This is a genomic window from Mesorhizobium sp. ZC-5, assembly GCF_025753855.1.
Classification (GTDB): domain Bacteria; phylum Pseudomonadota; class Alphaproteobacteria; order Rhizobiales; family Rhizobiaceae; genus Neomesorhizobium.
This window is the reverse complement of sequence record NZ_JAOWPT010000006.1, coordinates 1-113,437: the sequence shown is the minus strand read 5'-3', so window position 1 is coordinate 113,437 and position 113,437 is coordinate 1. Positions and strand designations below refer to the sequence as shown.

General features: G+C 60.3%; 105 protein-coding genes, 1 tRNA gene and 4 pseudogenes (1 of these 110 cut by a window edge). 43 read left to right on the top strand and 67 right to left on the bottom strand.

The features are described from left to right. Positions 1–955 carry the 5' portion of a hypothetical protein gene (locus OHD58_RS18005; protein WP_263804794.1) on the bottom strand. The gene continues 179 nt to the left of window position 1, outside the view, so 955 of the gene's 1,134 nt are visible here — the first part of the coding sequence; it begins with the start codon at positions 953–955; its stop codon lies beyond the left edge, outside the window. A 127-nt stretch (positions 956–1,082) separates the two neighbouring features. Continuing rightward, the gene (locus OHD58_RS18000; RefSeq protein ID WP_412177244.1) at positions 1,083–1,628 is read right to left on the bottom strand and encodes a DUF1134 domain-containing protein; all 546 of its coding nucleotides are present in this window, start codon (positions 1,626–1,628) and stop codon (positions 1,083–1,085) included. Positions 1,629–2,009: 381 nt separating this feature from the next. On the opposite strand from OHD58_RS18000, the gene chpT reads away from it, so the two are divergent. Together chpT and OHD58_RS17990 are read left to right on the top strand one after the other, a co-directional pair. After that, positions 2,010–2,639 (top strand): histidine phosphotransferase ChpT, encoded by a 630-nt coding sequence (chpT, locus tag OHD58_RS17995; RefSeq protein ID WP_263804792.1) that lies wholly within the window; start codon positions 2,010–2,012, stop codon positions 2,637–2,639. Between the two features lie 228 nt (positions 2,640–2,867). Next, a complete protein-coding gene (locus OHD58_RS17990) occupies positions 2,868–3,233 on the top strand; it encodes a response regulator (RefSeq protein WP_263804791.1) in 366 nt (121 codons plus the stop codon). 72 nt (positions 3,234–3,305) lie between these two features. Here OHD58_RS17990 and ctrA read toward each other — a convergent pair whose 3' ends face one another. Beyond that, entirely contained in the window at positions 3,306–4,001 is a 696-nt protein-coding gene (gene ctrA / locus OHD58_RS17985; protein WP_195163170.1) for a response regulator transcription factor CtrA, read from the bottom strand. 446 nt (positions 4,002–4,447) lie between these two features. Here ctrA and OHD58_RS17980 point away from each other — a divergent pair, with 446 nt between their 5' ends. Beyond that, positions 4,448–4,825, top strand: coding sequence for a flagellar export protein FliJ (locus OHD58_RS17980; protein WP_263804790.1), 378 nt, complete (start codon positions 4,448–4,450; stop codon positions 4,823–4,825). A gap of 193 nt (positions 4,826–5,018) precedes the next feature. Continuing rightward, positions 5,019–5,456 (top strand): paraquat-inducible protein A, encoded by a 438-nt coding sequence (locus OHD58_RS17975; protein WP_318528265.1) that lies wholly within the window; start codon positions 5,019–5,021, stop codon positions 5,454–5,456. 24 nt (positions 5,457–5,480) lie between these two features. On the opposite strand, the gene OHD58_RS17970 is transcribed toward OHD58_RS17975, so the two are convergent. Continuing rightward, entirely contained in the window at positions 5,481–7,022 is a 1,542-nt protein-coding gene (locus OHD58_RS17970; RefSeq protein ID WP_263804788.1) for an MFS transporter, read from the bottom strand. A gap of 132 nt (positions 7,023–7,154) precedes the next feature. Between OHD58_RS17970 and OHD58_RS17965 the strand changes: the two genes are divergently transcribed. Continuing rightward, positions 7,155–8,024 (top strand): LysR family transcriptional regulator, encoded by an 870-nt coding sequence (locus OHD58_RS17965; RefSeq protein ID WP_263804787.1) that lies wholly within the window; start codon positions 7,155–7,157, stop codon positions 8,022–8,024. Between the two features lie 16 nt (positions 8,025–8,040). On the opposite strand, the gene OHD58_RS17960 is transcribed toward OHD58_RS17965, so the two are convergent. Then, positions 8,041–8,316, bottom strand: a complete 276-nt coding sequence (locus OHD58_RS17960) for a DUF1153 domain-containing protein (RefSeq protein ID WP_146299287.1) — start codon at positions 8,314–8,316, stop codon at positions 8,041–8,043. Between the two features lie 92 nt (positions 8,317–8,408). Between OHD58_RS17960 and OHD58_RS17955 the strand changes: the two genes are divergently transcribed. Both OHD58_RS17955 and mnmA read left to right on the top strand, forming a co-directional pair. Next, complete coding sequence (locus tag OHD58_RS17955; RefSeq protein WP_263804786.1) at positions 8,409–8,630, top strand: hypothetical protein; 222 nt, start codon at positions 8,409–8,411, stop codon at positions 8,628–8,630. Positions 8,631–8,634: 4 nt separating this feature from the next. Further along, positions 8,635–9,825, top strand: a complete 1,191-nt coding sequence (gene mnmA, locus OHD58_RS17950) for a tRNA 2-thiouridine(34) synthase MnmA (RefSeq protein WP_263804785.1) — start codon at positions 8,635–8,637, stop codon at positions 9,823–9,825. Positions 9,826–9,968: 143 nt separating this feature from the next. On the opposite strand, the gene OHD58_RS17945 is transcribed toward mnmA, so the two are convergent. Then, positions 9,969–10,922, bottom strand: coding sequence for a Gfo/Idh/MocA family protein (locus tag OHD58_RS17945; RefSeq protein WP_263804784.1), 954 nt, complete (start codon positions 10,920–10,922; stop codon positions 9,969–9,971). A gap of 219 nt (positions 10,923–11,141) precedes the next feature. Here OHD58_RS17945 and OHD58_RS17940 point away from each other — a divergent pair. After that, positions 11,142–11,218: transfer RNA gene (locus OHD58_RS17940), tRNA-Met, on the top strand. Here OHD58_RS17940 and OHD58_RS17935 read toward each other — a convergent pair. Next, complete coding sequence (locus OHD58_RS17935) at positions 11,175–12,866, bottom strand: recombinase family protein (RefSeq protein ID WP_263804937.1); 1,692 nt, start codon at positions 12,864–12,866, stop codon at positions 11,175–11,177. The genes OHD58_RS17940 and OHD58_RS17935 overlap by 44 nt on opposite strands. An 886-nt stretch (positions 12,867–13,752) precedes the next feature. Continuing rightward, positions 13,753–15,822, bottom strand: a complete 2,070-nt coding sequence (locus tag OHD58_RS17930; protein ID WP_263804783.1) for an ATP-dependent helicase — start codon at positions 15,820–15,822, stop codon at positions 13,753–13,755. 214 nt (positions 15,823–16,036) lie between these two features. On the opposite strand from OHD58_RS17930, the gene OHD58_RS17925 reads away from it, so the two are divergent. From OHD58_RS17925 to OHD58_RS17910, 4 genes are all read left to right on the top strand, one after another. Continuing rightward, entirely contained in the window at positions 16,037–16,291 is a 255-nt protein-coding gene (locus OHD58_RS17925; protein WP_263804782.1) for a helix-turn-helix domain-containing protein, read from the top strand. Beyond that, entirely contained in the window at positions 16,291–17,622 is a 1,332-nt protein-coding gene (locus OHD58_RS17920; RefSeq protein WP_263804781.1) for a type II toxin-antitoxin system HipA family toxin, read from the top strand. Before OHD58_RS17925 ends, OHD58_RS17920 begins: the two co-directional genes overlap by 1 nt. A gap of 225 nt (positions 17,623–17,847) precedes the next feature. After that, positions 17,848–18,108 (top strand): hypothetical protein, encoded by a 261-nt coding sequence (locus OHD58_RS17915; RefSeq protein ID WP_263804780.1) that lies wholly within the window; start codon positions 17,848–17,850, stop codon positions 18,106–18,108. Positions 18,109–18,112: 4 nt separating this feature from the next. Then, positions 18,113–18,421 (top strand): hypothetical protein, encoded by a 309-nt coding sequence (locus tag OHD58_RS17910; protein ID WP_263804779.1) that lies wholly within the window; start codon positions 18,113–18,115, stop codon positions 18,419–18,421. A gap of 142 nt (positions 18,422–18,563) precedes the next feature. On the opposite strand, the gene OHD58_RS17905 is transcribed toward OHD58_RS17910, so the two are convergent. Beyond that, complete coding sequence (locus tag OHD58_RS17905) at positions 18,564–19,004, bottom strand: iron-containing alcohol dehydrogenase (protein WP_263804778.1); 441 nt, start codon at positions 19,002–19,004, stop codon at positions 18,564–18,566. Here OHD58_RS17905 and OHD58_RS17900 point away from each other — a divergent pair. Next, a complete protein-coding gene (locus OHD58_RS17900; RefSeq protein WP_263804777.1) occupies positions 19,003–19,179 on the top strand; it encodes a hypothetical protein in 177 nt (58 codons plus the stop codon). The two genes, OHD58_RS17905 and OHD58_RS17900, sit on opposite strands and share 2 nt — an antisense overlap. A 152-nt stretch (positions 19,180–19,331) precedes the next feature. Continuing rightward, positions 19,332–19,604 (top strand): DUF1236 domain-containing protein, encoded by a 273-nt coding sequence (locus tag OHD58_RS17895; protein WP_263804936.1) that lies wholly within the window; start codon positions 19,332–19,334, stop codon positions 19,602–19,604. A 517-nt stretch (positions 19,605–20,121) separates the two neighbouring features. Here the strand turns inward: OHD58_RS17895 and OHD58_RS17890 are convergent. After that, positions 20,122–20,361: a hypothetical protein gene (locus tag OHD58_RS17890; RefSeq protein WP_263804776.1), complete on the bottom strand. Its 240-nt coding sequence runs from the start codon at positions 20,359–20,361 to the stop codon at positions 20,122–20,124. 722 nt (positions 20,362–21,083) lie between these two features. Here OHD58_RS17890 and OHD58_RS17885 point away from each other — a divergent pair. Then, on the top strand, positions 21,084–21,803 hold the full coding sequence (locus tag OHD58_RS17885; protein WP_263804935.1) for a hypothetical protein: 720 nt from the start codon (positions 21,084–21,086) through the stop codon (positions 21,801–21,803). Between the two features lie 95 nt (positions 21,804–21,898). Here the strand turns inward: OHD58_RS17885 and OHD58_RS17880 are convergent, their stop codons facing one another. Further along, the gene (locus OHD58_RS17880) at positions 21,899–22,111 is read right to left on the bottom strand and encodes a hypothetical protein (protein ID WP_263804775.1); all 213 of its coding nucleotides are present in this window, start codon (positions 22,109–22,111) and stop codon (positions 21,899–21,901) included. Between the two features lie 536 nt (positions 22,112–22,647). Between OHD58_RS17880 and OHD58_RS17875 the strand changes: the two genes are divergently transcribed. Beyond that, positions 22,648–23,016, top strand: a complete 369-nt coding sequence (locus OHD58_RS17875) for a hypothetical protein (protein WP_263804774.1) — start codon at positions 22,648–22,650, stop codon at positions 23,014–23,016. Here OHD58_RS17875 and OHD58_RS17870 read toward each other — a convergent pair. The 3 genes from OHD58_RS17870 to OHD58_RS17860 are packed head-to-tail and all read right to left on the bottom strand — an operon-like array spanning position 23,013 to position 25,960. After that, entirely contained in the window at positions 23,013–23,669 is a 657-nt protein-coding gene (locus tag OHD58_RS17870; protein ID WP_263804934.1) for a response regulator, read from the bottom strand. The two genes, OHD58_RS17875 and OHD58_RS17870, sit on opposite strands and share 4 nt — an antisense overlap. Before the next feature lie 5 nt (positions 23,670–23,674). After that, entirely contained in the window at positions 23,675–25,171 is a 1,497-nt protein-coding gene (locus tag OHD58_RS17865; protein ID WP_263804773.1) for a sensor histidine kinase, read from the bottom strand. Between the two features lie 54 nt (positions 25,172–25,225). Beyond that, entirely contained in the window at positions 25,226–25,960 is a 735-nt protein-coding gene (locus OHD58_RS17860) for a DUF1236 domain-containing protein (RefSeq protein ID WP_263804772.1), read from the bottom strand. A 1,039-nt stretch (positions 25,961–26,999) separates the two neighbouring features. Here OHD58_RS17860 and OHD58_RS17855 point away from each other — a divergent pair. Further along, complete coding sequence (locus OHD58_RS17855) at positions 27,000–27,347, top strand: low affinity iron permease family protein (RefSeq protein ID WP_263804771.1); 348 nt, start codon at positions 27,000–27,002, stop codon at positions 27,345–27,347. A 433-nt stretch (positions 27,348–27,780) separates the two neighbouring features. Here the strand turns inward: OHD58_RS17855 and OHD58_RS30720 are convergent, their stop codons facing one another. Continuing rightward, positions 27,781–27,852 (bottom strand): hypothetical protein, encoded by a 72-nt coding sequence (locus tag OHD58_RS30720; RefSeq protein WP_412177243.1) that lies wholly within the window; start codon positions 27,850–27,852, stop codon positions 27,781–27,783. Positions 27,853–28,720: 868 nt separating this feature from the next. On the opposite strand from OHD58_RS30720, the gene OHD58_RS17850 reads away from it, so the two are divergent. Then, on the top strand, positions 28,721–28,978 hold the full coding sequence (locus tag OHD58_RS17850) for a hypothetical protein (protein ID WP_263804770.1): 258 nt from the start codon (positions 28,721–28,723) through the stop codon (positions 28,976–28,978). Positions 28,979–29,474: 496 nt separating this feature from the next. Here OHD58_RS17850 and OHD58_RS17845 read toward each other — a convergent pair whose 3' ends face one another. The 3 genes from OHD58_RS17845 to OHD58_RS17840 all read right to left on the bottom strand — a co-directional run bounded on the left by OHD58_RS17845 (position 29,475) and on the right by OHD58_RS17840 (position 30,691). Continuing rightward, positions 29,475–29,993: a ferritin-like domain-containing protein gene (locus tag OHD58_RS17845; protein WP_263804769.1), complete on the bottom strand. Its 519-nt coding sequence runs from the start codon at positions 29,991–29,993 to the stop codon at positions 29,475–29,477. A gap of 112 nt (positions 29,994–30,105) precedes the next feature. Then, the gene (locus OHD58_RS30715; RefSeq protein ID WP_412177238.1) at positions 30,106–30,381 is read right to left on the bottom strand and encodes a DUF6894 family protein; all 276 of its coding nucleotides are present in this window, start codon (positions 30,379–30,381) and stop codon (positions 30,106–30,108) included. After that, on the bottom strand, positions 30,338–30,691 hold the full coding sequence (locus tag OHD58_RS17840) for a low affinity iron permease family protein (protein WP_263804768.1): 354 nt from the start codon (positions 30,689–30,691) through the stop codon (positions 30,338–30,340). Before OHD58_RS17840 ends, OHD58_RS30715 begins: the two co-directional genes overlap by 44 nt. A 458-nt stretch (positions 30,692–31,149) precedes the next feature. On the opposite strand from OHD58_RS17840, the gene OHD58_RS17835 reads away from it, so the two are divergent. Next, on the top strand, positions 31,150–31,302 hold the full coding sequence (locus OHD58_RS17835) for a KTSC domain-containing protein (RefSeq protein WP_318528264.1): 153 nt from the start codon (positions 31,150–31,152) through the stop codon (positions 31,300–31,302). Positions 31,303–31,326: 24 nt separating this feature from the next. Here the strand turns inward: OHD58_RS17835 and OHD58_RS17830 are convergent, their stop codons facing one another. From OHD58_RS17830 to OHD58_RS17820, 3 genes are all read right to left on the bottom strand, one after another. Beyond that, the gene (locus tag OHD58_RS17830) at positions 31,327–31,965 is read right to left on the bottom strand and encodes a DUF6766 family protein (protein WP_263804767.1); all 639 of its coding nucleotides are present in this window, start codon (positions 31,963–31,965) and stop codon (positions 31,327–31,329) included. Continuing rightward, complete coding sequence (locus OHD58_RS17825; RefSeq protein ID WP_263804766.1) at positions 31,962–32,597, bottom strand: cysteine hydrolase family protein; 636 nt, start codon at positions 32,595–32,597, stop codon at positions 31,962–31,964. The genes OHD58_RS17830 and OHD58_RS17825 overlap by 4 nt, the downstream gene beginning before the upstream one ends. Positions 32,598–32,673: 76 nt before the next feature. Continuing rightward, a complete protein-coding gene (locus tag OHD58_RS17820) occupies positions 32,674–34,785 on the bottom strand; it encodes a catalase (protein WP_263804765.1) in 2,112 nt (703 codons plus the stop codon). Between the two features lie 273 nt (positions 34,786–35,058). Between OHD58_RS17820 and OHD58_RS17815 the strand changes: the two are divergent. The 3 genes and pseudogenes from OHD58_RS17815 to OHD58_RS17805 form a co-directional block, all read left to right on the top strand. Continuing rightward, positions 35,059–35,577 (top strand): annotated as a pseudogene (locus tag OHD58_RS17815) (alpha/beta fold hydrolase); the annotation flags it as partial. A 61-nt stretch (positions 35,578–35,638) separates the two neighbouring features. Further along, positions 35,639–35,963, top strand: a pseudogene (locus OHD58_RS17810) (antibiotic biosynthesis monooxygenase family protein). Between the two features lie 30 nt (positions 35,964–35,993). Beyond that, positions 35,994–36,308 (top strand): hypothetical protein, encoded by a 315-nt coding sequence (locus OHD58_RS17805; protein WP_263804764.1) that lies wholly within the window; start codon positions 35,994–35,996, stop codon positions 36,306–36,308. Between the two features lie 174 nt (positions 36,309–36,482). On the opposite strand, the gene OHD58_RS17800 is transcribed toward OHD58_RS17805, so the two are convergent. From OHD58_RS17800 to OHD58_RS17770, 7 genes are all read right to left on the bottom strand, one after another. Then, the gene (locus tag OHD58_RS17800; RefSeq protein WP_263804763.1) at positions 36,483–37,814 is read right to left on the bottom strand and encodes a PQQ-dependent sugar dehydrogenase; all 1,332 of its coding nucleotides are present in this window, start codon (positions 37,812–37,814) and stop codon (positions 36,483–36,485) included. Between the two features lie 37 nt (positions 37,815–37,851). Further along, entirely contained in the window at positions 37,852–38,937 is a 1,086-nt protein-coding gene (locus OHD58_RS17795; protein ID WP_263804933.1) for a c-type cytochrome, read from the bottom strand. Continuing rightward, positions 38,937–39,602 carry a cytochrome c oxidase assembly protein gene (locus OHD58_RS17790; RefSeq protein ID WP_263804762.1) on the bottom strand — a complete coding sequence of 222 codons (666 nt, stop codon included), beginning with the start codon at positions 39,600–39,602 and terminating at the stop codon, positions 38,937–38,939. Before OHD58_RS17790 ends, OHD58_RS17795 begins: the two co-directional genes overlap by 1 nt. Then, positions 39,599–39,985 (bottom strand): hypothetical protein, encoded by a 387-nt coding sequence (locus OHD58_RS17785; RefSeq protein ID WP_263804761.1) that lies wholly within the window; start codon positions 39,983–39,985, stop codon positions 39,599–39,601. The genes OHD58_RS17790 and OHD58_RS17785 overlap by 4 nt, the downstream gene beginning before the upstream one ends. Continuing rightward, positions 39,985–42,501, bottom strand: a complete 2,517-nt coding sequence (gene ctaD, locus OHD58_RS17780) for a cytochrome c oxidase subunit I (protein WP_263804760.1) — start codon at positions 42,499–42,501, stop codon at positions 39,985–39,987. The genes OHD58_RS17785 and ctaD overlap by 1 nt, the downstream gene beginning before the upstream one ends. Further along, positions 42,498–43,448, bottom strand: a complete 951-nt coding sequence (gene coxB, locus OHD58_RS17775; protein ID WP_263804759.1) for a cytochrome c oxidase subunit II — start codon at positions 43,446–43,448, stop codon at positions 42,498–42,500. The genes ctaD and coxB overlap by 4 nt, the downstream gene beginning before the upstream one ends. 292 nt (positions 43,449–43,740) lie before the next feature. Further along, the gene (locus OHD58_RS17770) at positions 43,741–44,604 is read right to left on the bottom strand and encodes a cytochrome c3 family protein (RefSeq protein WP_263804758.1); all 864 of its coding nucleotides are present in this window, start codon (positions 44,602–44,604) and stop codon (positions 43,741–43,743) included. 341 nt (positions 44,605–44,945) lie between these two features. On the opposite strand from OHD58_RS17770, the gene OHD58_RS17765 reads away from it, so the two are divergent. Then, positions 44,946–45,857, top strand: coding sequence for a bifunctional 5,10-methylenetetrahydrofolate dehydrogenase/5,10-methenyltetrahydrofolate cyclohydrolase (locus tag OHD58_RS17765; protein WP_263804757.1), 912 nt, complete (start codon positions 44,946–44,948; stop codon positions 45,855–45,857). Positions 45,858–45,988: 131 nt separating this feature from the next. Here OHD58_RS17765 and fhuB read toward each other — a convergent pair whose 3' ends face one another. From fhuB to OHD58_RS17745, 4 genes are read right to left on the bottom strand one after another with little or no spacing between them, the layout of a single operon-like run. Then, positions 45,989–47,983, bottom strand: a complete 1,995-nt coding sequence (fhuB, locus tag OHD58_RS17760) for a Fe(3+)-hydroxamate ABC transporter permease FhuB (protein ID WP_263804756.1) — start codon at positions 47,981–47,983, stop codon at positions 45,989–45,991. Beyond that, positions 47,973–48,866 (bottom strand): ABC transporter substrate-binding protein, encoded by an 894-nt coding sequence (locus OHD58_RS17755; protein ID WP_263804755.1) that lies wholly within the window; start codon positions 48,864–48,866, stop codon positions 47,973–47,975. Before OHD58_RS17755 ends, fhuB begins: the two co-directional genes overlap by 11 nt. After that, complete coding sequence (locus OHD58_RS17750; protein ID WP_263804754.1) at positions 48,863–49,657, bottom strand: ABC transporter ATP-binding protein; 795 nt, start codon at positions 49,655–49,657, stop codon at positions 48,863–48,865. Before OHD58_RS17750 ends, OHD58_RS17755 begins: the two co-directional genes overlap by 4 nt. Positions 49,658–49,711: 54 nt before the next feature. Beyond that, positions 49,712–51,841, bottom strand: a complete 2,130-nt coding sequence (locus OHD58_RS17745) for a TonB-dependent siderophore receptor (RefSeq protein ID WP_263804753.1) — start codon at positions 51,839–51,841, stop codon at positions 49,712–49,714. A gap of 586 nt (positions 51,842–52,427) precedes the next feature. Here OHD58_RS17745 and OHD58_RS17740 point away from each other — a divergent pair. Further along, on the top strand, positions 52,428–52,676 hold the full coding sequence (locus tag OHD58_RS17740; protein ID WP_263804752.1) for a DUF6074 family protein: 249 nt from the start codon (positions 52,428–52,430) through the stop codon (positions 52,674–52,676). A gap of 410 nt (positions 52,677–53,086) precedes the next feature. Here the strand turns inward: OHD58_RS17740 and OHD58_RS17735 are convergent, their stop codons facing one another. The 7 genes from OHD58_RS17735 to OHD58_RS17705 all read right to left on the bottom strand — a co-directional run bounded on the left by OHD58_RS17735 (position 53,087) and on the right by OHD58_RS17705 (position 59,681). Continuing rightward, on the bottom strand, positions 53,087–53,209 hold the full coding sequence (locus OHD58_RS17735) for a hypothetical protein (protein WP_263804751.1): 123 nt from the start codon (positions 53,207–53,209) through the stop codon (positions 53,087–53,089). Positions 53,210–53,230: 21 nt separating this feature from the next. Further along, positions 53,231–53,974, bottom strand: coding sequence for an enoyl-CoA hydratase/isomerase family protein (locus OHD58_RS17730; protein WP_263804750.1), 744 nt, complete (start codon positions 53,972–53,974; stop codon positions 53,231–53,233). Between the two features lie 9 nt (positions 53,975–53,983). Next, a complete protein-coding gene (locus OHD58_RS17725; RefSeq protein WP_263804749.1) occupies positions 53,984–55,612 on the bottom strand; it encodes a class I adenylate-forming enzyme family protein in 1,629 nt (542 codons plus the stop codon). 132 nt (positions 55,613–55,744) lie between these two features. Then, positions 55,745–56,854: an ABC transporter ATP-binding protein gene (locus OHD58_RS17720; RefSeq protein ID WP_263804748.1), complete on the bottom strand. Its 1,110-nt coding sequence runs from the start codon at positions 56,852–56,854 to the stop codon at positions 55,745–55,747. 45 nt (positions 56,855–56,899) lie between these two features. Next, entirely contained in the window at positions 56,900–57,718 is an 819-nt protein-coding gene (locus OHD58_RS17715) for an ABC transporter permease (RefSeq protein ID WP_263804747.1), read from the bottom strand. A 4-nt stretch (positions 57,719–57,722) separates the two neighbouring features. Next, positions 57,723–58,580, bottom strand: a complete 858-nt coding sequence (locus tag OHD58_RS17710) for an ABC transporter permease (protein WP_263804746.1) — start codon at positions 58,578–58,580, stop codon at positions 57,723–57,725. Positions 58,581–58,583: 3 nt separating this feature from the next. Next, complete coding sequence (locus tag OHD58_RS17705) at positions 58,584–59,681, bottom strand: extracellular solute-binding protein (protein WP_263804745.1); 1,098 nt, start codon at positions 59,679–59,681, stop codon at positions 58,584–58,586. A gap of 125 nt (positions 59,682–59,806) precedes the next feature. Here OHD58_RS17705 and OHD58_RS17700 point away from each other — a divergent pair, with 125 nt between their 5' ends. Continuing rightward, positions 59,807–60,751 carry a LysR family transcriptional regulator gene (locus tag OHD58_RS17700; protein WP_263804744.1) on the top strand — a complete coding sequence of 315 codons (945 nt, stop codon included), beginning with the start codon at positions 59,807–59,809 and terminating at the stop codon, positions 60,749–60,751. A gap of 240 nt (positions 60,752–60,991) precedes the next feature. On the opposite strand, the gene OHD58_RS17695 is transcribed toward OHD58_RS17700, so the two are convergent. Continuing rightward, positions 60,992–61,183: a hypothetical protein gene (locus OHD58_RS17695; protein ID WP_263804743.1), complete on the bottom strand. Its 192-nt coding sequence runs from the start codon at positions 61,181–61,183 to the stop codon at positions 60,992–60,994. 541 nt (positions 61,184–61,724) lie between these two features. Next, positions 61,725–62,522 (bottom strand): AraC family transcriptional regulator, encoded by a 798-nt coding sequence (locus OHD58_RS17690; protein WP_263804742.1) that lies wholly within the window; start codon positions 62,520–62,522, stop codon positions 61,725–61,727. A gap of 697 nt (positions 62,523–63,219) precedes the next feature. Here OHD58_RS17690 and OHD58_RS17685 point away from each other — a divergent pair. The 4 genes from OHD58_RS17685 (at position 63,220) to OHD58_RS17670 (ending at position 71,502) form a co-directional block, all read left to right on the top strand. Then, a complete protein-coding gene (locus OHD58_RS17685; protein WP_263804741.1) occupies positions 63,220–64,335 on the top strand; it encodes an acetylserotonin O-methyltransferase in 1,116 nt (371 codons plus the stop codon). A gap of 150 nt (positions 64,336–64,485) precedes the next feature. Continuing rightward, positions 64,486–64,626, top strand: coding sequence for a hypothetical protein (locus tag OHD58_RS17680; protein WP_263804740.1), 141 nt, complete (start codon positions 64,486–64,488; stop codon positions 64,624–64,626). 194 nt (positions 64,627–64,820) lie between these two features. After that, positions 64,821–70,634 (top strand): LysM peptidoglycan-binding domain-containing protein, encoded by a 5,814-nt coding sequence (locus tag OHD58_RS17675; protein WP_263804739.1) that lies wholly within the window; start codon positions 64,821–64,823, stop codon positions 70,632–70,634. Between the two features lie 193 nt (positions 70,635–70,827). Beyond that, positions 70,828–71,502 carry a helix-turn-helix domain-containing protein gene (locus tag OHD58_RS17670; RefSeq protein WP_263804738.1) on the top strand — a complete coding sequence of 225 codons (675 nt, stop codon included), beginning with the start codon at positions 70,828–70,830 and terminating at the stop codon, positions 71,500–71,502. A 107-nt stretch (positions 71,503–71,609) separates the two neighbouring features. Here the strand turns inward: OHD58_RS17670 and OHD58_RS17665 are convergent, their stop codons facing one another. Both OHD58_RS17665 and OHD58_RS17660 read right to left on the bottom strand, forming a co-directional pair. Continuing rightward, positions 71,610–71,717 (bottom strand): hypothetical protein, encoded by a 108-nt coding sequence (locus OHD58_RS17665; RefSeq protein ID WP_263804932.1) that lies wholly within the window; start codon positions 71,715–71,717, stop codon positions 71,610–71,612. Between the two features lie 206 nt (positions 71,718–71,923). After that, positions 71,924–72,616 (bottom strand): DJ-1/PfpI family protein, encoded by a 693-nt coding sequence (locus tag OHD58_RS17660; protein WP_263804737.1) that lies wholly within the window; start codon positions 72,614–72,616, stop codon positions 71,924–71,926. A 159-nt stretch (positions 72,617–72,775) separates the two neighbouring features. Between OHD58_RS17660 and OHD58_RS17655 the strand changes: the two genes are divergently transcribed. Both OHD58_RS17655 and OHD58_RS17650 read left to right on the top strand, forming a co-directional pair. Then, positions 72,776–73,303: a MarR family winged helix-turn-helix transcriptional regulator gene (locus tag OHD58_RS17655; protein ID WP_318528263.1), complete on the top strand. Its 528-nt coding sequence runs from the start codon at positions 72,776–72,778 to the stop codon at positions 73,301–73,303. Positions 73,304–73,329: 26 nt separating this feature from the next. Next, positions 73,330–73,659, top strand: a complete 330-nt coding sequence (locus OHD58_RS17650; protein WP_263804736.1) for a hypothetical protein — start codon at positions 73,330–73,332, stop codon at positions 73,657–73,659. Positions 73,660–73,688: 29 nt separating this feature from the next. Here the strand turns inward: OHD58_RS17650 and OHD58_RS17645 are convergent, their stop codons facing one another. Beyond that, a complete protein-coding gene (locus OHD58_RS17645; protein WP_263804930.1) occupies positions 73,689–74,642 on the bottom strand; it encodes a GlxA family transcriptional regulator in 954 nt (317 codons plus the stop codon). A 322-nt stretch (positions 74,643–74,964) separates the two neighbouring features. Here OHD58_RS17645 and OHD58_RS17640 point away from each other — a divergent pair, with 322 nt between their 5' ends. Beyond that, positions 74,965–76,287: an MFS transporter gene (locus tag OHD58_RS17640; RefSeq protein ID WP_263804735.1), complete on the top strand. Its 1,323-nt coding sequence runs from the start codon at positions 74,965–74,967 to the stop codon at positions 76,285–76,287. A gap of 5 nt (positions 76,288–76,292) precedes the next feature. Beyond that, positions 76,293–77,255, top strand: coding sequence for a DMT family transporter (locus OHD58_RS17635; protein ID WP_263804734.1), 963 nt, complete (start codon positions 76,293–76,295; stop codon positions 77,253–77,255). A 382-nt stretch (positions 77,256–77,637) separates the two neighbouring features. Here OHD58_RS17635 and OHD58_RS17630 read toward each other — a convergent pair whose 3' ends face one another. The 5 genes from OHD58_RS17630 to OHD58_RS17610 all read right to left on the bottom strand — a co-directional run bounded on the left by OHD58_RS17630 (position 77,638) and on the right by OHD58_RS17610 (position 81,613). Then, positions 77,638–78,432, bottom strand: coding sequence for a hypothetical protein (locus tag OHD58_RS17630; RefSeq protein WP_263804929.1), 795 nt, complete (start codon positions 78,430–78,432; stop codon positions 77,638–77,640). A gap of 22 nt (positions 78,433–78,454) precedes the next feature. Continuing rightward, complete coding sequence (locus OHD58_RS17625; protein ID WP_412177237.1) at positions 78,455–79,795, bottom strand: alpha/beta hydrolase; 1,341 nt, start codon at positions 79,793–79,795, stop codon at positions 78,455–78,457. After that, complete coding sequence (locus OHD58_RS17620) at positions 79,785–80,105, bottom strand: hypothetical protein (protein ID WP_263804732.1); 321 nt, start codon at positions 80,103–80,105, stop codon at positions 79,785–79,787. The genes OHD58_RS17625 and OHD58_RS17620 overlap by 11 nt, the downstream gene beginning before the upstream one ends. Then, positions 80,105–80,884 (bottom strand): DUF2092 domain-containing protein, encoded by a 780-nt coding sequence (locus OHD58_RS17615; RefSeq protein WP_263804731.1) that lies wholly within the window; start codon positions 80,882–80,884, stop codon positions 80,105–80,107. The genes OHD58_RS17620 and OHD58_RS17615 overlap by 1 nt, the downstream gene beginning before the upstream one ends. A 135-nt stretch (positions 80,885–81,019) precedes the next feature. After that, entirely contained in the window at positions 81,020–81,613 is a 594-nt protein-coding gene (locus OHD58_RS17610) for a hypothetical protein (protein WP_263804730.1), read from the bottom strand. Between the two features lie 88 nt (positions 81,614–81,701). On the opposite strand from OHD58_RS17610, the gene OHD58_RS17605 reads away from it, so the two are divergent. The 6 genes from OHD58_RS17605 to OHD58_RS17580 all read left to right on the top strand — a co-directional run bounded on the left by OHD58_RS17605 (position 81,702) and on the right by OHD58_RS17580 (position 88,266). Next, positions 81,702–82,682, top strand: a complete 981-nt coding sequence (locus OHD58_RS17605) for a helix-turn-helix transcriptional regulator (protein ID WP_263804729.1) — start codon at positions 81,702–81,704, stop codon at positions 82,680–82,682. 137 nt (positions 82,683–82,819) lie between these two features. Further along, positions 82,820–85,075, top strand: a complete 2,256-nt coding sequence (locus OHD58_RS17600) for a DUF3604 domain-containing protein (protein ID WP_318528261.1) — start codon at positions 82,820–82,822, stop codon at positions 85,073–85,075. Between the two features lie 34 nt (positions 85,076–85,109). Beyond that, on the top strand, positions 85,110–86,006 hold the full coding sequence (locus OHD58_RS17595; RefSeq protein WP_263804728.1) for a peptidylprolyl isomerase: 897 nt from the start codon (positions 85,110–85,112) through the stop codon (positions 86,004–86,006). A gap of 19 nt (positions 86,007–86,025) precedes the next feature. Beyond that, positions 86,026–87,033: a HupE/UreJ family protein gene (locus OHD58_RS17590; protein WP_263804727.1), complete on the top strand. Its 1,008-nt coding sequence runs from the start codon at positions 86,026–86,028 to the stop codon at positions 87,031–87,033. Positions 87,034–87,049: 16 nt separating this feature from the next. After that, positions 87,050–87,658, top strand: a complete 609-nt coding sequence (locus OHD58_RS17585) for a HupE/UreJ family protein (RefSeq protein ID WP_263804726.1) — start codon at positions 87,050–87,052, stop codon at positions 87,656–87,658. Next, on the top strand, positions 87,655–88,266 hold the full coding sequence (locus OHD58_RS17580) for a HupE/UreJ family protein (RefSeq protein ID WP_263804725.1): 612 nt from the start codon (positions 87,655–87,657) through the stop codon (positions 88,264–88,266). The genes OHD58_RS17585 and OHD58_RS17580 overlap by 4 nt, the downstream gene beginning before the upstream one ends. 168 nt (positions 88,267–88,434) lie before the next feature. Here the strand turns inward: OHD58_RS17580 and OHD58_RS17575 are convergent. Then, a pseudogene (locus OHD58_RS17575) lies at positions 88,435–89,802 on the bottom strand (transposase). 361 nt (positions 89,803–90,163) lie between these two features. Next, positions 90,164–90,353 (bottom strand): annotated as a pseudogene (locus OHD58_RS17570) (protein usg); the annotation flags it as partial. A 374-nt stretch (positions 90,354–90,727) separates the two neighbouring features. On the opposite strand from OHD58_RS17570, the gene OHD58_RS17565 reads away from it, so the two are divergent. The 4 genes from OHD58_RS17565 to htpG all read left to right on the top strand — a co-directional run bounded on the left by OHD58_RS17565 (position 90,728) and on the right by htpG (position 95,056). After that, a complete protein-coding gene (locus OHD58_RS17565) occupies positions 90,728–91,042 on the top strand; it encodes a co-chaperone GroES (RefSeq protein ID WP_263804724.1) in 315 nt (104 codons plus the stop codon). Positions 91,043–91,101: 59 nt separating this feature from the next. Then, the gene (groL, locus tag OHD58_RS17560) at positions 91,102–92,733 is read left to right on the top strand and encodes a chaperonin GroEL (protein WP_263804723.1); all 1,632 of its coding nucleotides are present in this window, start codon (positions 91,102–91,104) and stop codon (positions 92,731–92,733) included. Between the two features lie 68 nt (positions 92,734–92,801). Next, positions 92,802–93,029 carry a hypothetical protein gene (locus OHD58_RS17555; RefSeq protein ID WP_263804722.1) on the top strand — a complete coding sequence of 76 codons (228 nt, stop codon included), beginning with the start codon at positions 92,802–92,804 and terminating at the stop codon, positions 93,027–93,029. A 134-nt stretch (positions 93,030–93,163) separates the two neighbouring features. Continuing rightward, the gene (htpG, locus tag OHD58_RS17550; RefSeq protein ID WP_263804721.1) at positions 93,164–95,056 is read left to right on the top strand and encodes a molecular chaperone HtpG; all 1,893 of its coding nucleotides are present in this window, start codon (positions 93,164–93,166) and stop codon (positions 95,054–95,056) included. Positions 95,057–95,544: 488 nt separating this feature from the next. Here htpG and OHD58_RS17545 read toward each other — a convergent pair whose 3' ends face one another. From OHD58_RS17545 to OHD58_RS17470, 16 genes are all read right to left on the bottom strand, one after another. Further along, the gene (locus OHD58_RS17545; RefSeq protein ID WP_263804720.1) at positions 95,545–96,312 is read right to left on the bottom strand and encodes a hypothetical protein; all 768 of its coding nucleotides are present in this window, start codon (positions 96,310–96,312) and stop codon (positions 95,545–95,547) included. Positions 96,313–96,544: 232 nt separating this feature from the next. Beyond that, positions 96,545–97,279 (bottom strand): DUF6065 family protein, encoded by a 735-nt coding sequence (locus OHD58_RS17540; protein WP_263804927.1) that lies wholly within the window; start codon positions 97,277–97,279, stop codon positions 96,545–96,547. A 164-nt stretch (positions 97,280–97,443) separates the two neighbouring features. After that, positions 97,444–100,710, bottom strand: coding sequence for an autotransporter outer membrane beta-barrel domain-containing protein (locus OHD58_RS17535; protein WP_263804719.1), 3,267 nt, complete (start codon positions 100,708–100,710; stop codon positions 97,444–97,446). Positions 100,711–100,879: 169 nt separating this feature from the next. Further along, on the bottom strand, positions 100,880–101,440 hold the full coding sequence (locus OHD58_RS17530; RefSeq protein WP_263804718.1) for a hypothetical protein: 561 nt from the start codon (positions 101,438–101,440) through the stop codon (positions 100,880–100,882). A gap of 64 nt (positions 101,441–101,504) precedes the next feature. Further along, complete coding sequence (locus OHD58_RS17525; protein WP_263804926.1) at positions 101,505–102,413, bottom strand: DUF2950 domain-containing protein; 909 nt, start codon at positions 102,411–102,413, stop codon at positions 101,505–101,507. Positions 102,414–102,506: 93 nt separating this feature from the next. Beyond that, entirely contained in the window at positions 102,507–103,859 is a 1,353-nt protein-coding gene (locus OHD58_RS17520; RefSeq protein ID WP_263804717.1) for a DUF3300 domain-containing protein, read from the bottom strand. 144 nt (positions 103,860–104,003) lie between these two features. Next, the gene (locus OHD58_RS17515; protein WP_412177236.1) at positions 104,004–104,999 is read right to left on the bottom strand and encodes an HAD family hydrolase; all 996 of its coding nucleotides are present in this window, start codon (positions 104,997–104,999) and stop codon (positions 104,004–104,006) included. 4 nt (positions 105,000–105,003) lie between these two features. Next, positions 105,004–105,363 carry a DUF1622 domain-containing protein gene (locus OHD58_RS17510; protein WP_263804716.1) on the bottom strand — a complete coding sequence of 120 codons (360 nt, stop codon included), beginning with the start codon at positions 105,361–105,363 and terminating at the stop codon, positions 105,004–105,006. Positions 105,364–105,396: 33 nt separating this feature from the next. Beyond that, a complete protein-coding gene (locus OHD58_RS17505) occupies positions 105,397–106,320 on the bottom strand; it encodes an HAD family hydrolase (protein ID WP_263804715.1) in 924 nt (307 codons plus the stop codon). A gap of 66 nt (positions 106,321–106,386) precedes the next feature. Next, positions 106,387–107,910, bottom strand: a complete 1,524-nt coding sequence (locus OHD58_RS17500) for an arylsulfatase (protein ID WP_263804714.1) — start codon at positions 107,908–107,910, stop codon at positions 106,387–106,389. A 55-nt stretch (positions 107,911–107,965) separates the two neighbouring features. Beyond that, positions 107,966–108,760 (bottom strand): transporter, encoded by a 795-nt coding sequence (locus OHD58_RS17495; RefSeq protein WP_263804713.1) that lies wholly within the window; start codon positions 108,758–108,760, stop codon positions 107,966–107,968. An 80-nt stretch (positions 108,761–108,840) separates the two neighbouring features. Further along, positions 108,841–110,403, bottom strand: a complete 1,563-nt coding sequence (locus OHD58_RS17490; RefSeq protein ID WP_263804712.1) for an arylsulfatase — start codon at positions 110,401–110,403, stop codon at positions 108,841–108,843. Positions 110,404–110,477: 74 nt separating this feature from the next. Then, positions 110,478–111,125, bottom strand: a complete 648-nt coding sequence (locus tag OHD58_RS17485; protein WP_263804711.1) for a YidH family protein — start codon at positions 111,123–111,125, stop codon at positions 110,478–110,480. A 41-nt stretch (positions 111,126–111,166) separates the two neighbouring features. Further along, positions 111,167–112,288, bottom strand: a complete 1,122-nt coding sequence (locus OHD58_RS17480) for a hypothetical protein (RefSeq protein ID WP_263804710.1) — start codon at positions 112,286–112,288, stop codon at positions 111,167–111,169. A 110-nt stretch (positions 112,289–112,398) separates the two neighbouring features. After that, on the bottom strand, positions 112,399–112,890 hold the full coding sequence (locus OHD58_RS17475) for a hypothetical protein (protein ID WP_263804709.1): 492 nt from the start codon (positions 112,888–112,890) through the stop codon (positions 112,399–112,401). 13 nt (positions 112,891–112,903) lie between these two features. Further along, the coding region (locus OHD58_RS17470) for a formylglycine-generating enzyme family protein (protein ID WP_263804708.1) at positions 112,904–113,437 on the bottom strand (534 nt) is incomplete at its 5' end.

Sequence of the window (113,437 nt, the reverse complement as noted above, 5' to 3'; positions counted from 1 at the left end):
GAATCTGTTCGCGCAGCGACGCACTGTCGTCCGGCGCCCCTGCGCCATTGCCGTTCTGCGAAGCCCCGCCGCGCAGCTTCTTGTTCTCGCGCGTCAGGATGGTCAGGCGGCTTTCAAGCCGGTCGCGTTCCGCCGACAATTGCGCCAGCCTGTCGTCGGCTTGCCCATCGCCGGAACGGGCCTTGGCCCGCTCGCCGGGTTTCGACGCGGGGTCGTTTTCGTTACCCGCCACGCCCTCCCGCGCCTGGCGCAGACGCGACAATTCGCGCTCCCGCTGCTCAAGCGTTGCCTCGAGATCGGCGCTGCGCTTGCGCTCGCTTTTCAAGCTGTCTTCGAGCGCCTGGCTTTCCGTCGTCGCCTCTTCCAGGCGGCGTTCCATGTCCTTGCGCTGGCTGCGCAGTCGCGACGTCTCGATCGAAATCCGCTCGATCTCGGACTCGCGCCCGGCTATCTCGATCTGCCGGCTGCTGGAGAGGAATGTCGCCTCCTCATAGGTCTGGCCAAGCTTCCTCAGTTCCGATGCCTGTTTTTCGATCCGCTCGTCGGCCTCGATCAGCTGTTTGGAAAGGGTTGCCACCTGCTCTTCCCGCTCGCGCAGCCGGGTCTGCAAGTCAGGCATCCTGGCTTCCAGACCGGCCAACAGACTGGACTTGCCGCCGGCTTCGTCGGTGAGACGCCTGAGTTCTTCGCGGTTCCGGTTGAGCTCGATCAGCTGGTTCGCGGCCTTTTCCTTCAGCGCTTTCACGCTGATTTCGAGCCGCCGGATGGACATCGCGGCCTCGGCGCGCGCCCGGTCGGTTTCCGCCTGCATCTCGTTCAGCGTCAATGGCATCGACGCCTCGATGCGCTTGCGCGTCAGTGAGACCGCCCGCCGCCAGATGGCTGGCGCCACCATCAGCGCCAGAAAGCCGGCGCACAAAAAGCCGAGAATGAAAAACAGCGTCGACTGGATCACGTGAACTCACCCGTTCCGCGCGGCAGACGTCTTCGATTGAGACGCAGCGCCAAATCCAGAGCCGCATCGCCCGCCGTACCTGCCGGAGTCAAGTAGCGGCGGCGCGAAACAATGCCAGAGTGCGTGTTCAGAACGGATTCCAGGTCGGTGTTTCGGTGAGTTTCAGATAGCCGACATTGACCCCCAGCCGGGCGCCGACGCCGGTACGGATCGGAACCAGAAGCATGTTGTCATGCTTCAGGACGTTGAACCCAAGTCCGGCCACGACATAGGCCGAGCCGGCAACGCCGACAAACCGTCTGTAGAGGTTGTTCGTATCGTCGAGATTGTAGACCAGGATCATCGAACGGGAACCCTGGCCGCCCCAGTCGAAGCCGAGCGACGGGCCCTGCCAGAACACTTTGTGGTCGCCGGCATTCTTCGTGTAGAGCATGCCTTCGCCGTAGGTCAGCCCGCCGATGATGGCGCCTGATCCTTCCTCGCCCAGGACATAACCGTTCGGCAAGCCGTAGGACGCGAACGCTTTTTCCACCAGCGACGCCAAACCGCCGGATGTCGCGCCAAAGAACGAATGTCCGGCGTCGACAATCTCCTGCGCGGTATATTGTTCAGCGCGGGATGCGGATGACGAAAAGGCGAGAAATGCAAAAACGGCGAGCGATGCCGTGATCATCCGGAAATAGGTCCGGTTGTTTAGTCTGGGAAACATGCTTCCAATCTCCGTCCGGGAGCACATCCGCCGACGCCCTGCCGCCCCGCGACTCTGCGGTCGCTTGATTCGGCACATCACGGCAAACCTAGGCCGTAATCCTTTTTCAACCATTAAGCTCCCACATGAACATGGCAGTTCGAGGGCCCAAGTTTCCGCGCTGCCGGTGACGTACACGAAAATTTAAGGGAACGAATCGTTTCGAGACGATTTTAATCGGGTTTTCTTGATGCCTGTCCGCGCGCTGTATAACCAGATTGCGGTTTACGCGAAAATATGATTCGCCGGGTTTGGCGCAGCGGTCCAGACCAAACGCTATTTAGGAACTGCGGGGACATTTGAGAAATGGCTGAGCTTTTCACGCTTTCCGCGCCGGACCTGGCCGCACTTTTGTGCAGCCGTGTCTGCCATGACATCATTTCTCCCGTCGGTGCGATCAACAACGGACTGGAACTGCTCGACGAAGGCGGCGCCGACGAGGACGCCATGAACCTGATCCGCACAAGCGCCCGCAACGCGTCGGCCAGACTGCAATTCGCACGCATTGCTTTCGGCGCCGCCGGTTCGGCCGGTATGCTGATCGATACAGGCGACGCCGAAGCCGTTGCCATCGCGTTCCTCAAGAACGAGAAGCCCGAACTGATCTGGAACGGCGGTCGCGCGCTGTTGCCGAAAAACAAGGTCAAGCTGCTGCTCAACCTGATCCTCATCGCCAACGGCGCGATCCCGCGCGGCGGCAAGATCACGGTAACGCTTGAAAATGTCGAGACCGAGCCGAAGTTCACGCTTGCCGCGAGCGGCCCGATGGTGCGCGTGCCGCCGAAGTTCCTCGAGATGCATTCCGGCAACAAGCCGGAAGAAGCCATCGACGCGCATGCGGTGCAGCCCTACTACACGCTGCTCCTAGCGCGCGAAGCAGGAATGACGATCTCGATCCGTGCAACCGCGGAAGAAATCGTGCTGACGGCTTCATAAGGTGTGTTGATATTCAGGTGATGCCGGCCTGCTGAAGCGGCCGCCGAATCTTATTTCGGCGCGATGCGCTTTGGACCAAGTTTTTTGAGAAAAACTGCCGAAAAGATGCACTGCCGCTTTTCTGAAAACTTTATATTTCCGATTTTCTGGTTCTTTACATGAAATGGATACGTTGGGTCATGCCGCCCGAACGTTTCCGGCTCGGTCGGGTCGCAGGAAGGACGGGAAATGAAACGCTGCATGTTCGTCGACGATTCAAGCGTGATCCGCAAGGTCGCCAAGCGTATTCTCGGCGGGTCGGACATGATCATCATCGAAGCCGCGTCCGGTTACGACGCCCTGGAGATGTGCTCGCTTGAGATGCCCGACATCATCGTGGTCGACGGCACCCTGCCCGACATGTCGGCAATCGAATTCATCCGGCGGGCCCGCGCTTTCGACGCGCCGGTGAAACCCCAGATCGTCATCTGCCTCACCGAAGTCGACATCGGCGCGATCATGCGCGCCAAGCGTGCCGGCGCCCAGGGATACCTGTTGAAGCCGTTCAACCGGCCGCAACTACTGGAACGGTTCCGCGCGCTTCAGGCGGCGTGAGTAGTGAGTAGTGCTAGAAACAAAAGGGTGGCTCTTGGCCACCCTTTTGTATTCACTATTCACTATTCTCTATCAGGCGCTTTCGCGAATTTCTTCCGGCTCGCGCAGCACGTAGCCGCGGCCCCACACCGTTTCGATGTAATTCTGGCCGCCGGAAGCCGCATCAAGCTTCTTGCGCAGCTTGCAGATGAAGACGTCGATGATCTTCAGTTCGGGCTCGTCCATGCCGCCATAGAGATGGTTGAGGAACATTTCCTTGGTCAGCGTGGTCCCCTTGCGGAGCGAGAGCAGCTCCAGCATCTGGTATTCCTTGCCGGTCAGATGCACCCGCTGGCCGCCGACTTCGACGGTCTTGGCGTCGAGATTGACGATCAGGTCGCCGGTCGTGATGACCGACTGGGCATGTCCCTTCGAGCGGCGCACGATGGCATGGATGCGGGCGACCAGTTCGTCCTTGTGGAACGGCTTCGTCATGTAGTCGTCGGCGCCGAAACCAAGCCCGCGCACCTTGTCCTCGATGCCGGCCATGCCGGAAAGGATCAGGATCGGCGTCTTCACCTTGGAAAGACGCAGCGTGCGGAGCACTTCGTAGCCCGACATGTCCGGAAGGTTCAGGTCGAGGAGAATAATGTCGTAATCGTAGAGTTTTCCAAGATCGACCCCCTCTTCGCCGAGGTCGGTCGTATAGACGTTGAAGCTCTCCGATTTCAGCATCAATTCGATGCTTTGTGCGGTTGCACTGTCGTCTTCAATCAGCAGAACGCGCATTTCATTCCCCTTTTCTGCGACCGGACCATTTTCGCGGATCCGGACCGGCGCAGTGATTGCCTTGAATCGGAGGCTGCCACCGAATGGTTAACAAAATCTAATTCCGCCTGACAAGCGATATCAGATTTTTCAGCTCGTGGCCACACCCTCTTGAATCTAATGATGAATCGCATCGACCAGACGTTAACGCGCTACATTAACAAACCAGACTATTTGACTCTGGAACCTGGTTTTTGGCACCCACCCGTCGAACTTGAATTTTTACCCTGCCTTAAGTCCTGACGCGTATGATTAACAATGCCCGTAAACGAATGGTTACCAAAGGACCAGAATCTTAGGAATTTGTTTCCCAAGTGGTCCGTAAAAGCGGTGAAGTCGGGGACGGTGCGGTGTCGGAAGTGAGTTGCGGCCGGTAGGCCTGAGTAACTGCGTTGGAGTACCGAGACATGAAGTCACGTGAGAACCTCGTTCGGCTGAAGCAATTTCAGGTCAGCGAGAAACGCCGTCAGCTCATGCAGCTCGACATGATGATCGCTGAATTCGACCGCATGGCCACCGAGCTGGAGGTGCAGATCGTCGCCGAAGAGAAGAAGGCCGGCATCACCGACATGAACCATTTCGCCTATCCGACCTTCGCAAAAGCGGCCCGGTTGCGGCGAGACAATCTCAAGAACTCCCAATTTGACCTCGCACAGCAGAAAAGTGCCGCCGAATCCATACTTGCCGAAGCTGAAGCGGAGCTGTCCAAGGCGGAAATGCTGGAATCGCGGGACAGCAAGATGCGCGAAACAGGCACCGACGGCCGCAACGCGATGATCGGCTGACCCACGCAGCCGGATAATCCTTCCCGCATCGCAGTCGTCTGACGTACCGCATTTACCTCGTCCAAGCCGGCGCAGGCGCGCCACGCTTTTCCGGGCGGCGAGCCGGACGACCCACTGCTCCAGGGAAAAAGCGCAGCGGCAGCCGCTTCTTCGCGGCACGATCCTTCGCTATAGCTTGCCGATGCGGCGCCTGTTGCCTCCGATTCTGTTTCTTGCCTCGGTCTGCTTTGCCTTCGGCATCGCCCTGCCGCTCATTCATGTCGAACGGCTGTTCTTCTTCACCGACGAGCCGTCGCTGGTCGGGATGGTCGCCGCCTTGTGGGCCGGCGGCGACTGGCTGCTTGCCGCGACCGTCGGGCTTTTTTCGATCGCGTTTCCCGCCATGAAGCTCGCATTGCTGCACAACGCCGCCTATGGGCGACCTGAAACCGCCGTCCCGGGCTGGTTCCGGATGCTTTCCAACTGGTCGATGCTGGACGTGTTGCTGGTGGCGCTGGTGATCTTCGCGGCCAAGACCAGCGGGCTGGCAACCGCCTTCACCAAGCCCGGCCTGTGGTTTTTCGCGGCGTCGGTGCTGCTGACGGCAACAGCATCCGCACTTGTCAAGCGCACGCCATCGGCCGCGTCCTGAAGCGCATGTTTCGGGCGACATGCATTAGCCTGCCCGGCATTCCTGAGGTGCGACGTTAGCGGACCGGCCGAAGATCGCGAAGCTGAGCGCGGCCAGCACCCAGACCCCGATGCCGCCGTAGAGCATCACCCAGCCAAAGCCGTTCACGAGCGCCGCATGGACGACGGCTCCAGGTGTATCCAGCAACGACAGCTCAGGCAGATTTTGCGCAAGCGATGTCACGTCGCCCGCGGCGATCTTTTCGGCGGCCGATTGCAGGCGGGCGGGCTCGACGGACGCGGCGAGCGCACCGCGCAAATGGGCCAAAATGCCTTCGCGCAGGACAAAACCCATCGCGGCTATGTTGATGGCGAGCGTGATCAGCCGCGCGCTCATGTCGATGCCGCTGGCCATGCCGGAGCGGGAGCCCGGAACGGAGCCGGTGGTCGTGTTGGTTACCGGCGTGTGGGTTATGCCGAGCCCGATCCCGGCCATCAGGCAACCGGGCAGCATCGTCAGCCAGCTGGCCTGCTCGACGCTGCTCCCGTATCGCATCAGCATGAAGCCCAGGCCGATGGTGGCAAGGCCGGCCGGAATGACGATGCGCGGCTGATAACGCAGCGCCAGCCGCTCGGCCAACGGCGGCAGTATCAGCGTCGGCAGCGTATAGGCCAGCAGCGACAGGCCCGTGGCCACGGCGTCGTAACCCAGTCCGACCTGAAAATAGATCGGCAAATAGATCATGAACGGCCAGAAGCTGAAATTCATGCCGACGCAGCCGACGATGGCGCCGGAGAAATTGCGGATCCGGAAGACGGAGAAGTCGAACATCGGACGCGCGTTGAGCTTTTCGGCGCAGACGAACAGGATGAAGGCAAGCACCGAAACGGCAAGGATGCCGATCGCGGCGGCGCTGGAAAAGCCGAGTTCGGGGCCCTGGGTGATGAAATAAACCAGCCCGAAGACCGCCACCGACAAGGTGACGATGCCGGCGACATCCAGCCTTTCCGCCTCCGGATCGCTGGATTCGCCCACGCCGGCAACGACAAGCAGGAGCGTCAGCACGGTCAGCGGAACGTGGACCAGGAAAACCCACGGCCAGCCCGCAGCGGCAACGATCATGCCGCCGATGATGGGGCCGAAACCGAGGCCGATGCCGCTGATGACGCCCCATATCGCAAAGCCCCTGGCGCGCTCGCCGCCCTCGCGGAACTGATGCGAGAGAATGGCAATCGAACAGATCAGCATGGCGCCACCGCCCATGCCTTGCAGGAACCGCGCGACAATCAGCACCGCCGCATTTTCGGCGAGGCCGCAAAGCAGGGACGTGACGCCGAACAGCGCCAGGCTGAAAACGAAAATGCGCTTGCGGCCATAGCGGTCGGCCAGCGTTCCGGTCGCCATCAGCACGGTGGTGCAGGCGATGGTGTAGGCGTTCATGATCCATTGCAGGTCGCTGAAACCGGCACCCATCTCCCTTTCGAGGATCGGCAGGATCACCGGCACGCTCGAGATTTCGAGGCCGAACATCAGCGCGGCGAGGCAGACGGCAACAAGGGCAATCGTGTTTTTGTCGAGGGGGATCATCGGGCTCTTTCTCAGGCTGGCCTGGGCGGCGAATAGCCTGCCGCCGCATCGGAGCCGTGCTTGTAGGCGCGCATCACTCATGATAGAAATGATTTAACTTCATCGCACTGATTATGGGTTGTCATTAATCGAATGGACTTCGACCCCACCCTGCTTCGCGCTTTCGTTGCCGTGAAGGAAGCCGGCGGCTTTTCGCGTGCGGCGCGGCAGCTGCATCTGACGCAATCCGCGATCAGCCATCAGATCCGCCGGCTGGAGGAGCAGGTGGGCCGGCCGCTGCTTCACCGCACGACGCGCAGCCTGACGCTTACGGAAGATGGCGAGGATTTCCTGCGCCATGCCCAGCAGATCCTGCAGATGCTCGATGCGCTGGCCGGCCGCTTCCGGCCGTCGCCGGTGTCAGGCGTGGTGCGGGTCGGGGTGCCGGAGCCTTTCCTCGGCGATCGGCTGCCCATCCTGCTGCGCCGCTTCGCCCGCGCCTTCCCCGGCGTCCGGCTCGACGTGCATGTCAGCACCTATCTCGACCTGCGCAAGATGGTCCATGCCGGCGAACTCGATCTCGGCGTGGTGATGTCGACGGCCAAGGACGACGATGTCGGCACGGTGCTGAGAACGGCGGACTTCGTCTGGGTTGCGTCCGACACGTTCGAGGCGGCCGAGGATGAACCGCTGCCCCTGGCGCTGTCGCTGCCGGGATGCGTCAACCGGCATGTCGGGCTGGATGCGCTCGGCGAAACGCCGGTCGAGTGGCACACGGTTTTCACCTCGCCGAGCCCGCACGGCATTCGCGCGGCGGTGCAGGCGGGGCTCGCCATCACGGCACTGACCCGGGAAGAGGTGGAGCCGGGAATGAAAATCGTCGACGGCCACTATGGCCTGCCGAGGCTGCCAAGCGGCAATTTCACGCTTGTCTGGAGCGCCAACGGCAAGACGCCGGCGGCCCAGGCATTCGGTCAGATGATCGTGGACATGGGAGGCGGTCCGGCAGCGGCGGCTTCCTGACCGGACCCGTGTCCCCTCAGTGCCTGTATTGCTGGATGCGTGTGGTGCGCAGGCCGGCAAGTCCATATTCGTCGATGGATGCCTGCCAGGAGAGGAATTCCTCGACCGTCAGCTTGTAGCGCTGGCATGCCTCGTCAAGGCTGAGCAGCCCGCCACGCACGGCTGCAACGACTTCCGCCTTGCGCCGGATAACCCAGCGTCGTGTGTTCGTCGGCGGCAGATCGGCAATCGTAAGCGGACTGCCGTCGGGCCCAATAACATATTTGACTCGCGGTCTAACCAGATCGGTCATTCTACTCTCTACACAAAACTCAAAGACCCAATCACGTTCACCATAACGCGATGGCTTTAAAAATTGCCTAAGCGCTTGGTAAGCGAAAGGTAATGATAGTTAAGGATAGTGAAGCGGCTGTTAGCATTCATGTTCCATTTCAATTCAGTTTTTATGCAACCGTTCGCTGGGCAAGCGATCCCTTGCAACCGCCGGAAGCGCTGGTCCGATCGGTCACCGCCATTGGCTTTCCCGCAATGGTGGCGCTTCCCCGGCGCTTGACCTATATTGCCGGCATTGGCATGAAGCCCGGACTCCGAACCGCGGAAATTTGAGATCATGAACAGCCTGGACCTTCCGGGACGCCCTGAAGAGACCCGCATCGTCGTTGCGATGTCGGGCGGTGTCGATTCGTCCGTCGTTGCCGGCCTTTTGAAGCGCGAGGGCTACGATGTCGTCGGCGTGACGCTGCAGCTCTACGATCATGGCGCGGCTACCCATCGCACCGGCTCCTGCTGCGCCGGCCAGGACATCGCCGACGCGCAGCGTGTCGCCGAAACGCTCGGCATCCCGCACTACGTGCTCGATTACGAGGAGCGCTTCCGCAAGGCGGTGATCGACCCGTTCGCCGAAAGCTACGTCTCGGGCGAGACGCCGATCCCTTGCGTGTCGTGCAACCAGACCGTCAAGTTCGCCGATCTGCTCGCCACCGCCCGCGAGCTCGGCGCCGACGCGCTGGCCACCGGCCATTATATTCGCAGCCGCGCCATCGGTGCGCACCGGGCGCTCTATCGCCCGGTCGACGCCGACCGCGACCAGAGCTACTTCCTGTTTGCCACCACCCAGGAACAGATCGACTACCTGCGCTTTCCCCTCGGCGGCATGTCGAAGCCGGCCGTGCGTGCGGTGGCCGAGGAAATGGGCCTCACCGTCGCCGCGAAGGCCGACAGCCAGGACATCTGCTTCGTGCCGCAGGGCAAGTATTCGGACATCATCGCCAAGCTGAAGCCGCAGGCGGCCTCTCCGGGCGACATCGTCCATATCGACGGCCGCGTGCTTGGCCGCCATGAGGGCATCTTGCGCTACACGATCGGTCAGCGGCGCGGCATCGGCATTGCGTCGGGCGAGCCGCTCTATGTCGTGCATCTCGACGCCGAGCGCGCCCGCGTCGTCGTCGGTCCGCGCGAAGCGCTGGAGACCCACAAGATCTTCCTGCGCGCCATGAACTGGCTGGGCGATGTCAGCCTGAAGGATATTCCCGCAGAAGGGCTCGAACTGTTCGCCAAGGTGCGTTCGACGCGGCCGCCGCGGCCCGCGGTGCTGCACCAGCATGCCGGCCGCGCATGGGTCGAACTGGTGGACGGCGAATCCGGCATTGCGCCCGGCCAGGCCTGCGTCCTCTACGACGATGACGGAGACGAGGCGCGCGTGTTCGGCGGCGGCTTCATCGAGCGCTCCGAGCGGGGCGCCGAAGCGGAGGCGATGCTCAGCCGGCTGGCGGCGATGCCCGCGCACATTCCGGCGGAATGATCGAAAAGGTTCATTCTAAAGCGCGTCGCGCCGAACAGGATTCGGCGGCTGCGCTTCAGATTCTTTGATTTGATGCATGTCGTTATCCGAAACCGAGGACACTTTCGGGCGACATGCATTAGCTGAAGGCTGACCGCGACCGGTCAGTCGTGCATGACGGTGCCCGCGGTCAGTATCTGAAGCACGGAAATGCCTTCCTCGCCGCTGGTGCGCGGCGGCTCGCGGGTCTCGATGCACGACAGGAAATGCTGCAGTTCGCGCGTCAGCGGCATGCCTTCCTCGACCGGCAGATAGGACGGCTCATTCTGGGTGAACGCCCACTGGCCGCTGTCCTGCCATACAGCGTGACGGTAGACGGCGAGCTTGCGATCCCACGGCTCGACGTCGTCGAACACCGCCATCGCCTTGGTGCCGACCACCGTCAGCCGGCGTTCGCGGTAGGGGTTGAGCCGTGACGTGAAAAGATGGCTTCTCAGCCCATTGGGAAAGCGCATGTGGAGATGCGCGAAATCGCTGAGGTGGTCGAGCAGTGCTGCGCCCTCGCCCCGAATCTCGACCGGCTCTGTGCCCGTGATGGCAAGGATCATCGACAGATCGTGCGGCGCCAGGTCCCACAGCGCGTCGTTTTCGGTATGAAACTTTCCGAGCCCCAGCCGGTGCGAGTGGATGTATTTGATCTCGCCGAGTTCACCGCTGTCGATCAGCTGCTTGAGCTTCTCGAAGGCGGGATGGAAGCGCAACACGTGGCCGACCATGAAGATGCGCTTGTTTGCTTCCGCCGCCGCCACCGCGCGCTTGGCATCGTCCACCGTAAGGGCGATCGGCTTCTCGACAAGCACGTCCTTGCCGTTTTCGACCGCCTTGATGGCGCATTCCGCGTGGAACTGCGGCGGCAGCGCCATCACGATGGCATCGACGTCGGAGCGAGAGAAAATCTCGTCAGGATCGATCGCCAGGCATTCCTGCTCGCTGGCGAAACCCTCGGCGCGCGCACGGTTGGCGTCGGAGACCGCGTGAAGAACGCCAAGCGACTTGAGCGTGCGGATGTGGTTGCTGCCCCAATAGCCGCAACCAAGAACGGCGATGCGCGGTTTCATCAATCCCATAACCAAAATGCGTGGCGGAGACATAACGATGCGGAGGATGGAACTCAACCCCGCGCGGCTGCGTGCCGGGGAACCGGCATCTTGTCGCCGGAACCGCCTCTTACAACGCTTGACAGCTTTGGCATCGCAACCTTATATCCGCGCGACCTCGGCGCTGGCCGGTGGGCCCGCGGCAATCTCGCGGCTCAACCGACGCAGCGTTGACCGGATGGCGGGGTAGCTCAGTTGGTTAGAGCACGGGAATCATAATCCTGGGGTCGGGGGTTCAAGTCCCTCTCCCGCTACCATCGATCCCCACAACTTTGTGCGGGCTATGTTCGTGGCGGGGACCGTTTGTAGCGGTCCTCGGCGCCCATCAATCCCCTCACCAGTCTTTGCAGTAGTTTGACTGGAAAGGAGGCCTTTTAAGTGGCCTCTAACCTCGACCTCGACGCCGGTTCCGTCTCCCTTGCGGAAGAGCGTGGCCGTAGACACGATTTCCCTAAGGAAACCAGCGCTTTCGCTGATCCCCGCGACTCCACCCGCCCTGAATGCTTCGTGCAAGTCGCGCATCGCGCGTTCGAATCGTTGCGCTGCGGCTGGTAGAAAAGTCACGGCTTTCTCGACTTCGGGCTGCACCGCCAGTTCGGCTTCAATGCCCTTCCGGCGCTCCCGGATGGCCTTGATCTCATCGGCCACTTCCTCACCTTCCACAATGCCCTTGGCAATCTGATCGACGATGCGGGACATTTCCCGTTTGGCGACTTCTAAGTCGCGCTCAAACTTGATGCGCTTCGCCGCTTTGTCGCCGATCAGCCGTTGCCGCTCCTCCTGATAAGCGGCGATGTAGGTCGCCAGATTCTCGTGCGAACGCAGTTTGGCTACGAGGCTTCCAACTACTAATTTTTCGACCGTATCGAGATAGAAGGTGCGAGGGTCCGGACACGTCCCACTCTCATGTGCAGCGGTGCATCGGACCCGAACCCTTCCGGTTTTGTCGGCTCCCATGGTAGACATTCCCGCGCCGCACGCACCGCACTTTAACAGACCCGACAGGAGCCGCTTCGGCCTACGCATTTTTGAAGCGACTTCTGGCGTGACACGCTGCCGGCGTGCACCTTGCGCGAGCTCCCATAGGTCTTGCGGAACAATGCGAAGCTCTGAAACATGTACTCGCTTCCATTCACTTTCAGGATTTGGCCTGCTTACGCGCCTGCCCGTGTCTGGGTCCTTTATCATCGTGACCCGATTCCAGGTGCGTATGCCGACATAGAGACTGTTATGCAGGATACCGTTGGCGCGTTTGGCAGAACCGATGATCGTGGAAGCGTTCCAACGCTCGCCGTCCCGCGGCGGTGCGACACGGTCCTTGTTCAGGCCGTAAGCGATTTGGCGGGGCGATAGGCCATCGGCGTATTCGCGAAAAACACGACGGATGACTTCGGCCTCATCTTCAACGATCAACATCTTACCCTTGCTCAGCGGATCGGGCCGGTAACCATAAGCCTGCCCGCCTCCAGAAAGTCCCTGTGCCACGCGCCCGGCTAGGCCGCGCCGAACCTTGTGCGCGTTGTCCTCCCGAAACAATTGGCCGACGAGCCCGCGAAGGCCAACGGTGACCGTGCTCGCCTTCCCGTCATGGACACCGACGAGATCGATATCCAAAAACTTTAGCCGCTTGCTGATTCCGGCGAGGTCTTCCATGTCGCGCGACAAGCGGTCCAGAGCCTCAACAATCACGACCTCGAACTGGCCCATCATGGCGTCAGCCATCAGGTCGCGGATGCCGTCGCGATTGTGCATGGACGCGCCAGACTTGGCCGCATCCATGTAGACTTTCGCAACGTCATAGCCGTTCTGGATTGCATAGGCGCGGCAGAGCGTCACCTGATCGTCAATGGAGCGATCGGATTGGAGGTTTGTTGAGAAACGAGCATAAATCGCGGCGCGTGCCATATGTTATCCCTCGCGCAATGATCGCTCATAGTCCTCGCGGGCGGCTCGCTTTGCAAGCGAGACCATCAGTCGCCGCTGAAAATCATCTGGAAGATTGGTCGGATGACTATTGGGCTGGTCGGGGACGCTCGTCTCGACGGATTCCCCACTGATGTTGCATTCACAATTGCCAGCATCCAGTGATGACGGCCGCTGCCTTAATGTGGAGATGAGACGGGAAAAGCCTTGCGCTTGCGACTGCGATTGACACGCCGCGATTCCTTTCCTGCCGTTGTCACCTAACTTTGCCATAGCGATCTGATCGTTTGTCGGATCGCCCGTGCATGAAAGAGGTCTCGTCCTTGTGTCGTGCGAAGGGGGCACTCCGACCTGAATTTACTCAAGTCTCGCCTATCACCGAGTCTTTTCCCTCTTACTGTCAGGCCGTTGGGGTTGGAGGATATACGGCGGCAGACGACTTCGACATTCGTTAGTGGTGGAGATTTAGCGTTCACGGTTGTGTCGCAAAGGCAGCGTCTGCGAAGACCACACTGGCATGCTTCCCCGAGGCGGTGAATATCCTGCGCAGCCACCAGCCGGACCTGCGTGAAGCCATGCCGGCGGAGGGAGAATGTCCGGTGCTCGCCGCCGCCGTCACTGCAGCGCGAACCCATCAGCTTCGCTGGGCCAGCGTGTTTGTCGCGATTGAAAAGGCGAACTTGCCCCTCTGATGGACATAAATCCCAGACGGCCTTTGCCTCAACACCACCGCATCGGTAACCCTGAGCCTTTTTGCCAGCCCAAGAACGGGAATACACCACCCAGCTGGTCAAGAGCTTGACGATCCTTGCTCATCCTGAAACACGGAATGCAACGATCAGGAGCCGCCGGATCAAACGCGTCTTCTTTACCGCCACATCCCCCGCATCTGCGCGCGGACGTCAAGTCGAGGCTGCCGGACATCCGACCGCGCGGTCTGGCCGACTGCAACGACTGGCCACGCACAACACTCGAAAAGCTCCAGCAGGCTGGCCGGGATAAAGCGGGTGCGGGCTGCATAGACATGCCTATCGCCTCGCGCGTTCTGACCATGCGTGAAGAAGCGCTGTGGCGTGATGAGGTGCAGGCTGTCCTTCGCCCGCGTCATGGCAACATATAACAGGCGCCGTTCCTCCTCCTGGTCGGCTGTGGTGCCGACACCCAAATCCGAAGGAATGCACCCATCCACCGTGTTGAGCACGAACACGGACTTCCACTCCTGCCCCTTAGCGGAATGGATCGTCGAGAGGATCAGATAGTCCTCGTCCAGATTTGGAATACCTGATTGATCGCTCGTAGCAGTGGGCGGATCCAGCGTCAGCTCGGTCAGAAACCGTTCGCGAGACGGATATCCCGCCGCGATCTGCTCAAGCTGGACGAGATCGGCCTTGCGGACTGTTGCATCCTCGTGGATGCGTTCGAGATGTGGCTCATACCAGCGTCGCGCCTGCTCGATCTCTGCCGGCCATCCGGCCTTGCCCGAGCGAAGTTGCTCAAGCATGTCGACAAACCCTTGCCAGCTATCGCCGACGCGGGGAGGCATTGGCATTCCGGTCAACGCTCTCAATGGTTCCGGCTGGTCGGTCATCGCATCAAGAATCCGCTGCGCAGACGTTGGTCCGACACCTGGGAGCAATTGCATTAGCCTGAAACCGGCAACGCGATCGCGCGGGTTTTGCGCAAAACGCAGCACGGCCAGCATGTCCTTTACATGAGCGCTGTCGAGGAACTTCAGACCACCGAACTTGACGAAGGGGATGTTTCGCCGGGTCAATTCGACCTCCAGTGGTCCGCTGTGGCTTGACGTCCTGAAGAGCACTGCCTGCTGCCTCAGCGTGGTCCCAACCTCGCGGTTTTCCAGGACCTGTTGGACGATGTAGCGGGCCTGCTCGGTTTCGTCGCGCACGGTTACGATCCGCGGCCGCTCGGCCGACTGGCGTTCGCTCCAAAGGTTTTTTGTGAACCGCTCTGCCGCCATCTCGATCACGCCGTTGGCTGCGGCAAGGATCGGCTGGGTCGAGCGATAGTTGCGGTCGAGCGTCACAATTGCAGCGGGGGGGCTGAACGCAGCCGGGAAATCGAGGATGTTGCGCACGCAGGCTGCACGGAACGAATAAATCGACTGCGCATCGTCACCGACGACCGTGAGGCCGCGGCCGTCCGGTTTCAAAGCCATGAGGATTGAAGCCTGGAGACGATTGGTGTCCTGATATTCATCGACCAGTACATGGTCGAAGCGACCGCCGATATCGTCGGCAAGCATCGGGTCGCTGACGGTCTGCGCCCAGTAAAGCAGCAGGTCGTCGTAATCGAGAACGTTCTGCGCCTGCTTGGCTTCCACGTAAGCGGCAAACAGTGCGCGCAGTTGGCTGTTCCAGCCCGCACACCACGGAAAGAAGCTGCCAAGAACCTCCTCGATCGGTCGTTCTGAATTGACGGCGCGCGAGTATATCGTGAGACAGGTAGCCTTTGTGGGAAACCGGCTTTCCATCCTGGAAAAGCCAAGCTCGTGCCGAGCGAGGTTCATCAGGTCGGCGCTGTCTTCTCGGTCATGAATGGTGAAGGCGGGATCAAGGCCTATCTGCTCGGCGTAGTGGCGCAACAGCCGTGCACCAATTCCATGGAAGGTGCCGGCCCAGGTCAGTGCATCCGTCATGATACCGGCATTGGTACCCAGGACCTGGCCGCAGATGCGCTCGACCCGCTGCGCCATCTCACTTGCGGCGCGCCTGGAGAACGTCATCAGCAGAATACGGCGCGGATCGGCGCCATTGACAATCAGATGACCGACCCGATGAGCCAGCGTGTTTGTCTTTCCCGATCCTGCGCCGGCGATGATCAGAAGCGGGCCGCCGTCTGCTCCGTCAGAGATAGCAACGCCGTGCTCCACCGCGCGGCGCTGTTCCATATTCAGGTTCTCGAAATAGGCGACAGACATGAGGCGAATCGGCTGGAGGAAGGTTCCTGACAGAACCACGTTTCCTGTTTTGTTCCAATGTATCGTTTACCCTCCCCTGTCTATAGGCGAGACTCACACGGCATCGCGTATATGTCTGGATTATACGCGAATTCGCATAGTATTGTTTTATACGCAAACCAGTATATTGCTTTTGTATACGCGATTACGTATATTGGTATCGGAGGTTCTCCCGATGACCGAACAAATCGCCCGCAACGAAAAACAACTCGGCGCCATCCTGCGCCGGGCTCGCAAGCATGCCGGCCTTACGCAAGGCGCGGTAGGCGCCCACATCCACCTGCGCCAGGGCACGGTGTCCCGCCTTGAAGCTGGGGAACCTGCCGTCCAGCTTCGCACGCTCATGGCCGCGCTCTCGGCCCTTGGCCTCGAACTTGTGGTGCGCCCGCGCAGCAAGGGCAGCGCCGCTGATATCGAGGACCTGTTTTGATGGCAAGGCGCCCCGCCCATGTTCCGCTCAACATCTTCCAGAACGGTCGGCTTGTCGGCGTGCTGCGCCGACAAGCCACGGGCGCCGTTGATTTCCAATATGCAAAGGAATGGCTTGACTGGCACGGCACCTTCCCGGTTTCGCTGTCGCTACCCTTGCGCGAAGACCGCTATGTCGGCGCGCGCGTGATCAACGTCTTCGACAACCTGCTTCCCGACGACGACTCCATCCGCAAGCGCGTCGCCGAGCGCGTGGGAGCGGATGGTACGGATGCCTACAGCATGCTCTCAGTCCTCGGGCATGACTGCGTCGGGGCGCTGCAGTTTCTCCCAGATGGAATCGACCCCGGCCGTCCCGGCGCGATCGACGGCAAGCCCGTCAGCGACCTCGAGGTGGCGGATATGATCAGGAATTTAGCCGCTGCTCCTCTCGGTCTCGATGATGACGAGGACTTCCGCATCTCGATTGCCGGCGCGCAGGAGAAGACCGCGCTGCTACGGCAGGATGGGTGTTGGTTCAAGCCGGTCGGCACGACCGCCACCACCCACATCCTGAAGCCACAGATAGGCCAACTGCCGAACGGCATCGACCTCTCGAACAGCGTCGAGAACGAGTATCTTTGCCTGAAGTTGCTCGAAGCTTTCGGCGTTCCCGCCGCAAAGGCGGAGATTGCGGATTTCGGGGACAGGCGCACGCTTGTCGTGCAGCGCTTTGACCGGCTATGGGCGCGCGACGGCCGCCTCCTGCGCGTGCCGCAGGAGGATTGCTGCCAGGCCCTGTCTGTACCGCCGACACGCAAATACCAGTCGGATGGCGGCCCCGGCCTGCCTGCGATCATCGAGTTGCTCAAGGGCAGCGACACGCCAGATGAAGACATCATGGCCTTCATGCGGGCGAATGTTATTTTCTGGCTGATCGCCGCGACCGACGGCCACGCCAAAAACTTCAGCATCTTCCTGACGCCGGGCGGGCGCTACCGGCTGACCCCGCTCTACGATGTGCTGACAGCGCAGCCCAGTCTCGACGCCAACCAGATATCGCGCAAGAAATTCAAGCTGGCCATGTCTGTCGGCAAGAACCGGCACTATGCTATTCATAACATCATGCCGCGGCACTTCATGCAGACGGCGGCCCTTGCCGGCATCGGCAAGCCGGCGATGAAGGCTCTGTTCGAAGATCTCGCCGTCAGCGCAGAACCTCGTCTCGCCGAAGTCCTCAACGCGCTGCCGAAAGGCTTTCCGCCCGCACTTACCGACTCGGTCGCGAACGCGCTCGCGCACCGCGCGCGCTTTCTCGTGGATATCGATCGCCTGCAGGATAACAGCGGCTGAAGAGCGCGCCTCAGCGCTCTTTCGAAGTCATCGTGCCGCCTGCCCTCGCAGCGCGGCATGGCGCGCGATAGCGGAAGGCCGCGCCCCCCACCCAAGCTCTGCGGTCATGCGGTGCTCGCTGCAGACGCGGACTCCCCAATGACTCGGCCCGATTCGTCAATTCTGCGTCCAGGCGCGGAACAGAGCTTATGCCTGCGTGTTTCTGCTTCAGGGAAGGAGAAAACGATGAGAAAGAAATCGCACACCGGGCTTATGCCGGCCAAGGTCGACGCGGACACCCAAGACGGATTTTCAAACGACTCGCCCTCCTCTGGCAAACCGAGCAAAGCTGCAAACGCTTCCAAAATACAAAAAACAGGTGATCGCTCGTCACCCAGCCCTGACCCGGCCAAAGTCAGCGGCGCCGGTCCTGCCGTCGCCGAGCATTCAAAGGATGCGAAAGCTCCAAAAAGCGGCCGGCAGGCGGGAGCATACGTCAAGGAGTGATCGAATGAACGTAGCGAATCTTCAAGTTGAGGGGCTGCTTATGGCTGTGGCTTCAATCAACAATGTGCTGGTCCACAAGGGAATCCTTTCGATTGATGAGATAGACCGCGCGTTGCGAACCGCGGAGGCTTCAATCACCGGGGACGAACGCGTCTACGAGGATCTTTCTCCTTCCAATCGCGATGCTGTCTGCTTCCCTCTGCGCTTCCTCCAGCAGGCCAACCTGGGCCAATCAGAAACCAGCGTGCAATCGTTCTCGGATCTGGCAAAATCCGTCGGGCAGACGAAAAAGCCCTATAATGATCAGATGTGATATTGGGACCCGGCGAATGAAGTCGATCAGCCGAAGCGCTCACGCCAAGGGCCAGGCGGGCCGGCCATGCCGCCGATGCACCACACGTTCGTCGACAGGCGCCGGGCAGGCCGAGTTGGGTGAACGAGATCAAGTTGGACGGCTACTGGATCCGCATGGACGTTTTGAAGATTTCCAAAAGATCGGAACGGACGACCGGCTTGGGACCGAGATCCAGCAATCTCGTTTGATCGGCTGCGCCAGAGACCAGCCCATCAAGATCGGAAGCCCCATACCCGACGCATTCGAGCCCGCAAGGAGCCGACACCTTCATCATGAATTCGGCGATGGCCATCGGCAACGCCTCACGTCCTTTTTGAGACATATCTGCGCCGGACAAGATATTTGCAGCCTGCAGATGCCTGTCGGGCGCAGAATCGAAGGTAAACCGAAACACCGCCGGCGCCGTGATGGCAACTGCGAATCCGTGTGGAATGAATGGATGGTCTGACGGATAGTCTGGCGATTTATACACTTGGGTTTGGGTTGCGATCGGATAGGAGCAGGCATGGGCAATACGCACACCCGCGGCTCCGTAGCCCATGCCCGCCAGCGCCGCGCAAAGCATCATCGCCGCCAGGGACGCCAAGCACCTGTTGCACGACAATCTCAATGACGTCTTGGAATTCTACCGCGTCGGCCTGGAGATCAACACCTCGGCCACGGATAAGCAGCCCTACGATCTGCCGAGCATGATCGAACCGATCGCCGTGCTCTGACGGATTCTCAGCCACGAGGCGCAGCGGTAGCACTGGCGAGGAACCACGTTGCTCTCCATGAGTTAATGGCGCGAAGGGACTTAACGGGAGAAATTCCGATGAAAATTATCAACATGAAAAAATCTCTTCTATTCCCTTCACTCGCCGGCGTGATGTTGTGCGCCAGCGCAGCCTTGACGAGCGCCCAAGACGTTGTCATCGCACCGGAGCAGGACACGGTGATCCGCGAGTACGTTAAGAAGAAACCCCTCGCGTCGATTTCAGTACCGGGCGTGGAACTGAACATCGGCTCTACGCTCCCGGAAACTGTAGAGCTTCATACTTTCGAAGACGTTCCCGACGTGAAATACCGGTATGTTGTCGTCGACAACAAGACGGTTCTCGTCGAACCTAGCACACGGAAAATCGTCAAGGTTTATGAGTGACGGGGGGCGGCCCGCTGCCATACCTCTGGTTGGCAGCGGGCCGACCGCGTTATAACGCGATGACGAGGGATCTGCTGTACTGAAATCCTGGATGCGCCGAGCACTGTCCTAAATCACGCTGAAGGATTCCGAGATCCCTCAATCGAGCGGGTTCCGTGTGATCGGTTTGGTCGATGGGTCTTTCCCCCAGATGCGGTTAGTTCTCCCGCGAGAGCCGGAACATCAATCGAAGGAGGCAAGCTCACCCGCTGCCTAATGTGCTGCGCTTGCTCCAGGCGGCCCAAGTCGGTGCTTAATGGGTGGTAGGTGTCGGACAGGCCCATATTGGCGTTTCGCGGATACCGCCGTAGTCCTCTCTGAAAATCTTCAGGAGGAAGCGAAGCTCTTCTGGTTCTTTGGGCACAACCGTCTCCAAACCCACCGTCAAACGTTTCATGATGGGATGGTTCCATGTTCGGCGGGTGCTCGGATTATTCGGGGACGTGCCCCAAAGAGGCAATTGTGCCTAAGTCGCTTTTCAGCGGCGCTGTGACGACTTCTCCTTCGACGCGTTCAGGCCAAGCTCCGTATACAAGGCGCCTTCGTTGACAATACCGTTACCGAAAAGACTAACGATTTCCGCCGCCAAAGCCTCCGCTTCCGCGCTGCCGCGCGCGTACCCACGAGCTTTGCAAGCCTGATCGAAAATACGTTGCAGAATGCCCAAGTCTTCTGGCTCGAAGACGCCGGCGGCAGATGCAGCCCTTGAGATAACCATCTAGAGTGCCCGAAAAGCACTATAAGACGAGCGGTGCCGAGAACGGAATATTGATCCTTATCGCGTGAAGTTCAAGGGAAATGCCGGCCCTGAGAACCGCTAGGGTACGATGAGTGGGCGCGGCAACGGTTGACTGAAACCCTGCCGCATCGGATTTGGCCGAAGACGGTTTGCCGCCGCGCCAAGGTGCATAAACAAAATATGTTGCTCAAAAAACGGTAGGGCAATTTTTACGCGCCGACACGTTTGCTGTCTATTTGCTCGCCGGCCTTGCCGGTTGGCTTGGCTGAAGTTCACTAAGGGCTTACACGCTCCGCCCTATACCCACAGTTGTATTGCTAGTTTGCCGATGCGGGCGTCAGATAGGCCAATGCTCCCAACAATATAATCTCTCGTAATTCCGCGCGGGGGGCACTCGAGGGTGCTCTGGTCGCGATAGAACAGGCCCTATCCGACTGGAGCATCTCTCTTTTTGATGTCGCGCCGCTCTGCCATCTATGACCCCAAGTGTATTGCCAGATCCTCGTCACGGACTGACAGATAGAGGCCGCTGCCTCCGCCCACCCCCCATGCAGGAGGCAGGGGGCTCCGGTCGTGAGGGGCCTGATGTCCGACCGGAGCATCTTACACAGCCGCCGAGAGCCGACGTATGAAATGGGCCAGGCGAAGCGCCAGCGCTCGCGACAAGGCCAGCGTTCCCGCAGGCATGGTGCCGCCGATGCATCCGACGCTCGTCGACAAAGTGCCGGAAGGACCGAACTGGCTGCACGAGATCAAATGGATGGGATGGCTACCGCATCGGTGTCTACCTGATCGGCGGCAAGGTCCGAGTGCTCACCCGCAACTTGCATGACTGGACGAACGAGTTCCCGTCGATCGTCAAGGCGGTGTCGCAACTGAAGGCAAAAGACGTCATGATCGACGGAGAGGCCTTTGTGGCCGATCCGCAGGGGATGTCGCACTTCAACCTGCTACAACGCGCGCTTGGCCGTGGCGGTGACCGGCATTCCATCATGCTCGCCGTCTTTGACCTTCCCCTGGTGAATGGCGAGAACCTCCGCGATCTCCCGCTCACCGAGCGCCGCGGCAGGCTACGTCATCTTCTCGGCAGCCTGCCGCCGTTGGGCATCGTTTTCAGCGATGCCATTGAGGGCGATCCGGGCGAGATCCTAAAGCAGGCGTGCGCTTTCGGCCTCGAAGGTGTCGTGTCGAAGCGGCGGGACAGCCCGTACCGCTCCGGCCGGCGCGAGGAATGGGTCAAGACCAAGTGCATCAATAGCGACGAGTTCATCGTCATTGGCTATGAGCCAGGCGGCAGCTACGGCGGGGTCGGAAGCCTGCTTCTTGCGACGGCCAAGAATGAACGGCTGGTCTATGTCGGTGGCGTCGGAACGGGCTTCAATTCCCGCACCGCCCCGCAATGCCGACCATTACGCCGATAATCCCGGCAACCAACAAAGCGTCGTGTCTCATGACGAGATGCGCTTCTTCTGTAATGTCATCCTGACCCAACCTTGGAAACGCCGCACGGCCATGATCAGTCGGCAACGTCGTCGAACGACGATCCCGTTCGGTTCAGCTTGCGCAGCCCGGCCAGGACCTGTCGGTCATCCATCGTATCGCCCCAGCTGCACACAATTGCCATGACTTCGATGTTGTCGTCCCCGAACTTGGCGAGGGCAAGCGCTATTTCGCGTTCGATCTCTGCCTGGCTCGCGACTTTGAAAGGAACGATATTGTTGTTCTTCATCGCCCAATAACATTAGCGGATCGTAATAGTTCCGCCAGTGTACTAGCGCAACTGCGATAACCGTCATTGCAGCGGGTGCGGGACGATCGGTCGGCGACGGAATTTCTGTAATCTGCCATTCGCTTACCCCTCACATCGGACCAAAGTCTTAACTGAAGAGGCATTGGTCGGAAGGGGAAGGAAAACCGGAACCGGTATCCAGCCAATCGAATTTCATTGCTATGGAAATAGTATTAGCGGGGAGGCGATCATGGACAAGAGCGTTTATCAGGCCCGCTGGCTGCTTGGGTCGCTGCTGGTTGCCTTGGCATCGCCACGATGGGTATAGCTTTGGGTTGACGATCCCACGGACGCCGGCGTGTTCAGCCGGCGTCCGATATTACCATGCGTAGCTAACGTCCCTTCCTGCGCACGGTAAGCTCGCCGGTTTCGGCTGGCGAGCAAACTTATTATGGTTCATCGGGTCACCACGGCCAGCCCGACTGTCGCATAACGCCCGTTGGACGCATTCGTTGCTGAAGATGCGGAGATGAAACATGCTTACACGCAGATCAACCCTGCTTTTTCTGTCGCTTACGGCTGTCACTGCGTTGGCGGCACCTCTCTGGACCCAGTCCGCAAGCGCCAAAGACAATGGGAAAGGGAATGGAAACAACAGCGGCAACAATGGCAACGGAAACGGTGGCCTTGGTGGAAAGGGTAGCGCCAAGTCAAACGGCACTGCCAATACGAAATCGCCTGCAGCACCCTTGGGCACGACGGCGGCGGTGGTAAAGCATAGCAACGGCTTGGAAGAGAGTGTCGTTCGTGGCCGCTACATTATGAAGGACAACAAAGGGCGCATTATCGTTAATCGCCGCGCATCGCGCGCCGATCGCGAAAGGCTCGAATCCCTGCAGCGTTAGTGAGGCTTGCCGTGATCCTTTGCATCGCGCAGAATCATCGCCGCCTCCGTCCTGTTGCTAACCTTCAGCTTGGTGAAAATGCGTGACAGGTGGTGTTTCACCGTCTTTTCGTGAAGCTCGAGTTCCAATCCGACACGCTTGTTGCTGAGGCCATAGGCAACTAGCTCCAGCACTTGGCGCTCCCGTGCCGTCAGCTCTGCGAGCGGATCCGCGTCAGGCTGATTGAGACGTGTGGAAAGGTCCGTCAACAAGCGCGCCGACAACAAAGGCGAAACATACGTCTGGCCAGCCGCCACAGCGCCCAGCACTTCCAATAGAGCCTTCGAGCCGACCCCCTTGAGCACGTAACCTTCAACACCGTCCTTTAGCGCTTGCACGACGTCATCACTGACCTCTGAGACCGTCAGGACAACGATCTTCTGGTCGGGGATGATCTGGCGTACCGCGGTGATCGCTTGCAGTCCGCCTCCTGGCATGGATAGGTCGAGCAACAGAATATCCGGCCGCTTGTTCCGCGCAATGCGCAACGCATCGTCGCAGCTTCCGCCCTCGCCCAGGACAGCAAAGCGTCCGGACTCTATCAGGCTGCGCGCCACGCCTTCTCTAAACAGCGGATGATCATCGATAATGGCTACGCCGACAGTTTGCATCAGATCTCTCAATCACTTTCAAGAAACAGCGTCATTTCCAGGATGGTTCCCTTGTGCGAGGAACTGACGTCAAATTTGCCGCCGAGGCTTTCGATCCGCTCGCGCAATCCGATAAGGCCGAGATTTCGCAAGCCCGCTGCCTTCGGATCGAAGCCGTCGCCACGGTCGATGACATTGACTGTCAGCCACCCGTCCTCATAGGTCTGTCGAACCGCTTGCCCTACCCCCCTGGCATGCCGGAAGCCGTTGTTCAGCCCTTCCTGTACGAACCTGTACACACAGATCTTCGCGGCCGGTGCCATCGTTGGGCTCGCACCTGAGGTTGCTAAAGCAACGCGCACGTCAGTCCGCTGCTCGTGGGCTCGCACTGCGCGCTCCAGAATCTCCTGCAGTTCGGCCGCCTCGATATGGGGAAGGACAAGGCCGGTGCAGATGTTGCGTATGTCGCGCAGGGCCTCGTCGAGGTTTGACTTCATCGCGCCGAGTTCCCGATCACGAACCCGCTTCGAGCCGGCTCCGCTCGACAGGGCGGGGCTGTCCAGCCGCAGCGCGGCGAGCGCGATAAGTTGGGCAGGACCGTCGTGAAGTTCAGCGCCGAGCCGTCTCAGATATTGCTCGTTGAAGGCCGTGGCGCGCTCCGAAGCGCGATGTAGCCGTGCGTTGAGTTCGCTGTTCCGCGATAGCAGATTCGACAGTTCGCCGACGCGCTCACGGAGCGCCACACTTTGCGCGTCGATTGTTCGGCTGCCCCGGATCACGATCGCCCACAAAATGAGAAAGAAGGTGGTGGTGACGAGCGCGACAGCGGCCCAGCTTCTCAGTCGCGCCTCATCGAGCTCATGCTCAAGGTCGGCTGCCGTCTCATGCAGTTCGGCCACAGCGATGACCTCGCCAGTCCATGGCTCCAGCAGCGGATAATAGACCTCCAGCCGCGGCGCATCGGAGACGTTCCGGTCATGATAGCGCGTCACGACGTTGCCCCCGGCTGCAGTACGGAGCGCGTCGTCGTCCGGCAGGCGCGTCGACGTCGGTCCCCCGCCGTGCGTGTAAAGAACTCGATTGTCGTCGCTCCAGAGCCGGAAAAAGCGAATGCTGCCTCCCAACGCACTCTGCTGCATCGTCTCGTCGAGGGCACGTTCAACCGAATCATCGAGAACGTCGGCTGTCCGCATGTCCGGCAGGATGGGCGCGATGACGCTGTCGACATAAAGGGCGGTCGTCGCACCGGCATTCTTGGTAATAGCGGATTGGATGAGGTGAGACACGACCAGGCCGACGAATAACATTGCGAGAACGGATGTTGCCGCGCCCACGACAAGAAACTGGGCGGCGAGCGACCATGTCGGCCAGTTCCTTCGCAACTCGGCCCTTGCAGCAAGTGTGGATAAAGCGGTCATCAGCGCTCCGCCGGAAGGCTGCACCAAGCAGCCGCGTGGGTGTTTGTCGCCCCCGAATAACGGGCGACAGCGCTTCGGGTTGCGCCTGAACGCCTGATTGTCCCCCATCCAATACGCAGGAAAGGGGCGGCGCTTAAACGCCGCCCTCACCAATCGGACTGGCTAAACCAGGATAACAACGATCTCGTAAGTGTCCGGCTCCAGAATGACGATCCGCCCGTCTGCAAGAACGAAGTAGACATAATTCCTGTAGGCAGGAACGATTTCGATAATGCGGGGTGGAAGCTGGTGAACCTCGATCGTTCTGGGGACGGCGACGCCGACCGAGATATCCACGTCGATGTCACGTACCGGCTCCACCTTGGTTTCGGTGATGACCTGCTTAATTTCGGTCTTCTGCTCGACCGTGACATCGACGCTCGCCGTGGTTTCATCCGACGGCTGCGCGGGCGTCTCAGCAGTATTATCGGTCGGCGCTGGCTTCTGCTCGGTCTCAGCCGTTCCCTCTGTCTTGGGCTGATCGGCCTGCTGGTCGGCCGCGGTTCCATCCTGCTGTGTGCCTTCCTCGGCAGGAACCTGTGCCTGGCCTTCCTTCTGCTGGTCAGGCTTCGTCGCGTCCGAACCCGTCTTCTCCTCGGTGGCAGGCGTTTTTTGCTCGGCGGGAGCCTGAGCCTGGCCCTCGGTTTGCTCGCCCGGCTTCTTCATCGGTTCGGTGCCGGCCTGCCCCTCGGCAGCGGTGCCCGGCTGCTTTTCTGCGCCCTTAGACGGCATCTGTTGCTCTGTCTGCTGACCCGGCTTCTTCTTCAGGATCTGGGGCTGGTCAGTTTGCGCGATTGCCACTGATGCCCCGGCGCTCAAAGCAAGAGCAAGTGCAGTTTTTACGATCATGCCTTTCATCGGAAAATCTCCTCCGATCGAAGTCCCTTCGCGAGGCTAACTCGTGCTCGTGACAATCGTTCCCACGACATTGGGCAACCTTCGAGTTGAGTGTCGGTGGGAATTCGGGGAGTGTCTCAGGTAGAATTTTCAGCCAAGCCAACCGGCGCAAATAGCCCGCAAACGCAACTCCGGGCCAAAACACTCATGATGGCGGCAGCTGTTAAGGCGTCGTATCGAGACACTATCAGATCTCGCCCGCTTTATGCAGTCAGCCCGGACGGTTTGTCAGAAAAATAATGACCGTTTGACTTGTCTTCGAAAACGTCCCGCTGTGTGAGCCGCGCATAGGGAGATGACCCGGCAATGAACTCCACGGCAGCGAGTTTTTTGCCGGATGGGAAACGACGCCCTCTCTCAAACGCTCGGACCGTCAAGATGCTCGGCTACGACAGACTCTCTGGCCTCGTGAAGATCTCCCACGAAGAACCCGCCCGTTCGTCGATGTCGCCATCCCATGTTACCAGAGTTGCCGTCCTTGAGATCGTCCGTCAAAGCGCTGGCGTAAGGCCCGCCACGGCAAGAAGACAAAGACAGCGCGCTGACAGGTGTCACCGGCCTGTAACTGGTCGAGGCGGCAAGTTCGCCGCCGCCCCGTCGCTACCTTAAGGTTTCGGCTTCCCACGGCTGAACTTCCTTCACCAGCCCCACGATTTGCGACCGAATGTTAAGGCAGCGCTCTGAAAGAGGCGAGACGCGAGTGAGATCCCCGCGTGTCGATTGAGAATAATTGATCCTTCGCGCGATCGGAAAGCCAATTCCCCTGTCGAATGCTGCTCCTGACGTCGGACCAAAGTCCTATCCCAAGAGGCATTGGTCTGAAGGGGGAGAGAGACCGGAACGCCATCAAGCTCTCCGAATTCACTTGGAACTGAAATCTTCTATGCACTCCGGCTTAGGCCGGCGCTTAGAACCCCATGCGCAGTGCTGCCCATCTGCGCATGGTATTGCTCGCCGGTTTCGGCCGGCGAGTCCTTTCTTTAGTCGGTGGAGCTAGACGATGGACAACGTGCTTTTCCGCATCGCGGAGTTCTTATCCAAACCGCCTGGCTTCTACACTGTCTTAGTCGTGATGGCTATCTGCACGGCGCTGGTCCCGTTCGGCTGGACAGATGTAGTCACATACGCCCTGTCGGTAGCCGCGATCATGGTTACCGGTGTCGTGCTTATTCAAGGTTTCCGTGACACCGCCGCAATCCATGCCAAGCTGGATGAGATCATCGTCGCGCTTGAGCAAACCCGAAATGATGTGGTCGGCCTCGAACACGACGATCCTGACAAGATTACGGAGACCATCAAGCGCCTCGAAAGAGAGGCTAACGCGGCGAGAGAAAGACCCGGGGACTAACTATTCAGCCCTTTCGCGCCGCGAATAATGCAAGGAATGCACGCGCAGCACCATCGCACCTGTGCGTAAGGACCGGTAGAAGTGATCACGCCTTCGCGTGCTTCAAAGTCACACTGTGCTTCTCCAGGGAACTTTCGGGTTCGCAGCGAGCCTATGGCGGCAATGTTCTGTTCCGTCTACGCCTGCGGCCTCGCACAGCCTGAGAATTTAGCTTCTTCGTTTTCCAACATCCAGCCAACATAGGCAGGTGTCGCTAGGGGCGTTTCCTCGCTTTGGAGCAGCACGATGCGCTTCAACGGGACCGCCAGCGGAGATTTATGGACAGCCCTTCACCAAATCTTCGAAGAACGCCGCCATGGATCGGGCATCGTGGCTGGGCCACCCTGATTATGAAGCTGGCTGCTCGGGTAATGGCTCACGTCGAAAAGCGGCATCAACGCGCCCAGCTGGTGAAGACGCGCGTCAGGTGGTCTTTCACCGTCTTCTCGTGGAGATCGAGCTCCAGTCCGATGCACTTGTTGCCGACGCCATTGGCGACGAGTCCAGCACCTGGCGCTCGTGGGCCGTCAGGTCCGGGAGCGGATCGGTGATGGGCGATTGAGAAGTGTTGAAAGGTCCGTCAGCTGGCGCGCGGACAAGCAAAGGCGAGACATAGCTCTGACCAGCCGGACCGCACCCAGCACCCAAGAGATCCTTCGTCGGCCGCACGCTCAACCCCGCAAGGCCCAAGCAGCCGAACATGATGGTCCCTATCGCATGCTCTGCTGTCTGAAGTCCACCGACCAGGGACTAAAGTCCCATCATGACACGCATTGGTCTGATGCAGCGAATGAACCGGAACTTGGTTTAGCTCCGCGAATTTACTCTATGTAAATTCTCTATGGCCGTCGGCGACCTGACCAGATTCAGAAGAATTCCATGTGCGGTAACGTCCCTTCTCGCGCATGGAATTTGCTCGCCGGCTTCGGTCGGCGAGCCCCTTTGTTTTCGGAATGGCAAAAGCATGAGACGATACAACTTCCAAGATGATAATATCCAGCTGGGTGGAGGATGCGTCGCCGGTCTCGCTTTGACTATACTCATGACGCTGGCCGCCTTCTTTCTCGGCAACGCCGGAGTATTCGATTCGAAACCAACAGCACGCGCTGGATTTCCCCCGCGAGGCGACGTTGTCGTCTATTCGAATGGTGAGATGGCGCAGGTCGGATCGAGAATGAAAGTAGCCAACCCTTCTTTGGCCGTGCCCCCCCACAGTCAAAATAGAGTTTTTGAGCAGCGCTTGGCGGGAAAGTGGCCAGAAAACCGGTCAGTTGCGCGATGACAAGCCTGGACAAGAAACCGAGCTCCAACACCCCGCGTTTGAGGAGATTGGCATGGGCCCGTTCGAGAATATTGATGTTCTTCAGGTGGTCCGCATTTGTGCTCGCGGCGGCTCCAATAGAAAGGTGATATCGACATCACAAGCGGTGGAGGAGCTCCGAGTTTTGTCAGGAGATTTCGTCTCGACTGATGGAGACATGGCGAACGAAATATTGAAGGCGGCCGTATGCTTGGGGTATGCCGTGGTTCTCGATGAGCGGGCGGGCGCTGACACCTTGAATTATGCCAACTTGCAGATCGCATCGCGATGAGGGATGTGGCAAGCACCGGTCTGTTTCGATTCGGGTTCTGGAACACATAGGCTTCGCGGTTATTCTGTCGCCAGGGGTGGTCAGGCAATCATTCATCTCTAAATGACAATCGCCGCAGAAATCTGGCGCGAGATTGCCATTGCCAAGGCGAGGATGGGCAATGACTGGCATCTTGCTGTCGATTGTAAGCAGCTGGGGCGAAACCATGGACGACCGTTAGACACTACAGGCGATCCGAACACTCAACGGGACGGGTTCCGTCGTGAATCTCTTCTGCACATTGCATTGATGTTAGATTAGAGGCGGGTGACTCATGAAGTGAGTGGGACCCAGCGCCCGCGACGAATTCCCCGGCCGGCGTCGCGCCATCGATCGATGGACCGCTGGATGACAGTGCATTCCTCAACCAACATTTCTCAAACGGAGCGTATATCTGCCAAATCGCAAAAATGCCCCGCCACCTTTCGGTAGCGGGGCGGTCGTCTAGCCCCTAAGATCAGGCAGCTTCCCGCATTGCCCGTTCGTTTACGCCGCCTTCGCCCAAGGCTGACAATGCTTCATCGGTGACTTCTTCTTCAGCCAAGGTGGCTTTCAGTAGCTCAGCGGCGTCGGTCAGGCCGAGTTGCTTGGCCCAGGTGATGAGCGTGCCGTAGCGAGCAATTTCATAGTGTTCCACGGCTTGCGCGGCCGCTACCAGACCGGCATCGAGGCCGGGAGCGCCCTTGTATTCTTCCAGAATTTCAGAGCCTTCTTCCAGGATACCGTCGATCGCAGGGCAGGTCTTGCCGCGCGCCGGCTTGCCGAGCAATTCGAAAACCTGTTCGAGTCTTTCTACCTGGGCTTCGGTTTCAGCGAGGTGTTTCTCGAAAGCCGCCGCGACTTCCTCCCCCTCCGCAGCCTTCGCCATCTTCGGCAGCGCTTTCACGATCTTTTTTTCGGCGTAGTAGATGTCCTTCAGGCTATCCAGGAACAGATCCTCAAGACCTTTCGTCGAGTTTTTCTTGGTGGTTGCCACGGTCGTCTCCCTTTGGGGTTTTAGTGGAGCCTCGCGACTATGAGGCCTTGGTTAACACCGCCGCACGCAACATGTTCCCAAGTCTTTTGGTGCGACTGATTTTATTGCCGCATCAAAAAAGTTCATGTGCATCGACCCGCACAACGAAGATGGGACCCTCCTCATCCCAGACCTCCATTCTCCAGCCGGCGCCCATTTTCAAATGTCCGTCGGAGATCATATCTCCGCACGCTCTCATAGCTTCATTCCAGGCTGCCGCCCGATCCGCCAAAATCAAACGCCCGCGACCGGATCGGAATTTGTCACCTTGAAAAGTAGCGCGGCATCGACCGACTTCTTGAAATTTAAGCTTCCGTTTGAGTCCTGCTTGCAGCCTCGGCTGCCTCACTCTCCAGGCGTTTTACCGTTTTGGATATCTGCTTGGGATCGTCGTGCTCGAGGCCAACGACATCGTTGCGGGTTTCGTTGAGCGCAACGACGATCTCATCCAATTTGGCATGGATCGCCGATGTGTCCCGGTAACCCTGAATAAGCACCACGCCGGTAATGACGATTGCAGCAACAGACAGCGCGTAGGTCACGACGTCTGTCCAGCCAAGAGGAACCAGTGCCGTGCACACGGCCATCAGAGCGAGAATTAAGTAAAAGCCGGGCGGTTTGGAGAGAAAATCGGCGAGACGGAAGAGGAGGTTGTTCATCGCCCAAAAACACCGGGCCAGCGTTTTGGTTCCGGAACCCTTTCTCCTTCTTGCCAGTTGCTGATTTCAACTAAAAGAGACCGTTATACGAAGGGGCGGGCGCAGTACGTGCTCTGGGAATTCTTATTCGCAAACATCCCCGCGCCGCGGCGCATGCCTTGAGCGCCGGTATGGCGCAAGCTGGCAGAACTAGCGTGGCTGAAATTCGGCGAAAGGTGACGGAACGCTGAAAGGGAAATATCCCCAGCTCTGGAATTTGTCCGCATCCAATGGCCGGCGATATACCTCACATGCAGGAAGCCAACTTGAGCAAAGGCTGTGGCAGGGCTCTCATGAGAAAGAAACGACTCGGCTTAAAACCCAATTGTCAGCCGATGTCGCTCGTGTGAAAGAACTCGTGCCCTCGACTACGATCCGCAGATCCGAGTACGATCGATCCGGACACCAGAATCCTCTCCGTGTGGTTTGTAACGAGCGGCAGACGCTATGATTACGATGGGGTTCCGCCTGAGACATATGATGCGTTTCGCAACGCTTTTGCAAAGGGCCGCTTCTTCAACGACTTTATTCGCGATCGTTTCCAGTACCGGCGCATAGCCGACGAGGAATGAATTGCCTGCCGCGCTCGCAGATGCTTATGCGCCGGTTTCGGCATTTGCGGCACCGACGGGTTTGGATTCCGGCGAGCCTTGGTGACGCAAAAAAACCGACAGCACCACAAGAACGGCCGTCGACATGAACTCTGATTGCCAATTCTGGAAGGACTCGAACCACAGCTGTGCGTCGAGGAGGTAATCTCCCGGCGATTGTAGTTCACCGCCGTGCCGAAGTGCGTCCTCGTTCGCTGCGGCCCAACTCGCCCACCAGTGCAAGGCAAATGAAAAGGCGAACAGCAGGGCCAGCGAGCACCCCAGCGAATAAGAATAAAACCATGACAAAATTGGATTGCGCTTTCGAGTGGCTGCCGGCAGCTCATCGCCAGGGCGGTCCGGATCATCCGGGTCACGAGATTCGGCTGAGCCACGCTGGAACAGCATTGCGGTTAGCATCACGTACGCCGACATTTGCAGGAATTCGCTTTCCCAGTTTTCAAACAGCGCCGAGAGGAAGCTGCCGCTTGCCAGATAGGCGAGCAAGCCAGACGCAGGCGAGCCGTGCTCGCGCAAGTCGTCGTTGTGGGCCGCGTGGCCCGACCAGATCATGCCAAGGACACTTAGCAGAAACATTGCCACTAGGACAATCGTCAGCCCATTGTTCCGCACAAACCTCTTCATGTTGGCCTCCCTGGCGACGCTGATGAATGCCAGTTTTTCAGGACCTCTTCGGTCGAAACCGCCTCAACCTGCTCGCTGAATCGCGAGCGATAGAGTTCCATCAGCGCATCATGGGTCTGATCGGCCGAACTGCAGATTGCGTCGGTGACCAGGACGACGCGAAAGCCCCGATCGATCGCCCCGAGCACCGTAGCGAGGACGCACACGTCGGTTTCGGCACCCGTGACAACCAGCGAGTCGATTCCCGAACCAGTCAGCATCGCGTCGAGTCGCCCTTCCATCCACGGCGAATAAACGTGCTTATCGAGAACTTTAGCCGGCGGCACGAAACGCGCCAGGCAAGGCATCAACTCAACGAGACCGATATCCATTTTGGCAAGAGTGACTTCGGCCCAGCGACGATAATAATGCGCCCACATCCCCGGGCCGTCGCCTGGCCCAGCGGCGGGAAGGAAGCGCGTAAATAGTGTCCGCTGCGGATGCAACGCTACCAACTCCTCAATTGCAGGCAACACCTTTTGCGCCCATGGCACGGCCCACGGTCCGCCAGGCGCAAAAAGGCGCTGCATGTCGACACAAAGATGCAGGCATGTCTCCCCGAGAACCCCGTGCACCAAGTTCTGAGCGGCCATCAACGGTGCCCTTTACGGGTTGGAGGGATTATTGCCGCCATCTGCATACGATGACACGACATCGCGCCGGACTGCGCTACAACTTCACCGCCATTTCCCGGCTCCAGAGGCGGAGTTTGCGGGAGGATTGGATGAAGGTGGCAATGGACTTCTGATCGCCGAGATCGATCATGCCCTCGTCGGCTTCCGGATCGATGCCGGCCTTTTGCAACAGTGGAACGGCCTCGGGCGAGAACGCAATGAATTTGCAATGAGCAAAAGCGTCAGCCACAAAATCGCGCGCTGCGGCCTCACCCACCAGGCGCTCGGCCCCTTCGTCCGACAGTATCAACGCCACGGCGTCGAACAGGACCGATGGACCACCATCGATCATGTGCTTGCCTTCGATCCAGCTTCCGTCGGCCGCCTCGACGCCGCCGACCTTGGGTGCGATCACCTCCATGACGGCACCTTCATCCTCGATCGCCGCCTGCAGTTTCTTCAGGAGGGCGGCGTCGGCACCGGCACTGACCAGCACGCCGACCTTCCGTCCGGCAAAGCTTTCCGGGCCGTTCTCGAGAATGCTGAGGGCCGGCGATGCGGGAAGGTCGTCCCGCGGTGCGATAGCGGAATCGGCGGGATTAGGCAGCTTGTTGATCCCCAGCTTCTCCGCAACCGCCGCGCCGAGAGTCTCATCGATGTTGAGAAGGTGGGAGACCATCCGCTCGCGGATGACCGGGTTCTCGCATTTGCTGAGTTCGAACGTCAGCGCCATCACGATGTGGCGTTGCTCCGGTGGGGTCTGGCTAATAAAGAACTGCCGCGCCTGGCTGTAATGATCGGCAAAACTTTCCGGGCGCAGGCGGACTTTCTGGCCTTCCTCTGGATTGGCGAATGTCGAGAATCCTTTCTGCGGACTTTCTCTCGGGCCTTCGCCCCATGAGTTCGGCTGATAGTTCACACGTCCGACGGGATTGCGCATGGCCATGTGCCCGTCTTGCTGAAAATGCGCGAAAGGACATTTTGGGGCGTTGATCGGGATGTGCGTGAAGTTCGGGCTGCCGAGACGCTTTAGTTGCGTATCGAGATAGGAAAAGTTACGCCCCTGCAGCAGCGGGTCGTTGGAGAAGTCGATACCGGGCGGCACGTTTTGCGTCATGAACGCCACCTGCTCGGTTTCGGCGAAGAAATTTTCGGGCATCCGATCGAGAACTAGGCGGCCAACCGGCACTGGCGCGAGAATTTCCTCGGGGATGATCTTGGTGGGATCGAGGACGTCGAAATCGAAGCTGTCCGCGAACTCCTGGTCGAACAGTTGAAGGTTTAGCTCCCATTCCGGGAAATCACCTGACTGGATTGCGTTCCACAGGTCGCGCCGATGAAAGTCCGGATCAGCGCCATTGATCTTGACCGCCTCATTCCAGACGACCGACTGCATGCCGAGTTTCGGCTTCCAGATGAATTTGACGAAGGTGGACTCGTCCTTGGCGTTGACCAGCCGGAAGGTGTGGACGCCAAAACCTTGCATGAAACGGAAGGAACGGGGAATTGCCCGGTCCGACATGACCCACATGATCATGTGCATGGATTCCGGCGTCAGGCTGATGAAATCCCAGAAATTATCGTGCGCCGATTGTGCCTGCGGGAAAGCGCGGTCGGGCTCAGGCTTTACGGAGTGGATGATATCCGGAAACTTGATCGCGTCCTGGATGAAGAACACCGGGATATTGTTACCAACCAGGTCCCAATTGCCTTCCTTCGTATAGAATTTTACGGCGAAGCCGCGCACGTCGCGAGCAAGATCAAATGAGCCCTTGGACCCTGCGACGGTCGAGAACCTTACGAAAACCGGCGTCTTCTCTCCAGCACGCTGAAAAATATCCGCGCGTGTGTAAGCCGCCAGGGACTCATAGGTCTCGAAGAAACCGTGAGCGCCATAGCCGCGGGCATGCACAACTCGTTCTGGAATGCGCTCGTGATCGAAATGAAAGATTTTCTCGCGGAAATGAAAGTCCTCGATCAGCGTCGGACCGCGCTGCCCGATCTTCAGAGTGTTTTGGTCGTCCGTCACCGGGCCGCCCTGTGCCGTTGTCAGGACCTCGGTCCCTTCCTCGGCGATCTGGTGAAGTTCACCGCCATTCGCTCGCACGAGCTTTTGATCATGGATTGTCGCGGGCTTACCCGACGACTGTCTGACGGTTCTGGCCATTTGCTTTCCTTCGGGGATCAGGATCGCGTGCGGTTCGCACGTCTCTCATAATCCCCTCGATGGCCATCGGTTCCTGAGGTCTTGAATATTCGAAAATTTTGGGTTCCGCCCCCGAGGGCCATTTCGAAACCCAAGGCCCATAATAAATAAACCCGCGATCCGCTGCTGCCATCGCATCATGCAGGGCCGCGTCATGATCCAAGAACCGATGCTACCCGACAGCACCGCATAGGTCCCTAGCACCCACACGCCCGTCACTTTCTGAGTTGCTCCAAGCGGATCGCCGCACTGATCATCCAGAACGGGGATATCTACGAAGATGTGCTCGGTCCGAAGTACGAGGCGATAAAGACCTATTGGGCCGACAAGACGCCAGAGAATCATTGCCCACTCGAGGACGCGGTGAGTGAGGAAGGCTTCCGCCGAGTTTGTCGGCGAAGTGGCGGACGACGTTACTACGCGCGTGCCGCCGGAGCTTTGGAAGCTGCACTGGCCGCTGATGAACACGCCCGTCCGCCGCAAGGTCGCTGTCGGTCTGATGGAGAAGCTTGAGGATAACCTCGCCTGGTTTCCGCGCTACCAAGCCTGGCTGCGCGAGCACCGCCCGCCGACACTGATTATCTGGGGTCCAGAGGACGGCTACATGCCAGCCGGGTCCGCGCGGGCCTATCATCGCGACCTGCCCGACGCCGAACTGCATCTACTGACGGACGCGGGCCATTGGCTACTTGAGACTCATTTCGACGCGGTGCTGCGCTGGTCCGCGACTTCCTCGCCCGACATCATGCCTGACGGCCGCGCCGTGCTCCGGAGCCGGTGCGACCCTGCTATTGCCTAAAGAAAGGAGACTGTCATGCCGACCAAACCGACCATCGCTCGCATCTTGCGGGCGCACCCGCCGCGACCACGCCGACGAGTACGAGGCCTATAACCGCAAGGAAGGCGTTCCGCCGCTCGAGAAGACCGCGCTCGGCGTGCAGCTACTACGCGAAGACCGCGACGAGGAGACGTGGTTCACCACCATCTCCTACTGGGCGGACGTGGAAGCGATGACCGAGTTCACCAAGGGCGACCCGACTGAAGTCCATCATCTCGACCGCGACCCCGAGCTGTTGATCGAGCTGCCCAAGCGCATTGATGTCCACCACATCCTGGTCGACGTGCGGGGCCTGCGCTGACCGCCGTACCTACGAACAAAGGAGAACGACATGGCGACCGAGCCGACTCTTGCGCGCATCTGGCGCGCTCGCACCCGGCGCGCCGACGCCGACGAGTACGAGCCTTACCTCCGCGCCGGCGGCATCCCGCCATTGCAGGAGACCGCGCTCGGCTTCCAGCTCTTCCGCGAGGATCGCGATGAGGAAACTTGGTTCACCTTCATCTCCTACTGGAGCGATATGGAGAGGATGCGCGCCTTTACCAAGGGCGAGCCGACCAAGGTACGCCTACTGCCGCGCGACGACCAGTTCCTGATCGAGAAGCCTGACCGGGTGGCGATATGCAAGATTCTCGTCGACCGGTAGCGGCCGCGCTGAGCAGCGCATCGATAAGGGAGCCAAGCCGCGTTGAACGATTGTTCTCAGCAGACATTGCTGACACTCAACCTTTCGGTCGCGGTTGCCGCTATTAGCTGCACCAGGAACGTGGACGTCGGCGGCCAGGGCGGACTTGCGTAAATTCCAGAGCGCTAAGGCATTTCAGGATGAAGGCACTACTCTCCAGACCTTATTGCCGACATCGTCCGCAACCAGCAGCGCCCCGCTCCCGTCGATGGCCACGCCCACCGGCCGGCCGAGCGCCTTGTCGTCGCCACTGAGGAAGCCGGTCAGGATATCCTGTGGTGGACCGGATGGCTCACCGTTGGCGAAAGGCACGAAAATCACTTTGTAACCGCTACGCGGGATGCGGTTCCACGAACCATGCTGGCCAACGAAAGCGCCATTCCTCATTGCAGGGCCGAACAGATCGCCAGTGTTGAAGGTGAGCCCCAGTGAAGCGGTGTGTGGTCCAAGGGCATAGTCGGGCTTGAGGGCGCTGGCGACCAGTTGCGGGTTCTGCGGGTCGACACGTTCGTCCACATGCTGGCCATACCAGCTGTAGGGCCAGCCGTAGAAGCCGCCGTCCTGCACCGAGGTCATGTAGTCGGGCACGAGATCGGACCCGATCTCGTCACGCTCGTTGACGACCACCCATAGCTCACTGCTGTCCGGCTGCCAGGACAGGCCGTTGGGATTGCGCAGGCCGGAAGCGAAGAGCCGCATCTGTCGCGTGGCCAGGTCGAACTCATGGACGGCCGCACGGCCCTCTTCTTCGTCCATACCGTTCTCGCCGATGTTGGAGTTGGATCCAACCGTGACATAGAGCTTGGTGCCGTCCTGGCTGGCGATGACGTCCTTGGTCCAGTGATGATTGCGGCCTGCCGGCAGATCGACGATCTTCTCGGCCGGCGCTGTGATCTCCGTCGCGCCATCCTGATAGGGGAAGCCGACGATGGCGTCGGCATTGGCGACATAGATTTTTCCATCAAGCAGCATCATTCCGAAAGGCGAGTTCAGGCCGCTCAGGAACGCCGTCTTGGTCTCGGCGACACCGTCGCCGTCCTGGTCGCGCAACAGCGAGATGCGGTTGGCGCTTTTGGTTTCCGCGCCTGCCTGGCTTTGGAACAGGTCGGTGAAGAAGCCGCGGAATGAGAAGCCCTGATCCGGTTTCGGCGGCGCGTTGCTTTCGGCTACCAGCACATCACCGTTGGGCAGAACATGCAGCCAACGCGGATGATCGAGCCCGGCTGCAAATTCGTTTACCGCCATGCCCTGCCCGGCGGTAGGCATCGTGCCTTCTGGCCAAGGCGTTGCCTCGGCGACATTGACGCTAGGCAGCCATTCCGGACTGGGCTCTGCCAGCGTCGGGTCGGGACCGTAGGTCTGCTCAATGGGTACCGTGGCTTCGTGGCGTGACAGGTATACGACTCCGAAACCGGCCGCGACGGCCACAATGACCAGAACCACCAGGGCGATCAGCAGCTTTTTCATGAAGGATCCTCGATACGTTACAGAACTGCAACGCGAGTCATGGCGCTCCGGTTGCAGGCGCTTGACGCAAAGTTGAGAAATAGGCTGCCAGGGCTGCGATGTCGGTGTCGCTCAGCCCTTTCGCGGCATCGGTCATCAGATGGCTGAACTCAGTGCCGCCGCGCTTGCCATGGCGGAACAGGTCAAGCTGAACAGCGATGTATTCGGCAGGCTGGCCGGCGATCCTGGGGTAGAGCGGATTGCGCTCTCGTCCGCCGTGGCAGCCCAGGCAAGCCGGCACCTTGGCTGCAGGAATACCAATGCGCGCAACTTCCTCGCCGCGTCGCATAAGCGCCGGATCGTGATGAATCCTATCAGGCTTCCTTGATGGCAAGGCAGCGAAGTGTTGCGCCAGATCGCGCAGCAGTGCTGCATCGACCGCGGTGGCTGGCAGTGCCATGACGCCGCTTTGCCGTCTCCCTTCCGCATAGGCTCTCAGGCTTTGGATGAGATAGGCCTCGCTCTGGCCGGCGAGGATCGGCGTCGCAGCGCTGCGCCCGAGACCGTCGGCGGCGTGACAACGCACACATTCGGCCAGGCTTTGACCGAAATCAACCGGGTGCAGCGCCGGGTCTGCAGGGTCGCCATAAGCGAGATCGCGATAAGTGCGCTCATCCATCGCCGGCAGGTCACGCAAGAAAGCGACCATCGCCCAGACCTCATCGTCGCGTGCCTGGCTTGGCCAGGCCGGCATGCCCGTGAAACGAATACCATGCTTGACGATACGGAACAGCTCTGCGTCGTTCCATTCTCCGACCCTTTCCGCGAGGGCGGGCGGCTGCGGCAGCATGCGCAGCACCGCAGGCGAGCGTGGTTCGCCCGGTGCGCCGTGGCAGATGGCGCAGCCGCGCGCGAAATGACCGGCAGCTGGCTGGAGGGTGTGGTGTGGCAACTTCTCCGGCACGTCGACAGAAAGCGCGTAAGTGCGCACTGCCGATCGCATGGCAAAATGCAGGAACCAGTCGGTGATCTTCCAGTGCCCGCTCGATGCGCCGACATTGAAGAAGCCGATCCAGGCAAAGAGCAGCGCGGCGACGGGCAGGATGGCCAGCGCTATGGCAATATGTTTCCAGTCAACATGCATCACGCGGCCCTCCGCGCAGGCAAGGCAAGCAGCCTCGCAAGGAGAGTTACCCCGCCGGCGAGATAGACCGCCGCTCCGACGAACAGCATGATAACGGCACCAAGTTGCTGATCTTGCGCGGCGTCGAGTGTCAAGGTGAAGCAAGTCACTTCGCCGAGCCCGTAGAGCGGCCGTGGGCTCAGTGCCAGCAATGCACCCAGCAGCGTCATGTGGACCGTGGTCAAAAGCAGCCCGAAGGCACCTGCCGCGCGGTGAGCCGAGGCAGCAGCGGAGCCGCTCGAAAGACAGGAAAGCCAGAGGAACAGGCCGGCGGCGAGGAACGTGGCCTGTTCGAAGGCGGTTGCAAAGGTCGAGGTCTCCACCCACGACCGCGCCGCTGGCACATGCCAGCCCCAGACGACGATGAGTTCGACAAGCGAGGCGACAATGGGGAGGGAGAGTAACAGAGGCAACGAGCGTTCTTCTCGCCGCTTACGGGGAGAAGATGCCGGTAGGCAGATGACGGGCGGTGCAATCCCCAGCGCGATCAGCGGCGCGGCGATTGCCACCACGCCCATATGCGCCAGCATGTGGGCGGCGAAGGATTCTCGCCAAGCAGTCAGCAGAGGTCCGAGCCAGACCAGAGCGAGCACTGCAACGCCCAGGGCAAAACAACTCCGCTTCATCGCAGGCACCCCGTCACGAACAGCGCCGGCAGCGCCGTCATGATCACCGCGATGAAACTGAGCCCGGCAAGCAACAGCGTAGCGAACCCCTGGAACAGCCCGCGGTCGTGCCGGGTTGGGTCGTCATGCGGTGGGTCGCCGGCTCCGAACCCCCATTGCCGCCAGGCGAGTATGCCGGCCAGCAGGATCGCTGAAAGGGCAAGCAGTGTAGCGAAAGCGATGCCTGCCCGCACCGCACCAAAGTCGACATCGAACAAACCAGGCTTCGCGCAAAAGACCGCCGCTCCAACGTAGCAAATCAGGAAATGAATGGCCCATACCACGGGTGCGGTGAACAGCGTCCACAGCGATTCGACTTGCGGGGGGAGGAAACGCCAAACCATCACACCGCTTCCGGGAAAAGACCGATGACGGCGAAGGCGATCGCGGCGGTGATTGCCATGAAATGCCAGTAGAGGGCGATATTGCGGATATCCATGTCGTAGACCGGCGTCAGCCGTCCCGCGAAGCTGCGCGCCAGGCAATAGGCCTGCATCACCGCGCCGACCGCCGCATGCGCCAGCACCCAGATCACCAAAACCCAGACAATCGCCGGATAGACATGCGCGGTCGGGTCCATGCCGTGAGACCACGGCCCTGCGAACCCGGCAGCCGACGCAACAAGCGTCAGCATCAGGCCGAGCAGCAGCACAATACGCATGCCGGCGACGAAACCTCTGGCGTTGAGTTGCCGGGCGGCGAACGTTGCCGCCCAAGCCGTAAGGAACAGCACTGCAGAAGTCATCGGCCATGGCATGCCCGGTCCCGCGATGCCGGCGGTGAAATCCGGATGAATCGTCCAGTAGAAAAAGTAACCGAAAACCAGGCTGGCAAAAGCAGTGCTATCGCCGACCATGGTGATGAACATTGCCCACCAGCCGACAGAGGCCGGACCTGAGGCATAGAGTGGCAGGGTCAAGCCCAACCCGACGTCCTTGGCAGGCTTTTCGGGAATTTCCGCCGTGCCGGTCCACAGCCAATAGAGGATGGCGCAGAAGCAGACGATGGCCGAAACCGCCGTGGCGATCCACCAGTGGAAGGTAAGCGCGATGAACGCTGCACCGAGCGAGACGGCAGAAAAAATGGCGACGTACGAGGTGCCACCGACGCGCAATACCTGCATCGGGTCGCCATCGAGCACCGAGGTGATCAAGCCCTCGCGCCTGCCCTCCTCGGCGTCTGGCAGATAGAAGCGCCCGTCGTTGACGTCTCGGGCAAGATTTTTCTGGTCCCAGAGCGGATAGCGGCTTTCGACATGTGGGATGGAGCGCACGCCCCAATTTTCCTCCGGTTCGGAAATCCATTCCAGCGTACCCGCATTCCATGGATTTTGTTCACCTCTGTTTTGTCGGTGCTTCGGCCGAAGAATATCGACGACGACCACCAGCACACCGAACGCCAGGACAAACGCGCCAACAGTGGAGAGCAGGTTCATCCAATCCCAGCCCACATCCGCCGGATAGGTGAAGACGCGGCGCGGCATGCCGCGCAAACCGGCCAGATGCATAGGGAAGAAGGCGACGTTGAAGCCGACGAACATCAGCCAGAAGGCACTCCGGCCCATCCGGTCGGACAAATGCTTCGCGTCGATCAGCGGGTAATAATAATAAATGCCCGCAATGACGGGAAACAGCATGCCACCGATCAGCACGTAGTGGAGGTGTGCAACGACGAAATAGGTGTCGTGCGCCTGCCAGTCGAAGGGAGCCAGCGCCACCATCACCCCGGTCAGCCCACCAAGAATGAAGATGGCGATGCCGCCGGTTCCAAACAGCATCGGCGTCGAGAAGATGACGCGGCCGGCCAGCATGGTGGCGATGAAGACGAAGATCTGCACCGCCGTTGGAATCGCCACAGCTTCCGAGGCTGCCGAGAAGAAGGCGAGCGAAATCTGCGGCAGGCCTGTTGCGAACATGTGATGCACCCACAGGCCGAAGGACAGGAACCCGGTGCCGACGGCGGCCAGCACGATCCAGGAATAGCCCACGATCGGGCGCTGCGAAAATGTCGGCACGATCATCGCCATCAGCGCAATGGCCGGCAGGAAGATGATGTAGACCTCGGGATGGCCGAAGATCCAGAACAGGTGCTGCCACAGAAGCGGATCGCCGCCACGGGCCGGATCGAAGAACGGCCAGTCGAACATGCGCTGCATCTCGAACAGGATGTCGCCGGCGATCAGCGGCGGAAAGGCGAACAGGATCATGCCGGCGACGATCAGCAGGTACCACGCGAAAAGCGGCATCAGGTTGATCCGCATGCCTGGCGCGCGGCATTTCATGATGCCGACTATCAGCTCAACGGCTGCGGCGATCGAGGCGACCTCGATGAACGAAAGGCCGAGCAGCCAGATGTCGGCCCCGATGCCCGAGAGTTCCTTGTCGGTGGCGAGCGGTGGGTACATGAACCAGCCGGACGACGGCGCGGCATTGAAAAAGATCGAGCCGCAGACGAAGGTGCCGCCGAGGAAAAAACTCCAGAAGCCGAAGGCCCCGAGCCTTGGGAACGGCAGTTCGCGCGCGCCAAGCATCGGCGGCAGCAGGAAGATCGCCACCGCCTCGAATATGGGCACGGCAAATAGGAACATCATCACCGTGCCGTGCAGGGTGAAGGCCTGGTTGTAGAAATCGGCCGAAACGAGATCGTTGTCGGGAACCGCAAGCTGGGCACGCACGATCAGGGCCAGGACACCGGCGAACAGCATGAAGGCGAAAGCGGTTGAAGCGTACCACAGGCCGATCTGAGTATTGTTGACTGTCGTCCAATAGCGCCAGCCGGTGGGATTGGCCCATACCGCCCGCAGCCGCTCCGCCTGTGCTTCGAGGTCGGCTTTCGGCAGTTTCTTGGCGGGCGCGCTCATTTGAGCCCCTTGAGCCAGGACGCGATAGCCTCGATGTCGTCCGGTGGCAGCATGTCGAACCCCGGCATCTGTACCCCCGGCTTGATGACGTCGGGCTCGGCGATGAAGCGGGCGATATTGTCCTGGCTGTTGGGCAAGATGCCGGCGCCAAGTGTTTCGCGCGATCCGAGATGTGACAGGTCGGGGCCAAGCATGCCCGTCGCTTCCGTCCCCGCAACGGCATGGCATGCACCGCAGCCGTGACGGATAAAAAGTCTCGCTCCGGTCCCTGTCGCCCCCGCCGATGGCACGTGCTGCCCGGCGAGCCATTGCCGGAACTCGGCAGGCTCCATGGCAACGGCGGAAAACGCCATCAGCGCATGCGAAGTCCCGCAAAATTCCGTACAGGGGCCGCGGAAGGTTCCCGGCTTCGTCGCTCGCAGCGATAGACGGTTCTCCCGTCCGGGGATCATGTCCATCTTGCCGCCCAGCGCGGGAATCCAGAAGGAATGGATGACGTCGTCGCTTTTGAGCGTGAATTCGACACGCTCGCCAACCGGCAAACGGATCTCGTTGGCTGAAACGACAGGAGGGGTTCCGGGCTGACGATAAATCACCCGCCACCAGTATTGCCTGCCGGTCACTTCGATGCGCAGCGTGGGGGCACCCGGTTGGGCGAGCGGACGAAGCGAGGGCATCAGCCACAAGGCATAGCCAAGGAGAAGGATCAGCGTGATAGCAGGAAACACGGCACCAGCCCAAAAGATTAGGCGGCTTGCGGCCGGCTCACTGTAAAGTGTCCGTCTGCGGACGGCATATAAAAGGACAGCGACGGTTCCGGCCCAGATCAGCGCTCCACCACACGTCATCACCCAAAATAGTGTTGCCACGTGCGTGGCTTCTTCACCGGCAGGGTCGATTGCAGATTGAATTCCAGAGCAGCCGGATAGCCACGCGACGGTGAGCACCAATCTCCAGAAGCCAGATGGGGCTTCAAGATTTTTTGGTCTCACCCAACGGTTGCTCGTCGGTGCGTCGATGTTCGACCCTCTCCGAAAGGCTGCGGCGGAATGAGCAGAGAAGTCTCCAACGCATTAAAGGTTCCACCTTACCCGCCAGCGGCGGCGGTTCAGGATTCTCATCAGGATTTGGCAGCGGGTTTTTCATCCGGCAGTCAGTCTGGCTCCGGCTCTTTCACGTCCGGCTGCCAGTAGGGGTCCGGTAGCCTGCAAAAGGCGGCGCTTGCCCCCTCCTCGTCGGTTACTGACGGCCGCGTCGGTGATCAATCACCCCATCAACTGGCTTGCCATGGCAGCCTTTGCAATCGTCGATGGGTCCGAACGCCTTGCCTGCGTGCTTGTCGGTTCGGTGGCAGTCGCTGCAGAAGGCGTGGAACATCCGGTCAATGCGCATGGCCTCGGTGGTCGAGATACGCTTGTGGCAAGACAGACAGTTCTCGTTGCCTGCGCGATCGGTGAAATTGTGATGGCAGCCGACGCACGAAAGATTGCCGTGATCGGTATGCAGGAAATTCGCGTGGTCGATGGGGGATCGCCTTAGCAGCTCCAGTCGTGGACCAGCCAGCGGTCCGAAAGCGAGTGCCGCGATGGCCGCTGCGGACAGCGCCAGACTCACTACAAGCGCGACGCCGTGCCGCTCTCGCAGAAAGCCTTCGACCAGAAGGATCGCCAGGCCGGCAAGCATGATGACGGCCGCGAACATGCCGATACCGGCAACCAGAGCGATGTGCGCGGTTGCCGCGGAAGCCAGCATATAGCCGGCGAAGCGGTGGATGCGATGGCCGAGGATCGGCCCAAGCCAACGACGCGGCCAGCTGGAGCTCTGTGCTATGAGCGCGGTGGCAAAGGCAGCGACGGCCAGGACGCCGGCGACGATTTCGACCGGGACCGCCCAGGTAAACCAGCGCCAGAACACCGGTTGCATTCCGGCGACCACGCCGATGTGGCCGAGCAAGGCCGCAAGCGCTGCCCAGCCGAGGAACCGGTGCCAGCGCGGACGATCGGAGGCCGGGCGCAGCGCCAGCGCCCCAGCCATGGTGAAAAGCGTCGCCAGCCCCAGGAGCCGGGCTGCCCACCAGGCCGTGTCGGTGGGATGCAACAGCACGACGAAACCTCCCGCGACAAACAGCGAAAGGCCGGCGTGCCGGCCCAGAAATCGCACGAAGTTCGATCGCGGGTTCATATTCGACCGGTCAGCCTGGCTGCCTGGCCCATTGTGTCATGAATCCAGGGTATCTGCTGCGCCTTGCGAAACTTCGATTTCCCTGCGGAATCCTCTTTCTCCCAATACGGGGTCATCAATGGAGAATTCCAGCTCAGAACGGTCCGAAAACCATGAAGCAGATACCTCTTCGTCGCAGCGAGCGCATCGCGTTTCGCAATTACGCCTCCGAAACGCCCATGCGTCTCTATCCTCGCAAATTCTGAAACCTCAGGAGAGCCGCTTTGAACGACGCCAGCTTCCTCAAGGGCGCACCGATCGCCCAGCGTATCATCGGCAACGTTCGTGCTGAGGCCATGAAGGCCCGGAAGGAAGGGTTTCCTGCGAAGCTTGTCTCAATCACCACCGGCGACACGGCGGCTGTCGATGTATATGTCCGAAACCAGCGCACCAAGGCGGAGCTTGCCGGCATCGCGTTCGAGGAACGCCGTTATCCCGCTGCCATCTCCACGGCGGAGCTGGAGGCTGCCATCCACGGCATGAATGCCGACCCTGGTGTGACTGGCATCATCATCCAGCGCCCGGTTCCATCGCACATTCCGATCAAGTGCATTCAGGCAGCCGTCCACCCGCTGAAGGACGTTGAGGGCATGCATCCGGCGTCGATCGGCAATATTGTCTACAACCAGCTTGATCTGGCGCCCTGCACGGCCGCCGCTGCGGTCGAAATGCTGAAGGCGACGGGGCTGGAACTGAGAGGCCTTGAGGTCGTCGTGGTTGGCCATTCCGAGATCGTCGGCAAACCGATCGCATTCCTGCTGATGAGCGAGGGCGCGACTGTGACCGTGTGCCACCACATGACGCGTTCAGTTGCCGCGCATGCACGGCGCGCCGATGCGCTGTTCGTGGCCGTCGGGAGGCCGCGACTGATCGACGAGGGTATGGTGAAGCCGGGCGCGGCGGTCATCGATATCGGTATCAATTCCGAAACGCTGGGCGACGGATCTACGAGGATTGTCGGCGATGTCGATGCCGAGAATGTTGCCAAGGTCGCGGCCTGGATCACCCCGGTTCCCGGCGGCGTCGGGCCAGTTACCGTGGCGATTTTGTTACGCAATACGATGGTCGCGTGGGCGCGGCAAAAGGCGCTCTACCGATCGACGTACGGAACTGCCGGCACAGCGGCAGTGGCATGAGGGTCACGCCCAGCAAGAGCAAGTCCTCATGGTGCTCGTCGCTGCTGTTTAGCGGCACCTGCCGTGTCGGCCATTAGTGAAAACAAACTCGCCTTGTTCCTTATCGGTGCTTCCGCTGTCCCGCTTCTTCGTCACTCCATACGCGACCTAAGCGGCGTCGGAAGGGACGCAAGAGCCACGATAGAGGCGCCTATCAGCACGGCCAGCAGACCGGCCGGTAGCTCGGTGGGTGCGAAGATGACCCTGCCGATCCAATCCGCGAAAACCACGAGCGCCGACCCTACGACAGCGGCGCCGCAAAGCTGCGCCCAGGCGCGGCGCAATCCAGTCTGCGCCGCAAGGTGAGGCGCGAGCAGTCCCACGAAGCTCATCGGACCGATGATGAGAGCCGCCGCAGCCGTTGCCATGGCCGTCAGAGCCACCACGACCAACCTTGCGAATGCAACGGGGAGGCCCATGCTCGTGGCGACTTCCGGTCCGAAGGGGAGGATCTCCAGCCATCTGCTGAGCGGCATCGCACATGCCATTACCGCAAGAGCCACGCCAAGTACCGAAAAGGCCAGCCCGGGCGTCACGCGATAGGTGGAGCCGCTCAGCCAGGCGAGAACCTGACCGATGCGAGGGTCACCGAGTGCAAGAAAGAGCAGCGTCGTTGCATTGAGCAGCGCCGTGATTGCGATGCCGATCAAGAGCAGGCGCTCGGGCGAGAACCCGCGATGACCACCGAGGATGACGACGAGAGCAGTAACAACGGCTGCCCCGGCGAGTGCACCGCCGAACTGGAGAGATGCGCCAGCCTGCGCGCTGATCAGCAATACCACGACGAGTCCGACGGCAACGCCACCGCCAATGCCGAGAATTTCTGGACTCGCCATCGGGTTCGCGAAGAGACGCTGGACCAAACATCCCGCTACGCCAAGCGCCAATCCGGCGGCCGCACTGCCGACGACGCGCGGGAGGCGCCAGTCGATCGAACCGGTGTCGAACGCCGTACCGAAATAGAAACCGTCCGGCCCACGTCCGACGAGAAGCGCCACGGCAAGCGTCGCAAACAACAACGCAGCAAGCACGGCGAAGACAGAGCCCAGGCGTCTGTCCGGCGCGCGTGCGGTAAGGGGGGCCGGTTCAACCCCTTCGAGCACCACGACGGGCAATTGTCTTAACAGGAGAATAAGCACCGGCGCGCCGATGAGCGCGGTGACGGCTCCGGTCGGCAGGGCATTGACCTCCTCCATGGGCGCGGCCTGGAGCACCTGGTCGACGAGCGTAAAAATCGCCGCGCCTGCAAGGGGCGACGCGATCAGCCGGCTTTTGAACGCATTCGCACCGAGAACCCTTGCCAGATGCGGCGCAGCAAGGCCGACGAAGCCGATGACGCCCACCACCGCGACGACGCTCGCCGAAAGGAGGACGGCCAATGCGAGAAGAAGCGGCTTCGCGAAGCGCAGCGAGACGCCGAGATTGCCTGCGGCCTGATCACCGAGGCCGATGATAAGCAGTGATCGGCCCAGAACCGCGACAATGGCTATGGCGGGCAGCAGGCAGATGCCGAGCGTCCAGACACCCTCCCAATCGGTCTGCACCAGCGATCCGGCGCCCCAGATCAGCAGCGACGTCATGTACTCCTGGTTCAACAGCACGAGCAGGCTGGCGACTGCACCGAGCGCGAAGCTGGCTATGAAGCCGGCAAGGATCAGCGTCAGCGTCGAGCTTCTCCGTCGCGTCCCGAGCAGCGCGATGAGGCCCCACGCGACGAAGGCGCCCGCCATCGCCAGAAACACCGGATGTTCGGCCTTGAAGACAGGCGTCATAAGTACGCCGATGACGAGCGCGAGTTGCGCGCCCGAACTCACCGCAAGCGTGTCGGGCGCCGCCAGCGGGTTTTGTAGGACCTGCTGAAAAAGGACGCCGGCGAGACCCAGCGAGGCGCCAGCAAGCAGCGATACGGCGAGCCGCGGCAAAAAGGCATAGTGCAGCAGCAGGTCCGACAAGTCCCTCGCGACCGTTGCGTCCGGCATCTGCCCGATGGCTTCCTGGCCGATGCGATCGATGTTGAAGGCGACCAGGGCGATCGTGACCAGTATGGCCACGCCGGCCGTCGCGGGCCGCAGGATATTACGCTGCATGGCCGCTCCGAATGAAATCGTCGAGGCTTGCCAACGCCCGCGCGAAACGCGCCGCCGAAGTCAGCCCCCCGAAACCCCAATTGGGTGGGATGATGCGGTATCGGCCCGGACGAAAGAGTTCCATCTCGCCAACCATCGTGCCGGGCGCGCGTGCTTGCAGTTTAAGGCGGAGTGATACCGGAACCGGCTCGACGATGACCAGCGCGGCTTCTTCGAGCCCGACGAGTTCATCGACCGATGCGTTGGCGATTCCCCAGCTATTGCTTGTTGCCGTCCAAGCATTGATGAGACCCGCACGGCTCATCACATCGGCATAGAGGCTGCCTTCGGTAAAGACCCAGATATGCCGATCGTCATGGAACGCCACGACGATGATCTTGCGCGCCTTCCTGCCCGCCGCCATTCGCAGCGCCTTGATATCGGAGGCTAGTCCATCGATCAGCTCCCGCGCGGCATCTTCGCGCGCGAGCATTCGCCCGAGCATGACCGCATTTTCTTCGGCCTTTGCGAGTGGCTGCAGGTCTTCGGTGAAGGTCGCCAGCGAAAGGACCGGAGCGATACTCCCCAGCACCGGCTCTATCGCGGCGAACTGAGGTGTCGACAGGATGATATCCGGCTGGAGCGAAGCGACCATCTCGAGGTTCGGCGTCGACCGCAGCCCGATTTCCACAACATTGTCCGACAATGGCGGAACGGAAACCCATTCGCTATAGCCGCGCGTCTCGGCTAGGCCCACCGGAGGGACGCCCAACGAAAGCAGTGTTTCCGCAAGACCCCAGTCAATCGAGACCACGCGATCTATGGTCGCCGGAAGCCGTGGCGCCGTCTCGGCCCTCGTGGCCGCCAGTGCGCCGAGACCTGCGAGAAAGGTACGTCGTTTCACCTGATGAACCCGATCGGACGCTGTGTTTCAGGATGTGGCATGGTGCGCATGGGAACGCCATAAAGTGCGCTCAATACATCGTCGGTGACGATTTCCGCCGGCGCGCCCATCGCAACAAGAACGCCGTCACGCATGGCCAGTACTTCGTCACAGAAGCTTGCTGCGATGTTGATATCGTGGAAGGCCATAACGATGCCGAGACCGCGCGCGGCGGTGACTTCGTGCAGGACTTCGAGGAGTTGTGCCTGGTGGCCGATGTCAAGCGCGGATGTCGGCTCATCGAGGATGAGGAAACGACCGGCCTGAGCCACCATCATAGCCACCCATGCGCGTTGGCGCTCGCCGCCGGAAAGCGTATCCACGAGGCGGCTTTCCAATTCTCCTAAACCGGTGATGCTGATCGCCTCGGCCACGCTGTCGCGATCGTCGGCAGAAAGCCGGCGGAATGGCCCGTGCCACGGATACCGACCGAGCGCCACGAGTTCGCCGACCGTCAGTTGCTGCCCGGCTGGCAATTGCTGCGGTAGATAGGCGACCTCACGGGCAAAGGCGCGGGAGGTCCAGCCTTGAAGGACCTCGCCCCGGTAACGGATATGCCCGGACGACGGAGCCACTTGCCGCGTCATCATGCGCAGCAGCGAGGATTTGCCCGACCCGTTGGGACCGATCAGCCCGTAGATGCGGTTGGAGCGCAAGTCGAGATCGAGCGGAGAAACGATGCACCGACCACCGAGCACGAGTCCTGCGCCCGAAAGGGCAAAGCCGGTTTGCAATTTCTCGGCGCCGTTCATGATCGGGCGGCTCCGGCATGCCTTGCCGGAGCGTTCATCATCGGCGGCATCCGGTCACCACTTGTAGGTAAGTGTGAGGCTTGCCTCGCGCCCCTGGCCGTAATAGCAGCCGCCTTCGTAATTGCAGGTCGCGACGTAGTGCTTGTCGAAGAGGTTGGCCACGTTGAAGGCGGCTGCGAAATTTTCCTTCTCGTAGCGGATCGCGGCATCAAAGACGACCGAATCCGGTACCTCGAGCGTGTTGGTACTGTTGACGTAGGACGATCCGACATAGCGTACGCCCGCACCGACGCTCAGCCCTTCCAACGGCGTGTAGGGAACAGCGTAGTCGAGCCACAACGAGCCGAACTGTTCGGGCACACCCGCCGGCGTATGGCCGATTTCGGCGGGATTGCCCTCCTTCACCTTCAGGTCGTACCAGGTATAGGCGGCGGTCAGCTTGAGGTCGGGCGTGATATAGCCCGCGGCTTCGAGTTCGAAGCCGCGGGAATTGATTTTGCCGATCTGGCGGCTGAAATTCACGCCGTCGCTGGTGACGAAGTTCTCGCGCCTCAGGTCGAAGACCGCTGCCCCGATATATCCCCCGTTCAGGAAATCGGGCTGATAGCGCAAGCCCGCTTCATATTGGGTGGCGGTCTCTGGCGTGAATGCGTCGCCGGTCACATCATCCTTGCCTGCCAGAGGCAGGAAGGAGCGTGAGACGCTGGCATAGGGCGATAGCCCGTTGTCGAAATTGTAGATGATGCCGGCGCGTCCGCTGAAAGCGTCGTCCGTGAATTTCGTCGGCGTCCCGGTGACGTCCGTATCCGTCGAAACGTAGTCATAGCGTCCGCTGAAGACGAGATTGAGCCGGTCGTATTCAATGCGGTCCTGCGCGTAGAATCCCAGCTGCTGCTGGACCGTGTGCGACAGGGTCGGCGGGGGAAGCGTGAACGTGCCGCCATAGGTGGGATCGAGAACGTCGAACGGGGTTGCCGTTCCGAACGCCTGCGAATCGTCAAGGTCGAAATGCTTGTAGTCGATGCCGAACAGCAGCGTGTGGGCGAGCGGGCCGGTGTCGCTCTTCACTTCGAGTTGGTTGTCGACCGTGAACAGCCCAAGCTCAGGATTCGAGGCGTAGCTGCCACGTGCCATCTCGGCGCTGGTGGAGGTTGGCGGCGCTACCCAGTTGAGGCCGTAAGATCCGTAGATATCCGTCGACAGATGCGCGTAGCGCAGGTTTTGGCGTACCGTCACCCGATCGTTGAAGCTGTGCTCGAACTCATAGCCGAACATCGCCTGCTCGCGGTCGTACTTGTCGTTGGCGGGCTCGCCGGTGAAGAGATCGCGGCGAATGTGGCCGAAGGGCGCCGCAACGACAGTGCCTTCATAAGGCAGGAAGTTCTGGTTGTTGGATTTGGTCTTCGAGTAATGGCCATAGACCGTCAGCTTGGTGTCCTCGCTCGGGTGCCATGTGATCACAGGCATGATGGCGAGTTGGTCGTCGTCGATGTAATCGACCTCGGTGTCGCCGATATTGCCCGTGGCCACGAAGCGATAGGCGAGGGTCCCGTCAGCATTGACGCCCTGCGCGTCGATGCCCGACCAGACGTTGCCGTGTTCGTTGACGCCGATACTCGCCTCGCCGCCGTTGCGGAATTCGGGGCGCTTCGAGACCATGTTGATCAGGCCACCGGGATTGGACGCGCCATAGAGCGCGCCCGAGGGGCCGCGCAGGATGTCGATGCGCTCCAGCAGATAGGGATTCATCTTCCATGTGGCGTAGCTGTCGCTCGACTGGAGCTGCAGTCCGTCGAGGAAATAGCTACTGATCTGCGAGGTGAACCCACGGATCAGGAACCAGTCGTTGCGCACGTCATTGCCGAAGGTGTCGCTGCGAATGCCCGGCGAATAGCGCGTCGCTTCCATCACCGTCCTGGCATTCTGGTCCTTGATCTGCTGTGCGCTGACCGAGCTGACGGCCTGCGGCACCTTCGAGAGAGGTACGTCGCCTTTGGTCGCGCTGGATTCCGTCTTGGCCGCGTAGCCATCGAATTCGCCGCTCTGCGCTTCCCCTTCGCCCTCGACCACGACAGTCTGCAGAAGCGTGGGTTGTTGCGCATGCGCCGCAGCCGATAGGACGAGCAGAATCGCGCTGGAAGCCAGGAAAAACAAACGACAATTCGGTTCTTTCGAACGCCCCATGGATCCCACTCCAATCAATCGCAAACGGGCCTCGTTCATGTGCCCGCGCGAGCGATATATAACTTGAGTTCTTGAGTCAATTTTTGTCGAGCTCAAGTCGCATGTCACGGTGCGATCGGCCAAAACGCTCTCGATCAAATGGTGAGAAGGTGTCTTACTACTGGGAGGAGCACCCAAGCTGGACATCGCCACCTGGCGTCTGCGCAGCACTGGTGCACGGCAGCTCTTTGATGGCGATTGTAAGGTGCGAGACGACCAGAGGTCGAGCACGGTCGTATCGAGAGCATCGCGACCAACGGCAGCTATGCCACCGTTGGTGCCCGAAAGCGGCCTGACTGGAATCGCCACCCGGTGCTGTCAGGTAATTGAGCCGGTGATTTTGGATCGCTCCGATACATCCATATTTGCCTCCTTGTGTTCGCATCCTTGCGGCTCGAGAAGTAAGGAGGGCGGATCGACCTGCCGAACTCATTTGCGATGCCGCAGGGAAACGGCTCTCGGGTGCTCGTCGCGAATCTGCCGATGTTAAGCATTCTTTTCGACCCACTGGTTAGCTTGCGCCAAACAGGAACGCTTGAGGTGATCCGTGGGGCATTCAAAGCTGGTCGCGTTTCCGCTACACCGGCGGCAGAAGTGGGTAGAAGGAATTGCGCGGGTCCTGGCATCCAAAAACGGTGAAGAAGCAAATGTCTTTTGGCGCAACACGGCGAAAGAGATATTAGGACAACTGTCCGCATACGGCCTGGAAACAGAGACCGCCGAACAGGAAATTCGGATGCTCCTCCGTACCGTCTTGAAGGAGATGGGCAGAAGGAATGTCGCCTCCTCAATGTAGGTTCAGCTTGCGCCTGACCTTTTCTCTCCAGCGACGATGATGCCAGCTTGCGATCTCGGCGATCTTTGCCTCCAGTTTCCTTGATCCTTATCCTGCCAGGAAACGCGGTCAAAATCGATATTGAGCTGCAAAGCAATTGGGTTGATGCCGGGAGATCCCGGTGCCCGTCGCTTATGGCCGAGGACAAACATAGTCTGGTGTTTGCCGACGATCGTGATGTCCAACCCATCTAGGAGTTGGCAACGATCACCCGTGCGTGAATCTCAAACGCCGAGGGTGGAGCGGCGTATCGAACTTGGGCTGATCCCAGGACAATACGCCTGAGTATCATCTTGATATCCAGGGGCCACACAACACGTTCCTGAACGCTCGCTACGAAGCATTGCCGGTCAAAGTGCGCCAACCCGCCATCAACGCCAAGCGCGGCTGGCGACGAACAGAGCAAGGATGAACATTCCGGCACCGGTGGAGACCAAAAAATGCAACGGCTGCATACCGAGATATGCTTCCGTTCCGCCAATCAATTCGTACATCGGATTGCTCAGCCAGCCGGTCTAAAATTTTGCCGACCGTTTCTCCCGGAAGGCACGGGTACCTTCGATGGCATCGGGACCATGAGCAAGCAGATCGCTTGTGTTTTTCTCGAACGCGTCGAATGCCGACAACTCGCCCGTCTTCGAGATACGCAGCCCCTGCTTAATTGCCTGCACGGTCGCAGGAGAGTTCGCCGCAATGGCGGATGCCAGTTTAAGGGCCTCGTCCCTGGCCTCCCCCGTCGGCGTCAGGCGATTGAGGAAGCCCAAAGACTGGGCGCGTGTGGCCGTCATCGGTTCTGATGTCATCATCATCTCGACAGCATGGACGGATGACATTGCGCGCGGCAAGTTCATGATCTGACGTCCGACGGGGAGCATTCCGAGCTTCGCGCCCGGTTGTCCGAAAACCGCATTCTCGCTGGCCACCCGCAGATCACATGAAAGTGCTAGCAACAGCCCGGCGGCATGACAGTGTCCGTTCACGGCGGCAATCACCGGCTTCTTCATCTGCGCGGGATATGCGCATGGATCGGGTCCCTCGGGGGCTGGCGTGTCGATCTCGGCCAGGTCATGGCCGCTGCAGAAGGCAACGTCTCCAGCACCTGTGACAACGACTGCGCGGACCTCTGATCTCTCGTCACAGTCCTTCAGCACCTGAAGCAGCGTGTGTTCCATGGCCCTGTCGACGGCATTGCGCTTGCGCTCGTTACTGATGGTGACCAGCATTACATGGCCGATCAGTTCGCTCAAAATTTCGCTCATATCTGTCTCCTAGCTCCACCATTTGACAAGAAGGCGATCGTACGAGCCGTGGCGCAGGTCCGGCTTTGCTGCAATCAGCTTGCGCTTCTGGACGCGGTTTGAATCCGTCAGCGGAAACTCGGTGACGTATTCGATGTAGCGGGGCACCTTGAATGGTGCCAGATTCTGCTTGCAGTGCTCGAGGACCAGTTCAGGACCAATCTGTTCCGGCGTAACCCCGTCGCGAAGCTGGATGTATGCCTTCACCTCCTCACCCGTATGGTCATCGGGAACGGGAACGATTGCCACTTCGAGGATGTCAGGGATCATCCGCAGCACCGTCTCGACCTCGCGGGCTGCGATGTTTTCTCCGCCGCGGCGGACCATATCCTTGAGGCGGCCGACCAGATAGAAATACCCGTCGCTGTCCTGTCGCCCGAGATCGCCGGTTCTAAACCAGTCTTCGCGGAAGGACGAAGCCGTGGCGTCAGGATTGTCGAAATAGCCCTGAAGCAAGCCGGGACCTTTGACGCAGATCTCGCCCATTTCTCCCTGCGCGACGCGGTTGCCGTCTTCATCGAAGACACCGACTTCGCGAAATGGCATTGTCAGGCCGATCGTGCCCGTATCGGTCGTCCGGGCAACGTGGTGGGCCGGCACCATGGTCGCCCCTCCGATCTCCGTCATCCCGTAGAAATTCTGGATCAGAAAGTTGAACCGCGTCTGGAACGCGCTCTGTTCGCCCGAGGCGAGAGTCCCCAGACCGCTCGAGCCGACCTTCATTCGATGGTTGCTGTCTTCCGGACGCGCCGGCTCCTTGGCGATCGAGATGAACGGCAGACAGTATTCGCAATCGAAGTTCGCGACATCCAGCATGAAACGTTTTGCCGAAGGTTTGCGCGGGAAGATGATGCAGCCACCCGCAAACATCGTGTTCATCAAGATACGCTGCGGAACCATATAGAAGAATGACAGGCTGGCGTAGAAGCGCTCGATCTTGGTGGCGAACATCTCCACTGATGTCAGGCCAAGGATGATCCAATAGCGATGCGAGAGCATACAGGCTTTCGAGAAGCCCGTGGTCCCCGAAGTATATTGAAGATTGAGCAGCCTGTCCGGATCGAAAGCGGCCGTCGGTGCGTGTTGGCTTGCTTCCCGGTGAATCTGAAGCCAGCTTCGGAACGGCGCCGGCGCCGTGCCGATCACAACCATATTCGCATCCGGCACATTGGGTCGGTCCGCGTCCTGGACGATGGAGAGAAGCTGTTCTTCGACGACAAAATGCGTCGCCTTGGATGTCTCGAGCACGTAGCTCACTTCCCGCGCCGTATAGCGGGCGTTGACAGGAACCATCGTCGCGCCAAGTTTGGCGAGAGCCAGCCATGTGACCGGGAATTCCTCGATGTTCCACGCCATGACCGCCACATGGGATCCGGTTCGGATTCCGATGGAATGGAGCGCGTCGGCTGCGCGATCGACCAGATCGAGCACTTCCCTCCAGTTGCGGCCGAAGCCGTCGTCGATGAAGTACCAGGCCGGTCTGTCGCCATAATTGCGGGCCGTGTCGGACAGGACCTCGTAGACGGACTCTGGGAGACGTCTGGTGTAAAGGCGCTCAGCGAGTTCTGCCGGCTCTTCATTGCTGAAATCTGTAAACATCTTTGATGACCTGGTTCGTGGTTGCATGCAGCAAGGTCCCGCGAGGGCGCAGCTTTCCTTGCGGCGGACCGAGGTCCGCCGGTTTCAACATTTGATTGTCTGGGGCGACCCGCTGGCCCGCCTTCGAGGCAGCTAGTCTTGCTCGATCAAGATCGCGTCCTCTCCGCGCCACCCGATGAACACATGCTCGCCTTTGGCAAAGTCGCCACTTTGGCCATTGACCTGCGCGACCAATTCCGTCCCGAAGCACTTAAGACGAATTTTCTGGAACGGACCAAGATACTCGACCCATTCGACCTCGGCCTTGAATTCCGCATTGTTGCCGGAAGTTCGAGAGACCTGGAGGTTTTCCGGTCGAACGAGCACGCTCGATTTCTTGCTACCACTGGACTGCCCGGAAACCGGTACCAGCTGGCTATCAGCGACCTCTACTCGACCATGGTTCAGGACGCCGTCTGTCGGCAGGCAGTTCGCGTCGCCGAGGAAATTGGCTCCCCATGTCGACCGGGGAGATCGATACAGTTCCCGCGGCGGTCCGTCGGCGTAGATCTTTCCATCGCGGACGATGACGATCCGGTCCGACAAGCTCATCGCCTCTTCCTGATCATGTGTGACGTAGAGCATGGGCACGCGAAGCCGCTGCTGGAGCGAACGGATTTCATACTGAAGCGTCTTTCGCAGAGCCCGATCCAGAGCACCCAGCGGCTCGTCCATCAGCATGATAGCGGGCTTGAACACCACCGCACGCGCAAGCGCGGCGCGCTGGGCCTGACCGCCTGAGATCTGGGAAGGATAGCGGCTTGCCTGCGCGGTGAGCCCCACCATGTCGAGCGCCTCGGCGACGAGCTTCTTCTGGATGTCCTTGTCCGTTTTTCTGATCTCGAGGGGGAAGGCGATATTTTCGGCGACGGTCCGGTTCAGAAACAGCGTATAGCGCTGAAAGACCATGCCGATCCGCCGCTTGTGGGGAGGCATGTGGGTGACGTCCAATCCTTCGAACCGGATGCGGCCTTCATCGGCAAAAACCGATCCGGCGACAATGTTCAGCAGTGTCGATTTCCCCGACCCACTTGGCCCAAGTACCGTGAGGAGCTCGCCATCGGCCACTGTCAGGCTCAGATTCTTCAGAGCCGCGAACTCGCCATATCGAACCGTCAGGTTCTCGATGCTGATGGCCGTCTTCACGCTCGTACCTGCAGGCGATCGCGACAGCGTGGCGCCGTTGGTGGCTGTATCGTCCATTGTCAATCCTTGCCGATGACCAACCCGATGCACTTGGGTTGCCACTTATGGTTCTTCGCTGGTGGGCTGGGCCTCGTTGCGTCTGCGTCTGATGGACAGCAGGCCGAGAATGGCCGCGCACACCAGGGTGATGACGAGCAGAAGCGTCGAGACAGCCGCGAGTGCGGGTGTGCTCTCCTGCAGCAGGAAGGAGAACATCTTGCTGGGCAGCGTGGCCTGCACGGCTGGCCCGACAAACACCGCAAGCGTGACTTCGTGCCAAGAATTCTCGAACGAGAGGATCAGAGAGGCGACGATGCTGGTGGCCGCGATGGGCAGCATCACCTTTATCGTGATCTGATGCCACCGTGCGCCGAGGGTGCTGGCAGCCGTCCACAGGCTTCGCTCGATTGCATCGAAGGCGGCAATCGAAAGGATCACGGTGACAGGAAGCGCCATCGCTGCCTGCGCGATCGCAAGCACCCATGGGTCGCCGAGCAGGCGCATCGGCACGAGAACCTGGAACAGGCCGGTTGCAACCACAATGTGCGGCACGAGCATGGGCGACAGCAGCAGAAGACGCAGTCCGGAGCCCAATGGACCGTAGTGATAGACGACGAACCCGACGAGCACGCCTGTTACGGTCGCAATGACCATCGAGACGATCGCGATCTCCAGCGACATTGCCGCTGAATCGAGCCACTCGCGGCTGTTCAGCACCTCGCTGTACCAGCGCATGGAAAGCTGGTCAGGCGGAAACGAGAGAATGTCGTGGGCCGTAAAGCTTGCCGGAACCATAACGACGATCGGAGCGAGGAGGAACACGAAATACGCGCACACGAAAGCGACGGCAGCGATACGCACGAGAATATGGCTTCGAGACATCACACTACCTGCTCGCCGATCGCAGGAAACTGGACCCGCCGAGCCAAAAACCGGCCACAGTAACGATGGCCAATATGAATGCGAGCACGACGCCCTGTGCCGTCGCCAAGCCGGCACCGTTCTTGTAGTTGAAGACCAGATCGGCATGGATCTGGGTTCCGACCATGGCCTCGCCCGGGCCGCCAAGCAGGGCCGGCGCGACGAAGAAGCCGGTCGCCATCGAGAACACCAGAACGGTCGCGAGCACGACGCTGCCGCTGACCTGTGGCCAATAAGCGCTCCTGAAACCCTGCCACCAGCTTGCGCCGAGTGTCCGGGACGCGAGGACGATGTCATGATCGACGCGCCTCATCGCACTGAACAGGATCAATGCCGCATAGGGCGTCATGAACTGTATCATCGCGACGACGACGGCGCCGCGCGTGAATAACATCATCTGCTTTTGGTCATATAGTCCCATCGCGATGGCGATCTCGTTCAGCGGACCATTGTAAGCCAGAATGACTTGCCAGGCGTAGGTGCGCACCAACATCGAAATCGCCAGCACGATCGTCATGCTGGCCACGAAAAAGCCCGTGGCGATGCGGCCGGCGCGTGCGAAGAACATGCACACGGGAAATGCCATCCCAATGCTGACGGCAGCCACAACCACGGAGATCATCAGCGTGTTGACCAGCACAGTCGCGTAAGGCGCCTGTGTCAGCACTGTTTGGAAATTCTGCAATGTCCACACGCCATTCGAACGAAACGCGGCGAAGAAGCCGACCGTGATTGGCATCACGATTGCCAGGCCAATCAACAAAAGGCCTGGCGCCAGCAGGCAATATTTCAGCCCGGAGCTGAGGGCCGAGTTCTTCGCCATGGATCAGTTTCCGTACCGGCCGGTTGCAACCCAGGTGGACCAGATCGCACCGATCCTCTCTTCATTGTCCGACCACCATTTGGCGTCGAATTCGGAGCCGACGGCGAGGTTTGCCGGGTTGGTTGGGAGGTTGGCGAAGATCTCAGCGTCGAGATACTGTCCGACCTCCGGGCGCGAGCCGGAATAGTTCATGAGTTGGGCAAGCTTTGCCTGGCGCTCAGGATCCTGCATGAAGCGGAGCAGCGCAGCGGCGGCTCTCGGGGCCTTGGCGCCTTTCGGGATCATGTACCAGTTCTGGTTCAGAATGTTGCCGTCCCAGACAATGTTGATCGGCATCCCCTGCTTCTTGCCGACGGTCGCCCTGCCACTCCAGGCGGCACCTGCCACGAATTCTCCCGTGCCGACACCTTGAATGGGCTGGTCACCAGCCTTCCAGAAGGTGCGCACATGCGGGCGAATCTCGTTGAGCCGCTCAAACGCCTTCGACATCTTTTCGTCTGTGATCGGGTAGATGTCCTTCGGTGCGGTCCCGAGCGAAAGAAGAGCAAACACGATGTTGTTCGGATCATTCTGCAAGATCCGCGGTCCGGGGAAACGCGACACGTCCCAGAAATCCGCCCAGTTCTTCATGCCTTCCGAAAATTTGTCGGCAGAGTAGATCAGAACCGTCGAATAGGGCGATCCCCATACTGCGAAGTCCGAGTAGGATCCCGGCACCATCTTGTCGGAGAGACCATCCCACATACCGTCAGGAAGCTTGGTGAGGATGTCTGCTTCAAGCGCCAATGGATATTGCTGCGGCGTCAGGGTGTTGAAGATGTCAAAGGGAACATTGCCACTCTCGATCAGCGTCACCGACTGCGAGAATGTCCGCCCTGGCGTTGCGTAGGATACAACCTTCGTGCCGCATTCCTTTTCAAAGTCGTCCCAATAGACCTGACGGAGAACGTCGACAAGCGACCCGCCTGAGGTGCTGAATACCAGTTCCGGCTCAAGCGGCTGGTCCGCTGTGCCTGGCCAGCAGACGCCGGCGGCGTTTGCCGCCGTTGCCGACAAGGTCAGTACCAAGGCTGACAGCGAGACCCGGATATTCTTCATCATTGCATTCTCCCCTTTACGCGCCAACTCGCTCGTTAGACGGCTTGGGCAAGACTAGGCACTGACCCTTGCCGTTGTCGATAAAAATGGTTTAATCTAATTATAAACAATCTTTATATGGTGCCGCGATGGATTTGCGTCAGATAGAAGCGCTCGTCGCCGTTGCAACGCTTGGCAGCTTTCGCTCTGCTGCGAACAGGTTGAACCTGACCCAACCCGCGATTTCGACGCGTATTGCGTCACTAGAGGCCGAATTGGGCGAAGCGCTGTTCTTGCGCGATTGCCGGCCGGTATTGCTGACCGATCGGGCAAAACAGATTCTGCCGTTCGCTGAGCAGATTCTCGATCTGGCGCAACACGTCAAACCGTCTCAGGCGTCCAGCGCGCGACGGTCGGTCGAAAAACTTCGCATCGGGACCAACAGCAGCCTCGTGACGGCCTGGTTACCTGAGTTGTGCGGGCAGATGGTCGAGGCGATGCCTAACGTGACAATCGAGTTCGAAGTCGGCGCCAGCCACCGCCTTAAGGATCGTATGATGAACGGGGCGCTCGATGTCTGTTTGATGCATGCGCCCGAAGACATCCCAGGCGTGCGGCGCGAATTGTTATGTGAAATCGAGACGGTTTGGGCCGCACAGCCAGGGGTCGTTCGTGGGAACGTGATGAGTATTTCAGATCTGACGAAACATCTGCTTGTCACGTGGGGCAGTGAAGCACACACATTCCATATTATCGCAGCTGCTATGCGGGCGATAGGACAGTGGCCGTTGGCACATATTTCCACAAATTACGCGGACATTATCATCAACACGATTAAGCGCGTCCCAAGCATAGGCACGCTTCAGAAGGACAGCATCCGGAGAGAGCTTGGTTCCGGTGAATTGGTTGAGATCAAGTGCGATTTGGTCTTTCCCGCCTACAAGATATACGCGTGTCATTCGCTGACGCGCAGTGGAAAACTGGTGCGGAATTGCGTCGACCTGGCTATCGAATTCTGTAGAAGCGCACAGTGGCACCAAGGCTACCCGACCGGTGGCCCAGGCGCCATAGAGCGGATCGGATTTGTGGACTGATCTGAATAGGCACTTTGCTCCTAGACTTCCGTTTTCAATGGGGCTGGGCAATTCAGCACCAAAGTGCTCTGGCTTGTTCGGCCGTCTTTTAAACGAGGTCAATTTCCTGTTGCGCCATTGACCAGGAAGCGTTTGAGCCGCCGGGCTTCTGATGGTAGCACGACAGCCTCTTTTCGGCGGAGGCAGTAGCCCCAGTTAGTGCGAAGAGCGTTTGTACCCATCGGCACAAGTCGGCCGCCCTTAAGTTCCGATTGCAGCAAAGCGGCCCGCCCAGCGCGTGACGTGCACTGGCTTCGCGGTTGTGCCGAGTCTCGCCAGCGGCGGCTGTAAAATCTCTGCCTTCCGCTCCTTGGGACGCGGCATCACGGCGACCACCTGAAGGAAGGCGAAGCGATCGTCGGCACGGCGGGCGATCTCGGCAATTTGGTCCACCGATATTCCCCGGGCCGAGGCGGTGACGCGAAGCCCGTCGTCGATGGAATAACCTCGATCTGCTCGGCAGATAACGCGAGATGGCGTCTACTAGGATCTGTTCCTGATAGATTGCACTCATTGGCGAAGATGACGGCAACGTGCGCTTATCGATGCCATGTGCAAGCGTGGCTTTGGGAGAGTCGACGACTGCCAATCGCCGAATTACGCCTTGTGAAGCGCTTTTCGCTGCGATGGCGGCGTCACCAGGAAGCCCAGATGAAGCCTCGGCAGTATCATCTTGGAAGAGGAGCCCACGTAAACGACCCTGCCTTTTGCATCAAGCGTTTGCAACTCTGTCGTGGTCGTCTTCGACAATGTCCCGCGTGAGCCAGGCCAGCAGCGCCTGTCAACGCAATTATGAAGGCGACGACTCCGCCTGAAGCAATCCTCGCAGTTGTTCCTTGAGCAAATCCGGTTCCGACCGTAACGAGACCTCCACCCATCCACACATGGCAGAGATCAAAGATTCCCAGTCCCGAAGCGCTCGATCAAGGGCCGGTCATGAAAAGCAGCGGCCAAACTGGCGTGGGGTTAGTCCGGTTACCTCTCGGAAGCGGGCGGAAAAATGGCTTTGGCTGCCAAAGCCGCAGGCCTGTGCCACGTTGGACAATGGAATCTTGCCTGCTGCAAGAAGCCGCTTGGCGCGCTCGATACGTCTCCGCAACACGTAGCGATAGGGTCCAAACCCAGTCGAGCGTTTGAAAGCACGGGCGAAGTGATAGGGGCTTAGACCGGCCACGGTAGCCAGGTCCTCAATCGTCAGATCCTGCTCCAGATTGGCTTCGACGTACTCGTGCACCCGCCGCAGAACGACTGGCGCCAGCCCCCCGCGGTTGAAGAGCGCCCTCGGCTGGCGTTCGCTGCAGCGGGTCGCGAGGTAGGTGGTCAGCATTTCGCCAGCCTGCGTTATGGCGATGCGGTCCGCCGGCTCCTCCCACGATAGCGGCAGCACCATGGAGCGGATGATATTTTCGAGCGATGGATCGCGTTGCAGGCCCTCTTCGCGCAGGCTTATCAGGCTGGGGTCGGCGTCGAGCGTTTCCACCACCCGGGATTCAAACACCGGCGTCGGGATGTAGAAGTGGAGAAGCCGACCTTTCCCGGCAGCTTCCCAACCGGTCGGCGCACCGGCCGGCACAACCCAGAGGCTGCTTTCGCCATGGATGGGGTCGTAGCTGCGTCCGCGCAGCCGGCGAAAGCCCGCACCCTCGGCGACCCAAAAACTGAGCGTATGGTGATTGGCCGGGTTGTAGCGGTAATGCCCGCGTCCTTCCCGCTCCCAGAGCGCGGCCGCCAAGCCCTCTCCGAAGCGAGCCGAGGCTCGCAAAGGAACACCCGACTGCTGCAAATGGTTGAAGGTGGCGTAGTCCTGCAGCCGTAACATGGCAGATTAGGTAGTCAAAATCTCTCGACCAGCAAGACCGCTGCTCATTCCGCAGCAAGATCAGAACAAAACTCGGAGGTTTTTGACTGACAGCGTCGCGGTGCCTGCACTATATGTCGGCTTGGCGGAGAGCTTCGCAGAGCGAGGCAAGAACATGCGGTTACTTGACGATGCAATTGCTGTTCGTGGCAGCGAAGCTGAACATCGCCGACGAACTGGCCGGAGGGTCGCGGCCCCACGAGGGACTCGCTCGGATGGCTGGGAACGGGAAGCTGAAATGCCTCGCGCAGGAACTCGGGTCGATCACTCGCCGAGAGTGCGGCTATTTGAATTTGTGAAGGCCACAAACCTGGCCCTCAAAGCTTGCCAATTGAGCGATTCACACCGGGCAATCGCGGATTTGTCTTCTGAGCAGTTGAGGGACATCGGTCATGCCGAGGCCCCCGCACCAGTGCTTGAGGTCACGCCTGGTTTAGTCACGAACTTGATGTCGATGAGATAACGCATGATGTGGTTCTTGATCAATCGGCGGCATTTCGAAACCCGCGTCGCCGAGACCACCGCATGGCTTAAAGCTGCGAATTAACCGTCAACAACTGTGGAGAGCGCCATGACCAGCCATCAGCGCGCTGCAGCGCGCACGACAACGCTTGCACGCGAGCACCCGTTCGGGTCGGACTTTAACGTTGCCGCCCGATCGCACGCCGCCAGATCCGAGCTTCCTTCCGCTGTCCCGCTGATGGCGCTTTCGACCGGTTTCTGGGCCTTCAAGACTCTGGCCGCTGCGCACGAGTTGGACCTCTTCAGCCGCCTCGCGGGTGGCCCAGGCACAACTGCCGGCGAGTTCGCGCAAGCGCTCGGCCTGCATCAACGCCCGGCCGAGATGCTGTTGACCGGCTGCGCCGCCCTCGGACTTCTGGAGAAGACGGACGGCCGGTATCACAATACGCCGTTGAGCGAAGCCTACCTCGTGCGCGGGAAACCGTATTACTTCGGTGGCTTCGTGCAGATGGCCGACAAGCGGCTCTACGCGGGCTGGGACAAACTTGCCGAAGCGCTGCGCACGAACCGACCAACCACATGGGACCCGGCGGTGCAATCCTCGGCGTTCGACGGCGAGGATCCCACGATGCTGGCAACTTTCTGGGAGGCGATGCATTCGCTCTCCACGATGACCGCGCGCAAGCTCGGCGAAGCCGTGGATCTCGGTCATTTCCGCCGACTCCTGGATATCGGCGGCGGGTCGGGCGCCTACGACATCGAGCTTTGCAAACAGTACGCGGAGCTGCGTGCGACCGTGTTCGACTTGCCGCATGTGGCAGCAATCGCAGCGGGAAAAATTGCCGACGCCGGCTTGGCTGACCGCATCGAGACCGCCGGCGGCAACTTCTTCGAGCAGCTTCCCGGAGATCACGACGTGCATCTCCTGTCGATGATCCTGCACGATTGGGACGAGGCGAAGGACCGCGCCCTGCTCAGCCGTTCCTTCGAGGCCTTGCCGAGCGGCGGCGCAGTCGTCATCAGCGAACTTCTCGTCAATGACGAAAAGACCGGGCCGGCGTGGGCTGCGCTGATGAGCCTCAACATGCTGATCGAGACGGAGGGGCGAAACTACACGCCGGCCGAATATTCGGCGTGGCTCGAGGAAGCCGGATTCCGGGACATCGAGACGGTCTGGTTCGACGCACCTGCTGCAAACGGCGCCGTGATCGGCCGCAAATCCTAGAGCATGGGACGGAGGCAAGCATAAGCATTCACGACTTCGGATCTGCCGCAGCGCGTGCATCGTGGCGGCCAGCCGATGCGATGGAAGGACTAAGCGAGACAAGCAAGGGATCGGTGCTATTTTATCTACACCGTCCGCAATGGTGGGAGGATGATCGCCCAGGTTCCTTCCGCCACATTCGCTGCCGGCGACCGGCTTCTTAAAAAGCAAGAATCGAGCCTGCGGCTTCTTTTTCTTTCTGGCAATCTCTGGCTGCGACCGGAAGCGCTTCTATCCTTGGCATTGCCGTGAGCTTGGCCGGTGCGTCATTGACCAGCTCACTTAGGAACCGCATCACGCAATGCGTTGAGTGAGCCCCACGCCAAGCGACCGAGACATTTGCAACAACCCACAGGTGCTTGAAAATGGTTCAATTTGTCGATCTGGCCGGCAGAATAAAATACGGCAATGGCACATATTTTGGTCCAAAGGCCGACGTCGCCAAGTTGAAGGCGGCGCAGAGCGCCTGGGATGGCGCAGTCAACGCGAACAAATCTTCAGGTGCGCCGGCACGGGAGCCCCGAAACGGACCGTTTGTCGAAAGCGTTGCCGATGGCGTAGCGGAAGGGAAGCGCCGCGACGAGATTGCAAAGGAATTGGGCCTCACCCCGGCCGAGCTTGACGCCCGGCTTGCCTCCAGCGGGCTTGAATTGTCGACGGATGTCAACAAGAACCGGGAGACGCAATCGACGGAGATTGTCGACCAGAAGACCGGCGAAGTCGTTTCCGGCGATTATAGGAACTACGATGAGGGTACACATACATCGCGCACGACTGACGATACCGGCGCCGAAGTAGTCCGCACGGAAGACGCCGACGGCAAGGTCACCGAAAGCGTTACCGATGCCGACGGTGTCGAAACCAGGACGATCACCGAGCCGATCAATGAAGGCGCCCCGATCGACTATGAGGTTCAGCCCGGCGACAATCTGAGCGTGATCGCCGCCGATCACGGCATAGGACTTGATGATCTGCGCGAGAGCAACCCGGCTCTGTTCGAGGACCCGCGCGACCCTGATCTGATCTATGCCGGGGAGAAAGTCAGAATCGAAGGCGGCACGCGCAAGACCGTCGAGATCACCAAGGACGGTCATACGGTCACGGTCCAGTCCGGCGGCAGCGAAGCGGACGCGGCCAGGAAAGCGATCTTCGAAGATGGCGCTACGGTCGAGCAGGTGGCGCAGGCGCAAGGCATGACCTCTGATGAGGTGCTCCAGATGCTCGAAGCCGCCGGGATATGGATCGACAAGGTCGAACCCATGCCGGGCAATGGCGATGTTGAAACCATACGCATAGCCGACCCGACCACAAATGTGATGGTGATCGAATCCTATGATTATCAGCACGATGCGGCGACGCGAACGGTGATCGACGAGCGTTCGACCTTCAATGTGCCCGCTGCCGACCCCAAGACCGGAGCGGTCGCGGTGACCGAGGTGTCAGGCGCCTCGGGCTATCTTCAAAACGAAGTGGCTAGGTCGTCCAGCCTGGCAGGCTCACAGATCGAATCCTCTCAAGACCTGATCGCCCTGGCGCAAAAGCGGGATCCCGACGCCATACAGGGGCTTCGCGCGGAACAGAAAGATGCCGAACTGGATGTGAAGATCGCGGGCGGCAAGGCGGACTCTTTCACAGCCGCCATGCAGGAGGCCGAGGCCGATCAACTTGTCGCTGCTGCCTACGATCTCGTCGAGCGGTCAGCGCCCGGAACCGAAGCCCACAACAGCGCACAGGCTATCCTCGGACAGGCTCTCGACTATGCCGGGCGCGTCGCGAACTATGCGGATGCCGTCGACGCCAACCGCACGCTCCTCGACGCTGAAAAGAACATGCGGGCCAATGATGCAACCCGTCAGCAGGCGGGAGCAGATCTTCAGAAGGCGTTCGACGCTTACAAGGAAGAGTTTCTGTGGGGCAACGTCAGCCCGGAGACGAGGGCTCAGTATGAACGGGATGGGATGCTTCCCGGTGGCTATACGAGCGAAGCCGAGGTGGACAAGCTGCTTTGGGATGGTTTCGAAGACACGCTGAAGCAGGGAGAGCCCGCAATCTTCCAGGCCGAGGGCAAGGCCGCAGATTTATTCCGTGCCTGGTATAAAGCCTGGGGTGCATACAACCAGGCAAACGATGGGGCAATGCAGGCGCGTGTCGACTATACCGACAGTGCTGTCGCCAAGGCGGACGCCGATCTCGAGTTTCTGCGCGGGGAGGCAGAAAGCCTCAAGGGTCTTCAGGACCAGTGGGTTAGTTCAAATCCGGGCCTTGAGCCTTCCGCATCTCCTCACCAGCAATCCATCGATGCCACGCAAACCCAGATCCAGGATCTGTCAGGCCTGCGTGGCAAACTTGTCAGCGATGAAGGATATCTTCACGACAAGTATATGCTGACGGTGCCGCAGCACGAGCGCGACCTGCCGCAAGAGCTGCGCGATGTGGAGTTCGAATACGCCAAATCCCATGCGCAGGACAACAGCGCCGAAATCCAGAACCTTCAGGATCGGCTCGGCGGTCCGATCGTGGGGCGGGACGATGACCGGGTTCGGGACATGGTCACGACCATGGTCGCCGCCATGGGGCCGGGCGGTGCGAATGTCGACATCGAGAAGGTTGTAACGCAGATCCTGCGCAGCCCGCAGATCAACGGGGATGATCCCGATCACGCCGGCGACCTGACCATACGTCCGATTGCAATGGGTTATTTCGAGGCCGGGGCCCAGATGCCAACCGGCTTGTTCGAAGTAAAGAACCGTGCCGGGGAAACGCATTATGTCGATCTGACGGGCAAGATTTTCGACAGCAAGGACGAGTTCCTGGACGACAACGTCCAGTTCAGCGAGAACGGCGTCCTAGTGATGCCGAAGGGACTGGACACCAGCAAGGGCGCTGACGGCTCAATTGAGTATGAGGCGGTGCAGGCACTCCATGTTTCGGGATGGGACAGGGTGGCGGAGCCGTTCATCGCCGGTGGAACCGCCATCGCGAGCATTGCCTCTTTCGTTCCGGTCCTGGCGCCGGTGGCGGCGCCGATTGCGCTTGCGGGCGGTGCATATTTCGGGACGAGAGCCGCGATGGCGCAGGTGGATCATCTCGACAATGGCGGGTCTTGGGGCGATCGCGAATCGGTCGTGAATATGCTGTCGGTCGCAACGACGGCGCTGCCCATGATGGCCGGCGGCCTGCGTGGCTTTGCCCTCCGCGGTGTCGATGGCATGTCCGGTGGCCAGGCTTTCGTGGGTGGCCTCGGTATGACCCGTCTGTCCGATACGGGGTTGGGAAGCTTCGGGCGTTACGGCCGCATGCTTCCCACGCAAGCGGAACTGTCCAGCGCAATGCAGGGCCTTAACGGCATGCCCGTCAAGGCGGCCTGGGGCATGGATGCGGTGGCGGCAGGTGGCGGCGTGATCCTGATTGGCGATACGGCTGACCAGCTTGCCGCCTACGGCCGCGGCACAGCCGACATGTCGGGGCTCGATCTCGCCAACGCGATCGTCGGATTGGGCACCGGCATCTACGGCACCGCCGCCGGTGTGCGAGGGTTGCGGGCAAACAGGCCGTTCGGTTCTTCCGCCGGTCATGGAAACCCGGACTTTAGTGCTGCCCGGCCTGTATCGGACAGTGACACGGCTGTTGTTCCCGCGCGGATGGAAAGCCCGGTCCGCGGCGATACGCTGCAAGCAGACGGTCGGGCCGACGGCCCGGATGTAGAAGGAACTAAAATACCGGATGATGGCAGGGGACAACAAGGCGGTGACGACGCCTCGACGCCGATACTCGATCCGGAAGTCGCCGCTGCGCAGGAGGTATTCGACAGTGCCGAGGCGGCGTGGCTGAGTGCGCAAGCTGCCGAGACCCGGTTGCGTCGGAGGCTTAAGAATGTCCAGAAAGGCAAGACTTCAGGGGACGTCACCAAGATTCAGGAGCAATTGGAGACCGCAAGCGTTCAAACCGGTGCCGCCAAGAAAGCACGCGATAACGCGAAGGAGGCCCTCAACTTTGCCAAGAACATTGCCTTTGAGAACAGGGTTGTCGAGGTGCTTGGATGGGCGGTGCCGGAAATGCAGAGCGAGGCGCGCTTCCTGAACGGCAGGCCCATTGCAGACGACCCGAAAAGACCACACGCTCAGCCCGACGGCTATGCCGAGTTGAATTTGGGTCACGTTGCTGACTTTTATGCGGTGGAGGTGAAGAATCTTGGCAAAGGTGGCAACCTCGATCATCTCATCGAGCAGACGAACAAGCGGCATAAACATATGACCGCTGACCGTCGCCACGTTCAACCTGTCGTCGTGTTTCCCAAGGAATTCGCGCAATACCCCAAAAAGCAGCTTGAGGTCGCGAAAACGCTTAACGATCGAACGAATGGGAAGATCGAGATCGAGAACGTTTTCTTCCTTACAGATCATGGGGACCGCGTGATCCTCGAGTCGGCGGTACCGGTCAGGCAGCCTGACGGTTCCGCACGGTTCGAGCAGACGAGTGAGGAGCTTTCACAGCCGGAGAACATCACCAATACGAGCCAGGCAGGTGAAGGTGATCTAAATGCGCCGCAAAACCTGAGCGCAGCGTTTCATCCCGAAGGGTCCGAGCTGCCCCGCGATCCAAACGCACCGGCAATACCCGCCGCATTTCGTTCCAGAGAAGACAAATCCGGCAAGAAACCAGGCCCGATCGATCCCGTTACCGAGAAAGCGTTGCAGGAAAATCTGACCCATGGGCCAGAGCATCTGGCGATGAGGACTGACCCTACGCCGGACCCCAGTCAAATCCGGTGGTCGAAAGCAGAAAAAGTCGAACCGCGGACCCGCGAGCAACTGGAGGCCTTGACGCTTTCCGAGGTGGAGTCGCTCGCCGAACCGCAGATCAGTGCAGTTCCGGGCGTGCAAATGGGACTGGTCAGTCCCGGGAAATTCCGCAGGTTCACGCCAGAGCAATTCACCTGGATGTCCGGACAATGGGACGCGCTCACGGTGCAGCAACTGCTGGCGTTCCGCAAAGCGCATGGGCACCACATGACGCCGGACCAGAAGGCAACGGTGGATCTGGTGCTGCAATCCGCGCGGGCCAGGGAATTGCAGGGCGCGGCAGAGATCTTCAACCCGATGGGCGGTTCGTCCTACATGCTATGGAACGCACTGCCGCCCGACTGGCTGGCGACGGCAGCGGGCGTTGGTTTCGCCTGGCGGGGACTGGCGTTCGTCACGCAAGCGCTTTTTCCCAAGTCAACGGCACCTCACACCAGGCTCGGCCGGTTCCTGAATGGAGCCAACGGCCTTTCGTTCATCGTCACATCGCCCGGTTCGGCCGCGCCTCTTCTGGACGGTGGGGTCAATCCTGCAGTCAACGGGTCGTTTACCGTCGGAAACATGATTTTCGGCACCAAATCCACGCAGGATTCCATGTCGGCGCGAGCCACTCTTGGTTTCGCAGGCGATTATATCGGAAACATAGTCTATCTGGGGGGCTCGGCATTCTACACAATGCAGAGCCTTGGTTCCCCATTGGCGACGGCCGCAGGAACGATATTCAGCATCGGCAGTGCGGAATTTCTCGCCTCCGCCATCCGCAAGAACAACACCTATCGTCGTGATGTCCCGAGAACCGACGAGGAGGTCGCGGCGTCGGCGAAATCCGATAAAAGATGGGCGCTCTCGGACCGGACGGCCCTCGGAGCGATGTTCGGCCCCGGCATGGGACTGTTCGCCTATGGTGTTCTCGACGACCTATGGAGCGACGACCCGGACCCCGATCGCGAGGTGCCGAAAAATGATAGACCCTCCACTCCGGACGACACGCCGCCGGTGCTCGATATGGAGGATCATGCTGGCGACGGTCCGCAGCTTGTCGTCACTTCCGATGAGGGCCTGAACCTCAGGGGCTTGCCGAAGGGGAACGCCGAGATTGTCGCGGCCCTGCAGCCCGATACATTTGTCCAGCAGACGGGCGAGCCTATGATCGAAAGCGGGCGTTCCTGGGTTCCCGTCGAGGGCTATGCGCCAGATGGTAGCCGGCACCAGGGTTGGGTTGCCGGTGAATACACAATGCTGCATCCCCAAGGCGCCAGCACATCGCAAGGGCGGGTCAACCCCGAGCTTGAGCAGAGCGGGTTCGAATGGGTCGAGGTCAGTTCAGGTCAGACCCTAGGCGGCATAGCGCGCGGTTTCGAGCGGGATACGGCCGAAACGGTCATGTTGAATCTCGATCACATCGTTGATCCGGCGCTTCTTTTTGAAGGAGACAGAATCTATCTCCCGGTCGGCTAGAACTCGGATGATCACAACGGCGGCAGACGCGCTCTACGGCGGTGAACGGCGTCACCGACTTACCTTGCCGCGCCTTAACGTTACATACACCTGGCTTCCCCCGTTCGAGGGGGAGTCCAAAACGATCCCCAATAGAGTTGAGGTGGTATTCTCACGGCACCCGTGTGCGGTGATCAAGCAAAGCGGAAAGACAATGGATGTCGGCGTTGCGGAGGGCGGTTTCTACATCGTAGGGCCAGAGCCGACGACACTCCTTAAAGTCCCGGAATTCAGCGATACACTCGAAATGTATCCAGATATGACTTTCCTGCAAACAACTGCGGATCAGAACGGACAATCAGCCTTCTTCTTCCGTTCGACACTCGACGGAAGTCGCAGACCTTACCTACCTGTAAACAGGGAGATACTGCCTCTGGCGCTCGTTCTCCGACAGGTTTGCCTGGGAAGGCGAAGCTTGTCTGCCATCGAAGCAAGTTCCTTGGAACATCTCTTGGCAACTCACATCGTCGGTGCCTCCGCACCGCTTCGCGGCGATGGCAAACTCGCGCCAGAAGCCCTGCAGCGTGTTCTGGATCTGATTGAAGATGAACTCCACCTCGCCCTGACCTTGGATCACCTTGCTGGCGAAGCTCGCCTGAGCGCGTTTCATTTTGCTCGATCGTTCAAGCGATCTACGGGATTTGCGCCGCATAAATATGTCTTGGCGCGCAAGATCGAGCGGGCCAAACAGCAACTCATCACCACCAATGGCACTGTGGAAACAATCGCTACATCGTTGGGGTTTGAGAACCTGCACAATTTCCGGCGCCATTTTCAGGCCCACTTAGGCGTCCTGCCGCATGTCTTCAGAGACTTGAAATGTCGCTAGTATCCAATCTGCCCGCGACCCAGGACGGTGCCAGGTTTGAATGTACGATGAGACTACGCCGCGTTCCGGCCTGTCAGCGATTATGGCAGCGATGGCTTTCATTTCGATCATCGCCTCAGGGTATAGAGTCCCTTTATCTCGACAATCGTATCAGCCAGATACGGCTCTGAGAAATATTGGTGGCGCACCTCAACCACTTCACTGAAGTAGCTCATGTCGGTCAGGAGGATTGTGACCTTCACGACGTCGTCGAGGTTTGACCCGCCCGCTTCCGGTGCTCGTCACAGATTAGAAAAAGCCTGCCTCCTTGGGCTCGGAAGCTCCTTCAGCGATCTTGCCGTTATCGGTGTAACCGGCCTGACCGGAAATGTAGAGCACATCACCCGCCGCGGATGCATTCGGAGAGCATCGCCGCGCTCAATCAAGCCGCGTCGACGTTACGCATCACCCGATCGACAGCTGTACGCCATCCCGCCAAGCTCGTGCCTAAGTCGTAGCGCACTTTTCTCACCAGTTCAGGCGACGCTGCCTCCGGTCGACCAACTCCAAACGGTGGAGCAGGAGCGTATTCCACGCGTAGCTCGATGGCCTCGGCAACGTCGCTGCTGAAGATTTCTGCGATCGTCACAAGAGCAAAGTCGATGCCGGCAGTAACGCCGCCGCCTGTGATGATATTGCCGTCGCGAACAACTCGCTCGTTCTCGACGATCACCCCCATTTCACCCAGAAGCTCGCGATTGGCCCAATAGGTGGCGGCGCGTCGACCTCGCAGCAGCCCGGCAGCAGCAAGTATGAATGAGCCCGTGCATACGGACGTTACATATTTGGCGCCGCTCGCCAGGCGTCGGATGTCACGCATGAAGCTCTCGTTGAGCATCGCGACGCTGGCACCGAAGCCACCAGGGACACATAGCACGTCACATTTCTCGACCTGGCTCAGATCAACAAGTCCGCTGAACACAAATCCGTCAGCGTCGATATCGCGACCGTCGATCGACGCCACGGAGATGCAAACATCAGGAGCCGAACTGAATACATGGTGAGGTCCGGTAAAATCGAGGTGACTCATCCCATCGAAAATCGGGAAAACGACATGTGTGGTTGTGTGGGGCATTGTCGTAAGCTCCTGAGGCTCGCGGTTCTCCCCCCAGGATCGACGCGCTGCAAACCGGTCGCATCGCCGAATCCTCGTGTGGTCATCCGCTCGCAGCGAGATAGGAAATGTCCACAACATTATGCTTGATTATTTGCCTAGCGCAAGCAAATATACGACATGGATTCAGACGACAGGACAAATAATCTCCTCGGCGCGCTTGTTGTTGCTCTCGGCGACGCTATGCGGACCGATGTCGAGAGCGCTTCGGGACATGGGATAACGGCTGCGGCAGCGCTTGCTACCGCGTTTTCATTTCCAGGCAAGTCGGTGGACCATCTGCGCAAGATTGTCGGCCTTTCGGCAGCGGGCGCAACCCGGCTCGTCGACAAGCTGCAGGCCGACGGGTTGATTGAGCGGCGGGCTAGCCTTGAGGACGGACGCTTCCGCGCCGTGTCGTTGACGAAAGCTGGCATCAAGAGCGCGGATGCAGTGTTAGAGGCGCGCCGCGCCGCTTATTCGCGTGCCTTGGCCGCTCTTTCGACGCGCGAACGAAGGCAGCTTGAGCGCATGCTCGATACTATGCTGACCGTACTGACGCCGGACCGTGCGACCTGCGACTTGACCTGCCGGCTGTGCGACATTGGCGCATGCCCTCAGGACATCTGCCCGGTCGAACTCGCAGCCATTCAAGCGGAGAAGATGTAACGGACTTACTGCGCAAGGAGTAAAAGATGCCTACCTACCTGCTCGCTTATCACGGCACCAGAATCCCGAAGACCGACGCCGAGAATGCCGAATTGATGACTGCCTGGTTGGATTGGATGGATTCACTCGGAGCGGCGCTTGAAGCCAACAACAATCCCATCGTCGCCTCCAGGACGATATGGTCTGATGGTGCGGTCAGCCACGATGGCGGTGCCAATCCTGTCATGGGCCTCAGCTTCGTCACGGCGGACAACATCGACGCCGCCATCCGAATGGCCAAAACCTGCCCGCAGCTTGGCGCGGGCGGTTCGATCGAAGTCGCTCAACTCTTCAAGGTGAACCGCGACCGATCGTGAGGCAGGCGACGGGCGCGCGTGGCGCCGTGTCAGTGGCGCATGGCATCTTCGCCCCGCGCCGCACGTCTCAGCGCCTGAGGCGGTTGCCCGAACGCCCGCACAAATGCGCGACGCATCCGCTCCGCATCGATAAAGCCGACCGCGTCGCCTATATGCTCGATCGGATCGCTCGAGCTCTCCACGCGCTCGCGCGCCGCCTCAACGCGGAGCCGTTCGACAGCCTTGGCTGGCGTGATGCCCGTCTCGGCGGTGAAGGCGCGGGAGAAGTGGCGCGGGCTCATGGCCGCTTCGTCGGCCAGTTGCTCGACTGTCAGCGGTTCGTTCAGGTGCAAACGCATCCAGCCAAGCAGCTTGGCGAAACGGCCGTCTTGGCGGTCGATCTCGATCAAGGCGGAAAATTGCGACTGTCCTCCCGGACGACGATGATAGACGACCAATTGCTGCGCCGTGCGCCGAGCGATCGCTTCACCAAGATCGTCGCCGATCATGGCGAGCGCGAGATCAATGCCCGCGGTGACGCCGGCGGATGTCCAAATCTTGCCGGCGCGCACGAAGATCCGATCAGGCTCGACACGCACCTTCGGGAATCGCCGTGCCAAGTGGGGGGCGGCCTCCCAATGCGTGGTCGCGCGCCGCCCGTCCAGCAAGCCCGCCTCGGCCAACAAGAATGCGCCTGTGCAGACACCGGCGACGCGACGGGCCTGAGGAGCCGCCATCCTGATCCATGCCAAGGTCTCATCGGAAGACCGTTCCCGCCAATTCCTGCCAGCAACGATCAGCGTATCAAATGGGTCCCCGACGAGTTTCGCAGCTTCAAGCGCCGCGCCCGAATCACTGACAACAGGACCTGGTTTTCGCGCCACCACCGACATCGAATAGGCTTGGGGCGCAAAATAGTTGGCGTTCCCGAATGCGGATATGGGACCAGCGGCATCGAGAAGTTCGAAGCCCGGATAGATCAAAATTCCGACAGATCGCGTCATGGCCTGAATCGAGGGAACTACGTCATTTCGGACGGAGGATATAGCGTTCATAGTGCGGTGGGTCAATGCAGAAGGAGACCACTCATGACTGTCGTGGCTGAAAGCTGGCAGGGAGCCAACGCGCTCATCGCTTTGTTCGACAGCGTCCAGATGTCTTGGCGCTCCCAGCGCGGTCGCAGGCGTTTGCGCAACGTCGATGATCTCAATGACCGCTTGCTTGCGGACATCGGACTGACGCGTGCGCGGATCAACGGATTCCCAGAGCACCGGTCTCGAGTTGTTGTCCGACCATCGATCGTCGAGGAACCATAAGGACACCAGCATGCTGTCGATCCTCGGAAATCGCACCTACCGGCACCTGTTCCTGGCGCAGGTCATTGCACTCGTGGGGACCGGCCTAGCGACCGTGGCCCTCGGCCTGCTTGCGTACGATCTCGCCGGCGCGGAGGCGGGAGCGGTGTTGGGAACCGCACTCGCCATCAAGATGATCGCCTATGTCGGCGTGGCGCCGATTGCTTCGGTCTTTGCCGCACGGGCGCCGCGTCGCGCGATGCTGGTATCGCTCGACCTGATCAGGGCGGCCGTCGCGGTGCTGCTGCCTTTCGTTTCCGAGATCTGGCAGGTCTACCTCCTGATCTTCGTACTTCAGTCGGCCTCCGCGGCCTTCACGCCCACGTTCCAGGCGACGATTCCCGATGTCCTTCCCGATGAGAAGGATTATACCAAAGCGCTGTCGCTTTCGCGGCTCGCCTACGACCTGGAGAGCCTGCTCAGTCCGGCGCTGGCCGTGGCCCTGCTCACGGTGGTGTCATTCCACGACCTGTTCGCCGGAACTGTGATCGGCTTCCTGGCGTCTGCAGGCCTGGTGCTCAGTGTCGTCCTGCCACGCGTGAAATCCGCTGCTCGCCAGCGCGGCCTCTACGAAAACACATCGCGCGGAACTCGCCTCTATCTCGCCACCCCGCGGCTACGCGGACTGCTCGCCATCAACATGGCGGTCGCGGCGGCCGGCGCGCTGGTTATCGTCAACACCGTCGTCTACGTGCAGGCGGTCTTTGGTCTGGACCAGCGGAGCACGGCGATCGCACTGGCAGCGTTTGGCGGCGGTTCGATGGCCGCGGCGTTGCTGCTTCCCGACCTTCTCGAAAGACTCCCGGATCGAGCGGTCATGTTGAGCGGCGCGGCCATCCTGACTGCCGGGACGGTCCTTGCATCCTTCCTCGCTTCATTCCATTGGATGTTGCCGCTCTGGTTTCTGCTGGGCACAGGGTACTCCGCCGCGCAGACGCCTTCCGGACGGCTGCTGAGACGATCCGCTCATTCCGAAGACCGTCCTGCCATCTTTGCCGCTCAGTTTGCTCTCAGCCACGCGTGCTGGCTTTTCACCTATCCGCTGGCTGGTCACGCAGCGTCGGCAATAGGATTGCCGGCGACGGCGGCAATCCTGTCGGCGCTATGCGGCCTCGCTGCCGTCACGGCCGCGTGGCTTTGGCCGGCACAGGACCCGGAAGTCGTCGCCCACAGCCACAAGAACCTTGCGCCAGACCATCCACATTTGAGGGATGGGAGTTCCGACCGCCGCCACGCTCATGCTTATGTCATTGACGATTTGCATCGCGCGTGGCCCGCCGACGACGGGAGATAGACATCATGACCACGGAGGCCGGCACCAGCCTTACGCCAAAGCCAACCCGTTTGGTGGCAGTCGCCGCGATGATCCTTTCAGCGGCGTGTTGGGGATTTGCCACCGTGATGTCCAAGGGCGCGCTGATGGCCTTTTCACCTCCCGTCCTGCTCACCCTTCAGCTCGTTGCGAGCGTCACGTTCCTGTGGCTGGCAACCGGCTTCGCGGGGCAGCTGACGACCCTGCGCAGGGCGACGCCGCTCGCGGCCTTGAGCGGACTGCTTGAACCGGGTCTCGCCTATGCAATCGGAACCTTCGGCCTCATGCTCACGACCGCTGGCAACGCATCTTTGATCGCGACGACGGAGCCGCTTCTCATTGTAGCCCTAGCCTGGCTGCTGTTTCGTGAGCGGATCGACGTCAGGACAGGGGCAGCGATCCTTGCAGCGATGACCGGCGTTGCCCTGGTTACGGGCGCGCACTACGGCGGCGGCATGGGTACCTTGCTCGGCGATGCGCTGGTCGTACTCGGAACCGTCTTCGCCGCGCTTTACGTGATCGTCAGCCGCCGATTGGTGGTTGATGTTGCGCCTGCCGCCCTCGCTGCGCTTCAGCAATCGGTGGGCCTGGCCTTTTCTGTCGCTCTGCTTGTCGCGTGGTTGCCGCTCCCCGCCGCTTTCGAGGAAATCGCCCGGGCCGATGTGCGCATCATCGGTTTGGCGGTATTGTCCGGCATCGTTCAGTACGCGCTCGCCTTCTGGTTCTATCTGATCGGCCTGAGGCGGCTCAGCACAAGCACTGCAGCGCTTTTCCTTGCCCTGATCCCTGTGTTCGGGTTGAGCGGCGCGGTGATTTTTCTCGGCGAGACCATCACGCTTGTCCAAGCAGTTGGCACAGTAACCATCATCATGGCCGTAGCATCAGTTGGACGGACATTTGCCGTGCTAAGTGACCACGCATCCTCAGTGCATGGAGCCAAAGAGCGATAAGCTCATGCGTTATATCCTCAAACGGCAAGGATGAACCGTTCTGGGCACCGGCCACAGCCGTCTCTTGTGCGCATCTGGCGTTCCAAAGCTTTCGCCGCAACCGCGGTGAGGATTAGCGTCCGCTATAGCTTGAGGCAAACCCAAGCCGTCCGACGCAGCCCAAAGATGCCGGTCAGCAATGGGCCCTCATCTCGGTCATTCGGATGACCCCTGCCGTTCTTCAGTGGTTGCGCCACGAGCGGACCTTCCAGCCCGCCCTGTCAAATGTGCCGTTTCGATCCCGAAGCGGTCTTTGAATTGGCAGGCGGGACCACATCACCAATCCTTCGCGCGGTCAGCCTCAGTCGCTGGCCCTCTCCACCGATCCAGCTCTTCGCCACCTTTAGAATCGCACCACCATTCCGAGAATGGGACCTTGCTGGACGACATCGAAGACAAATCCGTCGTCGTTGCTGTAGTCGACGCCCAGGGCGCGGTAACCTGCCACAGCCGAAATTTTATCGTTGAACCGGTAACCGATCGCCCCGGCAACGTCCCAGTCGATGTCGGCTCCGCCGGTCCCAACGAGGCCCCATCCAGTGAAATAGACTTTGGGTGTGATCGAATAGTTTCCGCGAAGGCCGGCCATGGCATCCACCCAGGTGGCGCCGCCGCTGCGCGAGACGCCGTCGAGAATGCCGCCGCTGAAGGAGATATCGTTGTCGACAGACCACACTCTGACCCCGGCGACGACTTCAAGGTGTCCGGAAGTGTCTTCGAGGAGCGCGTAACCGGCTCCGATCAGGCCCGCGAAGGTTTCCGACGACACCGACGCGCTCGACGCAAGGATGCCTCTGGGTGTACCGGCGGAGCCCGATATCTTCGAATACATGATGTCGGCGACGATGCTGTAGCGGTCGTAGCGCGCCTCGCCGATCGCCATGGCCCCAAAGTCCAGGTGATCGAAGATGTCGCCGAAACTCGCATCGACCTCGACTGGCGGTAGTCCAAACTGCCCGACTTCCCCGGATATGCCCGCCGCCCAGAAATAAGGGGCGACCGAGAACGTCCAGCCCTTCTCTGTCACGACTTTTTGCGTTTCCGGTGTGACCGGTGAATACACGTCCGCAGCTTTGGCACCACCGCCAAGCAGCAGGCTGCCGACACAGGCGAGCGTAGAAGCCAGGCCAAATTTCATAATTTCCTCCAGTTGTAGCTTGTCACCGGTCACATGCCTTGGTCGCGGCGGTTTTCCTTGAATCGCAATCAGTGCTGCTCCCGTTTGCTGACCCGCCAGGCACAGTTGCGCCCAGCGCTCCCACGTGGCTGGCAAAGTTGTCTCGTGTGTTCTGGTCGATAACCGCGACGGGAGCGGCAATCGCCAGTCCGGCCGCGGTGCCGGCTGCGTGCGCCACACCTGCCGTGGCCGTCACGATCTGGTCGCCCAGCCCCAGCCGGTTGTCCGTCAACGTCTGACCGCCCGACAGACGCGTTCCGATAAGCTGAACAATCTCCGGTGACTCTGCAAACTTGCCGTGGTGGAGACTATCTCCAGTCTTGATCTTCGTAAGATCGATGACTGAGATGTTGTTGGCGGCCAGTTCGGCCTTGTATGGCTCCTGCTCCGGATCGATCGAGCCGAGGCGGGCCACGTTACCCCAGACGCGCCGCGATACCGCCAGAGCCTTGTCGTCGCGCGAGACAAACAGTGTGAATTGTGGGCGCGGCGCTCCCATGTCGGCGATCTGTGACCGGAAAACATCCACGTCGACGTCGGGCGCGGCCAGCATGACGTTCTTGAATTTGGGCGGGAGACGGCCATTGCGGATCGCCATTTGCCGAAGAGACTCCAGCGCCAGCCAGTTTCCCATCGAGTGGGCCAGGACGGAGACCTCTTTGACGTCAGGATCGCGCGCCAGATACTGAAACAGATTTTCCAGCGCGTTGCGCGTGTAGTTGGTGCTTTCCCGGTCATAGCCGTAGGCCAGCAGACTGCCCCGAGACGGCCAAGTGACCAGCACGGGAACGCTATGCGTTCCTGAATCGTGAACTATCTGCGCGAAGCGGTAGACGGAGTCCTCGAACCGGTTGTTGAAACCATGGATGAAGACAAGGACGCTGCGGTCCTGGCTCTTTGCGACAGAGGTGTTGAACCAGTTTTCGGCCGCGCCCTGGGTGACTTCTTCCGCCCGCAGAACCGCGAAATCGGTCGCGGGATCCGAAGGCAGCTTTTTTGGCCAGGCGACCTCGCCAATCTTGCGGACATTTTCAGGCGGGATCGAGACGGTGATCTCCGCGAACGCCGGCGTCATTCCGCGTTCCCCGCCGAACATCTCGCCGGGTTTCGAAGCCCGGCCGCGGGTTGTCGCGACCAGCATCTCGACCCTGCTGGTGGACGGGGAGGTATCGGCCACCGGCGAAAGGACACCTGTTGGGCGGCTGGCGCAGCCCTCCAGAAGAGCGAGCAGGACAACAGCCGCCAAAATTCTCTTGGCGCGTCCTCCAGCGGAAGCCGAACCAGCGCGCTCGAGAGAGCTTCGGGAGCGGCTGCTAGTCGACATAAACGACGACGTATCTAGACCCAGAAGACTGATAGTAGGTCCCGCCGCATCGCCACACCAATGTGCCGTAGACGGTTACCTGTGCGCAGCCTGCAGGCAGCGCGCTGATGTAGATTGCCGACCGACGAATAGTCCGCCGGGTCGTGCGGCGGGCCACGCCGGCAACGCTACCCGGGGTGGCAGGCCGCCCTATTCTTGCATTGGCTTCCGAAAGCAATGAATGGTTCGTCATGACCGCCACCGGATCGATCTGGAGAAAAGTCACCAGAGACAGGACAAGGACCATGCCCTTGCGAAGCGTAAATCTCATCACCGTAACTCCTTGACCAGGTCGATTTCGCCGATCTCGTCGACAGCAAATGTTTCGAGCTTCTTCGCGTCCTCTGATGGCATGAAGACAAAGCTCGAATTGTCGATCGACGGCGCGGTGTTCCAGTTCCTGAATTCGATCGAATATTCGGGAGAGGCTGCAACCCACTTGCTGGTGATGACATATTTGAGCGGCAAGGGTTTCTCGCCGTCGGTCACCCAAAGCTGCCAGTCGACCTCCTTGCCTTGGAAAGCGAGATGGTGGACTTGAACGCCGTCGAGGAACGTCATGCCGACATGTGTGCCGCTTATTGTGTCTGTCTCAGCATGCTGCAGGGGCTGCTCGGATAGAAGGTCGGCTCCGGGTGCGTCGAAACCAACATCGTTGCGAAGGGCGTCGACAGCTTGGTCGATGGTAGTGGCGGGCAACTGGAAGAACGCATTCGCTATTTTGCCGTAGAGGGTCAGCGCGCTGCCATCGAGGATCAGTTCCACATCGGCGACCGCCCCTTTGCGTGAGGCGTAAAGCTTGTCTGGCCTTTGCACCTTTATCTCACCCGAGCTGGCGAACTGAAGCTTCTGCCCGTCGTAGGACACCACCTCAGTTTCCACATCGTAATCCACGGAAAAGCGTTCGAGCGAGCCGAGATACTCCGACATCGCGCCCAGAACCTTGGCCGCGTCCGGCTCGACTTCAGCTTGAGCAAAGGACGTTGGGACCGGCAGGGAAGCGAGAAACAGGGCGATAAAAATTCCAGCTCTACCTATATGACATCTCATTACAGCCTCCAGATGACTTCTGACGCGATGGTTGGCGCATTTTGTTTCGGCCCATCCTCTTCGAACGACCGTCGGGGAGATCTACTCCACCAGCCCAAGATTGATGAGCTGCACCCGCGGGTTGCTGCCGACGGTTCATCTCCGAGGGAACGCGAATGATGGCGTCCGCTCCGCTGGATCGGTCTTTGCCAAGGCCGCCCGCACGTTCGCAATTTCCTCCGGGTCTCCATAGAAACGCAGCAACCCGGTTATTTCGGCTGTCTCCGAATCCAGCTTCCCGTTGACCAGTGCCCGAACGACCTTCTCTTCGGTTACGATCACCAGATCGCCATCCCGGGGTCCCTCGGCATGGCTTTGCACGGTCAGGCCCTCAGGACCGACCTCAAGGCGTGTCCACATCACCTGTGGTATCAACACGACGGACATGCCCATGCCAGTTTCTACCGGGAGCCAATCGGCAAGTTTGGTGCCGAGTTTCTTCACCGCCGAGGCGGCACGATAGAAGGCGAGTGGTCCCGACGCATCTGTGACGCCCGCAGGCGGCAGAAAACCGTTGTCCTCGGCCCGCCAGACCGCCGCGCGCACATGGAGCGCGTCCGGGTAGATCCAGTTGAGCGACCCCAGTGCAATTGTCTGCGGATTCTCGAAACCACATGCGTGAGTCACGGCTGATTGCACCACGCCAGCGACGACAAAATGCGCTGCGAAAACCATGGAACGCATCTTCATTTTTTCGATTTCCCATGTCTTTCAAGTTTATCGCATCTTGCTATAGTGCGCGTGCTGCGTCTTGCCATTTGATGCCAAGCTATTTCGAATGTTAAACACTGCGCCGTCGATCAAGATTAGAAGTTTCCTGCAGGTCGCGCCCTATCTCGCAAAGCGAGGCATATCTTCGATCGAGTTTTTCCGGCGCCTTGGCATCTCCCCGAATATCTTTCAGGATCCGGACGTCTATCTTCCGCGCGCGCTATGCTTTCATATCGCCAACGAAATGGTGGCGGCAACGCAGGATCCGTTTGGCGGGGCGCATGTCGGCCATATGACCGAACTGCGTTCACTCGGCATGTGGGGGAAGTCGATCCTGCGGTCAGCTGACGTGGCTCATGCCTGCGAGCTTGCTGCGACCAACGTCTCGATGCTCCATCAGGGATCGAATGTTCACTTCATCACGGGAGACCGGACTGCCCGAATCGTCTACCGCTTCTCAGGTCGGTGCGACATGGATCCGAGGCAGTTCATCTACGGAAGCCTTGCGGTCCTGCGCAAGGTGCCGCTGATGACCGGTGAGCCCGCCGCCATACGGGTACATCTCACTACCTCAAGGTCGCGGGGTGACGATACGCTCGAGGAATGCCTTGGGCCGAACATCGAAATGGGATGCGAGCACGACATGATCGAATTTGATCGCGCGTTGCTCGACATGCCTCTCGGGGTTCAAACGGACGAGGCTTCGAAGGTGACGGAAGCACTGCGGTCGGCGGTTGACGCGGCGGGCCTGCTGATCGAGCGGCTCTCGGATCACCGGCACCTCAAGCTAAGAGCCATAGCAAAAAGAATGGGGATGTCGGCGCGCACCCTTCAGCGACGTCTCAAATATTGCGGTATCGATTTCGAGGACCTGCTTGACGAGACACGTCGCTGTGAGGCGCTGCGGCTGATCTCCGAAGGCGAGCACACGATGACTGATATCGCCTACAGGATCGGCTACAGCGACCCTGCGCATTTCACGCGCGCCTTCAGGCGCTGGACGGGATCGGCACCGTCCCATTTTGGGCTAACCCGCGATAGCAATTAAGTAAATAGCCAGCAATCTAGTCTTCGCTTCTGATTATTTGGCACGAAATGGCAAGATGAGTGAGTGGACGTAGCTAGCATCCTGATGCATTTTCCCTAGCTGAAATTTCGGCGAAGCAGACCCATGAGGAGCGGGGCATGACCGAGTTGCGGATTCATATATCGAGATTGATGGTGCGGGCGAGTGCCTTGGCGCTGTTTTCAGCCGGCACTGCGGTCGCCGATCCCAATCCCGACAGGGATGTCTTCTTCGGCGAGCAGCACATCCATACGAGCTGGTCGTTCGACGCCTACATCTTCGGCAACACGAAAGCGACTCCGGCAGATGCCTACGCTTACGCCAAGGGAAAGCCGCTCAAGCACGCGCTGGGCTTCGACATGCAGATCGAGCAGCCGCTCGACTGGATGGGGGTCACAGACCACTCCGAATATGTCGGCGTGATCCAGCAGGCGAACGACCCGAGCACGGACCTAGCCAAGAGCGAACTCGGCAAGGAACTGCAAGTCAAGACGCCGGCGGACATCCAGCGTATCTATCTGATGCTCGGCCGGACGATGACGGCGAACCAACCGATCAAGGAACTGGTCTCCCCGCAGCTCATGTCTTCGGTCTGGAAACGCAACAACGAGATGGCGAACGCCGCGAACGAGCCAGGCAAGTTCACCGCGTTCAACGCCTATGAATGGACGTCGACGCCCAACAGTCGCAACATGCACCGCAACATCTATTTCAAGGATGCGGCGCGTCTGCCGGAGTTCCCCTTCTCTTCCTTCGATTCGGAGGCGCCCGAGGATCTCTGGGCATGGATGGACAAGCAGCGGGAATCGGGCATCGAGCTGCTCGCCATCTCGCACAACGCCAACCTGTCCGATGGCTTGATGTATCCGACGGAGGTCGACAGCAAGGGGCGCCCGATCGACGCGGCATGGGCGGAGTCGCGCATGCGCAACGAGCCGCTGATCGAGATAAAGCAGATAAAGGGCGCGTCCGAGACGCATCCTCTGCTTTCGCCGAACGACGAATTCGCCAATTACGAGATCATGTCGTATTTGCTTGGCGATCCGTCGGGTCGCTTCGACGGCATCAGGGGAAGCTTTGTGCGCGATGCATTGCGCAACGGGCTCGCGCTCGAGGACACGCAAGGCTTCAATCCATACAAACCAGGCTTCGTCAGCGGATCGGATTCGCACAACGCCGCCGCGCCTTACCGTCAGGACAATTTCTACGGCGGCCATGGCGCAGGCGACGGCGACATGAAGGGGCGCCTTGAAGGCAAGATGTTCGCCGGCCTGGATCCAAAATACGAAAATCCTGCGGGCCTGAGCGCTCTCTGGGCCGAAGAGAACACGCGGGAATCCCTGTTCGAGGCGATGAAGCGCAAGGAAACCTACGGTACCAGCGGGACACGGATCAAGGTTCGCTTTTTCGGCGGGCAGGATTTCACCGCCGCCGACCTGAAGGGCGAAAACTGGGTCAGGGGCGCTTATCAGAAGGGTGTGCCGATGGGGTCCGACCTACCGTCTGCAGCAAGCGACAAGGCTCCATCCTTCCTGGTCTGGGCGGTGAAGGATCCGACCTCGGGCAACCTCGACCGCGTTCAGGTCGTCAAGGGTTGGTCGGCAAGCGGACAGTCCTTCGAGAAAATCTATGACGTTGTCTGGTCCGATGATCGAAAGCCCGACCCAGTGACCGGCAAGGTGCCGGCCATCGCCTCCACGGTCGATGTCGAAAACGCGATCTATGAGAACTCGGTCGGCTCAGTCGAGCTTAGCTCCGTCTGGACCGATCCGGACTTCGATCCTTCGGTTCATGCTTTTTATTATGCGCGCGTGCTGGAGATTCCGACGCCGCGCTGGACCACGATCCAGGCGAAGGAAGCTGGCGTAAAGGTGTCGCAAGTCGTGCCGGCGACGGTCCAGGAGCGGGCATGGACCTCGCCGATCTGGTATTCACCCGGTGAAGGCAAGGAACGCACAGCGGCGGGCGTTCGCATTGCCGATATCGGCACCGGCGGCAAGGCCCTCGATCAACAAGCCCTGACCGCGCTGACGGTTGGCAAGACCGTGTGGCTCAAGAATCTGGTTACCGGCGACGTGTTCCGGACGGTGTGGGATGCGACGGGCCAGCGCGTGATCCTCAACTTCGATCCGGGCAGCCCCGTGCCGCAGCATTTCGGTAACGTGACGCAGGATGCCTATCTCGGCGTTCCTGTCCACTACGAGGTTACGGACGGCAAGATCGTCGAGAGCTTCGGCAACGAGCAACTGAGCTGGTCCGCTTACCAGGTCGGCGACCGTACGCTGCTCGCCCGAAGCAACGAGTTTGGCTATGCCAACTACGAGGTCGTGCCGACGCCGGAATCACTAGTTGACCTCAACGAAATAAAGCGCTGAGAACTGGTCGTTCCGCGGGCCGGGGAGGCGTATGTTGGGTTCTTCTGTCAGCGAGATGCTGAAGGGGCTCGTCCGCGAGCCGCTGGTGCACTTTGTCCTAATCGGAGCGGTGCTCTTCTACATCGGCGGCCAAAGGACGTCGGAAGGTGGCATCGAGCGGAACGAGATCGTCATCACCGAAGGTGATATCGCTCAGATGCTCGTCTCATGGCAGGTGCAGGGCCTGCCGCCGCCTTCGGCTGCCGCGATTCGTGGAATGGTCGAGGCGAAGGTGCGAGAGGAAGTGCTTTACCGCGAGGCTATCACGATGGGACTCGACCAGGATGACATCATCGTCAAGCGGCGGTTGGCGCAGAAGATGGACTTCCTGGCGGAGGACCTGTCGGCTCTTCAAGAGCCGACTACGGCTGAACTGCTGGCATGGTTCAAGTCTCATAGCGAAGACTTCGCGCATCCGCCCCGGATCAGCTTTCGTCATGTCTATTATTCCTTCGACACGCACGGGAAGGATGCGCGCGCCGCAGCTGTGCGGGAAGTAGCGACTATTGCCGGCCCAGGGAACGGCGACCGCTTCATGTTCCAGAATTCGTACGCGGAGCGCACGGAAGCCGAGCTTCTTACCGTTTTCGGCCCAGCTTTCGCGCGTGAGGTGTTCACACTCGAGCCCGGACATTGGTCCGGCCCTCTCGAGTCGGGCTATGGCTGGCATGCGGTCTTCGTCGAGAACATGACACCATCCTCCATCCCGGTTTTCAAGGAAGTTGAGGATGAGGTGAAGGCGGCTTTTCTAGGCGCACGCCGCGCCGAATTCCAGCAGGAAGCCTACCGGGTGATGCGCGAGAAGTACGATGTTGTGCTTCCCAAATTCGGGCAGCCGGAATCGGCGCCGGATACGACGGTACGAAAGCAGAGCGGTGGCGAAGCAAGCTGACCAGGCAGGATATCCCCGTATGCTGAGCCGCCTCGCGCTGAAGGTTCTTGCGTTGCTCTGCCTGACGGCCGCCTGCATGCCGCTTTCGGCCGAAGCGCATGAGTCGCGGCCCGCTTATCTGCAGATACGGGAGACAGATCCGGGGCGATACGACGTTCTGTGGCGTACGCCGGTCAACTCGGGCATGCCGCTGCCCGTCGTGCTGCAATTACCCGAGGCAGTTCGGGACACGGTCGATCCGATCACTCAGCGCCTGAATGATTCTACCATCGAAAGGCGCCGGATCGAGCTGCCCGAGGGTGACCTCGCCGGCCAGCGCATCGACTTCATGGGCCTGCAGGCGACGATCACCGATGTTCTCGTTCGGGTGTCCTGGCTCGACGGCCGACAAGCCACAGAAATCGTCAAGCCTGCGCGACCATGGATCGAGCTTTCCGATCGTCAGACGACCTGGCAGGTCGCCAGAACCTATATGACGTTGGGCATCGAGCACATCCTGATGGGTTTCGACCATCTGCTCTTTGTCGTTGGCCTGATGATCATCGTCCGCTCGACCCGTTCGTTGATCAAGACCATCACCGCCTTCACCGTCGCCCACAGCATCACGCTTGCGATCGCTACGCTCGGCTATGCTTCCGTTCCCGCTGATCCGCTCAATGCGGCAATCGCGCTTTCGATCCTGTTCCTTGGAGTGGAAGTCGTGCGGCTATGGCGAGGCCAGACCAGTTTCACGCTGCGCCACTCCTGGATCGTGGCCTTCGCCTTCGGTCTTCTGCACGGCTTCGGTTTCGCAAGCGGACTGACCACGGTGGGATTGCCGAGCAGCGACATTCCTTTGGCGCTGCTGGCGTTCAACATCGGGGTGGAGATCGGCCAACTGGCCTTCGTTCTGATCATTCTGCTGCTCTGCCGTGCGCTTCCGATCCTCCAGTTCAACGTGCCGAGGTGGGCCAGCTACGCGCCAGGATATCTGGTGGGGTCGCTCGGAGCATTCTGGACGATCGAGCGGACGCTGATGATGTTCTAAATCCGAAGAGGGATGAATGACGAAACTTCATGTCTGCCGGCTTCTGCTCGCTTCAGGCATCTGCGCCGCGGTCGTCCATTTTCCCGAAGCTGCCTTCGCTCATGTGGAGGGAGAGGCGGTCAGTGGATTCTTCTCAGGATTGAGCCATCCGATCGGCGGATGGGACCATATCCTGGCGATGATCGCAGTGGGACTATGGGGAGCACTGCTCGGCCCTCCGGCACTCTGGATCCTTCCGATAGCATTCCCGATTGCCATGGCGGCGGGCGGGATGCTCGGTCTGTTCGGCATTCCTCTGCCTTGGGTCGAGATCGGAATCGCAGTCTCCTCGATCGTCCTTGGCCTTCTCATCCTCACGAACATGCGACTGAGCCTGGCGGCCGCCATCCCGCTAGTGATGATCTTTGCGTTGTTCCACGGCCACGCGCACGGAACCGAACTTTCACCCCGCGCCGACGCCGTGCTCTACAGCCTTGGTTTCGTCGTCGCCACGGGCCTGCTGCACATGCTGGGGATTGGGATAGGTGCCGTAGACAAGTTACCGATGGGCAGAACCGCTTTACGCGCCCTGGGTGGCGGTGTTCTGCTCGGCGGAACGTATTTTCTGATCGGCGCTTTTGCATGAGACGAAGCGCTGGTGGCGTTCTCCTGGCTGTGGCGCTTTGCGCGCCCACGCCATCGTATGCTCATCTCGTCAATTCCGGGCTCGGGCCATTTTATGACGGTGCGCTGCACCTCATGCTGACCCCTATGGACCTCGTCGGGCTGGTGACGCTGAGCCTGTTTGCGTCATCGCAAGGCGCACAAGCTGGCCGACTGCTGGTAATCGTCACCCCAATTGCCTGGTTTTTGGCTGGAGCTGTCGGGGTGTATTCCCAGATGACCGGGTCGTTCGCCATCGCCAACGCCGGCGCGCTAGTCTTACTTGGCGGATCCATTGCGCTGGGGCTGAAAACCTCGTCGACTGTTGCCGCGGTCGCAGCGGCTGTTTTCGGCGGTCTACTGGGTTTTCAGAGCGGCGTGGAACTGCGGGCCGCAGATGCCGATTGGGTCGCCTTGATCGGCACGGTTGCCGCTGTCCTGACGGTGACCATTTTGATCTCCGCGCTGGTCATCTCATATACTGCCTTCACCTTCCAAGTGGTGCAGCGAGTCCTTGGCAGCTGGGCAGCGGCAACGGGCCTGCTGTCACTCGGATGGATTGTAGGGTCAGGCGCAAATTTAGCTGGCTGATCGCTTCTGAGGCAATCACGATCCCCAGCATAATGGCTGCTGTCATATCTGCTTTCGGGAGCAGCAAAGCCGACCTCTACGGCCGACATCAGGCGGATTGTGTTGAAGAAGTCGATGATCGGAGCGAGTTGTTGGGGCGCTCGAGGTGACCGCTCGACGCCTTGCCCCTCAGACGGGAGCCGGCAGAGGCAATATGGTGATCAGCTTGGCCATCTTGCGGAGGTTCTGGCGGTGGCAGCGAGGAGGAACTCGTCTTTGGCGCCGTTCGGACCTCGCAGGCGCAGGCGATCGAGCTTCAGGATGCGTGTGAGGTGCGCGAACAACATCTCGACCTTCTTTCGCTGCCTTCGTGAAGTGACGTAGGCGTCGGTCATGGCGATATCGCGCGCGATGTCGCGGGCGCCTTCATGGATTGATCGCATGATCTTGCGAGCCGGCATGTTTGGGCGTGCAGCGCTGGCGTAGAGCGCAGCCGCCGCAGTCCTGCTGGCGCGCGATATCGAATGAAGCCGTCTTGATCGACATTGGGTCGGGGGACGGTGAAGTTCCGGTTTCGAGGGCGCAGGCGCTTCCCGCCGGGACAGATATAGCTGTCGTCCTTCGGGTCGAAGGTGAAGGCCGATCGCTCGAATGTCCCGTCGGTGCGGGCGGATTTGTCGAACACAGGGATATGCGGCGCAATGCCCTTGCCCTCGACCAGCCAGGCCAGGTTGGCGGCATCGCCATAGCTGGCATCGGCAGCCAGTCGCTCCGGCGGCAGGCCGAACCGTGCCTGCGCGCGGTCGATCATCCTGCGCTGGGCGGTCACCTCGGCCTGGCGCACCGAGGTGGTCGCCTCGACAATCACGGCATGTTCGAGGTCGATCAGATAGTTGGTGCTGTAGGCGTAGAAGGCGCGCTCGCGCGTTGCCGCTGTCCAGCGTGATGCGGGGTCGGTGAGAGCGATACGCTCGGCAGAACCGGTGTCGCACCGCCGAACGCGGCATCGTCGAGCACATCCAGATACTCGCGCACGGCGCGACCGACCGCTTCGGGCGGCAGACCTTCATCGCCCGGAACCGAACGCTGCCGATGGACATCGGCGCGGATCGGGCTCGCATCGACCGCGAAGCCTTCGCCGCCGACCAGCCCCTCGGCCATGCAGCGCGCGACGGTCATTTCGAACAGCTGGCGCAGCAGGTCGCTGTCGCGGAAGCGGCCATGCCGGTTCTTGGAGAAGGTCGAATGATCGGGTACCGCGCCATCAAGGCCGACCCGGCAGAACCAGCGATAGGCGAGGTTGAGATGGACTTCTTCGCACAGCCGACGCTCTGACCGGATGCCCATGCAATAGCCGATGATCAGCATACGGATCATCAATTCGGGATCAATCGAAGGCCGACCAGTTTCGCTATAGAAGGGGCGCAAGTGCTCGCGGATGTTCGACAGGTCCACGAACCGGTCGATCGAGCGCAGCAGATGGTCCGCCGGCACGTGTCGATCCAAGCTGAAGCTGTAAAACAGCGCATCCTGCGCCACCGTTCGCTCACCCATCATCGGTCGACTCTCCGGATCCCGGCAATGAGTGAATCAGTTGATCGACGCACGAGGAACGAAGGTCGCAAACACGCGTGGAGCGACGATATCTTGCCCAGCGTCAAGCCGGTTAGACGGACGCAAGGTGCGACGTGAATGGATGACTGCTTCCGGGGGGCCTCGAGTCATGTTTAGCGACCGAAACGAGGTCGGCTGCAGAACGGCAGCTTCTCGCGTCACCCCAGCCGATACCGGACTGTCAGCAGTCGGCCCCAACGCTGCCGGGTTGCAATGCGCCCCCATTTCCGCCATTGCGGCTTTATTACCGGTGCACAAAAGCGGACATTAGGTGATGCCGCCTTCGCGTTGCGCTACGTTACTGTCAGTGGATCGAAATAATGCCGTCGACGGCGCGCCATTCGGACGGCTTAATCAAGCGATGGTGGGCAACGCGGACGGAATGCAGCGGGCCTTCCAACTCGCGCTCCCCAATAGTCGAGAAAACCCTTCAGCTCGGGAAACTCAGGCGCGAGGTCGTATTCCTGCCAGACATAGAGCTGCAGCGGTTCGGGTGATCCGGATTGGCGAAAATTTCTGTCGGTTCATCGATGTCCTCCGTCTGCAAAAAACTCCTCGGATTGCGTTCAGGTTCCGACTGCGCAGAGGCAGCACCAAGCTCTGATAATTTTGTTGGATCGCGGCGAAAATTCAAGCAGGAAATCCCAGCGCTGAAACGAAATAGCTGCATGATAACAGTTTGTTGGCACTCTTAAGGGGTGAGTGCTAAAATTTTTGCTCCGACCTCTTGAAACGGAAAAATCGCGAAACTAGCTCGATATGCGCGCGCGACGCCTGATGAAGGGTCGCGGCGCTCCGCACCCGTCCGATATTGCCGGTCCGGTGCGGAGGAACCTCGAAAATCTGTTTGTCCTTGAAGGAGAACGACATGGCGTTCCGTCCATTGCATGACCGTCTTCTGGTCCGCCGCATCGAAGCCGATGAAAAGACGGCCGGCGGCATCATCATCCCCGACACTGCCAAGGAAAAACCGCAGGAGGGCGAAGTCATCGCCGTCGGCGCCGGCGCGCGCAACGAGGCCGGCCAGCTTCAGCCGCTCGACGTTAAGGCTGGCGATCGCATCCTGTTCGGCAAATGGTCCGGCACCGAGATCAAGCTCGGTGGCGAGGACCTCATCATCATGAAGGAAAGCGACGTGATGGGCGTGATCGAGAAGACCGCCCCGCTGAAGAAGGCCGCCTGACGGCTTCTTCGAACGTCAACCAGTCAACGAAAGCTGCCTAGATTTGAAGGAGTGATCCAATGGCTGCCAAAGAGGTAAAGTTCCATACCGAAGCCCGCGAGAAGATGCTGCGCGGCGTTGATATCCTAGCTAATGCGGTAAAGGTGACGCTCGGTCCCAAGGGCCGCAATGTCGTGATCGACAAGTCGTTCGGCGCGCCGCGCATCACAAAGGACGGCGTGACAGTGGCGAAGGAAATCGAGCTTGAGGACAAGTTCGAGAGCATGGGCGCGCAGATGGTGCGCGAAGTGGCGTCGAAAACCAACGACCTTGCCGGCGATGGCACCACGACCGCGACCGTTCTCGCCCAGGCGATCGTCAAGGAGGGCGCCAAGGCTGTCGCCTCCGGCATGAACCCGATGGATTTGAAGCGCGGCATCGACAAGGCGGTGGATGCGGTCGTGGCAGAGCTGAAAACCAACGCGCGCAAGGTGACCAAGAACGACGAGATCGCACAGGTCGGTACCATCTCGGCCAATGGCGATGCCGAGATCGGGCGTTTCCTGGCCGAGGCGATGCAGAAGGTCGGCAATGAGGGCGTCATCACCGTAGAGGAGGCCAAGACCGCCGAGACCGAGTTGGAGGTGGTCGAGGGCATGCAGTTCGACCGTGGCTATCTCAGCCCCTACTTCATCACCAATCAGGACAAGATGCGCGTCGAGCTGGATGAGCCCTATGTGCTGATCCATGAGAAGAAGCTTTCCAACCTCCAGGCGCTGCTTCCCGTTCTGGAAGCCGTGGTTCAGTCCGGCAAGCCGATGCTGATCATCGCCGAGGATGTCGAGGGCGAGGCACTGGCCACGCTGGTCGTCAACAAGCTGCGTGGCGGCCTCAAGGTCGCGGCCGTCAAGGCTCCTGGCTTCGGCGATCGCCGCAAGGCCATGCTGGAGGACATCGCCATTCTCACCGGCGGTACTGCCATCTCGGAAGACCTTGGCATCAAGCTGGAAAACGTGACGCTGCAGATGCTCGGCCGCGCCAAGAAGGTGGTGATCGAGAAGGAGAACACCACGATTGTCGACGGCGTCGGCAAGAAGGAGGAGATCCAGGGTCGTGTCGCCCAGATCAAGGCACAGATCGAGGAAACGACTTCCGACTACGACCGCGAGAAGCTGCAGGAACGGCTGGCCAAGCTCGCCGGCGGTGTTGCCGTCATACGCGTCGGCGGTTCGACCGAGGTCGAGGTCAAGGAACGGAAGGACCGCGTCGACGACGCGCTGCATGCCACCCGCGCGGCGGTCGAGGAAGGCGTCTTGCCGGGCGGTGGTGTCGCGCTGCTTCGTGCAGCGAAGGCCCTCGATGCGGTGCAGACCGACAATGCCGACCAGAAGACCGGCGTCGAGATCGTGCGGCGTGCCATCGAAACCCCGGTGCGCCAGATCGCTGAGAATGCCGGCGCGGAAGGTTCGATCATCGTCGGCAAGCTGCGCGAGAAGAGCGAGTTCGGCTGGGGCTGGAACGCTCAGACCAACGAATTCGGCGATCTCTACAAGCAGGGCGTGATCGACCCGGCCAAGGTCGTGCGCACCGCGCTGCAGGACGCCGCCTCGGTTGCCGGCCTGCTCGTCACCACAGAGGCAATGGTGGCTGAGAAGCCGAAAAAGGAAGCGCCGGTGCCCGCAATGCCGGGCGCCGGCGGAATGGACTTCTGAAGTCTCGATGAAGCTGCCCGCTCCCTGATTGGGAGCGGGCGTCTGTCAGACCGACTTCGGAGGATGCCATGAATATGATGACAGGTATTGGAAGCGTTCCGTCTCCGACACACCCGGCAAATGAGTTTCTGGCCCACGAAACGGAGTGCAGGGAGGTACTAAAGCCGCTGCTGGATGGCCTGCTCGATATGGCCGAATCCGCCGGTTGGAGCCGTCGCACGGCTGCCTCGACACTGATGTTCCTCGCCGCGCAGCACGTGTCGGCATCGGCGACATCCGTGAGCAGCGGATCGTGAATCGCAGGCCTCGCTTCCGGGCGAGGTCTTTCCAGCAGATACGCTGCCGGAGGAGGAGCCGAACCTTGAGACTTTTCCGCTTTCCTGCCATTCAAAATCGAAATTGACAGTTTGCACACAGCATTGGCGTTGAGATGACGACAGATACCACCGCGACGGAAACGAGAACATTCGAGGCGGACGTCGCGCGGCTGCTCCATATGATGGTGCATTCGGTCTATTCCGACCGTGACGTCTTCTTGCGCGAACTGATCTCCAACGCCGCCGATGCTTGCGAGAAGCTTCGCTACGAATCGATCAGCCGTCCCGAACTGCTTGGTGACGATCCGAAACCGCGCATCACCATCGCCGCCGATCCCGACAGAAAGCAGCTTGTCGTGGAGGACAACGGCATCGGCATGAGCCGCGACGAAATGGCGGAGGCGCTGGGCACCATCGCCCGCTCGGGCACGCGCGCCTTCATGGAGCGCATCGAAGCCGGTAAGGCAAGCGAAGAAACGCAGCTGATCGGCCAGTTCGGCGTCGGTTTTTACTCCGCCTTCATGGTGGCTGCCAGAGTGGACGTGATCAGTCGACAGGCGGGCAGCGGGGAAGCCTGGCGCTGGTCCTCTGACGGCAAGGGTTCTTATGAGATTGGTCCGGTCGCACTTGAAGAAGCGCCGAAGCGTGGCACCCGCGTCATGCTTCATCTCATGGAGGATGCGGCCTCCTACACCGAAAGCTATCAGCTCGAACGACTGGTGAAGTCACAGTCCGGCCACGTGCCAGTGCCGATCTCGCTCATCGAAAAGCCTGGGGCCGAGCCGCGCGACATCGCAGACGGCACCGCTCTGTGGGTCAAGTCGAAGAGCGAGATCAAGCCCGAGGAATATACGGATTTCTATCGCGGCATTGCCGGCCAGTATGACGAGCCAGCGGCGACGATCCATTTCCGCGCAGAAGGCCGGCAGGAATACAGCGTTCTGGCCTTCGTTCCCGGTTCGCGTCCGTTCGATCTTTTCGATCAGGACCGCAAGGGGCGGATGAAGCTTTACATGCGGCGCGTCTTCATCACCGACGATGCCGACCTCCTGCCGCACTATCTGCGTTTCATCCGCGGGCTGGTCGACTCTGCCGACCTGCCGCTCAATGTGTCGCGTGAGATGATCCAGGAGAGCCCGCTGCTGACCGCGATCCGAAAAGGCGTGACCAACCGTATCATCGGCGATCTCGCCAAACTGGCCGAGAACGATGCGCAAGCCTATGCGAAGATTTGGGAGAATTTCGGGGTCGTCCTGAAGGAAGGTCTGTACGAAGACTACGAACGGCGCGAGCAACTGTTCAAGCTGGCCCGCTTCCGCTCTACGGCATCCGGCGAGAAGCTGCGCAGCCTTTCGGACTACGTGTCATCGATGAAGGAGGGCCAGAAAGCCATATTCTTCATGGCTGGCGACGATCGCGCGCGGCTCGAAGCTTCGCCCCAGCTCGAGGGCTTCAAGGCACGCGGCATTGAAGTCCTGATGTTGACCGATCCGGTCGACAGCTTCTGGGTGACGATCGCGCCGGAATTCGAAGGCAAGCCGTTTAAGTCGGTAACGCAAGGCGCAGCCGAACTTTCGGACGTCCCGTTGCTCGACGGATCGGCAAAGCCCGATATTGAAACATCATCGGAAATCGCCACCTTTCTCGCCTTCGTCAAGACAGTGCTTGGCGATGCCGTATCCGACGTGAAGGCCTCCGACCGCCTGACCGAGAGCGCGGTCTGTCTGGTCGCCCCTGAGCATGGTCCCGATCGACAGTTCGAACGACTGCTCAATGCGGCAGGTCGCCTCGACAAGGCCGCCAAGCCTGTTCTGGAAATCAACCCACAACACGAGCGCGTCGTAGCGTTAGCGAAGCTCGGAAAGGACGAACGGGCCTTCAAGGAGGATGTGGCGCATCTCCTCTATGACGAGGCTCGTATTCTGGACGGCGACAAGCCTGCGGATGCCGGGGCATTCTCGGAGCGGCTTGCACGCTTGATCGCGCGGGGGCTGCTGAGAGACTGAGCAAGGCAGGTTGGCGAGATCCCTAACGGCTATTTTCGGGACGACGTTAACTTCAACAAAGGGTGGAGTCGACATGGAGGAATGGCGAAGGTGGATCTGAGGCAGCCCACCGGATGCAACATTGCGATGGAGCGCTACCGCCATTACAATGCTATGATGAGCCTCATTTGCTGAAGATAACCGAAAGTCGCTTCAAATAAACTCTGCGCCAGTTCGAATCCCTTTCTGATACCGTGTGCAGACGGGACACCTTCGGCAGCAAGGCGCCCCCAAGTCGGCCGTTCAGAGGGGCTTGATCGCCGCCTGAAAGCCGACCTCCCCGGCGACCGCTGACAGACGTGGATGCGCCACTTGTGACGTTCCCGCTCACCCGATCAAACGGCAACTGTCGGGTCTGAAGCGGCCGTCGCGGCGATAGCCTCGCAAACGCAACCAGCCACCGTCGCAAATCCGCAAACGGACGGATAAGTACCTGACGCTTTGTGCCGCTAGAACCGCATCACCAGCCCCAAGATTGGGCCTTGCTGCACGACATCGAAGACGAATCCATCGCTACTATAATCGACACCCAAGGCGCGATAACCCGCCACCGCCGAAATCCGATCGTTGAACCGGTAGCCGACTGCACCGGCAACATCCCAGTCGATGTCTGCTTCGCCCGCGCCAACAAGACCCCAGCCGGTCAAATAGATCTCTGGCGTGATCGCGTAATTTCCGCGGAAGCCAGCCACGGCATCGACCCACGTCGCGCCATCGTTGCGAGAGACGCCATCAAGAATACCGCCGCTGAAGGAGATGTCGTTGTCGACAGACCACACCCTGGCACCGACCACGACATCGAGCCGCCCGGAATTCGACTCGAGGACCGAGTACCCTGCTCCGATCAGACCCGCGAAGGTTTCCGACGAAACCGACGCGCTGGACGCGAGGATGCCTCTCGGCGTGCCGGCCGAGCCCGATATTTTCGAATACATGATGTCGGCGAAGATGCTGTAGCGGTCGTAGCGCGCTTCGCCGATCGCCATCGCGCCAAAATCGAGATGGTCGAAAATATCCCCGAAATCTGCATTGATATCGACCGGCGGCAGTCCGAACGATCCGACTTCGCCCGATATGCCCGCCGCCCAGAAGTAGGGGGCGACGGCAAACGTCCAGCCCTCCTCGGTGACAACCTGTTGGGTTTCCGGCACCATGGGCGAATAAACGTCGGCGGCCTTCGCGCCTCCGGCGAGCAAGACCGCTCCTAAGGCTGTCATCGAGGCAAGTCCAAACTTCACTGCAACTGAGACTGCAGGGAGGATGAGGTCTTTCATGGTGCACTTCGTCCTTTCCAACGAGCGTACAATCAGGCAGCTGGCCCGGTACCGTATGTCGAAATTTTCATTCTACCAAGGCTCATTTCGGGAATGGAAAGTTACGGCAACGCGGACACGAATCCCGTCCGGGCAGCTGGTGAACGCGAAATCTGACAAATTGCCGGTCCTGCGGTCATTTTGTAGCGAATGGGCGCAACCTCAGTCGGCTGCGGTGCCCCTCAGGAGCCGACGTCCCAGAGGGTGCCTTGCCGCGGAAATATGTTTTTTGCCATTGATCCTTTACGGCTTTCGACTCTGGATCGGCTAGGCTGGCGTTGAAAGAGTTACGGCTCTCCGACCACAATTTGTGTTCGCGCTCAAGCTCGGGATTTTCAGAGAGCCGGTGCAACGACGGGGCAAGGTTCTCAAGCTCGCCGCGCTTGACCGGGAACAAGTGACAGAACGGCTCCTCGACCTCGAAATGCACCCGCTGGTTGGGTCTCGTGAACTGCCAGTTCATGGTGAATGTGTAGGGTGACCAGTCAGTCTCGACGACTCCGGACAGTGCAGAGATCGCGTCCTTCGGCCGATTGATCGGCCCGGTGACGAAAAGGTCCGTGCCCGGATCGGTCCGGAAAAGGCACGGGATGTGGAACGTGAGGACGCCGCCACCGAAATGGGAGACAGCCGGCGATGCGGTTTCGGGTTTTGTCTTGATGCAGATCGCATCTTTGGTTTTCCCGCCGTTCCAGATCGCCGAAAAAGCGGCCGTGCACAGAATCTCCCAACCATGAGCATTGGCGATGTTCAGCGGCAGGCAGCGATACGCGAAGCGCTGGTCCGTGTCGTCCATCCATTGTCGTTCAAGCGGCGCGGGCCGAATTCGCAATTCATGCCGGTCGATGACATAGGCTACCAGTTGCTTCATCAAGGAATTCACCACCTCATGTCATAGGTCGGCGCAATCGCCATAACCAGTCGTTGCCGGGTGGATGCGGGGAATTCTCCCGAATGGCAACGGCCCCGGCTTCTGACCCTGCGATCCAACCGCACGCGAGAGCGATACAGCCTTCAAGACTCGCGGCGCGAATTCTACCATCTCAGCTTCAGTCCGATCTGGCCGCCGAACAGATTGTGATCGCTGCCTTCAAGATCGAAGTTGTAACTGACGTCGCCAAAGGCGGTCAGGTTATCAGTGATTGTGAACGCCGCGCCCCCATTGACCTCCAGCCAGGTTCCTTCGCTCTCAACCAGTATCGGAACGGTGTTGAAGGTGACCGCGGACGGGCCCTCCGAGAATCCGTGCCACAGGTTGGCACCGGCGTGAGCCAGAAGCGTCCCTGTCTTGCGCTCGAGGCGCGCGCCCACTCGCCCGACCACCGAATCGAACGATTCATGGCGAATCTCGGAGAAGGTATCGCTGGTGTCGTCGAAGTCGATGCGCTGCCAGATCAATTGCGCCTGCGGCTCGATCGTCCAACCATCGGCGATGACGAAGGGCACCCCTGTCTCGACGGACGCGGCGATGCTGTTGCCATCGAGATCAGCGCCGATGCCACGGTTGGATTCGCTGGAACCGCTGAGCCATCCATATTTGGCGACGACGTCCACGTACCAGCCGCTCGGCGCGAGATGGGTCCAGTAGGCGGCGATACTGTCCTCGCTCAGGTCGAGGCTGCCGGCGTCTAAGTCCACGCGTCCCAGCACGTTGCCGCTGATGTCGCCGGATGCTTCGGCATGGGTGTAGAACAATCCGAAGCGGTCGACATGGCCGTTGCCGTGTTCGATGCCAACGAGGTCGCTGCCGGCTTGCAGCCCCCAATAGTGACCGTCAAATGACGGAGCTATGTCGAAGCTGGCAACACTGACGTTCGCACCGGAGCTCAGATCACTCTCTGCGCCGAATACACGGCCCCACATCGCGGCCGGCGGACGATAATCGTCCGAGGGCACGTCCGCCCCTTGCGGTTCGGGAGCGTTATACACCCAGGCACCGTCGCCGATCAGCAGCGATTGATCGCCGCGCCGTTGATGGAAGGTACCCATCGTCATCAGCCCCATCCGTTCTGCCACGAGTGGTGCCATGACGTGCCCAGGAACCTCCGGCCGAACATTTGGTATCGGCGGCCCCGGCGGCGGTGGCGGTGGCGGCGGTGGCGGCGCTGGAGGCGGCGGCGGTGGCGGCGCGGGAGGCGGCGGTGGTGGCGGCGGTGGTGGCGGCGGTGGCGGTGGCGGCGGCGGCGGTGGCGGCGCGGGAGGCGGCGGCGGTGGAGGCGGCGGCGGTGGTGGCGGCGGAGGGGGCGGCGGTGGCGGCGGCGGTGGCGGCGGTGGCGGCGGCGGTGGCGGCGGAGGCGGCGGCGGCGGTGGCGGCGGCGGCGGCGGCGGCGGCGGTGGCGGCGGAGGCGGCGCTGGAGGCGGTGGTGGCGGAGGCGGCGCTGGAGGCGGTGGTGGCGGAGGCGGTGGTGGCGGAGGCGGTGGTGGTGGCGACACTGTCGATTGGAGGAACCAGTCGTTCTCGCCGCGGTCGAAGAAGAGCACATATTCATACGGCCCGGCGGCAACTGGACCTGCTAACCGCAAGGTTCCCGGCGCGATCTGGCCTTCAGTGGAATCGACAACCCGAATACCATGGCCCGTCGTCACATCACCGAGCCCGCCTGCATTGGTAACGGCGAGGTACGAGAAACCAAAGACGTCTCCCCCGTCGACAACCATGATATCGGAAGGCGATTTGCTGTCACCAAGCTGCGTCTCCAACGCGAGCGTTCCGTTCGCGCCGATATAGTTCCCAACGATTGTCAGGGTATCCGTCGGGCCATTGCCGGTCAGGTCGATCGTGCCCGCATTGACGACGTTAACTAACTCGCCTCCCGTGAAAGGTTCGACCGCGTAAGTTCCGGCTGCGAACATGGTGGCAGAGCGATGGATGCCAAGGTTGCCGGTCCCCGTTCCGGAGTCGCCCAAAGTCAGCGTGCCGTCGAGCGTCAGTTCGGAACCGTCGGTAAGCTCAAATTGCTCCCAGTTGGTGTAGCGGGCGACGCCGTCGCCGAAAGTGTTCGTCCACAACAGCACATCATCGGACCCTGACCCGCCATTGACGGGAAGTCCGGTCTTCAGGTTGGTTGTCGTGAGGCCAATGAAATGAGCAAAGTCGGTGTCGGCTCCCGTGTCGAGGCCGATGATCTCGCCGCCCATCCAGACGATGTAGTCCTGCCCGTCCTGGCCAAACACGGTGTTGGTGATGTTCCCGTTTCGGATGAACGCCTGGTCGTTCCCCGACCCCAAGGACACATTTCCGTTGATCGTACCGGCCTTGATGTCGAATACGTCGACTCCAGCGCCCATATCGATGGTGTTGGACACGACGTTGCGGTTGATGAAGACGTCGTTACCATCGCCAAGCGTGACGGCCTGATTGATACGCCCGTCATTGAAAAAGAAGTCGCTTGCCGAGCCATTGCTGGTGAAACCCTGCATCACCCCGGCTTGGCGGTTGACCATCAGATTCAACCCATCGCCGGTCAGCGTGATGCCGCTGTTGAATGTGCCGAAGTTGTCGATGAAGTTCCGTGGACCGGTCAGGCTGAAAGTTCCGTCCACCGCACCGCCAGCGCGGATGATCACCGAATTCAGTTCGGTGGCGGTCATCGTCAGGCCGGCGTTGAACGTTCCCTGGTTGTCGACGAAATTCCTTGCACCTGCAATGTTTGCGAGACCGTTGACGCTCTTTCCTGCAAAGACGTTCAGCGTGTTCTCGCCGTTGCCGGGGCCGATCGTTACGCCGCCGCTATTGATCACCCCGTTGTGGTTGATGACGATGATGCCGTTGCCCGACCCCACGATGCCGGCATTGAGCGTGCCGTTGTTGTTCAACGTCTTGGAAAAGCCGGCGGCCCCGTCGAACGCGACGGAGAAAGGACCGCTGATGGTGCCCTCGTTGTTTACGAAGCTGTTGCCCGTTCCTGAAACATTGATTCCTATTTCGCTGCCACCTACGGACGCGCCGCTCTGGACATTGACTGTTACCGGCGTGTTGTTTGCGGCGAAACCGTCAGGATCGACGCCAGAACATGTCACCGTTCCGCCAGGTCCCGGATTTGCCGGGGCGCAGTCCGCAAATGCCCGCGCATTGCTCAGGCAGATCAATGCGACTGACGCGACAGACTGAAGAAGCAGGTTTCGCAGGAAGGGTCGGTACCCTCTTCCCCAAATGAAATTCGAGGACTGCACGAATGTTGCAGGAGAGATAACAGAGTAGCACTGCCTGGGCGGATGACCGTGGCCGATCTTTCCAGCGAAACCACGATCCGCAAGGGGATTCAAGCAGATGTCAGGGGGCGCAATCGTCCGGTCGATCATCAAATCACCATGACCAGCCCAGCCCCGCCTCAACTTGAGGTGGCTGGGTCAAAACTGTCAACCAAGTCCCGAAAGATGCGGTCGGAAAGCAAAATCCATGTGTCACTCCTGCAACACCTGCATTGGTCTCAGAGAGCAAAAAGAAAACGACTCGTTCATAAAACATCCCCTAGATCCTGAAACACAAACCCTCCTGCACATCCGCGACCTCGTCGAAATGCAGCTTGAGCGGCAGGAAGTCATCGACTGCCGTCGCTTGAAAGATCGCGTGCTCGGTTCCCCTGTCGATGATGAATGCTGCCAACCAGATGCCGATCAGAAAGCCGCTGCGGTCCCGTAGCTCGATGCGGTGCCCGACCAGATCGCGGACATCAAGGCCGGTAGCGTCCTTGCTTGCGACCAGTTCGAGGCAGATCAGGCCGTTGCTGTGGAAGCGCCAGCGCACTTTGTGAAACGTACAATCGTCCACCCGCTGCTCAGACCAGTCGAATTGCGCCCAACGAACCGGCTCACCGTCATGGTCGCGCTCTCCCCGTTCGGTCGAGATGGACCCGCCTCGAAACTGGTTCCTGATCGGCAGGGTAGCCTGCTGCCGGGCAAGCGGGACCCACTTCTCACCTGACCCGCCGGCCAAGATCGCGTTGACGTTGGCGATCTTGTCCTTGGCCCCGTCGGGGAGCGGGAGCTTGCCGAAAAGGCGCTTGGCAAGAGCGGTCGCCAACTGGATCATGCGTCGCACCGGTTCATCAGGCGGATCCGCTCGGCTTGCGTCGGATATGAAGTCATGGGTCCACTCAGTCGGCGGCGATGCTCCAGCTATCGTCGGGATTGAAGCGATCGATGTACTTGACGATAGTTTCTGTCGTCGGCCCGAGATCGGCTTCGTATACGATCCCTTGCTGATTAACCGCGAAGGTGTGCACGCCAGTTTCGGCATATTTGACGGGCCAGGCGATGAGGCCGAAACCGCCGATCATGTTGTCGTTAATCACGTAGTCGTAGGCACCGCCAGCGATCCGGTCGCCTTGACCAGTCAGGACCTTGAATCGATAACCGAAATAGCCGTCACCCTGCGCGGCGTCGCCCAGTTCGACCTGGCTGAGTTCGCCCGCCAGACTTTCGCCGTTGACGTCATCCGACGGCCAGTAGAGACCGTCGGTGGTTCCTTCAGTACTGATCAGCCTCTGCGCGAATTCCTCGACACCGTCACCGTCGCGGTCCTGTTCGGCGTAATCCTTCTGCGCCTCGATGTAGGCCCCCACGGTGGCGATCGCCTGCAACTCGTTCTCGCCGACGCGACGGTTGACGATCTCTTCGAGGCCCGCCAGCGTATCAAAGGCCCATTTGCCGTCGTCCCCTTGCAGCAGCGGAAACGGAAACGGCCAGAGCTTTTCGCCGATCTGCAGGAGCTTGCCGTTGTCGATGTCCGAGCTCACCACTTGCTTCGCCGCGCCGTCGCGGATCTGCGCGAAGGTGTCCGTCACGCCTTCCGCGCCTTCAAGTTTGGCGGCATCGAGGCCGAGCAGCGTGGCCAGGCCTTCGAAGTCGTCGTCGGCCAACGCCTTCTTGAAGGCGTCAATCGCGGGGGCTGAATCGTCGAACAGCGGGGGCTCGTCCTCGGACTCGAAGGCGAAGATACCAGGCTCGTCCGACGCGGCTTCCGTCTGCGCCGCAAGGCCGGGCTGCTCTTGCGCGAATGTCATAGCGGACAACACACCTGCCAGGACCGCCGCGATGCAGGTCGTGCGCAGAATATTGTGAACGTTTACGTACATTTTCCTGCTCCTCATCCGATCTCAACGCCTGCGGCCGCCGCCGCGATGTCCGCCGCCATGATGCAACTGCCGTCCGCCTCCGCCGCGATGGATGGCCCTTCCCCCGCCGCGCTGACCGCCGCCCATCGCATGGTGACCGCGGTTCGAGTGCACCCTCGCTACCTTGCCGCGATCGACATGACCCAAGGCTGAGTGCTGTTTCGGCCTGTGGTCGACCTTGTGACCCATCTTCGGATTGCCCGCCGGGCGGTGGGCGCTGGCTGGCCGCTGGACATTCTGGCGTGCCGCCTCGCGCCGGTTCCCGTCCGGGCGCACCGTCGGTCGGGGGACGTTGGGACGAGCCCTTGCCTGGTCGGCCCCCGGCCTGTTCTTGAGACCATCCAGCGTGCTCTTGCGTATGTCGTGGGCTTTGGCAGTCCTGTCGGACAGATTCGAAGTACGGTTGCGCTTGATCTCGCTCGCCCGGTTGCCGATGGAATTGGCACGGTTGGTTTCGACCCTGTTCTTGATGTTCGTGCGATCGAACTTGGCGAACTGGTCTCGGTCTATATTCAGCTTCGAACGGTCGACATTTCTCCAGTCGACATCGTTGAATTTGACCTTGCCGTTGAAATCCCTGTTGTTGAAACAGTGATCGCAGTCGATGTCGATGTCGCCCCCATCCCAGTGGCCACCCCACACGTCCCAATCGTCCCAGTCGACCGCCGCCGCCCAGATCGCACCGGTCACCGCCGCGGCGAAGAAGGGAGCGGTCGGATACCAGTAAGTCGGATAGGGATCGGGATAGTAGGCGATCGGTGCTGCAACATAGTTGGGCTCGTAGAGCATCTCCGGCTCGTAACGCGGCACATAAACGGTCTCCGGATTGGCTGGCTGGATGATGATGTTATCGCCCGAATTCTCCACCTTGACCTTGTCGTCGGTCTTGATGATGCCCTTGGCTACCGCTTCCTCGCGCAGCTGCTGGATGGCGATGAGAACGTCCTTCTGCTGATACGCCAGCGCTTCGGCGAGCGCCTGCGTCCAGTCGAGGTCGTCGCTCATCATCTTGACGATCTCGGGATAGTTGAGCAGGGAGATCACGCTGCCGTCCCAGCTCTCCTTGGGCTTCAGGCTGTTTTCCTTGGCATGGTCGTCAAGGAAACGCGCAGCCTCTACAACCTGAAGCGGATAGAGCGAGGCGCTCGAGATCAGTGCGACCAACTCGTCCGGATAGAGTGCGATGCGCGCTACGAGCACTTCGAGTTCGTCAGCGCTCAGCGGCTCCGGCGTCTGCGCAGCCTGCGCGCCCGGGTCGGCGGCAGCCGTCTGCTCTTGAGCAATCGCGGTCATGCCGGAACCGCTGCTGGCGACCAGGAGCATGGCGATAGCCATGGTACCGGCCAAAACAAATCTTTGTTTCCTCATTGCATCGTCCTCATATCAGAGCAGCGGCGCAAAACAGCGATGCTGCAATGGTCCAAGTGGTGAGCCTTCTGGTCATTGGAACCTCCTTGGTTGCATTCATGCTCTTGCGCGCTATTCGGGGAACACCTGCTTCCAGTCATTCTTCATGCTGACGATGGTCCAGCCCCGCTTCGGGCCTTCGTCGAGGCCCTTGTCGAGCTTGCCGAACGCTGAATCGCGGTCGTAGGCGACTTCGCGGTCCGCATCGTCATGGTGCACGATCAATCCGAAGCGGCGGCCTTCTCCCGCGGTTGTCCACTCGAGCATCTGGAAGTCGCCGTCCGAGTTGCCGAAGGCCGCGATAGGACGCCTGCCGATGAAGCGGTTGATGCCGACAGGCTTGCCCGCGCCGTCGTCGATGAAATCGATATCCGGGAGCCGCACGACCGCTGGCTTGCCGTCATGCATCTCGTATTTGGTCTTGATCGACGAGCCGACGACGTTCTCGGGCGGGATGGAATAGGTGGCTTCTGTCCAGGGCCGCATGAATTCTATGCCGCCGCCGGACACGATGAAGACCCGGAAATCGTGCGCCTTGAGGTAATCGATGAGTTCCCGCATCGGCTGATAGATCATCGACGTATAGGGCTTGCCCGTCGTCGGGTGCTTCGCGGACGCTATCCACGCCGAGGCGATCGCGGTGAATTCGTCGCTGGTGATGCCGGAATGCGTGACGGCGATAATCTCGGCCAGTCCCTTCATGCCCGACGCGGCAACGCCCTTCATGTCCCCGGCGAGCACCGACTTGAACGGCTCGGTCGTCTGCCATTCGGGATGGTCGGGAGCAAGCGTCTTCACCCGGTCGAGTGCGAAGGCGAGCTGCACATACATCGGCTGCTCGCTCCACAGCGTGCCGTCATTGTCGAAGACGGCGATGCGGTCGGCAGCCTCGACATAGTCGGCGCTGCCGTCAGTCGTCACGGCGATGACGAACTCCAAGACGCTCTTTCTGGCCGCCCCGTCGTTCCAGGATGGCAGCGGGTCGGGTTGTGCGGCGGCAGCCGCTGTCGTCATCAGAAGCGCGAAGAAGACGCGGAAAATGCGACCCAGGATTATGTTCGGCCGCATGACCTTATCCTTTTTCCGACATGGCTTCGTCCCGCCGCTCGCGCGTTTCGGCAACATCGCGGTCGAGGAAGTAGTTGAGGAAGGTGCGGATGACCGCCACAGCGGCGATCCGGCCGATCGACTGCCAGTCCTCTGTGATCGATGTGTCGATGATGTCGGCGGCAAGCTGGAAAGTAAGCGCCGCAACCAGCCAGCGGGCGTAGCGCAGCCAGACCTCTTTTCTGTGGACGGAATCGCCTCCCGATATGGCGAGGCCGACCGCTCCGACGAAGGCCTGGATCGTCCCTAAAATCACAATGACGAGCGCCATCCAGTCGATCGCAACGATCGCGATTTCGGTGACGATGATCAGCCATTCCTTCATCTGCCGGACCTGCGCATCAGTTTCATCATGGTTTCAGCCCGCCTCGAACACCGCGCGCCAATCCCGCTTCATGCCGACGACGGTGATGCCGTATTCGTCCGCCTTGTCGAGGGCCTCGGCGAGCGGGCTCAGGCGGAACTCACGGTCGTAGGCGAATTCGCGCTCGGCATCGTCGTGGTGGACGAGCAGCGCAAGGCGCGGCCCTTGCCCCGTTTTGCAATACCGCAGCATGGCGAGATCGCCGTCTGAATTGCCGAAGGCCAGGATCGGCCGTCGGCCTATGTGCAGCCCGATATTGTGCGGCTTGATCTCGCGGTCGTCGAAGCTATCGAGCTCGGCCAGCTTCACAAGTTCGCCGCGGCCGTTCCGCATTTCGAAGCGCGTCTTGACGCTGGAACCGACGACCTGATCGCGCGCAATGCCGTAACGTCCTTCGGCAAAACAGCGGATGAGGTCGATGCCGCCGCCGGAGACGATGAAAGTCTTGAAGCCGTTGGCTCGCAGGAACTCGAGAAGTTCGACCTGCGGCTGGTAGGTAAGCTCGGTGAACAGCCGACCGAGCTTCGGGTGTTTCGCGGTCGCCAGCCAGTTGTGTGCATAAGCATCGAATTCGTCCTCGGTCATCCCGGCGTGAACGGCGGCCCCGACCTCGAACAGGCCCTTCTTTCCCAGATCGTTGATCGTCGCCATGTCGCGTTCCAGATAGGCCTTGAAGGGCTGGCGCTCTTTCAGGCTCGGGTCTCGTTCGGCCATGGCTTCGAGCAGATCCCGGCCGAAGAAGAACTGCACCTGCAGCGGCTGCTCGCACCACAGCGTGCCATCATTGTCGAACGTGGCGACGCGCTCCTCCGGCCGCACGAAATCCGGTCCGCCTTCTCTTGTCACGCGCGCGACGAAGTCGAGGATGGCGGATTTCGCCGCGCCGTCGTTCCAGGATGAGAGCGAACTGTTGGGCATCATGCCTCGCTGATTGGCCATGAATGCGGGGCGGCCATGTCTAAGCCGCCCACATTCATTCCGCCATCAATGTCCTTGAGAAGAAGCCGCCTCATTCATCTTCTCGAGCACCTGGTCGATGCTGAAGCTCGCCGCCTTCTGGCGCGGCGGGAACTCCTTGAAGGTCGCCAGGAACTCCGCGACGCCGGCCTGCGCAGGCACGAGCAGATAGATGTGACGGAACATCCAGTCATAGAAGGTGTTCGAGGTTTGTATCCCGCGCTCGTACGGATCCATCCGCAGATTGAAGATATAGGGCGTACGCAGCACGACGAACGGTTCCAGCCAGATCTTGAGCGTGGTTTCGACCCGCTGTTCCATGAACATCATTTTCCAGTTGTCGTAGCGCAGTGCAGCGACATCGCCATCGTCGGTGAAATAGATGAAGCCCTTGCGCGGGCTCTCTGCTTCCTTGCCCGTGAGGTACGGAAGCAGATTGTGGCCGTCGAGATGCACCTTGAAGGTCTTGTTGCCGATCTTGTGGCCTTTCTTCAGCTTCTCCTTGATGTCAGGCTCGCCGGCAATCGCGAGGATGGTCGGGAACCAGTCGAGATGAGCGATGATCCCGTTCGATACCGAGCCAGCCTCTATCTTGCCGGGGAAACGCACCATGCAAGGCACCCGATAGGCCCCCTCCCAACTCGTGTTCTTCTCCGACCGGAACGGGGTCATGCCCGCATCCGGCCAAGTGTTCATGTGCGGTCCATTGTCGGTCGAGTACTGCACGAACGTATTGTCCGCGATGCCGAGTTTGTCGATGAAGTCGAGCATCTCGCCGATGCACTTGTCGTGATAAATCATCACGTCGTGATACTCTGATTGCCAGCGGCCGGACTGGCCACGGTCCTCTGGCTTCACATGCGTCCATGCGTGCATGTGTGTCGTGTTGAACCAAACGAAGAAAGGCTCGCCGGCGTCGTGGGCGGCCTGGATGAACTTCTTGGCCGCAGCCAAGAATTCCTCGTCGCAGGTCTCCATTCGCTTCTTGGTGAGCGGTCCGGTATTCTCGATCTTCTGGCCACCCTTGCCGTCGGCCCAGCAGTGCAGCACGCCGCGCGGCCCGTACTTCTTCTTGAAGTTGGGGAAGTCCTTCGCGTTCGGATAGTCGACCTCCTCCGGTTCTTCCTCAGCGTTGAGGTGGTATAGGTTGCCGAAGAACTCGTCGAAGCCGTGCATCGTCGGCAGATGCTCGTCGCGATCGCCGAGATGGTTCTTGCCGAACTGGCCAGTGCGATAGCCGAGCGGTTTGACCGCCTCGGCGATGGTGATGTCCTCGGCCTGCAGGCCGAGTTCCGCGCCCGGCAGGCCCACCTTGGTGAGGCCAGTGCGCAGACCGCACTGGCCGGTTATGAATGACGCGCGGCCGGCGGTGCAGCTCTGCTCCGCGTAGGAGTCGGTGAAAATCATGCCTTCGTTGGCGATGCGGTCGATGTTGGGCGTCTTGTAACCCATCAGGCCCTTGGTATAGCAACTGAGGTTCGACTGACCGATGTCGTCTCCCCACATGACGAGGATATTGGGCTGCTTGCCGCTCGTTGGTGACTTCGCCATTTCTGCCTCCTTGTTGAACGTCGGTTATGCCCAGCCGAACGGTCCTCCCGTTGGGCTACTTTGGAAAAAGTAATGTCACGACACCCCTGAAACCCCAGCCTTCGGGGCCGTTCTCCGGGGCCTCGGCCCAATAGCGTGCGCCGACGGTGAAGCTCACCGGCTGGTCGCCGAACTTCACCAGCTTGGCGACTGTGAAGTTGAGGGGCACGCTCCACTGCTCCTCGTTCCAGTCGTATGTGCTTTCTGTATTTACGCCGAAGGTCCACGCGTCCGGCGTCGTGTAGGAGACGAAGGGCTGCAGGAACGTGGAATTGATATCGGCGCGTGTGTCGGGTCCCGCGAACGACCAGATGTGGTTGGCAAGCAGGCCATAGGTCCAGGGGCCGCTTTGTTTGAGCGCGACGACGGTCGGCCCGGCACCCCACTTGTCTCCGCCGAGCAGATCGTCGGTTGCGGTGGGAACGAGAAAGACAGGTCCCGCTCCCCAGATGATGCCGCCCGGCCCGGGCTGCTTGGGTGAGAAGAACAGGCTCTGCGTGATGTCGCCGAGCCCCGACTGTGTGCCCGATGGCCCGGCTATGTCCTCCTGCGTGATGATCGGCACGATCGTGCGCGAGATGAGGTTCCAATCATCGTTCAGCGTGATTGGTATCACCGGCTGGATGTTGAGCGTCGCGCGGTAGCCGTCTTCGGGACCGAAACCTTTGTCGTAGTTAAACTGGAATGGCACGCTGATCAGCGAGGCGACGGGATTGCTGAGTTGCTTCGCGAGATCGGAATCCTGGGCGCTGGCTTCACCGGCGGCTGCGCAAACGACCCCAAGAACCAGACCCGGCAGGCGTGTGGACATCGCTCTTTCCCTTCGACCTCGAGGTTCGGCGTCGGTCGGCCGGCAAGCTAATGCCGACCGGCTCATTCGAAGCATTGCGATCAGTTATTTGACGTCCTCGCAGCCTCCATCTTCGCCATCGCCGATTCGAGCGCCTTGTGCAGGCTCAGCGTATCGGCACCTTGGCGCGGTGGGTAATCCTTGAGGCTCTTCAGGTGCTCGCCGATGAACTTCTGTCCTGCCGTCGGAGCCCACATCTTCTGGGCGAAGAATTTGCGGCCGGCATAACCCCATTCATGGGATTCAGGGTCGACCTTCTCCATCGGATCCATGAGCAGGTTGAAGAGGTAGGGCACGCTTGGATACTTCTTTTCGTTCCACCAGCTGCCCTCGGTTTTCACCCCGATATGCATCTTCCAGGCGTCGACGCGCACGGCCATCAGATCGGTCTCGTCATAGTAGAAGAATTCCCGCCGCGCCGACTTCGTCTTCGACGGGTTCATCCAGTGGTCAAGGTTGTTGTAGCCGTCGAGATGGACCTTGTAGGAGGTGCCGTTCATCTTGTGGCCCTTGAGGAGCTTTTCCTTGAGGTCCGGCAGGCCCGCGGCTGCGGCCAGCGTCGCAAACAGATCCTCGTGGCTCTGGACGCCGTTCGAGATGGAATGCGCCGGAATCTTCGCGGGCCAGCGGGCAACGCAGGGAACGCGCAGGCCGCCTTCCCAAGTGGTCCCCTTCTCACCGCGGAACGGGGCATAGCCACCATCCGGCCACAACATCATCTCGAAGCCATTGTCGGTGGTGTAGATGACGATCGTGTTTTCGGCGACGCCGAGTTCCTCGAGCTTGTCGAGCAGCACGCCGACATGCTCGTCATGTTCCAGCATCTTGGCGCGGACGACGTCCTCTTCCGCGCGGCCCTCCTCGACGGCCATCTTCACGTACTTCTTCTGCGGATGCGACCAGATGTGAATGGCGGTCGAATTGAACCAGCAGAAGAATGGCTTGTCTTCCTTGCCGACCTTGTCGAGCCAGTTGAGCGTATGATCGAGAACTTCCGAATCGAAGGTCTCCATGCGCTTGCGCGTCAACATGCCGGTGTTCTCGATCTTCTGCTTGCCCACGCGGCCGAAGACAGGATCGGTGGTTGAGTCATCCTTGTCGGTCGCCCAAGCGTGCAGCACGCCGCGCGGACCGTACTTCTTGAGGTATGCGGGGTCCTTCTGTCCTGGATAGTCGAGTTCTTCCGGCTCCTCTTCCGCATTGAGGTGGTAGAGGTTCCCGAACCACTCGTCGAAGCCGTGCACGGTCGGCAGGAATTCGTTGCGGTCGCCGAGATGGTTCTTGCCGAACTGGCCGGTGGCGTAGCCCTGCGATTTCAGCACTTCGGCCAGTGTCGGGTCTTCCTTCTGGATGCCGCGCGGCGATCCCGGTATGCCGATGGTGGTCATGCCGGTGCGGACCGGCACTTGGCCCATGATGAAGGCGGCGCGACCGGCTGTGCAACTCGCCTGACCATAATGGTCGGTGAAGACGATGCCTTCGCGTCCGATGCGGTCAATGTTGGGCGTGTGACCCATCATGCCGTGTGAATAGACTCCGAGATTCCACAGGCCGATATCGTCGCCGAAGATGACGAGGATGTTGGGTTTGTCAGTTTTGGCCATTATATACTTCTCCTCTTGGTCGCGATTGGGAACGGTGGTTTCAAGATGCGTGATCGGTTGACCTGCTCGCTGCCTCAATTGAACGGGCCTACTTGGAAGACCATGCTGATGATCGCGACGATGCCAATCAGCAGCAGCAGCAATGCCGCGATCAGGGTCATCGACGGCGGAAACCTGCTCTCGGCGTAAATCAGCCCGGCCTCACGCATCGCCGCGCGTTCGTGGCGCAAGCCAAGCATGAATTGGACGTGGTAGATGATCCCGACAACCAGCATCACGATCCCGAGCAGGACCAGCATGGTGCCGAAGTTTCGGGGCGCAGCAGCATGCGTGATGGTGCCGGCGTCGCGCATCTTTTGGAAGAACTGAAAGATGGTGAAGCCGAAGGAGATCAGCGAGAGCGACGTGCGGATCACCGACATCAGCGTGCGGTCGGCGCTCATGCGTGTGCGCTGGAACGACATGCCCGTGCGGCGCATCGACATGTCCGTTCGGTCAGTGGACAGGTCCGTGCGGTGCGTCGAGAGGTCGGTTCGGTACTCCGACAATGAGGTGCGATGTTCCGACAGACCCGTGCGGTGGTTGGAAAGGCCGGTCCGGTAGGCAGAATATTTGGTGGATGCCAGTTCGGATGTTTCGTCGACTTTCGGAATCGGCGGTACCGGCGTTACGGGGAGCCGATCCGGCCTGACGAGTTTCTGCTTGTCTGTCTTGCTTGGCATGTCCGTTCACAATCCAGTTTGCGCCTGATGGGTTTGTCCCATCAGAACAGAAGACTCTTCAGATGAGCCAGGATGACGTCCGCGGGAAACAGCAGCACCCCAACCGGTAAGAAAGGCAGCAGAAGCGCCACGGCGAGCGTCATCAGATCCTTGAGATCGACAGGCACGAAGCGCATCGCCTGTACATTCGACGCTACCTGCGAAAGGTCTGCCACGGCCGAAAAATCAGGCTTGTCGAGCGCGTTCCGCGCCGTGTCGATGGTGCTGTCCAACCATCGGCGCTCGAACTCGCCGCCGACACGGCCGGCAAGTGCACCATAGGCAAAGATGCCGCGACGCCTTTCATTCATCAGTGTCGAGGTGAAGACGAACAGCGGCGCGACGAAAATTGCCATCGAGGCGGCCAGCAACCCGGCATTCACATAGGCATACGTGCCGGGCAGTGCGCCACCCTCCAGCACCACCTTGGCGGAATGGCCGGCAAGGATGGTGGCGAAGGCGAGTGCGACGAGGGCGAAGGCTCGTGTCGAATGGCCGAGGAAGCCAAGTCCGGCGGCATGGTCCGGGTGCGCCGCCATGAGCCGCAGCGGCAGTTTCGAGATCAGCCAGAGCAGGCGGACCCACAGCAGGAGCCGCCAGAGCCAGCCGAGGCTCAGCACCAGCAAAATCGGCAGGCTGACCAGGATCATCCACCAGCCGGCTGGCGAACGGTTTGGCACAAGCCCATCGGATTGGGTCCAGGCAGGCATCTCGGCAACCACAAGCGTCACGATTTCGGAGATAATGAAGGCAAGGGTGAGAATAACGACTGCGATCTCGGCAATCCGAGAGCTGAGCAGACGCCGCGTGGATCGGATAGCGGCGGCAAACCGTCCGCGGTCGTCGTCCCGCACGATCCCGCTCTCGGCGAAATGGGAGACTACGGCGTTCAGGTGGGGGGCACAGGCTGCCTCGGCGAGGATGAGCAGCGGCGCAGCGAAGAGATGGCGTGCATGCGCACCGGCATCCCGCAACAGCGAAGCTGTATCGCTCATATCCCCCAGCATCACGCCTTGCAGGATGGTCAGCACGACCAGCGGAACCCAGCCGACCAGTACGACCAGCAATGCCCGGCGGCGGATGTTGAGACTGTCTGGCGTGATCAGACCGAGTCGTCGCTGCATGGTATGCGGCGGCGCATGTTCGAATAACGCGTCAGCGCTAGCACCGATCGTAGCGTCACCTGGAGCTTCGAAATCGGTTGTGGCCGGCACAGGATCAATCCCTTGCATTTTCATGACGCAGGACCTGAACGTGAACGTGCGAGCCGCGAGAACAGGCCGCGCAACAACAAGTAGGGCACGAGCGCAAGGGCGAGCGTGATGATCACCATCTCGCCGGGATAGAACGTTTTCAGCACGGTGAACTGGTAGATGCCGTCCATGACGAGCCCGAGAAGCAAGATGCGCCCCGTCGAGATAACAGCTTCTTTCAACAGATCGGTTCGGTCGCCTGAACCCGAAAGCAGCCGCGTCATGTAGGGTTCTCGGCCAAGCCGTGCATCCTTCGCGCCATCATGGAAAGCGGCGATCGCCGCCATAATTGGCTGAAGAACAAACCGGAAGGACATCGGCCCACCGGGTCTGTCGAATATGTCCTGCCATAGCCGTTGCTGTACCTCGCCCGAGAGCCCATACAGAATGAGGCCGAGTGCGATGAGGATAGCAATTGCCGTGATCGCGATGCGCGCCACCAGGACCTGGGATTTGGAGGGTGCTTCGGCCATCACGTCGTCCCCCTCACTCTTTCATTCTGACCACACATCGAAAACCGACATGGCTCATTGAGGTGTCGACGGGTTGCGCGTGGCGTGCGGCGGGGCGGTAGCGGCGGCAGTAGTTGGGCGCGCATAGGTGCGAGCCGCCCTTGACCACCCGCCTGGGGATGAGGATTGCCGGCTGACGCTCGTCGAGGCTCGCCGCCTCGCTGCCGCCGCGCGGGTTCTGCGGAATGCAGCACGACTTGGCAGGCTCGGCCGTGTGCCTGCCGGACCACCAGTCGGTGGTCCACTCCCACACATTGCCGATCATGTCGTGAAGGCCGTAACCGTTGGCCGGAAAGGTTCCCACCGGAGAGGTGCGTTCGAAGCCGTCGTCGAGCAGGTTCTGATGCGGAAACTCGCCCTGCCAGGTGTTGGCCATCTGCCGGCCACCGGGTGCGAATTCGTTGCCCCAGGCATATTCGGCGTCCTCGACGCCGCCCCAGGCCGCATGTTCCCACTCAGCCTCGGTCGGCAGGTCCTTGCCCGCCCACCGGGCATAGGCGAGCGCGTC

Excerpts from the sequence above, each read along its gene's own strand:
- OHD58_RS17510 (WP_263804716.1), bottom strand. The coding sequence starts at position 105,363 with ATGAAGGAATGGCTGATCATCGTCACCGAAATCGCGATCGTTGCGATC.
- OHD58_RS17635 (WP_263804734.1), top strand. The coding sequence starts at position 76,293 with ATGACCACGGAGGCCGGCACCAGCCTTACGCCAAAGCCAACCCGTTTG.
- OHD58_RS17585 (WP_263804726.1), top strand. The coding sequence starts at position 87,050 with ATGACGAAACTTCATGTCTGCCGGCTTCTGCTCGCTTCAGGCATCTGC.
- OHD58_RS17875 (WP_263804774.1), top strand. The coding sequence starts at position 22,648 with ATGCTTACACGCAGATCAACCCTGCTTTTTCTGTCGCTTACGGCTGTC.
- OHD58_RS17655 (WP_318528263.1), top strand. The coding sequence starts at position 72,776 with ATGGATTCAGACGACAGGACAAATAATCTCCTCGGCGCGCTTGTTGTT.
- OHD58_RS17680 (WP_263804740.1), top strand. The coding sequence starts at position 64,486 with ATGATCGCCCAGGTTCCTTCCGCCACATTCGCTGCCGGCGACCGGCTT.
- OHD58_RS17660 (WP_263804737.1), bottom strand. The coding sequence starts at position 72,616 with ATGCCCCACACAACCACACATGTCGTTTTCCCGATTTTCGATGGGATG.
- OHD58_RS17880 (WP_263804775.1), bottom strand. The coding sequence starts at position 22,111 with ATGAAGAACAACAATATCGTTCCTTTCAAAGTCGCGAGCCAGGCAGAG.
- ctaD (WP_263804760.1), bottom strand. The coding sequence starts at position 42,501 with ATGAGCGCGCCCGCCAAGAAACTGCCGAAAGCCGACCTCGAAGCACAG.
- OHD58_RS17505 (WP_263804715.1), bottom strand. The coding sequence starts at position 106,320 with ATGCCCAACAGTTCGCTCTCATCCTGGAACGACGGCGCGGCGAAATCC.
- OHD58_RS17970 (WP_263804788.1), bottom strand. The coding sequence starts at position 7,022 with ATGATCCCCCTCGACAAAAACACGATTGCCCTTGTTGCCGTCTGCCTC.
- OHD58_RS17910 (WP_263804779.1), top strand. The coding sequence starts at position 18,113 with ATGAACGTAGCGAATCTTCAAGTTGAGGGGCTGCTTATGGCTGTGGCT.
- OHD58_RS17490 (WP_263804712.1), bottom strand. The coding sequence starts at position 110,403 with ATGGCCAAAACTGACAAACCCAACATCCTCGTCATCTTCGGCGACGAT.
- fhuB (WP_263804756.1), bottom strand. The coding sequence starts at position 47,983 with ATGCAGCGTAATATCCTGCGGCCCGCGACGGCCGGCGTGGCCATACTG.
- OHD58_RS17630 (WP_263804929.1), bottom strand. The coding sequence starts at position 78,432 with ATGAAATTTGGCCTGGCTTCTACGCTCGCCTGTGTCGGCAGCCTGCTG.
- OHD58_RS17735 (WP_263804751.1), bottom strand. The coding sequence starts at position 53,209 with ATGTACGAATTGATTGGCGGAACGGAAGCATATCTCGGTATGCAGCCG.
- OHD58_RS17905 (WP_263804778.1), bottom strand. The coding sequence starts at position 19,004 with ATGGGCTACGGAGCCGCGGGTGTGCGTATTGCCCATGCCTGCTCCTAT.
- groL (WP_263804723.1), top strand. The coding sequence starts at position 91,102 with ATGGCTGCCAAAGAGGTAAAGTTCCATACCGAAGCCCGCGAGAAGATG.
- OHD58_RS17670 (WP_263804738.1), top strand. The coding sequence starts at position 70,828 with ATGGATGTCGGCGTTGCGGAGGGCGGTTTCTACATCGTAGGGCCAGAG.
- OHD58_RS17715 (WP_263804747.1), bottom strand. The coding sequence starts at position 57,718 with ATGTCTCGAAGCCATATTCTCGTGCGTATCGCTGCCGTCGCTTTCGTG.
- chpT (WP_263804792.1), top strand. The coding sequence starts at position 2,010 with ATGGCTGAGCTTTTCACGCTTTCCGCGCCGGACCTGGCCGCACTTTTG.
- OHD58_RS17530 (WP_263804718.1), bottom strand. The coding sequence starts at position 101,440 with ATGATCCAGTTGGCGACCGCTCTTGCCAAGCGCCTTTTCGGCAAGCTC.
- OHD58_RS17945 (WP_263804784.1), bottom strand. The coding sequence starts at position 10,922 with ATGAAACCGCGCATCGCCGTTCTTGGTTGCGGCTATTGGGGCAGCAAC.
- OHD58_RS17745 (WP_263804753.1), bottom strand. The coding sequence starts at position 51,841 with ATGGGGCGTTCGAAAGAACCGAATTGTCGTTTGTTTTTCCTGGCTTCC.
- OHD58_RS17540 (WP_263804927.1), bottom strand. The coding sequence starts at position 97,279 with ATGAAGCAACTGGTAGCCTATGTCATCGACCGGCATGAATTGCGAATT.
- OHD58_RS17825 (WP_263804766.1), bottom strand. The coding sequence starts at position 32,597 with ATGGCCGCTCAGAACTTGGTGCACGGGGTTCTCGGGGAGACATGCCTG.
- OHD58_RS17700 (WP_263804744.1), top strand. The coding sequence starts at position 59,807 with ATGGATTTGCGTCAGATAGAAGCGCTCGTCGCCGTTGCAACGCTTGGC.
- OHD58_RS17650 (WP_263804736.1), top strand. The coding sequence starts at position 73,330 with ATGCCTACCTACCTGCTCGCTTATCACGGCACCAGAATCCCGAAGACC.
- OHD58_RS17820 (WP_263804765.1), bottom strand. The coding sequence starts at position 34,785 with ATGGCCAGAACCGTCAGACAGTCGTCGGGTAAGCCCGCGACAATCCAT.
- OHD58_RS17900 (WP_263804777.1), top strand. The coding sequence starts at position 19,003 with ATGCCCGCCAGCGCCGCGCAAAGCATCATCGCCGCCAGGGACGCCAAG.
- OHD58_RS17485 (WP_263804711.1), bottom strand. The coding sequence starts at position 111,125 with ATGCCAAGCAAGACAGACAAGCAGAAACTCGTCAGGCCGGATCGGCTC.
- OHD58_RS17730 (WP_263804750.1), bottom strand. The coding sequence starts at position 53,974 with ATGAGCGAAATTTTGAGCGAACTGATCGGCCATGTAATGCTGGTCACC.
- OHD58_RS17625 (WP_412177237.1), bottom strand. The coding sequence starts at position 79,795 with ATGTCGACTAGCAGCCGCTCCCGAAGCTCTCTCGAGCGCGCTGGTTCG.
- OHD58_RS18000 (WP_412177244.1), bottom strand. The coding sequence starts at position 1,628 with ATGATCACGGCATCGCTCGCCGTTTTTGCATTTCTCGCCTTTTCGTCA.
- OHD58_RS17965 (WP_263804787.1), top strand. The coding sequence starts at position 7,155 with ATGGACTTCGACCCCACCCTGCTTCGCGCTTTCGTTGCCGTGAAGGAA.
- OHD58_RS17980 (WP_263804790.1), top strand. The coding sequence starts at position 4,448 with ATGAAGTCACGTGAGAACCTCGTTCGGCTGAAGCAATTTCAGGTCAGC.
- OHD58_RS17935 (WP_263804937.1), bottom strand. The coding sequence starts at position 12,866 with ATGGCACGCGCCGCGATTTATGCTCGTTTCTCAACAAACCTCCAATCC.
- OHD58_RS17955 (WP_263804786.1), top strand. The coding sequence starts at position 8,409 with ATGATAGTTAAGGATAGTGAAGCGGCTGTTAGCATTCATGTTCCATTT.
- OHD58_RS17865 (WP_263804773.1), bottom strand. The coding sequence starts at position 25,171 with ATGGGGGACAATCAGGCGTTCAGGCGCAACCCGAAGCGCTGTCGCCCG.
- OHD58_RS17855 (WP_263804771.1), top strand. The coding sequence starts at position 27,000 with ATGGACAACGTGCTTTTCCGCATCGCGGAGTTCTTATCCAAACCGCCT.
- OHD58_RS17800 (WP_263804763.1), bottom strand. The coding sequence starts at position 37,814 with ATGAAAAAGCTGCTGATCGCCCTGGTGGTTCTGGTCATTGTGGCCGTC.
- OHD58_RS17795 (WP_263804933.1), bottom strand. The coding sequence starts at position 38,937 with ATGCATGTTGACTGGAAACATATTGCCATAGCGCTGGCCATCCTGCCC.
- OHD58_RS17720 (WP_263804748.1), bottom strand. The coding sequence starts at position 56,854 with ATGGACGATACAGCCACCAACGGCGCCACGCTGTCGCGATCGCCTGCA.
- OHD58_RS17615 (WP_263804731.1), bottom strand. The coding sequence starts at position 80,884 with ATGAGATGTCATATAGGTAGAGCTGGAATTTTTATCGCCCTGTTTCTC.
- OHD58_RS17565 (WP_263804724.1), top strand. The coding sequence starts at position 90,728 with ATGGCGTTCCGTCCATTGCATGACCGTCTTCTGGTCCGCCGCATCGAA.
- OHD58_RS17525 (WP_263804926.1), bottom strand. The coding sequence starts at position 102,413 with ATGACATTCGCGCAAGAGCAGCCCGGCCTTGCGGCGCAGACGGAAGCC.
- OHD58_RS17520 (WP_263804717.1), bottom strand. The coding sequence starts at position 103,859 with ATGGCTATCGCCATGCTCCTGGTCGCCAGCAGCGGTTCCGGCATGACC.
- OHD58_RS17890 (WP_263804776.1), bottom strand. The coding sequence starts at position 20,361 with ATGGTTATCTCAAGGGCTGCATCTGCCGCCGGCGTCTTCGAGCCAGAA.
- OHD58_RS17515 (WP_412177236.1), bottom strand. The coding sequence starts at position 104,999 with ATGCGGCCGAACATAATCCTGGGTCGCATTTTCCGCGTCTTCTTCGCG.
- OHD58_RS17665 (WP_263804932.1), bottom strand. The coding sequence starts at position 71,717 with ATGAGCTACTTCAGTGAAGTGGTTGAGGTGCGCCACCAATATTTCTCA.
- OHD58_RS17830 (WP_263804767.1), bottom strand. The coding sequence starts at position 31,965 with ATGAAGAGGTTTGTGCGGAACAATGGGCTGACGATTGTCCTAGTGGCA.
- OHD58_RS17545 (WP_263804720.1), bottom strand. The coding sequence starts at position 96,312 with ATGACAGCCTTAGGAGCGGTCTTGCTCGCCGGAGGCGCGAAGGCCGCC.
- OHD58_RS17915 (WP_263804780.1), top strand. The coding sequence starts at position 17,848 with ATGAGAAAGAAATCGCACACCGGGCTTATGCCGGCCAAGGTCGACGCG.
- OHD58_RS17805 (WP_263804764.1), top strand. The coding sequence starts at position 35,994 with ATGGCGACCGAGCCGACTCTTGCGCGCATCTGGCGCGCTCGCACCCGG.
- OHD58_RS17705 (WP_263804745.1), bottom strand. The coding sequence starts at position 59,681 with ATGATGAAGAATATCCGGGTCTCGCTGTCAGCCTTGGTACTGACCTTG.
- OHD58_RS17930 (WP_263804783.1), bottom strand. The coding sequence starts at position 15,822 with ATGTCTGTCGCCTATTTCGAGAACCTGAATATGGAACAGCGCCGCGCG.
- htpG (WP_263804721.1), top strand. The coding sequence starts at position 93,164 with ATGACGACAGATACCACCGCGACGGAAACGAGAACATTCGAGGCGGAC.
- OHD58_RS17895 (WP_263804936.1), top strand. The coding sequence starts at position 19,332 with ATGTTGTGCGCCAGCGCAGCCTTGACGAGCGCCCAAGACGTTGTCATC.
- mnmA (WP_263804785.1), top strand. The coding sequence starts at position 8,635 with ATGAACAGCCTGGACCTTCCGGGACGCCCTGAAGAGACCCGCATCGTC.
- OHD58_RS17600 (WP_318528261.1), top strand. The coding sequence starts at position 82,820 with ATGACCGAGTTGCGGATTCATATATCGAGATTGATGGTGCGGGCGAGT.
- OHD58_RS17960 (WP_146299287.1), bottom strand. The coding sequence starts at position 8,316 with ATGACCGATCTGGTTAGACCGCGAGTCAAATATGTTATTGGGCCCGAC.
- OHD58_RS17785 (WP_263804761.1), bottom strand. The coding sequence starts at position 39,985 with ATGGTTTGGCGTTTCCTCCCCCCGCAAGTCGAATCGCTGTGGACGCTG.
- ctrA (WP_195163170.1), bottom strand. The coding sequence starts at position 4,001 with ATGCGCGTTCTGCTGATTGAAGACGACAGTGCAACCGCACAAAGCATC.
- OHD58_RS17725 (WP_263804749.1), bottom strand. The coding sequence starts at position 55,612 with ATGTTTACAGATTTCAGCAATGAAGAGCCGGCAGAACTCGCTGAGCGC.
- OHD58_RS17590 (WP_263804727.1), top strand. The coding sequence starts at position 86,026 with ATGCTGAGCCGCCTCGCGCTGAAGGTTCTTGCGTTGCTCTGCCTGACG.
- OHD58_RS17640 (WP_263804735.1), top strand. The coding sequence starts at position 74,965 with ATGCTGTCGATCCTCGGAAATCGCACCTACCGGCACCTGTTCCTGGCG.
- OHD58_RS17920 (WP_263804781.1), top strand. The coding sequence starts at position 16,291 with ATGGCAAGGCGCCCCGCCCATGTTCCGCTCAACATCTTCCAGAACGGT.
- OHD58_RS17710 (WP_263804746.1), bottom strand. The coding sequence starts at position 58,580 with ATGGCGAAGAACTCGGCCCTCAGCTCCGGGCTGAAATATTGCCTGCTG.
- OHD58_RS17605 (WP_263804729.1), top strand. The coding sequence starts at position 81,702 with ATGTTAAACACTGCGCCGTCGATCAAGATTAGAAGTTTCCTGCAGGTC.
- OHD58_RS17475 (WP_263804709.1), bottom strand. The coding sequence starts at position 112,890 with ATGGCCGAAGCACCCTCCAAATCCCAGGTCCTGGTGGCGCGCATCGCG.
- OHD58_RS17535 (WP_263804719.1), bottom strand. The coding sequence starts at position 100,710 with ATGATCGACCGGACGATTGCGCCCCCTGACATCTGCTTGAATCCCCTT.
- OHD58_RS17750 (WP_263804754.1), bottom strand. The coding sequence starts at position 49,657 with ATGAACGGCGCCGAGAAATTGCAAACCGGCTTTGCCCTTTCGGGCGCA.
- OHD58_RS17925 (WP_263804782.1), top strand. The coding sequence starts at position 16,037 with ATGACCGAACAAATCGCCCGCAACGAAAAACAACTCGGCGCCATCCTG.
- OHD58_RS17610 (WP_263804730.1), bottom strand. The coding sequence starts at position 81,613 with ATGAAGATGCGTTCCATGGTTTTCGCAGCGCATTTTGTCGTCGCTGGC.
- OHD58_RS17500 (WP_263804714.1), bottom strand. The coding sequence starts at position 107,910 with ATGGCGAAGTCACCAACGAGCGGCAAGCAGCCCAATATCCTCGTCATG.
- OHD58_RS17840 (WP_263804768.1), bottom strand. The coding sequence starts at position 30,691 with ATGAACAACCTCCTCTTCCGTCTCGCCGATTTTCTCTCCAAACCGCCC.
- OHD58_RS17685 (WP_263804741.1), top strand. The coding sequence starts at position 63,220 with ATGACCAGCCATCAGCGCGCTGCAGCGCGCACGACAACGCTTGCACGC.
- OHD58_RS17645 (WP_263804930.1), bottom strand. The coding sequence starts at position 74,642 with ATGACGCGATCTGTCGGAATTTTGATCTATCCGGGCTTCGAACTTCTC.
- OHD58_RS17555 (WP_263804722.1), top strand. The coding sequence starts at position 92,802 with ATGAATATGATGACAGGTATTGGAAGCGTTCCGTCTCCGACACACCCG.
- OHD58_RS17990 (WP_263804791.1), top strand. The coding sequence starts at position 2,868 with ATGAAACGCTGCATGTTCGTCGACGATTCAAGCGTGATCCGCAAGGTC.
- OHD58_RS17580 (WP_263804725.1), top strand. The coding sequence starts at position 87,655 with ATGAGACGAAGCGCTGGTGGCGTTCTCCTGGCTGTGGCGCTTTGCGCG.
- OHD58_RS17850 (WP_263804770.1), top strand. The coding sequence starts at position 28,721 with ATGGGCCCGTTCGAGAATATTGATGTTCTTCAGGTGGTCCGCATTTGT.
- OHD58_RS17480 (WP_263804710.1), bottom strand. The coding sequence starts at position 112,288 with ATGCAGCGACGACTCGGTCTGATCACGCCAGACAGTCTCAACATCCGC.
- OHD58_RS17620 (WP_263804732.1), bottom strand. The coding sequence starts at position 80,105 with ATGAGATTTACGCTTCGCAAGGGCATGGTCCTTGTCCTGTCTCTGGTG.
- OHD58_RS17495 (WP_263804713.1), bottom strand. The coding sequence starts at position 108,760 with ATGTCCACACGCCTGCCGGGTCTGGTTCTTGGGGTCGTTTGCGCAGCC.
- OHD58_RS17860 (WP_263804772.1), bottom strand. The coding sequence starts at position 25,960 with ATGAAAGGCATGATCGTAAAAACTGCACTTGCTCTTGCTTTGAGCGCC.
- OHD58_RS17790 (WP_263804762.1), bottom strand. The coding sequence starts at position 39,602 with ATGAAGCGGAGTTGTTTTGCCCTGGGCGTTGCAGTGCTCGCTCTGGTC.